The sequence below is a fragment of the Arthrobacter sp. NPDC055138 genome, from assembly GCF_053607305.1.
Window position 1 is genome coordinate 3,378 of sequence record NZ_JBSGTH010000004.1, and the last position, 111,424, is coordinate 114,801.

The window sequence follows — 111,424 nt, forward strand, 5'->3', positions numbered from 1 at the left end:
ACCCGTCAGGTCCGTGATGCCGTTGGTCAGCCGCACGGTGTAGGTGCGGTTGGTCAGCAGGTTGGCAGCAGGGTTGAGGGTGACCGTCCGGGTTGCGGCGTTGTAGCTCAGTGCCGCGGTCACTGCCGTGCCGGCCGAGTTGGTGACCCGGAAGGTGTTGGCGTTGACTCCGGTGATCGGTTCGCTGAAGGTAGCGGTGATGTTACCGTTGGTGGCCACGTTGGTGGCGTTCACCGCCGGGGTCCGTCCGGTGATGGACGGGCCGGATTCGGTGGTGAAGTTCCAGGTGGTGGCCGTGATCGGGTTACCCGTCAGGTCCGTGATGCCGTTGGTCAGCCGCACGGTGTAGGTGCGGTTGGTCAGCAGGTTGGCAGCAGGGTTGAGGGTGACCGTCCGGGTTGCAGTGTTGTAGCTCAGTGCTGCGGTCACTGCCGTGCCGGCCGAGTTGGTGACCCGGAAGGTGTTGGCGTTGACTCCGGTGATCGGTTCGCTGAAGGTAGCGGTGATGTTGCCGTTGGCGGCCACGTTGGTGGCGTTCACTGCCGGGGTCCGTCCGGTGATGGACGGGCCGCCTTCGGTAGTGAAGTTCCAGGTGGTGGCCGGAAGGGCATTACCCTGCAGGTCCCGGATGCCGCTGGTCAACTCCACGGTATATACCGTGTTGGCCTGCAGATTTGCCTCCGGGTTGAGGGTGACGGTCCGGGTTGCCGCGTTGTAGCTCAGTCCTGCGGCCACTGCCGCGCCCGCCGAGTTGGTGACCCGGAAGGTGTTGGCGTTGACTCCGGTGATCGCTTCGCTGAAGGTAGCGGTGACGTTCCCATTGGTGGCCACGTCGGTCGCGTCCTCCGCCGGGGTCCGTCCGGTCACTGACGGAGCGGGCCCGGTAGTGGTGAACGTCCAGCTGGTAGCAGCCAGGGGGTTGCCCCCCGTGTCCCGGATTCCGCTGGTGAGCCGAACGGTGTAGACCGTGTCGATCGCCAGGTCAGCCGTCGGGTTGAGCGTCGCCGTTCGGGTGGCCTCATCGTAGGTTACGGTGGCGGCAACTGGCTCCGGTGCCCCGGCTGCCGTCAAGGTAGCCGTTGTCCCGTCGATCGCCCGGACGACCTCGCTGAAGGTCGCCGTGATGTCGGTCCCGACTGCCACATTCGTTGCCCCGGCAGCTGGAGTGCGGCCGGTCACCGTGGGTGCCTGGGTATCGCGCAAGGCCGCCACGTCAACGGTCTGGTCCGTGAACCGGAGCCGCTCCACGTTGGTGATGGTGTCAGTGCCGTCGTCCCCGGTGCCGCCGGTGTGCGCGACGGTAGTGACTCCGTTGACCGTAGTGATGTCGTATTCATCGCGTGCGCCCGAGAAGTTGGCGGTGTCGATGTCAGTCGGAGCCGCGCTGTTCAGAATTTCCCGCACGATGACAACATTGCCCGGGTCAATCTTGCCAGCCATGATGTCGGCCTGAATGTCCTTCAGAGTGGTGACGGTTTTCAGTTCCGTGCCCTGGTCGTCGCGGACGCTCAGCCGGACGTTCAGCCACTTGTCGCCGTCGATGATGTCATCCGCACCGTTGCCCCAGATCTGGTCGCTGCCAGAACCGCCGATGATGATGTTGCCAGCACCGAAGTCGGTAGCGCCAGCGGGCAGCAGGTCGGCCAGGCCGGTGATCCGCTTGATACCCTCGGCATCGAGCGCATTGCTGAGGCCGGCTACACCGACCTCGTTGTCGGGATCTGACGGAGCGACGTCATCACCGCGCAGGACATCGTCCTTGTCCCAGCCGGAGAGCGCCTCTACCAGCAGGAACCGGTCCTTCAGGGCGTTGGGGCCCTCCACTATGATCATCCGCATGTCGGAATCGCCCGCTTCGACGGACCGGGCGTGGGTCACCCAGTCGAAGCCGTAGACACCGTGATTGCGTTCGATACCGGGGCCGGCGACCATGATGTCGTCCCCGCCCTCGGCATCGTAGTCATCCTCGCCGCTGTCGCCGATGAGGACGTCGTGGCCGGGGTTGTTGATGTCGTCGAAGAACGGTGCGCCGCTGTCTCCCTGGAGCAGGTCGTTGGCGTTACCGCCTTCCTGCCAGTCATCGCCGCCACCGCCGAACACCGTGTCCGGGCCGTCGCCGGCCATCACCAGGTCGTTGCCCTCGCCGGCGAAGTGCTCGTTGCCGTTGAGGCCGCCGTTGGAGAAGTCGTCGCCTTCGCCGGACATGATGATGTCCAGTCCGGGACCGGCGTCGATCGCGTCGTTGCCGGGGCCACCCTTGAGCACGTCGTCTCCGTGAGTGTCGGTGATCCGGTCGTTGCCGGAACCGCCCAAGATGGTGTCCGCACCGTCGTTGCCTTCGATGATGTCATCGCCGCCGTTGCCCCAGACCGTGTCATTGTCGATGCCGGCCCAGATCCGGTCCGTTCCGTCGGCGCCGTCGGCGTCGTCCTTGCCGTTGTAGGTCGCCTGGGCGTTCAGGCCCGGGCGGTCCACGCTGTTGGAGACGCGGTAGCGGACGGTGCCGTCGGCCATGCGCATCAGCAGCGCCGATTCGTCACAGACGGAGGCAGGATCATCGGCGACGTTATTACCCGTGGTCCCGACGATGTTGCCCATCTCGAACTCGCAGTCGGCGACACCGAAGACATCGGCCTTGAGTGCTGCGGCGTCGGTGTTGCGCATCACCAGTTCGGCCATCGAGTTGCCTTCAAGCTGGGTCCGCAGGTTCAGGCCCGAGGTGCGGGACAGGTAGTAAAGCCGGTCGCCGTCCTGCAGGTCAGTCATCTGGCGTTCGAAGATGTAGTTGAAGGTGGAGCCGAGCAGTCCGCCGAAGAGGTTCTGCGCCTCGGCAAGGCCGCCCACCCACAGATCAACCTTGTCGAGGCCGGTCTTGGAAGCGGCGCCCTCGTTCGCCCATTCGCCATTGCTGTTGACGAAGTCGTAGGCATCGGTCGGTGTTTCCGCCGCGGGGTCGGGGCTCATGTCGAAGAGCTTCTGTGCGGCAGCGCGCTTGGCCTCAATGGTCGTGGCCCCGGTGATGCTGGGGTGCGTGCCGTAAGCGGCCATAAAGTTGACCACCGAATCTGGATGCTTCAGCGCCTGCCCGAAGTCAACCCAGCTGCTGTAGGGCTTCAGCGACGACTCGCTCGTCTGCTCATAGAGCTGCTTGCGGAAGTTGTTCAGCGATGGAACGCCGGTGTCCCGGCCGCGAGCGATGTTGAGCGAGGCGAGGTCGAGGGGCAGGCCCAGGACGTTGTTGCGCAGCGTATCGGTGACGAACTCGTCCAGTTCGGCGCCCACCTGATCCGTCATGCCCATGGCGATTGCGCCGGCGGCCTGGTCGGGGGTCAACGTTGCATCGCCGTTGGCGTAGTAGGCCGGCGGGTTCAGGAACGCGTCCAGCAGCGGAAGGCCGATGTCGGCACCGCTGTTGGTCTTCCGGTCCACCGTGTCCGTCAACATCGAGTGACCGAAGCGGTAGGTCGCGTGGGCGAACTCGGCGTGGATCGCCGGGTTGATACCCGTGTCGGACTGGGTGAATACGTTGAACGGATTGATGCCCGGTTGGATCTTCCGCGCGAAGTCCTCGAAGACGATGTGCTGGTACTCCATCTCCGTGACGAAGCGTGCGGCCTGGAAGAGACGCTCCCCGTTCCAATCGCCGTTGGGGAGCTTCCACTCGTTCAGATCCAGATTCAAGGACGTCAGCAGGTCTTCCATGTAGGTGACCAATCGGTTGTGCTCCGAGTGGAAGACCTGATGGACGGCGGTGAGGCCGATGTTCTCGTTGACGCGGCCGTCGCCAGCAACGAAGTGCGCGTCAAGCATTTCGTCGTCGTAGGTGCCCGCGGCTTGCGGGCCGGTAACAGGCGTGAGGTCGCTATCTCCGTCAGCTGCCAGGGCCCTGCCACGGGAGTCGAACGGTGCGGCGAAGTGGGAGATGTCGTCCAGGAACGCGATCCCGATCCGCTGGACATTCGCCGGCGGCGCGACGGGGTTCTCCAGGTTCCCTTCCACGAACTGGTTGTCCTGGGTGATGTACTGCGGCAGGCCGTTGGGGCCACGCAGGAAGCGCCCGTACTGGTCGGTGGCCAGCATCGGGATGTTCACGACGTCAGCGTCGGAGAGCTCCAGGCCGAGCATGGACGCGGCCTGGGCCTTGATGTCCGCCCAGGTGGCCATGCCGCCGGGGGCTCCTTCGATCAGTTCGCCGGTAGAGACCGGGTCGCCGCTTTCGTTGAGCTCATAGTCCCGGAGGAAGACCTGATGCGACGGGTTCGAGGAGTAGGTCTGGCTCTGGTCGACCCACGGGGAGTCAGTATTGGTGCCGTCCTGGATATCGTCGGGCGTGCCGAGCACGCCGTCAGGCCCGGGCTGGTTCTCCGCCCGGTTGAGGACCATGAAATTCGGCCCGCCCTCGACATACAGCGGATCGTCCGTTGCCAGGGGCATCATGACCAAGTTATTGGTCTTCTTGGTGAAGTCCACGCCGTGGTCGAAGAACTGGCCGAACAGGGCAAAGAAGCCGTTGTATGGCGGTGAGAGTCCAAAATCGGTGGTGACATTCGGGATATCGAGTGTTTCGCCTTCAGGCACGCAGTTCAAGGGCTGGCCATTGGCGTCGCAAGGAACCGCTGTCGGGCCGTCGTTCACCGTTCGGTGCGCCTTGCCGGCGGCGGCGATCGCGGCAGGATTGCTGGCGGTCTGGTCCACAATGACATTGCTGATGAAGCGGGGGTCGGCATCAGTCACGGTGGTGTTGACGGACTTGTATGACTGCCCCCCGGCCGTGGTCCGCCATTCCGGCTCAGCCAGTCGCGGGAACGGCAGGCTGGCGGAGCCGTAGTGTTCCTGCTCAGCCACCAGGTTGTTATCCGTCCCGTCCACCGTGCGAAGCCCGAACGGCAACAGGGGATTGGCTATCTGGTTGGGGCCGGAGCCGAGGAGCGGCTGGCCCGGAACCGGCTTACCCTCGGCATCTTCCTTGGTTGCGTGGTTCTCCGCAATCTTGATCTGCTTGAGGATGAACCTCATATCCCCTGCATTAAGAGTCAGGCCCTGACCGACCGGCGCTGCCAGCGCGGCGGGAGCGAGGGCTGTGGGCAGCACGCCCGCGCCCAGCACCAGCGCGGCCAGCCCGGCGGTCACCTTTTGGGGGACGGATGGCTTCCCCCTTTGGGCACGTTCGGTGCCCCTCCTGTGTTTTGGATGGGCGGATTTCTTGAACATGATGACTCCCCTAGTCGAGTGATGTGTGGCTGGCCACAGCATCTGACGAGGACCTTGGGGAAATCCTTGGAAGCTCCTACTTCAACGTCCGGGGCAAGCAAAAGCCCGCCCCTGCCCCGGCCCTCCAAGGGAGGGCCGGGGACTAGGAACGGGCTATTGTTGCCGTGAAACCTTCGGCAAGCCGTTCTACGCGGTCAACTGCCGCTTGGAGGAGATTACGCCGGTGTCGAAGCCGGCCAGGTGCAGGCCGCCGTGGAAGCGGGCGTGCTCGATCTTTACGCAGCGGTCCATCACCACGTTCAGGCCGGCGGCCTCGGCCTTCGCCGCGACCTCCTCGTGCCAGGAGCCCAGCTGCAGCCAGATGGTCTTGGCTCCGACGGCCAGCGTCTCCTCTAGCACGGTGGGCAGGTCGTCGTGCTTGCGGAACACGTCCACCAGGTCCGGGACCTCGGGCAGGTCCGCCAGCGACTTGTAGACCGGCTGGCCCAGAATCTCCTTGGCCACCGGATTCACGAAGTAGACCTTGTACGGCGAGCTGGACAGCAGGTACGTGGACACGAAGTAGCTGGCCCGGCTGGGCTTGTCCGAGGCGCCGACTATGGCAATCGACTTGGTGTTCCGCAGGATGTTCAGCCGTTCCGGGGCGGACGGTCCCACCCACGCGCGTTCTGCTGTGGCGGTCACTTGGCGGCTCCTGTCTCAACGGTTTCGCCGGCGCCGGGGCGGGCCGACGGGAGGGCGCACGCGGCGCCGTCGTACTCCGGGGATGCGAACTCGGAGGCGTCGAAGTCGCGGGTCTCCGCGCGCTCGCTGGCACTTTCGGTGGTCGATGGAGGCGCGCCAGCGCCGAGTAGAGACCGGTCGACCACCGCGGTGGCGAGGTCCAGGGCCTGGTCCAGGTCCCAGAGGATGTCGTCCACGTCTTCCAGTCCCACGGAGATCCGGATCAGGTCCTCGGGCACGCCGGCCGCCACCAACTGGTCAGCGGTGAGCTGCTGGTGCGTGGTGGATCCCGGGTGCAGCACCAGGGTGCGGGCGTCGCCGATGTTGGCCAGGTGGCTGGCCAGCTGCAGCGATTCGATGAACTTCTGGCCGGCCACGCGGCCGCCCTTGACGCCGAAGCTGAACACCGAGCCCACGCCCTTGGGCAGGTACTTCCGGCCGCGCTCATAGTGCGGATGCGCGGGCAGCCCAGCGTAGCTGACCCAGGAGACCCGCTCATCGGCTTCCAGCCACTCGGCCACCTTGCGGGCGTTGGCCAGATGCTCGTCCATCCGCTGCGCCAGCGTTTCCACGCCCTGCAGCAGCTGGAACGCGGACTGCGCGGACAACGACGGGCCGATGTCGCGCAGCTGCTCGGAACGGAGCTTGGTCAGGAAGCCGTACTCGCCGAAGTTGCCCCACCAGGACACATTGCCGTAGCTGGCCACCGGTTCGGTCATCTGCGGGAACTTGCCGTTGCCCCAGTTGAAACGCCCGGACTCGACCACAACACCGCCCAGCGTGGTGCCGTGCCCGCCGAGGAACTTGGTGGCGGAGTGGATCACGATGTCCGCGCCGTGCTCGATCGGCCGGATCAGGTAGGGAGTGCTCAGGGTGGCGTCCACCACCAGGGGGAGGCCGGCGTCGTGCGCCACCGCGGCCAGACCCGCGAGGTCGGCAATGTCGCCGGACGGGTTCGCCACGATCTCGGTGTAGACCGCCTTGGTGTTCTCGCGGATGGCCGCGGCGAAGTCGGCCGGGTCGGTGGAGTCGATGAACGTGGTCTCCACGCCGAACCGCCGCAGCGTGACGTCCAGCTGGGTGATGGTGCCGCCGTAGAGCTTGGACGACGCCACAATGTGGTCGCCCGCGCCGGCCAGCGCCGCGAAGGTGATGAACTCGGCGGCCATGCCCGAGGACGTGGCCACCGCGCCGATGCCGCCTTCCAGGGAGGCGATTCGCTCCTCGAACGCGGCCACGGTGGGGTTGCCGATGCGGGAGTAGATGTTGCCGTACTTCTGCAGCGCGAAGAGGTTCGCGGCGTCGTCGGTGTCCTTGAACACGAACGACGTGCTCTGGTAGATCGGCACGGCCCGGGCGCCATGCTCGGCGTCGGGCGTGCCGCCGGCGTGCAGGGCACGGGTGCGGAAACCGAATGTGCGTTCAGCCATCAGGCAACTCCTTCAAAACTTAGGTTCCCGAGGCAATGACGGTCCTGGCGACGCGCCCGGATGCGGGGGCGCCATCCGGATCAAAGATTGCTTGCGCTCTCTCCATCGCTTCTGGCGGTAGCACCTTTCCGGTAGGCCGGATGGTTGCTGCGGTGTCAAAGAGCCAGATCTCTCAACCGCTCGGGATGGTCCCGTCCATTCTCGCAACTTCCGCCGTAGCCGCCAAAATTGTTGAGCCGCGTTGCGTCTTGCCTTGAATTTCCAGTACGACGGCGGTGCTTGGCTTGGGTGCCCCGCGTCCGGTGGTCGACCAAGCGAGCGCCTGGTCGGGTCCGCGTCCGGTGGTCGACCAAGCGAGCGCCTGGTCGGGTCCGCGTCCGGTGGTCGACCAAGCGAGCGCCGGCGAGCGCGTGGAGACCCCCCGGGGTGCACGCATCCCATGCCACCCGTAGATTGGGTTCCATGGCTGAGCTTACGGCGCTGCAGCGCCTCGCACGGGAACACGGCGTCGGCACGACCTTCCGGGGTTGGGACGGAGCTGAGCAGGCGGTCGGACCGGCAACGCTGGTCGCTGTCCTCACCGCGCTGGGTGTTCCTTGCAAGACCGACGACGACGTGACCGTCTCCCTCCGTGCCGCGGAACTGGCGCCGTTGCAGCGCACCCTGCCGCCCGCCGTCGTGGTCCGCCAAGGAGACGCCACCGAGGTGCCGGTCAATGTGCGTGCGGGCGCGCGCCCCCGGGTACAGATCGTGTTGGAGGGCGGGTCCCGGCGCGACGTTGACGTGGTGCCCGGCGGGCCGCACGAGGCGGTCGGGGTTCCGCGGGATCATCTGGCCGCGGTGGTGCCAGCCGACCTCCCGCTGGGCTGGCACACGCTTGAGGTGACCGAAGCCGAAGCCGGCCAGCCCGCAACCGGCCAGGCCGCAGCCAGCCAGCCCCCAACCGGGCGTCCCGCCGGCGAGGCCGCCGGAACATCCGTCAGCCAGGCACAGTGCGCGCTGGTGGTCACCCCGCAACGGCTGTCCACCGCCGACCGGCTTCCCCGCAGCTGGGGCCTGATGGCGCAGCTGTACTCCGTGCGCTCGCGGTCGTCCTGGGGCGTCGGCGATCTCGACGACCTCGCCGTGCTGGCCGAAACGGCTGCCGCCAAGGGTGCCGGGTTCGTCCTGATCAACCCGCTGCACGCGGCGGAGCCCAAGCCGCCGGTGGAGCCCTCGCCCTACCTGCCCACAACGCGCCGCTTCGTCAACCCGATCTACCTGCGGGTCGAGGACGTGCCCGAAGCCCGGGACATCCCGCTGGCCAACACCTTCCACAACGCGAACCTGGACGCCGGCATCCTGGACCGTGATCCTGTTTTTGCGGCCAAGCTGCAGGCGCTGGAAACGGTCTTCGCAGTGCCCCGGCCCGCGGAACGGCAGCAGCAGTTCGACGCCTTCCGCGTCCAGGAAGGCGAGGGGCTGGAGCGTTTTGCCCTGTGGTGCGCGCTCGCCGAATCCCTTCCGCCCGGTGCTCCCGAGTGGTCCGACCCGGAGTTCATCGAATCTCAGCGCAGTGCGCTTAAGGACCGCATCGAGTTCCACCAGCGGCTGCAATGGCTGTGTGACGAGCAGCTTGAGGCCGCGCAGCGCCGGGCCCTCGATGCCGGCATGAACCTCGGGATAGTGCATGACCTCGCGGTCGGCGTCCATCCAGCCGGTGCCGATGCTTGGGCGTTGCAGGATGTGCTGGCCGCGGGCATCTCGGTGGGCGCGCCGCCGGACATGTTCAATCAGCAGGGCCAGAACTGGTCCCAGCCGCCGTGGCATCCCGAACGCCTCGCCGAGTCCGGCTATGCCGCCTACCGGGACATGCTGCGGACCATCCTGCGCCACGCCGGCGGCATCCGCGTGGACCACATCCTGGGGCTGTTCCGGCTCTGGTGGATCCCCGTCGGCGGCCCGCCCGGCGAGGGCGCCTATGTGTACTACGACCATGAGGCCCTGATCGGCATCCTCGCCCTCGAGGCCGAACGGGCCGGCGTGGTGGTGATCGGCGAGGACCTCGGGGTCTTCGAGCCTGGCGTGCAGGACTATCTGGCCGAGCGCGGCATCCTGGGCACTTCCATCCTGTGGTTCGAGTACGACGGCACCACGCCCCGCCCGCCGGAGAGCTACCGCCGCTCCTGCCTCACCAGCGTCACCACCCACGATCTGCCGCCCACCGCCGGTTACCTTGCCGGCGAGCACGTGAACCTGCGCGAATCGCTGGGCCTCCTGAACCGGCCGGTGGAGGAGGAGCGCACCTTGGACCAGGCAGCCCAGGAGTCGGTGCTGTCCCTGGTGCGCTCGCGGGTTCCGGCTGCTTCACAGCACGACGACGACGGCGCCGCCACCTCCGGCGAGCAGCGCACCATCGAGGCGCTGCACGCGTTCATCGCGCAGACGCCGTCGGTGCTGCTGGGAGTCGCCCTGACCGACGTGGTGGGGGAGCGGCGGACCCAGAACCAGCCTGGCACCGCGGACGAATACCCCAACTGGCGGATCCCGCTGGCCGGCCCGGACGGGGAAGCCATCCTGCTTGAGGACCTGGCTGCCAACCAGCGATTCGACTCGCTGGTCCGCGCGCTGCGGGAACGGTAGTCGGTCCAAACGGGTGCGCCGCCTGGGTCTTACAACCGGGCCAGTAGAGCCTCGCCGGTCTCGGCCCGCCACGAACGGCGACGCCGATGAACGTGACCGGTGTCCACCTTCAGCAGGAACTGTCCGTGTCTTGGAGCGGCGTCCGGCGCTGACTAGGACAAACGCAAAACCTACCCGCAAAACGTGGACAGCCCGGGGCCGTCGCTGGAGGAGACGCCAACCTCGCGGCGTGCATCGTTACAACCGGGTAAGCAACGCCTCGCCGGTTTCGGCCCGCCGGTAGAACACCTCGCGGCCGGAACGCATGGTGGCCGCCAGACCGCTCTCGGACATCACCTTCAGGTGCTCGTTGACCGTCCCGGCGGCGAGGTCCAAGCAGCGGGCGAGCTGCGTCGTCGTCATCGGTACATCGAGTTGCGCGAGGATCTGCGCCCGAGTCTTGCCGAGCAGCCGGGCCACCGGGCTGTGCGTCGCCTCGCGGCTGGCTTCCCAGAGCCGGCCGACGCCGCGCGGTGCGTAGGTCAAAGTGGGCACGAACGGTCGGACATTGAGTACCAACGTGTTGGGCCAGACGAACGCATTCGGCACCAGCAGCAGGCCGCCGCCGGGCTCGGGCACGTCGTCGGCCTCGCAGCCGCGCATAATCTCCAGCCCGGTGGGCGTGGGGCGCACGCTGGGGTGCAGGCTCTTGAAGACCTCAAGGATGCCGTCGCGCGACAGCTGGGCCAGGCGGCTGTCGATATCCGCCAGCAGCAGGGAGCGCAGGCGCGGCCACACGGGTTCGATGGCGGTGCGCCAGTACCACTCGAGGGCGGCGGTGATGCGCGGGATGCCGGCGTCGATGTCCTCCGCGAGCCGTTGCAGCTCCTCGCGGGCGTAGTCGGCCGGGCTCTGGCTGAGCAGGTGGGTGACGTCGCGCTGCCACACCTCCGGCGGCACCTCGGCGACGGCGGCGAGGCCCTCGGCGACCGTGCCCTGGTACTTTGGCGTGGGCGTGATGGAGTCAGCCAGGAAGCCCTTCGGTGGAACCAGCGCGGTGAGCAGGCGCAGGTGGTCGCGGGCCTGCGGATCGGCCGACTCGGCAATGCGCCGCTTGGTGGCCTCGATCCATGGCCGGTGGATGGGCGTTCCCACCTGCAGGGCGCGCAGGCTAGCGACCGTTTCGCCCAGCGGCGCCGCCTCGAACCGGACCTTGGTCAGGTCCTCGGCGCTGAGGGTGATGTGCATGGGAACAGCGTAAGGTCGCCGGGTGCTCCGGTCGAGGATTCGGGGAGGACCGAATCGTGGGCACGGCCGGAGCGTGGAGCCCGGAGCCCGGATCTATTCCCGATTCGGGTCCTGCCGAATCGTGGCTCTTGCCGGCGAGTGCGCGGAACCTGATGCCATGACTACTTCAACGCAGACCCGCCACCACGTCGACCTCGCTGACCGGGCACGCAGCTCCAGCCCGTCCTTCGCCGACCCATCCATCAATCCGGCCACGGCCAGCGTTCGGTCGACTTTGCCAGTGCCTGCTCGCGAGGCTGCCCGCCCCGGTGCCATCGGTGGGATCCGGCCAGCGGTAATTTCCATGTCGCATGCTCTGGCGGCAACTGCCCGCAGGCTCAGAGCATGGTGGCAAGCCGGCGCCGCCAAAGACGCCCTGATCGAGGAGCACCGCGACAAAGTCCGTTCGCAGATCCACCTCTTCGGCGGCCGCTACTGATGGCAACTGGCCGAGGGCGTCCTTAGACAGAGGCGTTCTGGCGACAAAGCACGTTGTCCACAGGCAGGGTAATTGCCTAGCTGTCCGCGACCGTTGCCTGCAAGCTCGTGGCTATGGACTACGCAGTAGCCGGTTACATAGAACGGCGCGGTGGAACACTCCAGACCAGCGAACGGGCTCGATGCGGCTTCAGCCGAAACCAGATCCAGGCAGCTATCAAGGACGGCGCGATCGCTGTGCTCCGGCAAGGCGTCGTCGGTACGGAGAATGCCGACGCCGATCAACGCGTTGCGGTTCTGGCCAACGGGCTGATCACTTGCATCTCGGCGGCTCAGGAACTCGGGCTCTGGACGATCAAAGACCCGGATCAGCTGCACCTTTGGACGCTCCACAGCCGGCAGCAGCCGTCTACGATCAAACACCGAGGCGACTTGGTGAGGCCGAACCGACCCGGGAACTACGTGGGCATCCTGGACTGCGTTCTGCACGCCATCCGATGCCGGCCCCGACTGGAAGCGCTGGTCATCGCGGAATCTGCGGTGCGCCGGGGCGCCGTCAGCAAAGCCGAACTGCTGGAGCTGCTTCCGGGCAAACGGAACGGTATTCGACGCGCAGTCGTCTTAGGCATCGGTGACGACGCCGATTCGCCGCTCGAGATTATTGCCCGCGACCTGTTCCGCTCCGTCGGACTGCGGGTGGAAACCCAGGTTCCGATTCAGGGGCTCGGACGGGTGGACATGGTGGTGGAAGGCAGGATCATCATCGAGCTCGACGGGTTCGACTTCCACTGGAACCGGGCGACCTTCAAGAAAGACCGCAAACGGAACAACGCCGGCATGCTGAGCGGGTTCCCCACCTTGCGGTACGTGTATGAGGATCTCGTCTTCACGCCTCAGGACGTCGTCGCCGAGGTGATGACGCTGCTGCGCCGGACGGCCTGAGCGCCAGGGTTTTGATGCCCAGCAAGTCATGCAGCCAGCCGTGCAGCGGACCAGGTGTCCAAGTTCAGCAGGAACTGTCCATGTTCTGGAACGGCATCCGGCGCTGACTAGGGCAAACGCTCAGGGAGCCGCCAAAACGTGGACAGCCCGGGCTGCGGAAGCCCGGAAGCCGGCCGAAACTCGGGAAGTTTCGGCCGGCCACGGAGCGAAGCGATGGCGGCTGGAGGCAAACTACTACCGCCGCTGGCAGATGGCCTGGATCTCCGCGATGCACGGCTCGTTCTGCAGCGACGTGGTGTCGCCCAGTGTGGTTCCCTCGAACAACTGGGTCAGCAGCCGCCGCATGATCTTGCCGGAGCGGGTCTTGGGCACGTCCGGCACGAAGACCACGTCCCGCGGCTTGGCGATCGGACCGATCTGCGTGGCCACGTGCTCCCGCAGCGCGGCAACCGCCGCGGCCTGCTCGGTCGTCAACGGGGCAACCTCCGCTCCGATCAGCGACTTGTCCAGCGGCACCACAAAAGCGGTGGCCGCGTGTCCGGTCTTCGCGTCGTACGTCGGGCACACGCCGGCCTCGACCACGGCCGGATGCGAGACCAGCGCGGACTCGATCTCGATGGTGGACAGCCGGTGGCCCGAGATGTTGATGACGTCGTCCGTCCGGCCCAGGATCCAGGTGTCGCCTTCGGCGTCGAACCGGGCGCCGTCGCCGGCCAGGAACCAGCCCTGCGCCGCATACTTCTCCCAGTAGGAGGTGAAGTAGCGCTCCGGGTTTCCCCACACGGTCCGGGCCATCGACGGCCCGGTCTTGGTGACCACGATGTTGCCCTGCTGTCCGGCACCCACCCGGGCACCGCCGTCGTCCACAATGTCTGTGGCCAGCCCCGGCAAGGCGCGGGTGGCGCAGCCGGGCTTGAAGGAGGCGTCCGTCTGGCGCGGCGTGAGCACGGTGGCGCCGGTTTCGGACTGCCACCACGTATCCACCATGGGAATGCCCGACGACGGGTCCCCGGCCACCAGCGAATCGCGGCCCACCTGGCTGCGCAGCCAGCGCCACGCCTCCGGGTTCACCGCCTCGCCCACGGTGCCGGCCAGCCGGATGGAGCCCAGGTTGTACTCGGCGGGTATGCCGTCCGGGAACCAGCCCATCAGCGACCGGACCAGCGTGGGCGCGGTGTAGTAGCTGGTCACGCCGTAACGCTCGATGACCTCGAAGTGCCGGCCGGGGTGCGGGGCGTTCGGCACGCCCTCGTAGATCACCTGGGTCACGCCGTTGCTCAGCGGTCCGTAGATCTCGTAGGTGTGCGCAGTGACCCAAGCCAGGTCTGCGGTGCACCAGTGCACGTCGTCCGCGCGGGCGGCCGGATCCGGGTTGCTGAACAGATACGAGTGGCTGAACGAAGCCTGCGTCAGATACCCGCCGGTGGTGTGGACCAGGCCCTTGGGCTGGCCGGTGGTGCCGGAGGTGTACATGATGAACAGCGGCGTCTCGGCATCGAACGCCTGAGCCTCATGCACCCGTGGCTGCGACTCGACCACGTCGTGCCACCAGACGTCGCGGCCTTCCACCCAGTTGATGTCCGTGTGCCCGGTCCGGTTGATCACCAGCACGTGCTCGATCGCGTTCTCGCCGGAGACGGCCTCGTCCGCGTTGGCCTTGACCGGGACGGCGGCGCCGCGGCGGTACTGGCCGTCGGTGGTGACCAGCAGCTTGGCGCGCGTGTCCTCCACCCGGAACTTCAGCGCCTCCGCGGAGAAGCCGCCGAACACCAGCGAATGCACCGCGCCGATCCGCGCGCACGCCAGCGTGATGACAATCGTTTCCACGAGCACCGGCAGGTAGACGACCACCCGGTCGCCCTTGCCGATGCCCAGCGCCAGCAGCGCGTTGGCGGCCTGCGAAACCAGTTCCTGCAGGTCGCGGTAGGTCACCGTGCGCCGGTCGCCGGGCTCGCCCTCGAAGTGCAGTGCCACCCTGTCGCCGAGCCCGGCGGCCACGTGCCGGTCGGCGCAGTTCACCGCGGCGTTCAGCGTGCCGCCGTCGAACCAACGCAGCTCCGGGCCGCGGCGCGCCTCGGTGTCCACCGGAGTGGCCGAATGCGCGGTATGCCACGGCTCCGCCCACTGCAGCCGGGCGGCGGCGCGCTCCCAGAACGCAATCCGCTCGGCCTCGGTCTGCGGATCCGGCCAAGCCGTGACCTGGTCGCGGTACGGCGTCCCTTCAAGAACGACGGCGGTGCCCCCGGCGGTTGCCCGGCCGGCGGCGGTTTCGGCTACTTCTATGCCCATCTCTTGACTGCCCATTTCTCCGCGACTCCCAGGAGCGCGTCGGTGATTTTGCCGATGATGGCCAGCAGGACGATGGCCAGCAGCAGCCTGTCAGTGCGGCCGTTGTTCTGTGAGTCCGTGAGCAGGAAGCCCAGGCCCATGGAGGAGGCGATCAGTTCCGCCGCCACCAGGAACAGCCATGCCTGTGCCAGCGCCAGCCGCAGGCCGGAGAACACCGCCGGCACCACGGCCGGCAGCTGCACGGTGGTCAGCAGCTTCACGCCCTTCAGCCCGAACGCGCGGCCGGCTTCCACCAGGTTCTTGTCCACGTGGCGCAGCGCCAGCGAGACGGTGGTGAACACCGGAAAGAAGGCGCCGATCAGGATCAGCGTGACCTTGGAGTCCTCGCCGATCTTCATCCACAGGATCAGCAGCGGCACCCAGGCCAGCGACGGCACGGCACGCAGCGCGCCGATGGTGGGGGAGAGCAGCACATCGGCAACCTTGGACAGGCCGATCAGTGCGCCGAAGACCAGGCCCAAGGCTGCGCCGAAGGCGAAACCGAGCAGCACGCGCTGGGTGGAGATGGCCACATGCTGGGCCAGCTCGCCGCGCTGAATCAAGTCAACCGCGGCTTCGATGACCGCCCCGGGCGCCGGCAGCTGGACGGAGCTGAACAGTCCGGCCGAGGTGCTCCACTGCCAGGCCGCGAGCACGGCGGCCGGCAGCAGCAGGCCCAGCAGCAGGCGCACCCAGCCGTTGCCGAGCACACCGGCCGCGGACCGCCCGTTGGCCGGGCGCCGTTCCGGCGAGGAACCGTCCTGCTGCGGCCGGTCTGGCCCTGCCGTCTTGAGGACGCCGGAGGCTTTCAGGCCTTCCTGGCTGGTGGCGTAAACGCTGTTGCCGGATGCGCCGGGGTTGCCGAAGTGCGTCATTAGGATTCCTTGATGGCCGACGGATCGGCCGTCTTCACCAGCGAGTCGTCCAGCAGGGTGGCCAGGGCCTTGTCGATGTCGGCCTGGCTCTTCACGTCACCGGTCTCGACGAACGCCGGGCCGACCTTCTCCAGCACGGCGCGCTGCTTCTCGCCCGGAGCGGCTTCCACGTCCAGGTTGCTGCGCTCGGTGATCACCTTGGTGGCCACCTCAAGGTCCAGGCCGGCGACGTCGGCGAGGATCTGCGCGGTTTCCTCCGGGTTTTCGGCGGCCCAGGCGCGGGCCTTCTCGTAGGCGTTCACCACGGCCTGGGCGAGCTCCGGCTCTTCAGTCAGGAAGGACTCGGTGGCGTTCAGGAAGCCGTAGGTGTTGAAGTCCAGATTCCGGTAGAACAGCTCGGCGCCGTCCTTTTCGGCACCGGCCATGATCGGATCGAGGCCGGACCAGGCATCCACCGAGCCCTGCTTCAGCGCGGTCAAACCGTCGGCGTGCTGCAGGTTCTCCACGGTGACGTCGCCGGCGGAGAGGCCGGCCTCTTCCAGCGACTGCAGCAGGAAGAAGTAGGGGTCGGTGCCCTTGGTGGCGGCGACGGACTTGCCCTTGAGGTCCTCGACGGAGTCGATGCCGGAGTCGGGCAGCGTGACCAGTGCGGCCCATTCCGGCTGCGAGTAAAGGCTGATGGTCTTGATCGGCGAGCCGTTGGCGCGGGCCAGCAGCGCGGCGGAACCGGCGGTGGAGCCGACGTCGACGGCGCCGGAGCGTAGTGCCTCGTTGGCCTTGTTGGAACCGGCCGACTGCAACCAGTTCACCTCAACGCCGTCATCGGCCAAGGTGGCCTCCAGCCAGCCCTTTTCCTTGATGATCAGGCTCAGCGGGTTGTAGGTGGCGAAGTCGATGTTGAGCACACCGTCGCCGGTGCCCTCGGCCGCGGTGGCTTCGGAATCTTCGCCGGCCACGCAGCCGGTCAGGGCCAGCGAAGCGCTGGCGGCGACGGCGGCCGCACCGAGGATCGAGCGGCGGGAGAAGCGGCGGGCAATAGACATGGTGGTCCCTTCGAACGGTGCGCGAAGCAGGAGAAGCTCCGCGGTTACGGGTGGATTTGGGCACAGACGGCCCGGGAAATGCTTGAGGGTGGAGAGGGCGGCCTAATGGCCGTCGACGCCGAGGCTTTCGAGCAGCGAGCGGCGCATTCGGGCCAGCTCCACCGAACCGCGGTCCCGCGGGCGGCTGCCGGGAACGTCAACAGTGCGCACAATCGTGGCGCCGTCGTGCTCGCGGCCTTCTTCCTTGCCCAGCAGGATGACCCGGTCCGCCAACTGCAGGGCTTCGTCCACGTCATGGGTCACCAGCAGCACGGTGGTGGGTTCGGCCGCGTGGATGTCCAGCAGCAGATCCTGCATCTTGATCCGGGTCAGCGCGTCGAGTGCGCCGAAGGGCTCGTCCAGCAGGAGTACCCCCGGATTGCGGGCCAGAGCGCGTGCCAACGAGGCTCGCTGCGCCATGCCGCCGGAAACTTCACGCGGACGATGCTTGGCGAACTTGTCCAGCCCCACCAGTTCCAGCAGCCGGGCCACCTTGGACTTGCCCTGCTTCGCGCTGGAAGATTTGGGCAGGCCGATGGCCACATTGGCCTGCAGGGTGTGCCATGGCAGCAGTCGCGGTTCCTGGAACGCGACGGCGCAGCGCGAGTCGATGCCCTGGACCGGCGTGCCGTCGATGTCCACGCTGCCGGCGCTGGGCGCGTCCAGCCCGGCGGTGGCGCGCAGCAGGGTGGACTTGCCGCAGCCGGACGGGCCCAGGATGGCCAGCACTTCGCCGGGGCGGACGTCGAAGTCCACGTCACGGAGCACGGTGTGGGCGTTCGCGCCGGTACCGAAGGTGCGGTTCAGGCCGCGGAAGGAGACGGCCAGAGCGGAATCGGACGCTGCCGAGGGCGCAGTGGATGCGGGGGCCGCGTGGCGGGACGACGACAGTACTGCAGTCATGGGATCACTCCATCGATCCTGGCAGTAGCACCCTACGGTTCAAGCCGTGCGGCCGGCTTCCGCCGGCCGTACCCGTGGCTTGTCACCTCGTTATCACCGGCAGTCTGGGATGGCTTCCGGTGACCAGGGTTGCTGCGGCGTCGTCGATCCAGGTCTCTCGGCCGCTCGGGATGGTCACAACTAACTAAACGGCACTTCCGGTAGCCACGGCAAACGGCCCGTAATAAAGCGGCGTAACAAACCGCGGCACAAAAATCGGCCCACGCCGGTTGCCGGAGTGCGGAAATCCGTAGACGAGGGTCGGTGGCGATGGCAGGATGGCCGCATGAAAATCAACCGTCACATCACCGTGTTCGACGCCGCCGATCTGGACGCTGAGAGCAGCTTCTGGGCAGGCCTGCTGGACGGGACGGTCAAGGCCGAGGACGACTGGCATACCGTTTCCGTTGACGGCGAGCCGCGGCTGGCGGTCCAACTGGCGCCCGACCACACTCCGCCTGAGTGGCCCGACGGCGCGCCACAGCAGATCCATCTGGACCTCTACATCGATGACCTGGCCGAGGCCCATGAACTGGCCACGTCGCTCGGCGCCAAGCTGCTCAAACCCGCCGACGACGCCGCGGCCGCGTCCGGATTCCAGGTCTACGCGGACCCCGCCGGCCACCCGTTCTGCTTCTGCTGGGGCGCCGGATAACCACGCCCGGCGCTGAACTGGTCGCTGCGCTGCGTTAGTGCGGACTTGAGCGGTTCCCGGGCCGCCGGCCGCGGGACGAGTTAGCGAAGGTACCGGTAGCGGGAACTCATGGGTAGGGTGGCGCCATGGCACACCAGAATGATCCCGAAGTCGTCAGCCGCCTGCTGAGCACGCCCGGCCGCTGGGCCGTCGTCGGCCTGTCCACCAACCCGCACCGGGTTGCCATGCGCATCTCCAGGTACCTGATGGACCAGCTGGACATGGAGGTGGTCCCGGTCAACCTGCAGGGCGACGACGTCCACGGCCTGACCGGCTACCGAAAGCTTGCGGACATTCCTGGTCAGATCGACGTGGTGGACTGCTTCGTCAACTCCCAGAAAGTCGGCCCGGTGGTGGACCAGGCCATTGAAGTCGGCGCGAAAGCCGTCTGGCTTCAGCTGGGCGTCGTCGACGAAGCCGCCGCGGAACGGGCCAAGGCGGCCGGGCTCGACGTCGTGATGGACACCTGCCCGGCCATCGAAGCCCCGCGTCTGGGCCTCTAGCCAGTCAGCGGCCCGCCTTGCCCGCCACCTAGGCTGAGACGTTCAGCGCTGTTGCATCACTCGTACATTGCGATGAAGCGGCCAACCACCCCGCCGGCCCGGAGCTTGTCGATGGCGCCCGGGATGTCGGCGTGCGTGATGTGGTTCATCGGCGGGTTCAGCTGGCCGGTCTTCATCAGTTCGTAGATGCCCGCTAAGTCCTCCTTGGTGCCGGACTTTGAGCCCCTGATGGTGAGCTGGTTGATGATGATCGGGTAGGTGTTGATGGTGGATTCGAGCCGTCCCATGCCCACTTGGACCAGGGTGCCGAACTCGCCGAGGGTCTCGATGGCGGCCGAAGTGGTGGTGCCGAAACCGGCGTAGTCGACGATCAGCTCCAGGTTCTTGTCCTTGAACTCCTCAATCGAGGAGGCGACGCCGGCCAGGCCGATCTCATCGGCCAGTTTCTGCGTCTCGGGGTTGACCTCGGCTCCGTAGACCTCTGCGCCGGACAGCGCCGCGGAGCGCGCGCCAATGTAGCCCAGCCCGCCCAGACCAATGACGCCGACTTTCATGCCTTTCTTGGCCCCGCCGACGGCCATGATCGCGTGGTAGGCGGTCAGGCCGGCATCGGTCGCCATCGCGCCGAGGTCGAACGGCACCTCGTCGGGCAGAGCCACCAGGTTGTCATCGGTCGCGCGAAGCTTGGCGGCAAAGCCACCGTCCCACTTGCCGTAGCCGAGTGCGTCCCCGTCCGACATCACCGGGGAGAGGCCCACCCGGTCGCCCACCTTCCAGCGGCCCATGCCGTCGCCGACCTCGCTGATCACCCCGGCGGACTCATGCCCCATGGTGCGGGGCAGCCCGTGCTGGAACAGCGCCATCCAACCCGGATCATCGAGCGTGGTGACGTCCGAGTGGCAGACACCGGACGCCTTGACGTCCACCACCACCTCGCCGGGGCCGGCGCGCGGCTCCTCCACCTCGTTGAGCTCCAGCGGCTTGTTCGTCCCGGTAAATTGCCATGCCTTCATGATTCGAACCTCCCTGAGCGGCGGGACGGTGTGCGTCCCGGACCGGCAGATATTGGTGGCGCAACTTCACCCTAGTCCCGTCGTGGAAAGGCCCACAGGGGGCGGCGGACTGGAGCGCATCTTCGGCCCGGAATTCATCCGGACGGCCCGGCGCTGCGGGGTACCGGCTGGGAGCGGAACGATCCACCGGAAGGCGGGGCCGCCGTCGTCGGATGGGGGTATCCGTAACATTCGGCAGTGGAACGTCATGGCCCGTCACATGCTTCACAGCGCCGGATGGCGCCCGGCAGACTTTTCCCCAAGATCAAGAGTCCCAACGACAAGCTCTGGCTGGTTGGGCGGCAACCCTCTTCCGTAGCGGGGTGCCCCAGATGAGGATCCGGCCGCGCACAGATCGGTGCCCGGCAAGTACGGCCCCCGCCAGGCTGCGTCGCCGACCGTGATGGTCGCTGCGCGGTGCGGCAGGCGGGAGCCCCTGCACGAGGAGGCGCCATGACCGCCGTCGTCATTGAAGAAAACCAGCAGACCCGCCGTTCCTCTTGGAGCGGACACGCCAGCCGCGAAGAACTCGCCCACTGGCAGCAGATCGCCGAGGGCGTGGCCGCCGTGCTGAGCACGGACGTGCTGGAGCGGGACCGGCGCAATGCGGACCCGCAGGCCGAAGTGGAGCTGCTGCGCAGTTCCGGCCTGTTCAACCTGATCATCCCCAGCGAGTGGGGCGGCGAGGGCGGCCACTGGGAAAGCGCGCTGCACGCCGTGCGCATCCTGGCCCGCACCGATGCGTCGATCGCGCAGATCCTGGCCTACCACTACGCAAACCTCGGTGCCGTGGTCTTCTACGGCAACGCGCAGGTCCAGGAACGCCTGCTCCGCCGCTCCGCCCAGGGCCGCTGGTCCTGGGGCGACTCGGTCAATCCGGTGGACCCGAACCTGGAACTGGTGCCCGACGGCGACGGCTACCGGCTGGACGGTGTCAAGCACTTCTCCACCGGCGCATCCGTGGGCGACGCGATCCTGGTCAACGCCGCGATCACCTCCGGTCCGGATCAGGGCAAGTTCCTGGCCCTGGCCTTGGAACATGACCGCGCCGGAATCTCCTTCCTCGGCGACTGGGACGCGCTGGGCCAGCGCCTCTCCGCGAGCGGCTCCGTCAAGTACGACGGCGTGCTGGTCACCTCCGCTGACATCATCGGCGAGGTGGGGGAGGAGCCCTTCTCCAGCCTGGTGACGCCGTATATCCAGCTGGCGTTCGGCAACCTCTACCTGGGCATCGCGCAGGGTGCGCTGGAACGCGGCCGCCAAATCACCCTGGCGCGCAAGAACTCCTGGTTCCTCAGCAACGCAGAAACCTACGCTCAGGATCCGCTGACCCAGCGGGTCTATGGGGAACTGTCGTCCCGGGTGGCTGCCGTGGAGGCCTTGGCAGACCGGACGAACGAACGCTTCGACGCCACCATCGCCGTCGGCGGGGAGCTGACGGCCGAAGCACGCGCTGGCATCGAGATCGAGATCGCCCGGCTCAAGGTGGTCTCCACCGAGGTGGGCGTGGAAGTGGCCAACCGCATCTTCGAGGTGACCGGCTCTTCCTCCGCGAAAACCGCGGTGGGACTGGACATCTTCTGGCGCAATGTCCGCACCCACACCCTGCATGACCCCGTGGACTACAAGAAGGTCGAGGTCGGCGCCCACTTCCTACTGGGCGACATCCAGCCGATCTCGCTCTATACCTGATCCGCCCCGCATTCCCATCCGTCCCACCTCGGCCGTGCACGGCGGAGACCTCCAGGAGCACCACCATGACCGAAACCCTTGACCACGCAACAACGTCCGGCCACTCGACGCCGGCCTTCGCAGCGGCGGTCGCCAAGTACCGTCCGATCTTCCAGCGCATTACCGCAGGAGCGTTGGACCGCGAACTGGACCGCGAGTTGCCGTTTGAGCAGATCGGCTGGCTGAAGGACGCCGGCTTTGGTGCCGCCCGGATTCCCGCCGAACTCGGCGGCGACGGGCTGGACTGGGAAGAGTTCACCGAACTGTTGATCGAGCTGGCCGCCGCGGACAGCAACATTCCTCAGGCGCTGCGCTCGCACATAGCGCTGGTGGAGGAGAACCTGTACCACCACGGCCGCGGCGGGGACCGCAGCGGTTGGCTGCAGCGCTTCGCCTCCGGCCAGCTGGCCGGGAACGCGTGGACCGAACCGGGCGCAGGCGGAACCGCCACCGTGCTCTCCGAATCCGGCGGCAAGCTGGTGCTGAACGGGCGCAAGTTCTACACCACGGGCACCATCTTCGCCGACTGGATCGACGTCACCGCCAAGCGGCCCGACGGCTCGGACGTCTCGGTGATCATCTCCACCAAGACACCCGGTGTGGAAACCTACGACGACTGGGACGGCTTCGGCCAGCGGCTGACCGGCAGCGGCACCACGGTGTTTACCGACGCCGAGGTGCACCCGGCCAACGTGTCAGCGTTCGCCGACCGCTTCCCGTACCAGACGGCGCTCTACCAGCACATCCTGCTGGTGGCCCTGGCCGGCATCGCGCAGGCCGTCACCACTGACGCCGCCACCCACGTGCGGGAGCGCAAGCGCGTGTTTGGCCACGGCAACGCGCCGCTGGTCCGGCACGACGCGCAGATCCTGCAGGTGGTCGGCGAGATCAGCGCCAAGGCCTACGCCGCCAGGGCAACCACCCTGAGCGTGGCGCGCAGCCTGGACCGGGTGTTCGCCGCCCGGCAGGAAAACGCCGATGCCGAGAAGGCGGCCAACGTCGCCGTCGAACTGGAATCCGGCCAGGCCCAGATTGTGCTCAGCACGCTGGTGCCGGAGGCAGCCGGCGAACTGTTCAACACGCTCGGCGCCTCCTCCACCAGCACCGGCAAGGCGCTGGACCGGCACTGGCGCAACGCCCGCACAGTGGCCACGCACAACCCGTTCATTTACAAGTCCCGGATTGTGGGCGATTGGGAAGTCAACGCCACCGAACCCCCGTTCATCTGGACGATCGGCGAGGCCAATGCCGACGCCGCGCGCCAGCCACACAGCCCCGCCGCACCTTCCGCGGCCGTCTAAGAGGAAGGCCAGCCATGTCTGTTTCCAACCCCCAAACCGTCGCTGCCCCGCAGGCCGCAACCGCCGGCTCGCCCGACGCCGGAAAGGCGCCGCGGCTCTCCGGCCGGCTGGGCGTCGCCAGCATCGTGCTGATCGTGGTGGCCGCCGCCTCGCCACTGGGCGTGATCGGCGGAACGGTTCCGCTGGCCATCGCCAGCGGCAACGGCGCCGGTCTCCCGTTCATCTACCTGCTGGCCACCGCCATCCTGCTGCTGTTCGCCGTCGGTTTCACCACCATGACGCCGCATGTGCCGTCGGCCGGCGCGTTCTTCAGCTACGTGGAGAAGGGCCTCGGCCGCCGCGCCGGACTGGGCGCGGCCTTCGTAGCCTTGCTCTCCTACCTCGCGCTGGAGGCCGGCGTCTACGGGCTCTTTGCCCCCGCGGTCGATGAGGTGGTCCGCGCCTACGGCGGCCCCGCCCTGCCCTGGTGGGTCTGGGCGGCCGCCGCGCTGGTTGCCGTGGCGTGGCTGGGCCACCGCAACATCGAGCTGTCCGGCAAGGTGCTGGCCGTGCTGCTAGTGGCCGAAGTGCTGATCGTGCTGATCCTGGACGCCGCCATCGTCTTTGGCGGCGGCGGGGCCGAGGGCCTCTCCACCGGGTTCGTCACACCGTCAACCGTGCTGTCTGGGGCGCCCGGTATCGCGCTGCTATTCGCCATCCTGAGCTTCATCGGCTTCGAGGTCACCGCCGTGTTCCGGGATGAGGCCCGGGATCCGGACAAGACGATCCCGCGGGCCACCTATGTGGCCCTGCTGGTGGTGGGCGGCTTCTATGCGCTCTCCAGCTGGCTGCTGATCAGCGTCTGGGGCGACACCGGGATTGTGCAGAAGGCCACGGATGCACCCGGCACCCTGCTGTCCGAGACCACCGCGCTCTACCTGGGCACGGCCGGCAGCCACATTGTCCAGGTCCTGCTCGCCAGCAGCTTGTTCGCGTGCATCCTGTCCTTCCACAACATCAGCTCACGCTATTTCTTCCAGCTCTCGAGGAAGGGAGTCTTCCCGCCCAAGCTGGCCAGCACCCACCCGAAGCACCGCTCTCCGCACCGGGCCTCCGGAGCGGCCACCGCCGTGGTGGCCCTGTTCCTGCTGGTCGCGGTGGTGGCCGGATGGGATCCGATCGTGCAGTTCTACACTTGGTTCGCCGGATTCTCCTCCTTGGGCGTGGTGGTGCTGATGACGCTCACCAGCGTCGCTGTGCTGGTGTTCTTCCGCCGGCGGGGAGCGCCTGCCCGCAGCTGGAAGCGCTCCGTTGGACCGGCTCTTGGGCTGCTCGGCTTGCTGGGCATCTTGGGCCTGATCCTGCAGAACCTCCCCACCTTGGTCGGCAACAGTGTGCCGCTGGCGATCGCCGTCGTCGTGCTGATCCTTGCCTGCTTCGGGGCCGGAGCGGTGGTGGGATCCAAGCGGCAACAGGCCGTAACCGGCGCCGCACCGGCGTCGTAATTCTTGCCCTGGGCGTGACGCGCAACATTTTTACCCCGCGTGACGCGCACCATTTCCCTCCGCGGCGCCTGCGGGTGTCCAATGGAGGGGTACCCATCCAGAGCGGCCGAGAGACCTGGCTTGTTGACGCCGCAGCAACCCCCTCCTTGTGAGGAAGGTGCTACCGCCAGGACCGATGGAGAAGCTCGATCTCTCGTTGGTTCCTCAGGGCCACTGCATGCCCGCCGGGGGACCGGCGCGGGCTCTTCTCATCAGTAAAGGAGCCTGACATGACCTTGAACCATTCCCCGCGGCACATCCGCTTCAACGCGTTCGACATGAACTGCGTGGGCCACCAGTCGCCCGGACTGTGGCGCCACCCGCAGGACAAGTCCGCCACCTACAACACCATCGGCTACTGGACGCATCTGGCCAAGGTGCTGGAGAAGGGCCTGTTCGACGGACTCTTCATTGCCGACGTGCTCGGCACTTACGACGTGTTCGGATCGTCCAACGAGACGACGCTGCGGGCCGGCACGCAGGTCCCGGTGAACGATCCGTTCATGCTGGTATCGGCCATGGCCGCGGTGACCGAGAACCTGGGCTTCGGCGTCACCGCCGGCACTGCCTACGAGCACCCGTACCCGTTCGCCCGCCGCCTGGCCACACTGGATCACCTCACCAACGGCCGCGTCGGCTGGAACGTGGTGACCGGCTACCTGCCCTCGGCCGCGCGCAACATGGGCCAGGAAGACCAACTGGAGCACGACGAGCGCTACAACCACGCCGATGAATACCTCGAAGTCATCTACAAGCTGCTTGAGGGCTCGTGGGAAGACGACGCAGTGGTCAAGGACGTGGAGACCGGCGTTTTCACCGACCCGGCAAAGGTGCACGAAATCCGGCACGAGGGCAAGTTCTTCAAGGTGCCCGGGATCGCCATCACCGAGCCGAGCCCGCAGCGCACTCCGGTGATCTTCCAGGCGGGGGCCTCCAAGCGCGGCACCGAGTTCGCCGCCGATAACGCCGAGGCGGTGTTCGTCACCTGCCCCACCAAGGAAATGCTTGCCGCGTCGGTGAAGAAAATCCGCGACGCGGCCGAGGCTGCCGGCCGCGGCCGTTACGACGTCCGCATCTACGCCATGCAGACCGTGGTGACCGGACCGGACAACGCCACCGCCCAGGCCAAGTTCGAGGACTACAAGTCGTACGCGGACGTCAACGGCGCGCTGGCCCTGATTTCGGGCTGGATGGGCGTGGACCTGTCCACCTACGGCCCGGACGACGTGATCGGCGAGAACGTGAAGTCCAATGCCATCCAGTCCTCGGTGGAGACCTTCCAGAAGGCCTCCGGCGACAGCGGCAAGCCCTGGACCATCCGCCAGCTGGCCGAATGGGTCGGCGTCGGCGGCTTCGGCCCGATCACCGTGGGCTCCGGCCAGGAGGTCGCCGCCAAGCTGGTGGAGTGGGTCGAGGAAACCGACGTGGACGGTTTCAATCTGGCCTACGCCATCACCCCGGGCACGTTCGAGGACGTCGTGGAATACGTGGTGCCGGAGCTGCAGAAGCTCGGAGCGTACCCTACCGAGTACGCGCCGGGCACGCTGCGCAACAAGCTCTTCGGCCGCGGCGACAAGCTGCCGGAGAACCACCGCGCGGCCGGCTTCCGGCTGCAGAATGCCCTGGTCGACTGAGCCTGGGCAACAGCAGAACCATTTAGACAACGACGTCGGGGCGCGGCCCCTTTGGGGGCAGCGCACCGACGTCGGAAGAACCATCCAGAGCGGCTGAGAGATCTGGCTCGATGACGCCGCAGCAACCCCGGCTCTTTGCCGCACGGTGCTAATGCCAGGACCGATGGAGAACCCGGACAGGACCGGAACTGGCTGCGCCATGCCTGCGCGGCTGTGATGGCTGTGCCCGGGGCTCCCTGAACTTCAGGAGCAACATGACACGGCACGCCGCAGGCGGTTCGCGATGATTGAGATCCGTGATCTGCACAAGAGTTACAGCACAGGCCAGGGGACGGTCGATGTGCTCAAGGGCATCGACCTGAGCATCGAGCAGGGGGCGATTACCGCCGTCGTTGGCTCGTCCGGGGCCGGCAAGACGACCCTGTCCCACTGCATTTCCCTGTTGGAGAAACCGACCTCCGGCCAGGTGCTGGTGGACGGCCGCAACCTGTCCGCGCTGTCCGGCCAGGCACTGCGCAGCGAACGCCGCGCGATCGGCACCATTTTTCAGCATTCGGCGCTGCTGCGCCGGATGACGGTGGCCGAGAACGTTGCGCTCCCGCTGCGCAACCTGGGCGTGGTGCACCGGCAGATGGAGGACCGTGTGGCCGAACTGCTGGACCGGGTGGGCCTGCTGCACAAGGCCAACGCCTACCCGGGGCAGCTTTCCGGCGGCCAGAAGCAGCGGGTGGGCATCGCCCGGGCGCTGGCGCTGCGGCCGCGGATCCTGCTGTCCGACGAATCCACGTCCGGCTTGGACCCGGAGTCCACGCAGCAGATCCTGGACCTGCTGGATGACGTGCGGACCGAGCTGGGACTGTCCGTCATCCTGATCACCCACGAGATGGACGTGGTGCGCCACGTCGCCGACCAGGTGGCCGTGCTGGCCAACGGGCGGGTTTCGGAGTACGGGCCGATCGGCGCACTGGTGGCGGACCCTGCGTCTGGCGCGGGCCGCCAACTGCTGCCCGTGCGGGCCCTGCCGCTGCCAGCCGGCTTCGACTACGCGCTGTCCGTCTCCTACCGGCACGGGCCGGTGGACCCGGAGTGGATGACCCGGCTTTCCGCAGGCCTCGGCGTACGCGTGGCGCTGCTGGGCGGTTCGGTGGAAGCACACGGCGACTCGGTACTCGGCCGTGCCGAAATCGGCGTGGCCGGCCGCCCGGAAGCGGAGGTCCGCGCCTATCTGGGGCAGCTGGGCCTGGTCGCGGATCGGCGGGTGGCAGTCTCCGCCGCCACCGTCCACACCCGGGAATCGGTTGCGCCGCCGTCGGACGATGCAGAACACGAAGCCCACCAGAAGATCGAGGCGCGAACATGAGGCCCACCGAAACCGCCGCCGTCGGGCTGGACACGCCCTGGGCCGACCTGCCGGCGCTGCTGCTGCCCGCCTACGGCGAGACCTGGGCGATGGTCGGCATGGTGATGGCACTAGTGATCCTGGTCGGCGGAGCCACCGGCGTGCTGCTCTACAACACGGACAGCCGCGGATTGTTTCCGCGGCCGCGGCTGCATGGTGTGGTCAGCTGGCTGGTCAACATGGGGCGTTCGCTGCCGTTCCTGGTGCTGATGGCGGCGATCATCCCGTTGACGAAGTGGGTGACCGGGACCACCATCGGCATCGCGGCGGCGGTGGTCCCGATGACGCTGGCCGGCATTCCGTTCTTTGCCCGGCTGGTGCAGAACGCGCTGAACGACTTGCCGCGCGAGAACATGGCCGTGGGTCTGGTGACCGGCAGTTCCACCGGGCAGATCATCCGGCAGACCCAGCTGCGTGAGGCGCTGCCGGGCCTGACCTCGGCGATCACGCTGAACACGATCTCGATGATCGAATACTCGGCGATCGCAGGAACCATCGGCGCCGGCGGCATCGGCTACTTGGCCGTCACGTACGGTTACCAGCGGTTCGATACCCATGTGATGGCCGCCACCATCGTTGTCCTCATCATCACGGTCCAGCTGGTGCAGTTCGCCGGCGACCGCATTTCCCGCGCCCTGCTGCGCCCCTAGCTGAACAAACCAGGAGCACCACACATGAACACACCGACTACCGGGTCTGGCCACGACCATGGTTTCACCTTGCGCAAGCAGTCCACCGCCCTGCCGTGGGGCATCGCGGCGATCGCCGCCGTCGTCGCCCTGGTCCTGGGGCTGTTGCTGGTGCAGCAGCAGTCCCGGCCGGCCACCGCGGCCGCCGCCGGCGGCGAGGTCACCTCCCCGTTGAAGGTCCACTTCGAACCGGCTATGGCGGGCGAGGAGAAGATCCTCAAGTTCGTCGCCGAGGAGATCGCGCCGGACTACGGCGTGGAGATCGAGGCTGTGGGCCTGCAGGACCCGGTTCAGGCCAACCGCGCGGTGGCAGAGGGCCAGTTCCACGCCACCATCTTCGAGCACCAGTGGTACATGCAGCAGTCGGCGGACGCTAGCGGCGTCGAACTGACGCCCACCGTGGAACTGTTCCAGTGGGGCTTCGGGCTGTATTCCACGCGCTACGACTCGGTCGAGAGCCTGCCTCGGGACGCCGTCCTGCTGCTGCCGAACGATGCGGCCAACCAAGGCCAGGCGCTCTGGCTGCTGCAGCGCGAGGGGCTGCTGGAACTGGATCCGGCGGTCGAGCCGCGTACCGCGAAGATCCGCGACGTCACCGGCAATCCGCGGGGTTTCACACTGAAGGAAGCCGACCTGTTGGCGATGCCGCGCATGCTCGATTCGGTCGACGTGGCGATCGGCTACGTCTCCCAGTTCGACGCCGGCAAGATCGGCCGCGACAAGGGCATTCTGTTCCCGGCGGCACCCAAGACGTTCGCCTCCCGCCTGGTGATCGGCACCGAGTACAAGGACAGCGCCGAGAGCAAGAAGCTGATCGAGATCTTCTCCGATCCGCGGCTCGAGGAATACCTCGGCACCACGGAGGATCCACTGGTCAAGGACGTGCTGACGCCAGTCTCGGCTGAGTAGTCAGCGCCGGGTGCCCGGCCGGCGCCGGCCGGGCATCGTGGCGACGGGGCCACGCAGCGCTACATCTTCGCGTAGCGCGCCCTGGCGCCAAGGTAGAGCCCGTAACAGATCAGCCCGACGGCCACGAAGGCCAGCGCCGCCGGCCCGAGCGGCTGTTCGCGCAGCGCCTTGAGCGCGCCGTCCAGGCCCTTCACGTCCTGCGGGTCGTTCTGCACGGCGGCGACCGCCAGCAGCAGCCCGAGCACAAACAAGGCCAAGCCCTTGCCGACAAAGCCGACGATGCCCACCCAGGTCACGGCGGTGCGGACTCCGCCCTGCGGCAGCGGCTTGAGGTCTTTGAAGAAGTTCCGGAACAGGCCTTTGACCACGTAGTAGATGCCGGCCCCGATGATGACCGCGCCGATCAGGAACAGCACCACGGCACCGCCCGGCCACTGCATCAGCTTGGTACTGGCGTCCTGCGATTTCTCGCTGCTGTTGCTGCCGGAGCCTAGGGCAAAGCTGCCGAAGGTCACCGCGATGGCTCCGTAGACGATGGCCAGGCCAACGGCCTTGGCCCGGTAGCCCCACTTTTTCTTCGTCTCCAGGCCGCGGCCGCCGAACACCGCGTCGCTGACCTGCCACAGCGCCAGGGCCGCGGCGCCCAGCATGCCCGCCCAGAGCAGGAACAGCCCGCCCGGGTTCTGCGCCAGACTGGAGGCTGCTCCAGACTGGTCCGCCTCGCCGCCTCCGCCGAAGGCCAGTCGCAGCGCGATCGCGCCGATCAGCAGGTGCAGCAGCCCGCTGGCCGCATACCCGGTGCGTGCCACCCACTCAAAAGTCTTGGAGTCGGCGGCCTCCTCGGTCTTGTCCACAGCCTTGCCGGCCGCCCGCTTGGCCTCCCTGCCGGTGTCTGCCATGGCTCTCCTCTCATTGGGCCGGCCGCGCCCGGCACCTCGTGGCGCCCCCTGAGGAGCTGGTGTCGGCGCGCAAGCACCGCCGTTGTTCCCCGTGAAACATCCGTGAAACCATCCTGCCACCGAAGCCGCCGGCGCGCACCGGCAACCTCGTGACCGGCTGGGCAGGTAGCAGTAGGCTCGTGCCTATGGACGCGACCGCGCTGCGTGAATTCTGCCTCTCCCTGCCCGGGACGTTCGAGGACTTTCCGTTCGGCCCGGAGGCATCGGTGTTCAAGGTCCGTGCACCCGGGCGGACCGCGAAAATGTTCGCGTTATCCGACCTGCAGTCGCCGCGGCTGAGCATCAGCCTCAAATGCGAACCGGTGCTCGCACAGCAGCTGCGTGCGGCGCATCCGGAGATCACCGGCGCGTGGCACATGAACAAAACGCACTGGAACGGTGTGCGCTGCGACGGCGCGCTGCCCGATGACATGCTGCACGACATGATCGAGGACTCGTACGACCTGGTGGTCGCGTCGCTGCCGCGCCGGGACCGCGAGTCGCTGGGCTGGATGGGCCTGGCCCGCGGCGACGATGTGCGGCAGGGCTGAGCGGTGAAAGCCAAGGATCTCAGCGCAGCGCCGCTGACGTACGACGACGTGGGGCTGAGTCGAGTGCACCGCACGCCGCCGGGATACCGGACCACCGAGGTGCGCACCGCGGTGGGCGTCGGGGAGGACGCGTTCCACCGGCTGGCCGAGGGACTGATGGGCTGGGAGCTGCACCGGCTGGCTGGTTTGCGGGTCGATGCGGCCACGCCTGCGGCCGCCGAAGGGGTGGACGTGGTGCCCGGATTCGGGGCAGGGCCGCTGCGGCTGTCCGCACCCTGCCGCGTGGTGTGGACGGAACGCAGCTCAACCCGGACGGGTTTTGGCTACGGCACGCTGCCGGGACATCCGGAGTCGGGCGAAGAGGGCTTTGTGGCGTCGCTGGCGGAGAACGGGCTGGTGGTCTTCGAGCTGTTTGCGTTCAGCCGGCACTCCAACTGGTTTTACCGGGCAGGCGGCCCGGTGGCGGAAGCCGCCCAGCGGCTGGTCACCCGCCGCTATGTTGCCGCCGCCAAAGCGCTCGCCGGCGGCCTGGCCGGGTGATTGGGCCGGCCGATTTGGCCCGTGACAGGATTGAAGGACACCTAGAGAAAGGCTGAATCCGCGTGATTTTTATTGTGGTCAAGTTCAAGGTCAAGAACGAGCACGCCGACAACTTCCCGGAGTTGGTCCGCGAGTTTACCGAAGCCACCCGCGCCGAGCCGGGCAACCTATGGTTCGACTGGTCGCGCAGTGTGGAGGATCCGAACGAGTATGTCCTGGTGGAAGCCTTCAAGGACGACGCCGCCGAAGCGCACGTGAAGAGCGATCATTTCAAGAAGGCCATGCAGGAGCAGCCGCAGTACCTACAGGAGACTCCGCGCATCATCAGCCGCCAGATTGACGGCGAGGGCTGGGACGAAATGGGCGAAATGACCGTCGCGTAGCAGTTTTCAGTGGAAGGGGCAGGCTACGTCCTGCCCCTTCCACCGTTTAAGGCAGGCGGCCCAGCGGCGCATGCCGCGGTAGGGTATGGCCCATGAACGACGGCGAGGTGCTGACCGGCGGAGTCGCCAACGCCGGGGCGATCATCAGAATCGGCGATGAAGTTCGCCGCCCCGCCTCGGCTCAGACGGAACTGGTTTTCAGCCTGCTCGAACATGCCAGATCCAACGGCTTCACCGGAGTGCCGGAGCCCCTGGGGCTTGATGAGCAGGGCAGGGAGCGGCTGCGCTATATTCCCGGAGACGTGGCCATTCCACCGTTTCCGAAGTGGTCACTATCTCCCGGGCTGCTGGCGTCGGTTTCCCGGCTGCTGCGGGCATTCCACGACGCCGTGGCTGACTTCGCCCCACCTGCCAACGCCGTCTGGAACACCGAGTTGGCACACCCCAGCGGCGGGAAAATCGTCGGTCACAACGATGTGTGCGTGGAGAACGTCGTGGTGCGCGACGGGCAGGCAGTTGCGCTGATCGACTTCGAATTCGCTGCCCCGACCGATCCACTGCACGATCTCGCGGTCTTGGCGCGGCATTGGGTCCCTGTTGAGACCCATCAGGATGCGGAGCGCTGGGGACGTTCAGGTTTTGATGTTGGTTCCCGCTTGCGGATCGTAGCCGACGCCTACGGTATTCCCGTCGGTCCGCAGCGGGACGAGTTCTTGGATCAGATCGTCAGGGGCATTCATCAATCCGGCCCCTTTGTGCTTGCCCGGATCGCGCGCGGCGAGCAGGCTTTCATCGAGATGTGGGAACGCAGCGGTGGCCAGGAACGGATCACACGGCGCATCGCCTGGATCGACTCGATCCGATCCGAGCTCTCCGCGGCGCTCAACAGCCAGTAAGCAATTCCCCGCGGTTCACGTGCTGATTCGGGCTACGCAGGGCTGCCAGACCGGCAGTTCTTCGCCACAATGGGGCGCATGGAACAGTTCACGCCTCGCACCGCCATCGTCACCGGTTCCGATTCGGGCATCGGCCGGGCCGCCGCCGTCGCCCTTGCCCAGGCCGGAATGGACGTGGGCATCACCTGGCACTCGGACCGGGAAGGAGCGGAGGCCACCGCGAAGGAGGTCCGCGCGCTCGGCCGCAGCGCCGCCGTCGTTCATTTGGACACCACGGACCTGCCCGGCTGCGGAGACGTGGTTGATTCGCTGGCGGGGCGGCTCGGCGGGCTGGACGTATTCGTCAACAACTCCGGAACCGGCGCCATGGAGCCGTTCCTGGACCTTGACTATGAGACGTGGCGGAACGTTGTTGCCACCGATCTGGACGGCGCGTTCGTCTGCATGCAGCGGGCGGCCCGGAAAATGGCGGCAGCCGGCACCGGCGGGCGGATCATCGCGGTAACCAGCGTGCACGAACACCAGCCGATGGTCGGCGCCGCGCCGTACGATGCCGCCAAGCACGGACTCGGCGGTTTGGTGAAAAGCATGGCGCTGGAGCTCGGCCGGCACGGCATCACGGTCAACTCCGTTGCGCCGGGGGAGATTGCCACCGCGATGACCGGCAACGAAGACGAGGACCCGGAGGGCATCGACCGGCCCGGCATCCCGCTGGCCCGGCCCGGCGACGCCCGTGAAGTGGCCGCCGTGATCGCCTTCTTGGCCTCCGCCGATGCCGGTTATGTGACCGGGGCGTCCTGGGCCGTGGACGGCGGAATGCTGCAGATGGGGCCGCAGGCAGGGGCAGCCGTCACCGGCCACGATTGGCGCGAGGTCTAGCGGATCAACGAGGAGGCCGGCAAGCCCACGCATAAGGTTATCGTCCGCAGATAAGGCGAGTGCCGCCGTCGTTCGTTAGCTGGCGGCGGTCCGCTCCGTGGAGCCGCGCACAATCAGCGAGCTCTCCAAGATGAGCTGGGGCTGCTCGAGGTCGTGGCCTTCGATCAGGCGGCGCAGCTGTTCTCCGGCCTTGAGGCCCAGACGGGTGGCGGGAAGGTGGACGCTGGTGAGGCCGGGGTTACTGCTGGCGGAGTAGGGCAGGTCGTCGAAGCCGGCGACGGCGAGATCGTCCGGGATCCGCACGCCGGCAACACGCGCTTGCTGCAGCGCGCCGTACGCCTGGGTGTCGGTGGCGCAGACGACGGCGGTGACGCCCGCTTGCTGCCACTGGTGCCAAGCGGCGGTAAACGCATCGGCCGACGCGCCGACGTCGATCGTGGTGCTGATCAGGTGGGCCGGGTCCACGGTCATTCCTCGCCCGGCCGCCTCCTCTAGGAAGGCCGTTCGTCGGATGGTGAAGGTGGCCGTGCCTGTCACGCTGTCCATGTACGCCACGCGCCGGTGGCCGGTGGCGGCCAGGTGCGCCGCCAGTTCGCGGGCGCCATGGGCCACGTCGAGGTTGACGGACGGCGCGTAAGATTCCAGCCCGGGCGCGTCGAGTAGCACCATGGGGCCGGTGGTGGAGAGGTCCTCGAGGAAGTCGGCATCGGGGGCATCTACCAGCAGACCCGCCGGGCGCAGGGCTAGGAGGCGGCGGATGTCAGCGGCGCGGGGGAATTCGCCGGCCTCAGTGACGGAGAGCAGCAGTTGGAAGTCCGCGCCGAGGGACTCTCGGACGCCGGCAACAACCTTGGCGAAGAACGGGTTGGAAATGTCCGGGGCCACCAGAACCACAATGGAGCTGACTCCCTTGGCCAGCGAACTGCCGACGCTGTCCACCACGTATCCGAGTTCGGCGATGGCCCGGTTGACTCGGGAGATGTTGTCCGCGGACACCCGTCCGCGCGTCTTGCCGTTGGCCACCAGGGAAACCGTCGCCGTGGAGACGCCGGCACGTGCCGCCACCATGGCCGCTGTCACCCGCTCACCGGAGCGCGGCGGGAACTGGGGCGAGCGGGCGTAGTCCATGTGCCCATGATAAGGAAGTTCAGGCGACATATGGCATCAAGCGCTTGACTCCAGTTTACGTCAAGCGTTTGACGTGATCTGGGAAGGGGTGTCAAACTTCCTGTGACTGAAACCCCGCTGCGGCGGGCCCCCGATGACGTGGAGAGAAAACTTGGACGCCGTTTCCGTGACGCCTGGCCCGAAGAAGATCATCCTGGACTGCGATCCGGGACACGACGACGCGGTGGCGCTGCTCCTGGCCCACGGCAATCCGGACATCGAGCTGCTCGCCGTGACCACCGTAGTTGGCAACCAGACCCTGGCAAAGGTCACCAAGAACGCGCTGGCCGTGGGGACCATCGCCGGCATCACCGGTGTCCCGTTCGCTGCCGGCTGCGACCGCCCGCTCGTGCGCACCATCGAAACCGCGCCGGACATCCACGGAGAGTCCGGCATGGACGGCCCCGCGCAGCCGGAGTCCACCATTGAACTGGACCCGCGCCACGCCGTTGATCTCATCATCGACACGATCATGGCGCATGAACCCGGCACCGTGACCCTGGTCCCGACCGGCGGCCTGACCAACATCGCGATGGCAGCCCGCAAGGAGCCGCGCATCGTCGAGCGGGTCAAGGAAGTCGTGCTGATGGGCGGCGGCTATCACGTGGGCAACTGGTCCGCCGTGGCCGAATTCAACATCATGATCGACCCCGAGGCCGCCCACATCGTCTTCAACGAGAAGTGGCCCCTGGTCATGGTGGGACTGGACCTCACACACCAGGCGCTGGCCACCCCCGACGTTGTGGAGCAGATCGAAGCCGTCGGCACCGGTCCGGCCCACTTTGTCCGCGAACTGATGGACTTCTTCGCCCAAACGTACAAGGACGCACAGGGCTTCGACTACCCGCCGGTCCACGATCCGTGCGCCGTCGCCTACGTCATTGACCCCACGGTCATGACAACCCGCAAGGTCCCGGTCGACATCGAACTGCAGGGCAAGCTAACCCTTGGCATGACCGTGGCTGACTTCCGGGTCCCGGCCCCGGCCGACTGCCACACTTCTGTGGCCGTGGATCTTGACCGCATCAAGTTCTGGAATCTGGTTACCGATGCCTTGGTCCGGATCGGCGAAGTAAACCTCGGAACCGCCGCCACCACAACGACGACGGCGGCACCCGCCTCCGCGGCGCCCGACACCACCGGCGCGGCAGCGAAATGAGCGCCGTTCTCCAGGAAGCCAAGGTAACCCGGGGCGGCAGCGCCGCCTTGATGGTCGCCCTGCTGACGGCCTGCGTGGCCTTCCAGCTCAATGCGTCCATGCTCAGCCCCGCGCTGGTCACCATGGGGGAGGAGCTGCAGACCGACCAAGCCGCGATCGGACTGTCCCAAACCTGGTTCTTCACCACCGCCGCGTTGTTCTCGCTGTTCCTGCCCCGGCTGAGCGATATTGTCGGCCGCAAGCGGATCCTCGTCGGGATGATGCTGCTGACGGCCGTCGGCTCCGTGATCGCCGCGCTGGCCCCGGACGTCACATGGCTCTTCGTGGGACGGATTATCCAGGGCGTCAGCGGTCCCACCGTGCCGCTGTGCCTGATCATGCTGCGCACCGCCGTGCCCAACCTTCGCACTTACGGCACGCTGATGGGCGTTATCCTAGCGGTCAACGGCGGCGTGGCCGGCGTCGATTCCTTCCTCGGCGGATACATGGCCGAGCACTACGGCTTCCGCAGCATCTTCTGGTTCATGGTGATCCTCGGCGTGATCGCCGCGGTTCTCGTCGCTGTCCTGGCACCCGAGAGCAAACCGCAGGCCGGGACGCGGATGGACTGGACTGGCGTCGTCTTTATTGTTGTTGCAGTCGGTGCCCTGCTCACCGCGCTGAACGAGGCGGCCAAGCTGGTCGGCGGGTTCTCCAGAGAGACTCTGTTCCTCTCGCTGGTGCTGATCGCCGTGGCCGCCGCCGCGTTCGCCGCCTTCTGGGCCACCGAGAAGCGTGCGAAGCAGCCGATGGTTGAGATCGTCCATCTGCGCCAGCGCTCCACGTGGGCGCCGTTGCTGACGACGGCCCTGACCATGACCGGAATCTTCGCCGTCATCAACGGGATTGTTCCTGCCTACGTACAGGCCGCCGCACCCGGCTTCGGCATCGGCCCCACCGAAACGGCACTACTCATCCTGACTCCCTACGCGCTGCTGGGCTGGGTCTTCGGCCCGATCAGCGGACGGCTCGCCCCGGTACTGGGCTACACCAATGTGCTCCGTATCGGCATGATCGGCAGCGTCGTCTCCTTGGTGATCATCGCCCTGTTCGGCCTGAACAGCCTGCCGCTGATGGTCGCCGGCACTGCGCTGCTCGGCGTCATGTACGCCGGAACCGCGAACATCATGCTCAACGGGCTTGGCGTAGTGCTCTCGCCCCCGGGCAACCCCGGCTTCCTACCCGGCATGAACGCCGGAGCCTTCAACCTCGGCGCCGGGCTGAGCTTCCTGGTGCTGCCGGCAGTACTCGTGGGCACCTCGGCGCTGGACGTCCACGCCTCCTACCTTACGGTGGTGGTGGTCGGCTTGGTCATCACGGCCGCGGCCTTCGCCGCTTCGCTGCTGATCCCCAAGCCCGTCGACGCGGAGGTGGAAAAGTGAGTCCGCAGCCCGGACGCATCGTCGTCGTCGGTTCGCTGAACGCGGACCTGACCATCTACACCGAGCGGCTGCCCAACCCTGGCGAAACCCTCCACGGCGAAGGTTTCGCCGTGAATCCGGGCGGCAAGAGCGCCAACCAAGCCGTGGCCGCTGGCCGGCTGGGCGGCAACGTCGCCCTGATCGGAGCCGTGGGCGAGGACTCTAACGGGGACATGTTGCTGGCCTCCGTTGCAGGGGCCGGCGTGGACGTTTCCCGCGTGCGCCGCGCCGCCGGGGTCGAGACCGGCGTCGCCGTCATTACCGTTGACTCCGCGGGTGAGAACAGCATCGTCATTTCTCCTGGCGCTAACGGCACAGTAGGTCCGGATGACGTCGTCGCGGCCAGGGAGGTTTTCGATGACGCCGCCGTGGTTTGCCTCTGCCTCGAAGTCGGCCTGGACGCCGTGGAGGCGGCAGCAAGATCAGGGCACGACGCGGGAGCAACAGTGTTGCTCAACCTCTCGCCTTACGCGCCCGTGCTGCACAGCCTGGCCGAACTCAGCGACGTCCTGCTGGTCAATGCGCACGAGGCTTCGCAGTTCCTCGGCGCCGAAATGCCCGGCGCCGATGCCGCCGTTGCCGACTGGGAACAGGTGCGCTTGAAGTTTGCGGCGCAGGGGCTGGACCGTGCCGTGGTCACCCTGGGCGCCAGCGGGTCCATCGTGCTGGATTCGCATGCCAAGGACAGGCACCGGATCACCCGTATCGCCCCCACCAAGGTTGAAGCCGTGGACACCACCGGCGCCGGCGACGCCTTCACCGGGGCCCTCGCGGCACGGCTTGCCGCAGGGGATACCTTGGCCGGAGCGGCGGCATTCGCTTCGATCGCTGCTGCTCTCGCTTCCACGAAGAAGGGAACCCAGACCGCGTATCCGCGGCGGGCAGATGTGGAGCGCCTGCGGCCTGGCGCCTGACGTCCAGGGGCCGAAAGCGCCGTACAAAACGGACGGCGCGGTGCACTGCAAGGTGCGCCGCGCCGTCGTCGTTAGTGACCGCCTACTTGCAAGTGCGGGAAGCGTCCGGACAGGGCTACGGCAGGGGGCGTCCCGGTTAAGACGGAGTGGCCGGCCACGATTGGCGCGAGGTGTAATTCTTGCCGGGGTCTGGCGGGTGCTGACCAGCTGGCACGGTCTCCACGCGGCCGCGGGCGGCCTTGGTCGACCACCGGTGGGGCGGGCCTTGGTCGACCACCGGTGACGCGAGGCAGGGTCTCCACGCGGCCGCGGGCGGCCTTGGTCGACCACCGGGGAGAGGTGAGCGGCCTTAGTCGACCACCGCGACGGTCTCACACCAGGAACTTGTCCGCGGTGAGCGGCAGGTCCCGGACCCGGATCCCGGTGGCGTTGTAGGCCGCATTGGCCACTGCCGCGGCCGCCCCGACAATGCCGATCTCCCCGATCCCGCGTGCCCCCAGCGGTCCGGCGTGCTCGTCGACTTCCTCCAGCCAGAACGCTTCCAGCTGCCGGATGTCCGCGTTGGACGGCACGTGGTATTCGGCCAGGTCGTGGTTCACGATCATCCCGAACCGCTCGTCCATCACGCTCTGCTCGTGCAGTGCCATGCCGATGCCCATGGTCATGCCGCCCAAGAACTGGGACCGGGCGGTGCGCGGGTTGATGATCCGGCCGGCGGAATAGACGCCCAGCATCCGCGACACCCGGATCTCGCCGGTGTCAGCGTTCACCTGGGCCTCGGCGAACTGAGCACCGAAGGAATGCAGCGCGTAGTTCTTTGCTGCCGGGTTCCTCTCGCCGTCGCCCTCCGAAGTGTCCTCCGCGGACGGGAACCCGCCGTGTTCCTTGCGGAACATTTGGGCCGCGCCGATAATCGCCGAGCCCCAACTGGCCGTCCCGGTGGAGCCGCCGGCCACGGTTGCCACCGGCAGGTCCGTGTCGCCGATCTGCAGCCGGACCTGTTCCGGGCCGCATTCCAGCGCCTCGGCAGCAATCTGGGTCAGTGCCGTCCAAGCACCGGTGCCCAGGTCCACGGCACCGATTTGCATCTCGTAGAACCCGTCGGCGGTGAACCGGATACGCGCTGTGTTCGCCGGCTGCCGCCGGGCCGGGTAGGTCGACGCCGCCACGCCAATCCCGGTCCGCCAGCCGTCCACCAGCAGCGTCCCCGGCTGCGGGTTGCGCCGCTCCCAGCCGAACCGGCGGGCGCCCTCGCGCAGACAGGCCAACAGGTGCCTGCTGGCGAACGGCTTGCCGGTTTCCGGATCGATGGCCGGTTCGTTCCGCACGCGCAGCTCAATGGGATCGATCCCGCACGCCTCCGCCAGTTCGTCCATCGCCACTTCCAGGCCGAACGAGCCCGGACACTCACCCGGCGCCCGCATCCAGGACGGAATCGGCACATCCAGCGAAGCGAGCCGGTGGGTGGTGCGCCGGTGATCGGCCGCGTACATCATCCGCGATATCGTCGCGGTCTGTTCGGCGAATTCCTTGATCGCAGACGTTTGCTCCACTACGTCATGCGTCAGCACGGAAATCCGCCCGTCCGGACTGGCGCCCAGCTGCAGCCGCTGGATGGTCGGCGTGCGGTAGCCGGCCAGGAAGAACATCTGCTGCCGGGTCAGCGCGTATTTTACGGGTCGGCCGCCGGTGACCTTCGCGGCCAGCGCGGTCAGCACCACGTGCGCATGCGGCAGCCCCTTGGAGCCGAACCCACCGCCCACATGCGGCGCCACCACGCGGATCTGCTCCACCTCTACGTCGAAGAGCGGCGCCAGCGTCTTGCGGGCGTTGTGCACCGCCTGCGTGGAGTCGAACACCAGCAGCCGGTCGCCGTCCCACTGCGCCACGGTGGTATGCGGTTCCATCGGATTGTTGTGCTCGGCCGGGGTTGTGTAGGTGCGGTCAACAACGACGGCGGCGCTCGCCAGGGCCACGTCCGGATCCCCCGTGCGGGTGTCGGTGTCGAAGCCGGCGTTGACCGTCTCCGGTTTGTAAAGGTCTTCGTGGTCAGCACGCAGCGCCGCGTGGTGCGGCTCCCGGTGGTACTGCACGCGCACGTGGGCCGCCGCTTCGCGCGCCGTCTCGGGCGAATCGGCCACGACGGCCGCAATGAACTGCCCGCGGAAGCCCACTTCGTCCGACTGCAGCACGGCCAATTCCTTGTCCTCGGCGTTGGCCAGCCGCGGAGCGTTCAGGTGCGTAAGCACCGCGACCACGCCGTCCATCGTTTCGGCCGCGGCGGTATCGATGGAAGTGATCCGGCCGCGGGCAACCGTGGATTGGACGGGGTACAGGTAGGTGGGGTTGTCCGCCGGGTGCTCGTAAGCGTAGGGGGCCACGCCGAGGACCTTGGCCCGGCCGTCGACGCGCTCCAGATCCAGTCCGGTTGCCGCGGGCTGCTGCACGGTCATGGTTGGTCCTCTCCGCGGGACGCCGGCGTCCCCATCCGGCCGCCGTCCTGTCCGCCTGCTTGTGCGTCGCGCCCGTCTCCGGCCCGGCTGCCGCCGCGGTCCAGTCCGCACAGTTCCCGCAGCACGGACACCACGGTGTTGCGGACCATCGGCACCTTGAACGCGTTGTCCGGCAGCGGGACCGCATGCTGCAGTTCGGCGTCGATGGCCCGCCGGAACTTCGCCTCGGTGGCCGGTTGCCCGCGCAGCGCCTCCTCGGCGAAGGTCGCGCGCCAGGGTTTGTGCGCCACGCCGCCCAAGGCCAGCCGCACTTCGGCGATCCTCGGCGCGGAAGCCGGAGCATCGCCGTCGTCCGCATCAGCGGGCTCATCGAGCCGCACCACAGCGGCCACGGACACCAGGGCGAAGGCATAGGACGCCCGGTCGCGCACCTTGCGGTAGGCCGAGCGGGTCCCCTCCGGCAGCGGCGGCAGCACCACTGCGGTGATCAACTCACCGTGTTCCAGCACCGTGTCGCGCTGCGGCTGATCTTCGGGCAGCCGGTGGAAGGAGTGCAGGCCCACGCTGCGCTCGCCGGACGGACCCAGGATCTCCACCCGGGCATTCAGCGCCGCCATCGCCACCGCCATGTCCGAAGGGTGCACGGCCACGCAGTCCATCGAGGCGCCCAGGATGGCGTGATAGCGGGTGTAGCCCTCCAACGCCGAGCAGCCGGAACCGGGGTTGCGTTTGTTGCATGGGGTGGTGACGTCCTGGAAGTAGACGCAGCGGGTGCGCTGGAGCAGGTTGCCGCCGGTGGTTGCCGCGTTGCGCAGCTGCCCGGAGGCGCCGGAAAGCAGCGCCTGCGAGAGCACCGGGTAGCGCTGCCGGACCAGCGGGTGGGCTGCGAGGTCGCTGTTCGGGACGGTCGCGCCCAGGCGCAGGCCGCCGTCGTCGGTTTTATCGATCGTGTCCAGCGGCAGGTGCGAAATGTCCACCAACTGCTCGGGCGCGGAGACACCCAGCTTCATGTGGTCCACCAGGTTAGTGCCGCCGGCCAGGAAAGCGGCGGTCGGATTGCCGGCGACGGCGGCGACCGCCTCGGTTGGGCTGGCAGCGCGGGCGTAGTCGAAGGGCATCATCCGGGCTGCCCCGTTCCGTCGGCTGACTGGTTCATTGCGTTGGCGGGCTGCGCAATGGCCGATTCGATCGCCGGACGGGCGGTGCGTCCGCCCACCTGGTCGCCCTCCAGAGCCTGGCGAATTGCGGCCACAATGTTCACGTAGGCTCCGCAGCGGCAGAGGTTTCCGCTCATCCGCTCGCGGATCTCGTCGTCGGGCAGCTCGGGGGATTGCGCGGGGGAACCGCTCATTGTTCCTTCCGGGCTGCTGCCCGAGGTCCCCGCCGCTCCACCATCGAGGTCGGCAGTGACGTAGCTGGGATCGCCGCGGGCGGCTTCGTCCAGCATGCCCACGGCCGAGCAGATCTGTCCCGGGGTGCAGTAACCGCACTGGAAACCGTCCTGGTCGAGGAACGCCTGCTGAACCGGATGCAGTTCGCCCTCGGAGGCCAGGCCGGCGGCCGTGACAACGCTTGCCCCGTCCTGGGCCACCGCGAAGACCAGGCAGGAGTTGACCCGCCGGCCGTTGAGCAGCACCGTGCAGGCACCGCACTGGCCGTGATCGCAGCCCTTCTTCGGCGAATAGATGCCCAGCCGGTCGCGCAGGGCATCGAGCAGTGTGGTGCGCGTGTCCAGCGAGACCGTAGCGGCCCGGCCGTCCACCTGCAGTGAGATTTCGGCGTCCATCGGCTACCTCCGGCGTCCGAGTCCTCCATCAGAATCCTGCTGTCCACCAACATCGACTATTCAGCAGGCGGCCTTTCCAACACCGAGAAGGGCACCTGTTGAATAGTCGTTTGGAAGCAGGCTTTGCTTTGCTGGCAACTTATAAGAGTCCATCGCGGGCCACAACCCCTCGCAGCCCAGTCGGTGGCATCCCCTCGGAGATCAGGGGACCGCCAGCGGTTGTGGACAACGCAAGCGGGACGGGCGCATGGCACCAAGAATGAGGGCATGCGGTATCCGAAGGACTTGCCCGAGGAGTTGTCCGAGTCATCTTTTGTGTGGAGCGAAGGGCTGAAGGCCGGGCTGAGCGAGAAGCAATTAAGGAATGCAACAGTGCTGCGGCCCAGCCGCGGGATCAGGATCCCGAACGTCCCTGACCTCAGGCTGGCGGATCAGGTCCGGGCCGTCTCGATGGTCACTCACGGCTCGGTCTTGTCACATCTCACTGCGGCCAGGCTGTGGAACTTTCCGCTTCCGCCCTGGGTCGGCAGCGAGGACTCGACCCACGTTACGCGCCCCAAACAGCTCAATGCGCCGCGCCGCCGGGGTGTTGTGGGACACCGGGCCAGCCTTGCACCTGGCGAGATTGCCGAGCTGGACGGCCTCCCGTTGACCTCCCGGCTCAAGACCTGGCTCGATCTCGCCTGCATGCTTCCCGTCGCGGATCTGGTAGTCATCGGCGATCACTTGGTCCGTCTTCCACGTCCAGCTTTTGAAGCTAGGGATGCGCCGTTCGCGACAGCCGCTGACCTGAGGGAGATCATCAGGTTGCACAAGGGCAAGCGCGGCGTTGCCAAGGCAGCCGAGGCCGTGGGGCTGGTCCGCGTAGGTGCGGATTCTGCGCCGGAAACGCGACTACGGCTGGCCTTGGCCGACGCGGGGCTGCCGGAACCCAGCCTGAACGAACCGATAGTGGACGACTGGGGAAGGTCGTGGCATGCCCCGGACATGCAGTTCAAGATCTACAAACTGGCGGTTGAGTATGAAGGCGACCATCACCGGACGTCCGAGCAGTTGGCCCGTGACATTCGGCGTGCGGAGCAGACTGCCGCAATCGGCTGGCTGGAACGGCGGGTCACCAAGGAAGACATGCACGGAGACGCGCGGGCAGCCGTCTCGAAGATTCGGACGGCGCTGCGGTGCCAAGGCTGGCGACCCTGAGCAGCCAGGACTCAAACGAAAAGTCAGCAGGCGCCCTTTTCACTGCTGAAAAGGGCGCCTGTTGAATAGTCGATGCGGAGAGGTGCTACCCGAAGTACTTCGGCAGCGTTGCTTCGTGGGCTTCCTTCAGTTCGGCCAGCGGCACGGAGAATTCGCTCTGGAAGTCCAGTGCGCTGTTCTCGGTATCCACCACGCCGATGCGCATGAACGGGAAGCCCCGGGCGCCGCACATGTCCTTGAAGCGGACCTCTTCGCTGCGGGCCACGGACACGACGGCGCGTGCTTGGGACTCGCTGAACAGCAGGGTGAACAGGTCCACCCCGTCGCGCTCGCAGACCTCGCCCAGGCCGATCCGGGCGCCGACGCCGAAGCGCAGGGCCATTTCGGACAGTGCGGCGGCCAGTCCGCCTTCGGAGATGTCGTGCGCGGCGTCGATCATGCCGTCCCGGGAGGCGTTGATCAGCAGTTCGCCCAGCAGTTTTTCGGCCGCCAGGTCCACAGCCGGGGGCTTGCCGCCCAGGTGTCCGCGCAGGTTCGCCCATTCCGAGCCGTCCAGCTCGTCGCGGGTGGTGCCCATCAGGTAGATCGCCTGGCCATCCTCACGCCAGCCCGACGGCGTGCGGCGGGCGACGTCGTCGAACTTGCCGAGCATGGCCACGACCGGCGTCGGGTGGATCGGGGTGGAACCGGTCTGGTTGTAGAGCGAGACGTTGCCGCCGGTGACCGGGACGCCCAGCTCCATGCAGCCGTCGGAGAGGCCGCGGATTGCTTCGGCCAGCTGCCACATGACGTCCGAATCTTCGGGGGAGCCGAAGTTCAGGCAGTCGGACACGGCCATCGGCACGGCACCGGTGGTGGCCACGTTCCGGTAGGATTCCGCCAAGGCCAACTGCGCGCCCTGGTACGGATCCAGGTAGGTGTAGCGGCCGTTGGCGTCGGTGGCCAGGGCCACGCCGAGGCCGGTCTCCTCGTCCACACGGACCACGCCGGCGTCGTCGGGCATGGCCAGCGCGGTGTTGCCGCCCACGTAGCGGTCGTACTGGTTGGTCACCCAGTCCTTCGAGCACATGTTCGGCGACGCCATCAGTTCCAGCACGGCCGCCTTCAGGTCCTCGGCGGTGGCGGGGAGGTCGGCGCCGGCTGCGGAGGCGCGGAAGCTGTCTGCCTGCAGCTTGTCCTGCCATTCCGGGCGGGCGTAGGGCCGGTTGTAGACCGGACCCTCGTGGGCAACGGTGCGCGGGTCGACGTCGACGATGGTTTCGCCGTCCCACTTGATCACCAGGCGGCCGGTGTCGGTGACCTCGCCGAGCCAGGAGTATTCCACGGCCCACTTGGCCATGACCGCCTCGAAGGCCTCGACGTTCTCCGGGGAGACCACGGCCATCATGCGTTCCTGCGACTCGGACATCAGGATTTCGCCCGGGGTCAGGGTCGGGTCGCGCAGCAGTACCGAGGTCAGCTCAACGTCCATGCCGCCGTCGCCGTTGGAGGCCAGTTCGGAGGTGGCGCAGGAAATGCCTGCCGCGCCCAGGTCCTGGATGCCCTCGACCAGGGAGCCCTTGAACAGCTCCAGGCAGCACTCGATCAGCACCTTCTCCGCGAACGGGTCGCCGACCTGGACCGCGGGACGCTTGGAGGGCTTGGTGTCGTCGAAGGACTCCGAGGACAGGATGGAGGCGCCGCCGATGCCGTCGCCGCCGGTGCGTGCGCCGAACAGCACCACCTTGTTGCCCTTGCCGGAGGCGTTGGCCAGCCGGATGTCCTCGTGGCGCATGATGCCCACGGCCAGCGCGTTCACCAGCGGGTTGCCCTGATAGACGGAGTCGAAGACCACTTCGCCGCCGATGTTGGGCAGGCCCAGCGAGTTGCCGTAGCCGCCGATGCCTGCGACCGCGCCGTGGACCACGCGGGCGGTGTCCGGGTGGCCGATCGCGCCGAAGCGCAGCGGGTCCATCACGGCCACCGGGCGGGCGCCCATGGAAATGATGTCGCGGACGATGCCGCCGATGCCGGTCGCGGCGCCCTGATAGGGCTCCACCATGGTGGGGGAGTTGTGCGACTCGATCTTGAAGGTCACGGCCCAGCCGTCGCCCAGGTCGGTCACGCCGGCGTTTTCGCCGATGCCCACCAGCATGTGCTTCTTCATGTCCTCGGTGACCTTGTCGCCGAACTGGCGCAGGTGGACCTTCGAGGACTTGTAGGAGCAGTGCTCGGACCACATCACGGAGTACATCGCCAGCTCGGCGGCGGTCGGCCGGCGGCCCAGCACCTTGACCACCTCGTCGAACTCGTTGCGCTTCAGGCCCAGCTCGGCCCAAGGCATCTCCGTATCCGGGGTCTGCTCGGCATGCTCCACGGTGTCGATGTTGAACTGGCGTCCCTCGACGCGTTCGACGGCGTCGGCCGCCTGGCCGAAGCTCTGGACGTGTTCGTTGCGGACCTCGGCCGGAGTCTCCAGCCGGGTGGTGGCGCTGGTCTCCACTCGCTCGCTGGCGCTCGCTTGGCCGACCACCGGGTTGTTGTTAGTCATTACTTGGCACCTGCAACAATCTTCGTCAAAACTGAGGTGAAAATCCCCAGGCCGTCGGTGCCGCCGCGCAGTGCGACGTCGCCGAAAGCGGAGGAATCGGGGCCGAAGCCGGCTTCCACGGCGTGCTCGGGGTGCGGCATCAGGCCCACCACGTTGCCGGCAGCATTGCTGATGCCGGCAATGTCGCGCCGCGAGCCGTTCGGGTTCACGTCCACGTACCGGAACACCACGCGGTTCTCCGCTTCCAGCTCGTCCAGCGTTTTCTCATCTGCGACGTACTGACCGTCCTGGTTCTTCAACGGCACCACAATCTCGGCGCCGGCTTCATACTGGCTGGTCCAGGCGGTAGCGTTGTTCTCCACCCGCAGGCGCTGGTCGCGGCACAGGAAGTGCAGGTGGTTGTTCTTGATCATCGAGCCGGGCAGCAGGTGCGCCTCGGTCAGCACCTGGAAGCCGTTGCAGATGCCCAGCACCGGCAGCGGATTGTGCTTCGCCTTCGCGCCCTCGCTGATCTGGTCCATCAGCGGCGCGAAGCGGGAGATGGCGCCGGCGCGCAGGTAGTCGCCGTAGGAGAAGCCGCCGGGGATGATCACGCCGTCCACGCCCTGTAGGTCATGGTCGCCGTGCCACAGGCTGACCGCGGTGCCGCCGGCAATCCGGACCGCGCGGGCCGCATCGCGGTCGTCCAAGGTGCCGGGGAAGGTGACGACGCCGATGCGCGCACCGGAGAGGCCGGCGTCGGGTGCCGGGGAGAAGTCGCCGATCAGGGGGGTCTCGGTCATTATTCGCCGGCCCCGATGGTCGCCTCGGTGATGACCTCCACCCGGGTGACGTCTTCGATCACCGGGTTGGAGAGCAGCGTGGTGGCGGCATGGCGGGCCTGGTCCAGGATCTCCTGGGTAACCTCGCCGTCGACCACCAGTTCGAAGCGCTTGCCCTGGCGGACCTCGCTGAACCCGGTCTGGCCCAGGCGGTTCAATGCGCCGACAATGGCCTTGCCCTGCGGATCAAGGATTTCGGGCTTGGGCATGACATCAACAACGATCCGGGGCATCCGGTCACTCCTGTGCTTGGATTGTGCTCTTCAAACGAAGCGAGGCGCGCGGAATCCAGTGCAGTATCAGTCCAACAATCGGTGCCGTCTCACGCTGACCAGCGCTCCGCGAGCTTGCGGGATCCATTCTACCGGCATCCGGAGGCGCGGATTTTACGGGACGACGACGGCGAAAGCGGCCAACACCGTGCCGTTGTTCCGCCGGACTCGTACCATGAATGACATGACGGACAAGCCGCAGTCCATGCTGTTGCCCATCCTGGCCGCCGTCGTGCTGGCCGGTCTCGGGCGGATGGTGATCCAGAAGATCCGGGAAGACCGGCGGGCGGCGGGTGCCGCGCGTGAGGACCTCGGCCAAAAGGTGAGCGAAGTCATGCGCGGACCTCACTGACCGGACGCCCGGGCCTCATCGACCAGCCTGGGTCCCGGCCGGCGGCTCAGTCCACCACCCAGATGTCCAGCCGGACCTGGGCGGGGAGCCTGGTGCCGCTGCCCACCAGGATCCGGGACGACAGCCAGCTCCATTCCGGTCCGCCGGCCAGCGCCCGTGGCGAGCAGCGGAAGTAGATGCGCTCCGGCGGAACCGGCTCATTGCGCACCAGCGCGGCGATGTCTTCGGGCGAACCGGCGCGGATGCCGAAGTTGTTGATGTAGATGCGTTCGCCGGAGTCGGTCTCGATGGCGTACTTCGCTTCGAGCTCGGTCATGGTGGATGACCGCAGCAGCTGGAAGTCGGCGCCGCCGGCCAGCACCCGGCCGTTGAGCCGGGGGCCGGAAACAGTGCCGCCGGTAATCGGGATGATGCGCCGGATGCCCTCAGCGGTTTCGCCGACTTCGATCGGCTCGGCCACTTCTACGGCAATGCTGGCCAGGAACGTCAGGCCCGGGGCTTGAGGCTGGGCATCGGTAGCCGCGGCAACGGAAGCGGCGGCAGCTCCGGACGGTTGCGTCATCATGAACCGAGACTACCCCGCCCACTATTCAGTACCCGCCCTATTCAGCGCTGAGAACGCCGGGTGCTGAATAGTCGACGCGGGTGGAGAGGGCAGGCCGGCCCGGACGGCTGGTGACTGAAGGGGGTTGCCGGAATTAGGCCTCGCCGGCGCGGCTGCCGAGCAGGGCCTGCATGCTGTTCCATTCCGAGATCTTGCAGCCGTCGGTCAAGGAGAATTGCTTGTCCACCTCGCGGCCGCTGATGGTGCCGGTGACCCGGGCCTCCTGGGGGCCGCCGTATTGCTGGGTGCAAATACGGTTGCGGTCGGGCAGCTCGAAGAAGACCTTCTCTCCGTGCTTGGTTAGTGCAGCGCACGCAGCGTCGGCGTCGCGGACGGTGGACCCGTCGGCGGGCTGGTTGTCTTTGCAGACCAGCTTCCGCTCGACCCGGGCATCGCTGCCGGCGGAGGTCAGCACGACGGTCAGATCGGCATCCATGGCTGTTCCTTCCTGGGTGTTCGGCGGGGTGGACTCTGAGGGGGCGGGCTCCGAGGTGCCGGGGGCACCGGGGGAACCTGTCCCGGGGGAGGCTGGAGCCGTGATCTCTGGCGAGGGGGCCGGCTCGTTGCCCGGGCCGCAGGCCGCGAGCGACGGCACGGCGAGCAGGCCGAGGATGAGCGCCGCGGTCCGAAGCCCTCTGGCCCGACGCGGGGCCGAACGTCTTGCTGTGACCGCCATGATCAATCCTCCGCTCTGACGTTCCGAGTGCAGCCGGCCCCATCAAGGTGCTTCTCAAAGCTAACGTCTGCCAGGTCGAGGTGGTGCCCGACGCCCACATCCGCCCCGCCGGCCAGCAGGTCCAGCGCCTCCAGCAGCCTGCCGCGCAGCACCTGCGCCTCGGCGGCAAAGGCCCGCTGGGCGGCCACGTACTGCGCCCGGCCTTCGGTCGTCTCGATCCGCACCGGCTCGTAACCCCATCCGGACAGGTCGTACGGGGAGGCCTTCATGTCCAGTTCGCGGATCCGCCAAGACAGCTCGAAGCAGTCCATCACCAGCTCGCTGGGCAGTGCCGGGGACAGCTTGTACGCCCACTTGTACAGGTCCATGTTGGCGTGCAGGCAGCCGGGCTGTTCCAGCTGCCGCTGGTTCTCGCGGGTGGGCCGCAGCGCGTTCAGCGGAACGGCCTGCGGCGTATAGAAGCGGAAGGCGTCGAAGTGCGAGCAGTTGATCCGGCTGCCTTCCACCACCTGGTCCGTTCCCTCGGCGCCGAGCCGCAGCTCCAGATAGTCATGCCGGACGCCGTTAAGACGCGATTTGTACACCATCGCCCACTCGTGCAGCCCAAAGCAGCCGAACCGCGCCGGCCGCGCCGCTGCACCGGCCAGGATCTCCCGCGAGAACGCCACCGCGGTTCCCCGCGCCGCAAGGAAAGCCTCCGCGTCGAAGGTGACGGCACCGCCGTCGTGCTCCATGCCTGCCGAGCGGCACTCCGCAAAGGTCAGCTCGCGGTAGAACTTCCAGCTCCGGCGCTCGCCGGCTTCGGCGCCGGCCAACACCACGCCCGTGCCCGAGTGCCAGCGCAGCAGTTGGCCCGGCTTCAGGCTGTAGTAGGTGAACAGAAAGTCTTCCACCGGATGTTTCCGCCCGGCGGAGCGGCGCTGCAGGTACGGCTCGGTGAAACGCGCGGCTCGCTCGGCGTGGGCCCGGGCGCGCGGCAGCCACAGCTCCGGTTCAAGAACCCGGGGCCGGTCAAGGAGGACCTGCTGCGCCATGGCTCCATTGTCCCAGCAGCGGCGGCACTTTGGCACGGTCAAAAGGGCGGCCGCTTATAGCACTGCCGGCCGAAGCCGGAAAGCCTCGGCAGGACTATCGGCCAAGGCGCACCCAAAAAAGGTGAAACAGTTCTTTCAGATCAATCGTTGCGGTATTTTAGTTGCACAGGTGCACCAAATGTGGCTGTTGTCACAGTTGGGGGAGGGGGCCGGCTTCGCACGCCGGTACGTCCAATATCCTGCGCGGCCGTTCACCGCGCGGGATACGGCATTCGGTTGCGCCTGGGGTCGGACCAAAGCGGTCGGGCTCACCGGATGAAAGGCTATACCTCTCATGACCAAGCAAAGCAGCAGCTTTGTGCACAGGCAGGGAATGCGATCTGCCGCAGCACTCGCACTGGGGATACCGTTAATTCTCTCCGGGCTGGCCGGCCCGGCGGCGGCCGCACCCGCCAACATCCCGGCCACCATCACGTCCAACCCGGATGGCCAGCAGGCCATCTATGAGGACGGCCGCTACATTGTGATGCTGGATTCCGCGCCGCTGGCGACCTACGAAGGCGGTGTGGCCGGCATCGAGGCCACCAAGCCCGCCAAAGGCGAGAAGCTGAACAGCGGCTCCGCCCATGCCAAGAAGTACCGCGCGCACCTGACCAACAAGCAGGGCGACGTCGCTGCCTCCGAGGGCGTGAAAATCCAGAAGAGCTTCACGACGGCGGTGAACGGCTTCGTGGCCGAGCTGACCGGACTGCAGGCGGCGGAGCTGGCCAAGAAGCCCGGCGTCGTGGCGGTGGCCCCGGACGAGCAGCACCACCCCGACTACTCCAGCACCGACTACCTGGACCTGCCCGGCCGCGACGGCGTCTGGGCCGAGCAGTACGGCGGGGTGAAGAACGCCGGCAAGGGTACCGTGGTCGGCGTGATCGACACCGGCTACTACCCGGAGAGCGATTTCCTGGCCGGCGAGGAAGTCAAGCCGCTGCGCGGCAAGGCCAAGGTCGGCGAACCGTACCTGACCGCTGACGGCAAGATCGCCATGCTCAAGGCGGACGGCAGCACGTTCCTGGGCGAGTGCCAGCCGGGCCAGGAAGGCTCCGGCTTCGACGGCACCGAATGCAACTCCAAGGTGCTCAGTGCCCGCTACTACGCGGACGACTTCCTGCGGACGGTGCCGGCGCAGAACCGGAACCCGAAGGAGTCCATCTCCCCGCTGGACATCGCCAGCCACGGCACCCACACCGCCACCACCGCCGCCGGCAACAGCGGCGTGGAGCAGACGGTGGCCGGCCGCGACTTCGGCACCGGCAACGGCGTGGCCCCGGCCGCCAAGGTGTCCGTCTACAAGATCTGCTGGGAGGATAACGACGAGGCCACCGGCGGCTGCTACACCTCCGCCTCCGTGGACGCGATCGAGCAGGCCATCCTGGACGGCGTGGACGTGCTCAACTACTCCATCTCCGGCAACAACAACTCGGTGCTGGACCCGGTGTCCGTGGCGTTCCTAAGCGCCGCCGAGGTGGGCATCTTCGTTTCCGCCTCCGCCGGCAACGCCGGCCCGGGCCCCACCACCGTCAACCACAGCGCGCCGTGGGTGACCACGGTTGCCGCCAGCACGTTCTCAAACGAACTGCAGGGCACGGTGGAACTCTCCGACGGCACCAAGTACCGCGGCACGTCCATCATGAACCGCGAGGTTCCGCAGACCAGCCTGATCCTGTCCGCCGAGGCCGGCGCGGCAGGCGCCACCGCCGACGAGGCGAAGCTCTGCTACCCGGGCAAGCTCGATCCGGCCAAGGTTGAAGGCAAGATCGTGGTCTGCGACCGCGGCGTCAACGCCCGTGCGGACAAGTCCGTGGCCGTGAAGCAGGCCGGCGGCGTCGGCATGGTGTTGGTCAACGTGGTGCCCGGATCGCTCGATCTGGACCTGCACGCCGTGCCCACCGTCCACATCGCCGACCCGTCCATCAAGGACAAGGTGGCCGCGGATCCGACGCTGACCGCTGCGCTGCGCAACAAGGACACCACCGGCCAGGCCCAGAGCCCTGTCCCGCAGATCGCCGCGTTCTCCTCCCGTGGGCCGTCCACGGCGGTGGACTCGAACCTGCTCAAGCCGGACGTAGCCGCCCCGGGCGTGAACGTCCTGGCCGGAGTCTCCCCCGTCCTCGGCGGCGAGACCAACGGTTTCATGTCGGGCACCTCGATGGCCGCCCCGCAGGTGGCCGGCCTCGGCGCGCTGCTGCTGGCCGAAAACCCGCGGTGGTCCCCGGCCACGGTGAAGTCGGCGATGATGACCACCGCCGGCGAACTGGTCAACGAGGACGGCTCGGTGAACGAAGATCGCTTCGCCACCGGCGCCGGCCATGTGGATACCGCACGGATGGGCGACCCGGGCCTGGCCTACGACGCCAACGTCGAGGACTGGCTGGGCTTCATCCAGGGCACCGGCCTGGACCTGGGGCTGAAGAAAAAGGACGTCATCCAGTCCAAGGACCTGAACGTTCCGTCCTTCGCTCTCGGGAAGCTTTCCGGCGAGGTCACCGTGGAGCGGACGCTCACCGCACTGGAACCCGGTTCCTACACGGTGGACGTGGACCTGCCCGGTGTGGCCGTCAAGGTCTCGCCCCGGAAGCTGAACTTCACGAAGTCCGGCCAGGAACGCAAGTTCAAGGTCACCTTCCAGAACGTCAACGCACCGCTGGATGAGTTCGCCATGGGCGAGCTGGTCTGGACGGAAGAGGGCAAGCGCGGCAACGGCAAGGGCAGCGGCCGGAGCCAGCACACGGTTGCTTCACCCATCGCCGTCCGGCCGGTCACGGCCGTGGCCCCGGCCAGTGTGGCCTTTACTTCCGACGCCGGCAACGGCACCGGCTCGTTCAAGGTCACCTCGGGCGCCAACTCGCCCATCGATCTGGCGGTCGAGGGCCTGGCCAAGGCCAAGGCCGCCGACGTGGAGAAGGTCCCCGGCCAGCCGGCCGTGATCGGTTCCAACGGCAGCACCGGCTTTGCCCCGCAGGAGGTGCCGGAAGGCGCCACCTTGGCGCAGTTCGCCATCAACGCGGCGGATGCTGGAGCGGACTGGGACCTGCACGTGCTCACACCCGCCGGTGCGGTGATCTCTGCCGCCACGGCGTCGGCCAGCGAGTCGCTGGTAATCAACAACCCGGTGCCGGGCACGTACTATGCCATCGCGCACCTGTTCTCCAGCCCTGACGCCAAGGCCAGTAAGGGAACCATCAACACGGTGGCGCTCAGCGGTGATTCCGGAAACCTCACGGTCAGCCCGGACCCGCTGAACCTGCGCAACGGCAAGACCAGCACGGTGAAGGCAGCCTGGTCTGGTCTGGAAGCCGGCAACTGGGTGGGTCTGGTGCGGTTCAGTGAGGGCATCTCCACGCCGGTGACCGTCAATGTCTCCGGCGACGGCACCGCGGCACAGGCACCGGCGGCTGAAGGCAGCGCAGTGGTTGTTGAAGGCGGCGCCTCCGCGCAGCCGGGCCAGCGCTCCGGACTGTAGCTAGTTGGTCCCGGGCAAGGGGACCTGAAGGAAGGAAGAAGGCGGCCGGTGGACTGAACCACCGGCCGCCTTCGCCTTCCTCGGGGCGGACCTAGCCAGACCTAGCAGAGCCAGAGCCAGGGCCAGCCAGGCGTTGCGGGACCTCCGGGTCCTTCGGTCTTCAGCCCGCGTCTTGGCCTCCGGCCTCCCGCGCTGCCGAGATCAGGGCATGCATCGCGGCGCTCAACTCCCTCAACTGCTCCCGTTCCAGACCCAGCCGCGCCAGCATGGTTCCCGGCACGGCCAGTGCCTGCTCGCGCAGCGCAACGCCGGCATCCGTCAGGCCCACGGCCAGCGCCCGCTCGTTGCCTTCCATCCGCTCCCTGGTCACTAGACCGGCCTGCTCCAGCCGCTTGAGCATGGGGGAGAGTGTGGCCGGTTCCTGCTGCAGTGCCTCGGACAGATCTTTGACCATTCGTGGGCTCTGCTCCCAGAGTGCCAGCATCACCAGGTACTGCGGGTGGGTGATACCCAGCTTCTCCAGTACTGGCTTGTAGGACGCCACCACGCTCCGCGAGGCCACCGACAGCGCGAAACACAGCTGGTGCTCCAGCAGCAGGTCTTCCGTTGTTCCCGCTGTCACGCTCATCACTCCCGGTCAGTTAGTGCACTAATTGTTCGTCCCCTATTATGGATACGAACGCCCGCGGAGTCCACCGGGCACCGGAAGAAGGATCACGCACATGGCCGAGAAGAAGTCCCGTGTCAACGCGTTCATGCGGGCGACCGGCAAGTTCCGCTGGGTCTTCGGCCCGGCGCAGAAGAGCGGCGTCGACCATCCCATGACCGAGGAAAACAAGGCCCTGCTCAAGCAGCGCGAGGCCGAGGCGTCGCAGTGGGAAACGGTCACCCGGGCCGACGGCAGCACCTACATTGTGCCCAAGAAGCAGGCCTAGGAACCCCACCGCATAACGCGCGACAGGGCAGGGCTATTCTTCCCCCAGAACCCTGTTATTCCGTACCGCCCCTCGTTACACTGATGCCACGGATTCTTCTGAGCAAGAGGTGAGTCAGATGGCTGGGAATTCGCGTTTCATGAACCGATTCATGCGTGCCACGGAGAAGGCGGCAAAGGTGTGGGGCCCGGCGGACCGGATCGATTCGGATTCCCCGGTTGTCCACCGGCACGACGCCTCGGAGAAGGCGTCCGAGGAGCAGCTGTCGCAGATCGAAGTGGAGCGGGAAGCCGGTCACTCGTACGCGTACCGCAGGCCAACAAAACCTGAAGCCTGACTTTCTCCATCCGCCAGTGGACCGCATCCGTGCGACCCATGTCCGCCTCCGTTCCCGTCGAGAAATCAGCAGGCGCCCTTCCCGAGGCCGGGAAGGGCGCCTGCTGATCAGTCGATCGGGGTGTTACTGGACCCCGCGGTTAGCTCGCGGGAGGCCGCAGGTCAGCGGCCGGTGCCGCCGTACACCGTGGCTTCCTCGTCGGTGTCCAGGCCGAACGCGGCATGCACCGCGCGGACCGCGGTGTCCAGCAGGTCGGCGTGGGTGACAATCGAGATCCGGATCTCGGAGGTGGAGATCATGTCCACGTTCACGCCGGCCTTGTGCAGCGCTTCGAAGAACCTGTAGGAGACGCCCGGGTTGGAGCGCATGCCGGCGCCGATCAGCGAGAGCTTGCCGACGTTCTCGTTGTAGAGGATGCCTTCGAAGCCCACCACGTCCTGGGCCGCATTGAGCGCGTCCAGGGCCTCTTTGCCTTCCACCATGGGCAGCGTGAAGGAGATGTCCGTCTTGCCGGTGCCGCGGGTGGAGATGTTCTGCACGATCATGTCGATGTTCGAGTGCGCGCCGGCCACGATGCCGAAGATTTCCGCGGCCTTGCCGGGAATATCAGGCACGCCCAGAATGGTGACCTTGGCTTCGGAGCGGTCGTGGGCAACGCCGGAGATGATGGGCTGTTCCAAGGGTTCTCCCTCTTGAATCTTGATCTTGTCGTCGGGGCTGGGCAGCACCCAGGTTCCCTCGTTGGTGCTGAAAGACGAGCGCACATGCAGCTTCACACCGAAGCGGCGGGCGTACTCGACGCAGCGCAGGTGCAGGATCTTGGAACCGGAGGCAGCCATCTCCAGCATCTCTTCGCTGGAGATGGTGTCGATCTTCTTGGCACTGTGCACCACCCGCGGATCGGCGGTGTAGATGCCGTCCACGTCCGTGTAGATCTCGCAGACATCGGCGCCCAGAGCGGCCGCCAGCGCCACCGCGGTGGTGTCGGAACCGCCGCGGCCCAGCGTGGTGATGTCGTTGCTCTCCTGGCTGATGCCCTGGAAGCCGGCCACAATGGCGATCTCGCCTTTTTCAATGGTGGTCAGCACCCGGTGCGGCGAAACGTCGATGATTCGCGCCTTGCCGTGGATGGCATCGGTCACCATGCCGGCCTGGCTGCCGGTGAAGGACTGAGCCCTGGAGCCGAACTCCTGGATCGCCATGGCCAGCAGGGACATGGAGATGCGTTCGCCGGCGGAGAGCAGCATGTCCATTTCGCGGGCGCTGCGGTCCGAGGAGATTTGGTTGGCCAGGTCAAGCAGCTCGTCGGTGGTATCCCCCATGGCGGAAACGACGACCACCACTTGGTTGCCGGCGGCCTGGGTATCGACCACACGTTGGGCTACGCGCTTGATCCCCTCGGCGTCCGAGACAGAGGAACCGCCAAACTTCTGCACTATCAGGCTCATGTGGGCTCTAAACAACTCCTGGGTTGGGGCCCGGACCGTGCCGCGTGATGCGGCGGCCGGGCTCATGGAATGCTGCCGCGGGGCCCTGGCTGCGGACACGGCGCGGCAAGGGCAATTCTAACGCCGCATCAGGTACGGCGGAGAATGCGGCCAATCAGTGTGACTGGCCAAGGTCATAACGACGCCGGTGCCTCACCGAAGTGCCGCAGCGCACCGGCACCGCCCTCTCGCCACCGTCGACTGCTCAGCAGCCGCCCTTATCCGCTCTCAAAGGGGCGTTATCTCAGCACTCGATGGCCGACAACTCGTTTCGGTTAGCGGGTGCCGAGCTGGTCCTCTCCGCTGCCGAGCACGGCCTGCAGGAACGAACGCGTCCGGTCGTGCTGCGGGTTGGTGAACATGACCTCGGGCGTGGCCTCTTCAATCACCTTGCCGCCGTCGAACATCATCACCCGGTTGGACACGTCGCGGGCGAACTGCATCTCGTGCGTGACAATCAGCATGGTGATGTCGGTAGTGTCCGCGATGTGCCGCAGGATCCCCAGCACTTCGCCCACAATCTCCGGGTCCAGTGCGGAGGTGACCTCGTCCAGCAGCAGGATTTCGGGGTCCATCGCCAGCGCGCGAGCGATCGCCACCCGCTGCTGCTGGCCGCCGGAAAGCTCCAGCGGGTGGGCGTCCGCCTTGTCCGGCAGCCCCACGCTGTCCAGTAGTTCCATGGCGCGGGCGGTGGCCTGCTCCTTGGACTGGCCCAGCACGTGCACGGGCGCCTCGATGATGTTCTCCAGCACGCTCATGTTGGGGAAGAGGTTGAACTGCTGGAACACCATGCCGATCCGCTTGCGGATCTGCTTCTGCGCTTTCTCGCCCAGCTCCACCCGCTTGCCGTCGCGCTCCTCGTGGGTGAGGGGCTCTCCGTCGACGTAGATGTAGCCGCCGCTGAGCTCCTCCAGGGTCATCACCAGGCGCAGGATGGTGGTCTTGCCGGAACCGCTGGGGCCGATCAGGGTGACGCGGTCACCCTTGGCCACCTCGAAGTTCAGGTCTTTCAGGACCACGTTGTCGCCGAACCGCTTCTCCACGTTCTCGAACTTGATGGCGGGAACGTTGACCGCGGGGCGGGGTGCGGGGACGGTATCGGGATCAGTAATTGTAGGCAAGGCGCTTTTCCAATCTGGAGATGAGCAGGGAGGTCGGGTAGCTGGCCAGCAGGAAGATCACGCCGGCCAGGGTGATGGCCTCCATATATCTGAAGTGGTTGCCACCGAAGGTCAGGCCCGCGCGGACCAGTTCCACCACGCCGATGGAGAGCAGGAACGGGGTGTCCTTGAACATCGAGATGGCGTAGTTGCCCAGTGCCGGAACGGTTGCCCGCAGGGCCTGCGGAATGACCACGGCAATCCAGGTCCGGGACTTGGACATGGACAGCGCCTTGGTGGCCTCCCACTGGCCCTTGGGCACGGACTCGATGCCGGCCCGGTAGACCTCCGCCATGTAGGTGGAGTAGTGGATGCCGAAGACCGCAATGCCGATGACAATCGCGTCAACGCTCAGGAATGTCCAGTAAGCGAGCAGTAGCTGCACCACGATCGGCGTCATCCGGATGAAATCGCCGACGAAGTTGATGACCACCGCGATCGGCTTGGGCGCCGACATCCGCAGGATCGCGATGACCAGCCCCAGCACGGCCGCAATCGCGGTGCTGACAACCGTCACCAGCAGCGTCACCTTCAGGAAGGCCAGCAGGAGCTCGGGGAGGACGGCGTAGGCGGCGTCCCAGTCCCATAATTCATTCATCAGCCCTTACCCCCTTCCGCTGCAACAGCGGTGTCCGGCGTCTTCAGGCTCAGGGTTTCGCGCAGCGAATCACCGCGGCCCAACTTGTGCTTGGCCTGGACCTCAAGGCCGTTCATCATCAGAGTCAGGATGTAGGCCAGCACAAAGTAGATGACCAGGCTGACGCCGTAGGCGAAGAAGGTGTTCGTATCCTGGCGCAACTGCTCGGTGTGGTAGGTCAGGTCCGCCAGCGTGATGAAGCTGACGATGGCTGTTCCTTTGAGCATGTGGATCAGGTAATTGGTCAATGACGGGATCATCAGGGCCCAGGCCTGCGGGAAGATGATCCGGCGCATCCGCTGTGCCTTGGACAGGCTGAGCGCCGTCGTCGCCTCCCACTGGCCGGTGGGCACGGAGTTGATGGAACCGCGCACCACTTCTGCGCAGTAGGCACCGTAGTTCAGCCCCAGCCCCAGGATGCCGCAGACCATGGCCGGAAGGTCCACGCCCAATTGCGGCAGCACGAAGAAGAAGAAGAACAGCTGCACCACCAGCGAGGTGCCGCGGAAGAATTCGATGAAGACCCGGCAGATGCCCCGCAAGAAGACGTTGTTCAGGCGGGCACCCAGTCCCAGGACCACCGCAATGACGATCGCCAGCAGGGCGCCGCCGAAGGTCAGGAGGAGGGTGATACCCAAGCCTTCCCAGATCCTCGGCGCCGCCTCGGCCAGCGCTGCAAAATTTGCCTCCATAGGAATGGACTAGCCCGCTGCCCCGGAGCACAGCTGCTCGGTAGTCAGATCCTTCGGCGGCAGGTTCTCCTCGGTGAAACCGAACTCGCCCAGCACGTCCACGTAGGTTTCCGGGGTCTCGGTGATCTTGCCCAGCTCGGCGTTATAGGCGTCCAGCAGTTCGGTGTCGCCCTTGCGGAACACGGTGCCGCCGGCGCCGATCTGCTCCTGGCCGTCGATGCTGGCGACGAACGCGTCGGTTACCTCGACGCCGGCATCCTTGCTGTTGTCCGCCAGCCAGTTCAGCGAGATTGCGGTCATCGCGAAGGCGTCGGCGCGGCCGGCGGCCACGGTGTCCATGCCGTCCTGGGCGTTGCCCACCGACTGCACGTTGTCGATGCCGAGCTTGTCTGCGTAACCTGCTTCGATGCCGCCGGAGAGCACGGCCAGCTTCACATCGTCGGCCTTGACCACCGAATCCATGTCGGTCAGGCCCTTGGGGTTGCCCTCCTTGACCATCAGGGCGGTGGTGTACATGATTTCCGGATCGCTGAACGCCGCCTGTTCGCAGCGCTCGGGCAGGATCGACATGCCCGCGCTGACCAGGTCGAACCGGCCCGCATTCAGCCCGGGGATCAGCGCATCCCAGTCCACCAGCAGGACCTCCACGTTGTCCACGCCCAGGTTCTTGAAGATCTCCTCGTGCATGGCGATGGTGCCGCCGGTCGGTTCGCCGCCTTCCTGGAAGGAATAGGGGGCCTCGCCAGCGATGCCGACGGTCACGGTGCCTTCGTCCTTGATCTTGGCCAAGGTGTTGCCGGTTGCGGCGTCTTCGCCGCCCTTGGCAGAGGCGATTTGGCCATCGCCGCACCCTGCCAGCAGGAGCATGCCCAGAATGCTGGCCCCCGCCAAAGCGGTTCGTGACTTCGTCAGTCGCGCGTTCATCATTTCCTCTTTCGGTCGTGTAATGGGGCGAACCACCCAGCCCGCGCTCTGCAGCGCAACCCAGCCGACCCGACCCGAATTCGGTGGTGACTGTTGACAACGCTAATGAACTTCTGGTCAACATACAATTAGAGAGTCAGCGTGTATGTTTGTCGACAAGATGACATAACCCAGTGTTTGCAAGGGCTGCGGGTGCCTCGGCAGCTGCGGTTACAATTTGGCTACGGACCGGCTGCAGAGGCCGAACCGAACGTTCACGCGGCGAACGCCTGTGTTCGAAGTGCCGGAAGAAAAAGGATCCAGATGCCGCACAACTCCGCACCGGCCGGCGCGCCGGCTTTCCTGCGAGTGCACCGTCCGTCCACGGTGGACCTGATCGCCACCGAGCTGCGGAACGCCATCTACTCCGGCGGTCTTCCCATCGGTTCCCCCTTGCGCGAGGTGGAGATCTCCCGCCAGCTCGGCGTCAGCCGCAGCCCGCTGCGCGAGGCCGCGCAACGTTTGGTCCAGGAAGGCCTGCTGACCGCCATCCCGGGGCAGGGCCTGCGGGTCGCGACCGTTTCCGAGGACCGCCTTCCCGACCTGTTCGAAGCGCGCATTGCCGTGGAGACGCACGCTGCCCGGATCCTCATTCGACAGAACGACGCCGGTGCCCTCGCCAAGGTGACGGCGGCCTTCGACCACTTAACCGAGGCGGTTAAAGGAACGGACGCCCGGACCATCGGCGACGCCGACTTGGACTTCCACTTCGCCTTGGTGGAGGCCGCCGACAACACCCGACTGACCCGGTACATGTCCACGTTGGTGGTGGAAACCCGGTTGGCGAGTTTCAGCAGCAAGCAGGGCTACGTGGTCCGCCGGGATGTGACGCCCTCCCACCAGGCCATCATGGCGGCCTTGAAATCCGGCGACGCTGAGGCTGCTGCGGCTGCCATCGCCGAGCACCTCACCGAGGCCACCGCCCGGATGACCGGCGAGCTGGCCGAGCGAGGCATCGAAGTGGAGACCGTCGCGGGAGCGCCTGAGCCCGGCACCGTTTACGAACTCGGACCCATCGACCACACCTCGAACCCGGCCGACTAAGCCCCCGGCGGTCGCCGGAGACCCGTGGAGGCTCAACCCTCCGCGGCTCCCTTGCTACATTCACCCCATGGTGAATCTGCGCGGAAAGCTCGAACTGGCTGGAGTGAAACTTCGCTACACGGACATTCCCGGCCTTGAACCCGCGGTTGTTTTCCTTCATGGCGCCGGCGCCGACCACGTCATGTTCGAGGCGCAGGCGGTCGCGCTCGCTGAGCGTGGACAGCGTGTGGTCTTGCTTGACCTGCGCGGGCAGGGGCAGTCGCAACCCAATACGAAGCGGCTGACCGCGGATCTGTTCGTTCAGGACGTGGAAGCGCTGATCGCCGAGCTGGGACTTGAGCGCCCCGTACTGGCGGGCCACTCGCTCGGTGGGAACATCGCCCAGGAACTGGTCCGGAGGAATCCCGAAAAGTATGCGGGTCTGGTCGTGCTGGGCTCCACCTGGAACGCCGGGCCGCTTAAGTTCACTGAACGGTTCCTGCTGCGGCTGGCGGGCCCCATGCTCGCACTTGTTCCGGCTCGGTCCCTGGCGAAGGTCATGGCGAAAGCGTCAGCCGTGACCGACGCCGGCAGGGCCGATGCGGAACGCGCGTTTGCGCAGGTCACCAAGCGCGGGTTCATTGATGTTTGGCGGGCCACCGTGCAGTTCGTCGCCCCGGAGGCCGGATACCGCACGCCCGTCCCCTTGCTCTTAATCCGCGGCGCAGAAGACAAGACCGGCAATATTGCCACCGCGATGCCTGCGTGGGCAGCAGCCGAGAACGTCGCCGAGCACGTCATCCAAGATGCCGGACACCTTGCCACCCAGGATGCGCCGACCGCTGTCACGGAGGTCATCATCAAGTTCTTGGCCGGCGAGATCCGTTGAGCCGCTCGGCGAACCAGGTTGAAGGCGGGCGACCCGTGCCTAGGTCAGGATGCGGCGGCCTTCGAATGCGCGGCCCAGGGTGACTTCGTCCGCGTACTCCAGGTCCCCGCCAACCGGCAGTCCCGAGGCCAGCCGGCTCACGGGGATGCCAATGGCTTTGAGCATACGCGCCAGATAGGTGGCGGTGGCTTCGCCTTCCAAGTTGGGATCGGTGGCGATAATGATTTCTTCGATCTGCTTGTCCGAAAGCCGGTTCAGCAGTTCCTTGATGCGAAGCTGCTCCGGGCCGACGCCGCCAATCGGGTTGATCGCGCCGCCGAGCACGTGGTAGCGGCCCCGGAAGGAACGGGTCCGCTCGATGGCGATAACGTCCTTGGACTCTTCCACCACGCAGATGGCCGTCGGATCCCGGCGCGGGTCGCGGCAGATGTTGCAGGTGTCTTGTTCGGAGACGTTCCCGCAGATGGAGCAGAACTTCACCCGCTCCTTGACGTTGGTCACGGCATCCACGAGCCGCTTCATGTCGGCCGGATCGGCGTCCAGAATATGGAACGCGATGCGCTGCGCCGACTTCGGGCCGATTCCAGGCAAGCGGCCGAGCTCGTCGATCAGCTCCTGGACAGCACCTTCGTACACTGAACCTTCATTCTCCGCGTGCGGTCAGGAACCGTCGTGGCTTCGTTCTTCAATCAGGCGTCCGCCGAGCAACCGTTCGATGGCTGCGCGGCCCACAAGCCCGGAGTCCTCGATCGACTCGTCGTCGTCGCTGGGGATGTCCTCGACGTACTTCAAGTTTAGGTCACGGCCGGACGGCGACGGCGTTGCCGGGCTTGCCTTTGCCTGCGTCGCCTTCGCCTGGTCCAGCAGCTGCTGGTACCGGCTTCGCTTTTGGCCGGGCACCTGCAGGTCCGGCGTGGTCTCCCATTCCTCGGCGGGCGGTTCGTCGTTGGCATAGGGCACGTCGTCGTACGGCGTGGCCGGGGCCGACGGCGCCGGGGCGCTCTGGTCTGAAACCTGTCCGCCCTGGAGCTGCCCGTTGGGCTGGGCGGCTCCGTTGGGGGAGGGGGCTTCCGCTCCCGCCGTCGAATGATCCGGGGCCGACTTCACGGCGACTGCACCGGGGACTCCGGCGACAGCGGCAGAGGACCCCGAAGACATCCGCTCGGCGAGCTGGGCAAACACCGGCTTCTCCCCGGGCAGGGCCGGCGGCCGCTGGCCGCTGCCGGAAGCGCTGTTCGGTGACGCGGCCGACGGCGCGGAGGCCGCGGTGGTCCCGGACATGCCGCTCGGTGCCGATTCACCCGAAGCAGCGGAGTAGCCGGAAGCTGCAGACATGCCTGTGGCCGCGGTAGCTGCCGTGGGCCCGGACATCCCGCTGGGCGCGGAGTGGCCGGAAGCCGCCGAAGTACTGGATGCGGCGGATGGTGCGGATCCCGTCGAGGAAGCGGACAGCGGCGAGGGAGCCGTCATCCCCGATCCTGCGGACGGGCTGGAGACGCCGGACGATGCCGAAACTGCCGACGGCGCCGACGAGCCCGACGGCGCCGACGTGTCCGAGGCTGCAGACGTGCCCGATGCGGCAGAAAATCCGGAAGGCGCCGAATCTGGGGTGGGCGTCAGGCCTGCCGCCGGAACCGGCAGCGCGGAGGCCGGTGCAGGAGCCGGCGGAGTGCTGCGCGCCGCGGGCTCCGGAACGGGCGCGGGCGCGTTTACCGTAGCGGTGTTGGCGGACCATCCACCGTCTGCCGGCTGCTGCCGGCTAGTTGGTACTTTTGGGCCGGACTCACCCGCTGTCACCGAAGCGTCTTCCACGGTGAGAATCCGCAGGTCCATGCCGAGCACCTGCTGGATGGCCTGCCGCAGGTTATCCGCGTGGTCGCCGTTGCCGAAGTTGGTCGCGGAACCCTGGTTCTTGAAACCGAGGGTTAGCGCTGTGCCGTCCAGGCTGAGCGGCGAGGCATTGGCGCTGACATTCATCCAGGTCACCTTGCGGATGCCGCTGAGGGTGCTCAGGATTTCCGGCCAGGCTCGGCGGATCATCTCGATCTGGCCGGACGCCTGCGGGGCAGCGGGATCCTGCCGCGACGGCTGCGCCGGTGCCGCGGTCGGTTCCGGACGGGAAGGCTGCTGCTGTGCGGCGGCCGACGGCGCTGTGGCCGGTTCCGGCCGGGAGGGCTGGTGCTGGGTGGCCGGTGTTTCCTGGGCCGGACGTTGCGGAGCAGACTGCTGGGCCGGGGGTTGTCCCTGTGCTTGCGGCTGTCGCTGGGTGGGCGCCTCGGCGGCACTAGGATCCCCGGACTGCTGGGCCCCCGGAGCCGGGTTCGCGGGCGCTTGAGCGGGGGCCTGGGTGGCGGGCTTCTCCGGTGCGGGGGCCGGTTCCGGCATAGCGCCCCAGGAACCGCCCCAGTCCGCCGAAGTCTCGGGCTCTGAACTGGCGGCAGTTTCTTGCGGACTGGCGGCGTTGGACGTTCCCTTCACGCCAGCGTCCTGCCGGCCGGCGTCCCGCGGGTTTCCGAAGACGGACGACGGAACAGTCGGGCCGGACTCGACCGGCGCCGCGGGCTCGACGGGCGCGGAGGCACCGGCATGCGTGCCGACTGCGGCTGCCGGGGAGGCAGGCATCTGGGCAGCAGGCGCAGCGGCAGCGGATGCACCGGCGGTATCTGGAATCTGGGTTGAGGTGGTTCCCGAAGCCGCAGGTGCCGTGGGGCCGGAAGTGGCGGGAGCGCCGCCGTCGTGCTGTGGGGCAGCCTGCGCAGCGGGCCGCGCATTGGCAGCGGCGGCAGGCGAACCCTGCTGGTCCTCGCGCGGCCAATCGGCGGTGCTCACCCGCGGGGGAGTGATGCGCTCGGCCTCTTGACGGGGCGATTCAGCGGGGGCCGGGGCTTGCGCCTTCTGGGCATTGGCTCCGCGCAGCGCGGCGCGGGCAGCCGCCGGCCCGGAGAGCACAGGTTCGGCGGCAGCATGGGCGACGGGCGCCTGGCCATTGTCGATGGGCGCGGAGACCGGAGCTCCGCCGTAGCTGAGCCGGCGTTCGATCCGGTCCACCCGGGCCGCGACGCCCTGCTCGCCCTGGTCGGCGGAAGGCAGCAGGATCCGCGCGCAGAGCAGTTCCAGATGCAGGCGCGGCGAGGTGGCACCGGTCATCTCGGTCAGCGCTTGGTTGGTGATGTCCGCGGCGCGGGAGAGTTCGGAGGCGCCCAGCTGGTTGGCCTGGGTCTGCATCCGGGCGATCTGGTCCTCCGGGACGCCGCGCAGGATGGCGTGGGCGCTTTCCGGCATGGCCCGCACAATGATCAGGTCGCGGAAACGCTCCAGCAGGTCCTCGACGAAGCGGCGCGGGTCGTGGCCGGTCTGCACCACGCGGTCCACCGCGCTGAACACCGTGGCCGCGTCCGCCGCCGCGAACGCGTCGACCACGTCGTCCAGCAGCGAAGCGTGCGTGTAGCCGAGCAGCGACACGGCCAGTTCGTAGTCCAGGCCGCTGGGGCCGGCGCCGGCCATCAGTTGGTCCAGCACGGACAGCGAGTCGCGGACGGAACCGCCGCCGGCCCGGATCACCAGCGAGAGGACGCCCGGGGCCACCGGCACGTGCTCCTGCCGGCAGAGCAGCTCGAGGTACTGCATCAGCGGTTCCGGCGGGACCAGCCGGAACGGGTAGTGGTGGGTGCGCGAGCGGATGGTGCCGATGACCTTGTCCGGCTCCGTGGTGGCGAAGATGAACTTGATGTGTTCCGGCGGCTCTTCCACGATCTTCAGCAGCGCGTTGAACCCGGCGGACGTGACCATGTGGGCCTCGTCGATGATGAAGATCTTGTAGCGGTCGCGCACCGGGGCGAAGGTGGCCCGTTCGCGCAGGTCGCGGGCGTCGTCCACTCCGCCGTGGGACGCAGCGTCGATCTCGATGACGTCCAGGCTGCCGGGACCGCCGCGGCCCAGTTCAAGGCAGGAATCGCACGTGCCGCACGGGGTGGGGGTGGGGCCTTCGGCGCAGTTCAGGCAGCGGGCCAGGATGCGGGCGGAGGTGGTCTTGCCGCAGCCGCGCGGGCCGGAGAACAGGTAGGCGTGGTTGACGCGGTTCTTTTGCAGCGCCGCCATCAGCGGATCGGTGACGTGTTCCTGCCCGATAACGTCCGCAAAAGTGTCCGGGCGGTAGCGACGGTAAAGGGCTGTACTCACGATGAAACCCTATCGGTTGAAACTGGGCCCGCGCACGCCGGAGCGCTGGGGCTGGGGATAGGTAGCGGCGGGGGTTAAGTAAAGACCCCTCATGCACCTGACAGAGCCCGCTTACCCTTGCTACCTTCCGGTCCTGGGGGAGTTCACAGGATGACACCGCATGAGGGGCCGACGAATAGTCTACCCGACTCCGGACTGCCTCCCGAAATCCCCGGCGGCGCTGCCGGCAGACTCCCACCAGCGCAGCACGCGGGCGCAGCGCAGAGTGGCCCAGCGGCCGATGTCCTCGGCCGTCCAGCGGAACCACATCCGGCCCGGATACGGCCGGTAGCCGCCCCAGTTGCCCGGGCTGCGCCGGTGCGAGGCGATCGCCTCGACGGCCATCGACATCCGGTCATCCGGCGGGCAGTTTTCGGCGCGGAAGTACTCCAGCCCGCGCAGGATGTCGAAGTGCCACTGCGGCGGGAACCGGAACTGGGCCAGCGTCGGATGGGCCAAGCCGCCGGTGCGGTGCGAACGGTAGAGCGAATGCATCAGCAGGAACTCGCGGCCACGGGCCTCGGCGGCAGCCACCGGAAGTTGCCCGCCGCTGTGCCGGTAGGCTGCCAGCCCCTCCAGCGTGCTGATGGTGGTATGGAAGGAGCCGTGCTTGTCCGGCGAGGTGTGCGGCTCGCAGTTCCAGCCGCCGTCGTCGAGTTCCTCGGCCAGCAGCCAGGCCACCGCGTCGTCGATCCGGGAATCGCCGTCGAGCCGCTGGCCCAGCTCTGAGCCGACCAGCACGGCCATCGCGGTGACGCAGTTTTCGGCCCGCTGCGGATGCCGGTCGAAGCTGATCCCGCCGTCGAAGTACGCCGCCCCGTCCAGCAGCCGCTGGCACCCGGAAACTGCCTGCGGGTGCCCGGGAGGCAGGCCGAGCCAGTGCAGCAGCAGCAAGGTGAACATGGTGGAGGTCCACTTGGGGTTGTAGAGGCCGCCGTCCCAGCCGCCGTCCGGATCCTGTGCCTGGAGCAGCAGCGCACCCCACCCGTTGCCCGGGATATCGGCCTGCGCCTTGGCCACCTCAGGCTCGGGCGCATCGCAGAGATCGCGCAAGGTTTGGTACCGGATGGACGGGTCGCCGGCCAGCAGCCAGTCCAGAATGCGCGCCGATGGACCGCTGCCTTCTGCGGGCTCCGGATTGGTGGCCACGGCGCATCATTCCCCTCGGATGAAGGCTTCCCCTGAGCCGCTCACCTCTTCTATGGCGACATTTTGCCACTGCCGGAATCAGGCTTCCAGAGCCGAGGGGTAGATCCCTCCGGCCGGCGTGGAAATCGTTCCCTCTGGCCCCGCCCTGCCCGTTTCGGCGCGCGCGGGTTGTGCTCGGGGCTGCTTGTGCCGGGTCTGCTGGCCGGCTGCCCGATTCGGCAGATCGGGCGGGTTTCGGGTACTCTGGTATCTGCTCTTGTGAGCAAACATCTGGAGGATTCGCCTAGCGGCCTATGGCGCACGCCTGGAACGCGTGTTGGGTTCACGCCCTCGGGGGTTCAAATCCCCCATCCTCCGCCACGAACAGCGGCCCCGATCTGCGCTGCAGGCCGGGGTCGCTGTTTTCTTTAACGACGACGACGGTGCTTTGCGCCAACAAGTGAGCCGGTATCGCCCTGCGATCTGGCGTAACTGTCCACGTTCAGCGATAACCGTCCAGGTTTTGGAGACGCATCAGGCCCTGACCTGCGGGTTTATCCAAGCGGGCGTCAAAACATGGACAGACGCTGCCGGGACTGTCGTCAGGCCTGCTGGTGGAGCCGGGCGAGCCGGCGTCGGGCGGCGGCTTCGCTGGGGCCGGTCTTGCTCAGGCCCAGCCGCACAACGCCGAGCACCAGCCAGGTGGCCGGCTTGATCAGGATCCGCAGCGGGAGCGGGGTGCGCGGCCGCAGGCCCAGCAGGCGGCGCTGATCCTCGGGCAGGGTCTCGACGGCGGCGGCGAACAGGATGCTGTAGCCCAGCCGTTGAGAGCGGGGCAGCGGCGGGTGGCGGACGAACTCTACTGTTTCCTGCATCGCAGCCGAGGCGGAGAGCTCCGGCCGGTAGCTGTTTAGTTGGCGGCGCAGTTCGGCGAAGGTGCGGGGCGGATCGGTGACCTGCATCAGCTCGCCGGCTTTCGCCCATTCGGCCACATATTGATCGGGACCGCCGGGCAGCCGCCTGCCGTACGTGAGATACGAAGTGACAAAAGCATCGGTAAAGGTCAGATGCACCCAGCGCAGCAGGTGCGGATCGTTGGCGTAGTACGGCTGCTGCTGGCCGGATGAGTCGGTGTAGGAACCGCGGACCCGTTCGTGCAGCTGCAGCACCAAGTCGCAGGCAGACTTGGCCGCGGCGGTGTCCCCATAGGTCACGGTGAAGATCCACCGGATGGTGTTGGCCAACCGGGCCAGCGGGGCGGCCCGGTACGCGGAGAAGTCATCCACGCCGGCCAGCGCCCCGGGGTGCAGTGTCTGGACGAGCAGGGAACGGATGCCCGCCACCAGGGTGGTCATCGAGCGGTGGACCGTCCAGACAGCGGAATCCGGCGCGAAATAGCCGGCGTCGTCGCCGTTTTCCAGCTCGAGTTCCCACTGCGGCACGGTGTCGCTCTGTCCGGCGAACGTGCCGCGCAGCTCGTCGCGCCAGCGGATCAGGATGTTGCCCACACAACCCATTATGGGTGCGCGGACGGAGGATGTGCACGGGGGAAGCGGGTCTCCACGCGTTCGCTGGCGCTCACTTGGTCGACCACCGGGGCGGGTCTCCACGCGTTCGCTGGCGCTCACTTGGTCGACCACCGGGTGGGGCTGGCTTGGTCGACCACCGGGGTGGGGCGGCGCTGCTACTTTTTGGCGAGGAGCTCCGGGTAGTACTTCTCGGTGACGTCCGGGTGGGCGCGCAGACGGCCCTTGAGCATGTTGGCGCCGAAGCTGGAGAGCATCGGGTTGGTCGGGTCGTCGGTGCGTCCGCGGGATTCGGCCTTGAGCTCGTCCGGCAGCGGGACCGGATCGATCACGGCGTCCAGGCGCGGCGACCAGAAGAACGGCACCGAGTAACGGTCAACGCCGGGCGGCGGAGCCTGCACGCGGTGGATCGTGGCGGTGATGTAGCCATCGGTGGCCACCTCCAGCATTTCGCCAAGGTTCACCACCAGGGCGCCCTCGATCGGCTCCACCGGCAGCCATTCCTCGGACTCCGGCGGCCGGACCTCCAGGCCACCGACCATGTCCTGCAGCAGCAGGGTAACGAAACCGTAGTCGGCGTGGATGCCCACGCCCTGGTCGCCGGCTTCCTCCACAACGCCGCCCACGTAGTGCACCAGCTTGCCCATCCAGTGCGGGGTGTCGGCGAACGGCTCGTCGAAGTAGTCCTCCGGCAGGCCCAGTCCGACGCCGATGGCGGCCAGCAGGTCGTGGCCCACCGAGGACATGAGCTCGGCCCACGCCATCGCCTTCTCGCGCAGGTCCGGCTGCGCAGCGTCCGGCCACTGGTTCGGGCCGCGCAGCAGCCAGTACTTCTGGTCGTCCGAGTAGTCGGCCACCGGCTCGCTCTCGGGCGAGTAGTCCAGCTGCTCGCGGGCGTCGGCCCGGCCCTGGGTCCGCTCGGTGCCCATCCGGGTGTAGCCACGGAAGTGCGGGGAATTCCGGTTGTCCAGCTTGAGCCGCTCGTCCAGCGGCAGCTCGAAGAAGCGCTTGATCGCGTCGAAGAGCTCCGCCGGCTGGCCGTCGGCCGCGCCGTAGCCGACAATCTGGAAGAAACCGACGCGGTGCGCGGCGTCGCGCAGTTGGTCGATGAAGTCCGGATTGAAGCTGCCGTCTGCCAGCCGGGCGGTGCTCATGTCGAGGACAGGAATGGTTCCCTGAAAAGCGTTCATGCTGGCAGGCTAGCACCGGCTCCGCTGTCAATTGTTACGGACGTTACGATTTGCTGCGCGGGCAAAGTTTTGCTTGACGTGCGGAAAAATCCGGCGTGAAATACGGCCCGCCCCGCCCCGTTCTACAGCCCGGTCGCAGCACGCCGAAGCGCTCCCGTGGAGCCCCGGCGCCGCCAACCCGGACCCAGCCTCACAGCGTCTGCGCGATCGCCGCCCAGGTTCGCAGGAACGCTGCGCCGGCCTCCTCGTGCACGGCTTTCGGGAAGCCCAGATGGGCCGCGGTCAGCACCGGATACGGCTTCTCCGGCACTCCCTCCGCCGGCCGCACATCCACATGCAGCACGGCATGCCCGTGGTGGTGCAGCAGGTCGGACATGGCATAGTCGGTGCGCGAATCGCCCATGGTCCGCCAGGCGTGCGGCACCACGCCGTCAGCGGCCAGCATCTCCAGCGCCCGCTGCGCTCCCAGGTCCTTGCCCAGCTGCACCGATTCGATGTCCGTGGCGATGATGTTCGGATCCACCCGGTAGTCAATCCGGTCGTCGCTGTCCGGCAGGTGCTGATCCAGCCGGGTGGCACCCATGTTGAACCGGCGCATCAAAGCCAGGACCTCGGCGTCGAACTCTTCCTGCACCCGGCGGTACTCCCGGTTCTCCGTGCCCACCACCTGTTCCACGGACACCATGGCCTTCTTGGTCTCGTCGAAGAACATCAGGCTGGAATAGCCCGCGCTGACCAGCTTGCGCACCTCGGCGGCGAACTCCTGCGGCGGGGCCAGCGAGTGGTCCACATGGATGGTGCCGGGGCCGTCCGCGGTGAAGCTGAACCAGACGGCGCCCTTCTCGCAGACCGCGTAGCAGCGCACCCCGGCCGGCATCCCGGCGGCCAGCATCGGCTCCATCACCTGCTCGCGGATGAAGTGGTCCGAGCGCCCGGTGTTGAACACGATCGGCCAGCCGCGCTTGGCCATCACCAGCAGCGAGTGGATGATCTCGGGCGGAACGGTGCGGGTCACCGGCGAGGAGACCGGCCCGTCGACGTCCAGCAACAGCCCGATGGGTGGCTGGTCGGGGCGGGCGGGGACACCGGCGGTGAGGGTCATGATCCCAGTATGGCCGTGTGTCGGGACCGTTTGAACCCCTCAAGTTTTTCCCAAGACCACATGGAAACGATGGGTTTCTTAGATCCATTGGGGAGCGGAAGCGGTACCGAAATGACAACGCTGCATGGGGATAGCGCGGTCGTGACGGGGATGGAGGGCAGCGCGAGCCTGCCGTCCGGTCTCTCGCGTCGTGTTTTTGGAGTTCTGGTTGGAGCCGGCGTGGCCGGCGTGGTTGGGGGCGCCGGGCTGCTCACGGCCAGCCACCAGCGCGCGGGCGGCATGGGGCCGGGAGGCGTGGAAACGTCCTTCGGGAGCGTGCGGCTGGCGTCCGCAGAGCGCCAGCATCGGTTGGCGTACGACGGCGGTGTTCCCGCCCCTGGTGCGGAATCCTCCGCTGCGGCGGGGTCGGCAGCCGCGGCGCCGGACGGGTCCGGGCACGCGGGCCACGGCGCCATCGTGGCGTCGGCGCCGCAGCCGCCGAACATGACCTGGGGCGACCACTTGCTGGTGGAGCTGGAGGTGCAAAACACTTCGGACGGCGACGTGCTGTTCGCGCCCGGACAACTGCGGCTGAAGGTCGGCAACGGCGGGCCTACGGTGACCAACCGGGACTCGGGGGACGCCGCAACGTTGGCGCCCCGGAGTACCGAGCGCTTCTGGATCAGCTTCCTGGTGCCGGCGGACGCGCAGAGCTTCTCCGCGGAGTTCACCGACCCGTGGCTGCACTCCGCGCCGCTGGAGCTCCAGCTGCCCCGGGTGGCGCTGAGACCCGGCTGGCTGGACGAAGGAGGCCATCATGACTGAACAAATTCCGGAGCCGGACCACGGCGCCGCGGTGAGGGTCGGGTCGGGCGCCGCGGGTGCCGCGGTCGCCACGGGCGCCGCGGCCGCCGGGCTGCCGAGCGGCACCCAAGAGCCCGGCCTGCCGACGGACTCCGCGGAGACAGCCAGCGTGGGGCGCTGGAACTTCCTCAAGTACGGGGCCGCCGCCGGACTCGGCGCGCTGGCTCTGGGCGGACTGGGCGGCGCGGCACCGGCCCAGGCGACGGCGGCTGGATTGAGGAGCCCCGCCCGGTCCGCCGCTTCCACCGGAACCCGGCCCTCCGCCGTCGTGCCCCTCCCGGGGGTGCTGGACCTGTACATCAACGAGGGCTACCTGAAGATGGTGGACGACTCGCTGGTCTACCACCGCGGCTTCGGCGACCGGCCCACCGGGCTGCGCGACGCGTCGCCCAGCCTGGCCGTGGTGCCCAAGGTGTTCACCGCTGACGGCCGGTTGGTGGAATCGCGGACCTATCCGCTGGGGGCCGCGCTGCCGCCCCGTGGCACGCCGCAGCCGTTCGGTCCGGACCCGGCGAATCCGGGGCAGTACTTCATCCGACGCAACCACTGGGCCAGCTACCTTCCGGCCCGCACCATCGTGGCCGAGGTCGGCTCCACGCTGCGCTTCCGGGTGCACAACCGGCTGGCCAAACACCACGAGTTTCAACTGCACGACGTCGGACCAGGCCACGCGGACGTCGGCACCGGTCCGATTGCGCCGGGGGCGAGTGCCCTGCTGGAGCTGCCCTGCCCGCCGGCCGGCACGTACATCTTTACGGATCCGACGAACGCGCCGGTGGAGCGGACGCTCGGGCTGTTCGGTGCGCTGCTGGTGATGGACCCCGCGCACCAGTGGGACATCACGCCCGGCAAGGCCAGCTTCGAACGGCAGTGGGTGTGGATCTGCCACGCGGTGGAATCGAACTGGGCTGCGATCGAGGCCGCCGGCGGCACCGTTGACCCGCTGCAGACCAAGGCGGTGCCGCGGTACTTCACGCTCAACGGGCGCAGCGGCTACGAGTCGCTGGCGATGACCCGGAACGAGGCGCTGAACCTGGCCAGCGAAGAGGAAACCCTGGTCTCCGGGTATCCACGGCAGCTCGACGTGCGCCAGTTCGGCGAAGGCAGCACCGCCGGCACCCTGCGCGGCGGCCAGCTGGTGCGGCTGATCAACCCCGGGATTGTCTACCACCAGATCCACTTCCACGGGAACCACCTCTGGACCGTGCGGCGGAACAACTACCACTGGCCGCGGAGCGACGGGTACGTGGACAAGCAGGGCCACGTGGTGCTGCAGCAGTGGGAGGACGTGGTGGAACTGGAACCGATGGACCGCAAGGACTGCATCATCCCGGTCAAGCGGCCGCCGGATGCCCTTGACCCGGTCTGGCACGCCCGGACCACTGACTGGGAGTACCCGATGCACTGCCACGCCGAACCGTCGCAAACCGCCGCGGGCGGCATGTATCCGGGCGGCCTGGTGGCGCACTGGAGTCTGAAGGCACCTATCCCCGGGGAGGGAGCATGAGCAACGTGAACGTGCCCTTGCGCTCCAACAAGAGCAAGGCCGCGAAACGGGCCGAAAAGGAACGCAAGCGGGCCGAGGCAGAGCGGAAAAGGGAGGCGGACGCCCGGAAACGCGCCGCCGCCGCGGCCCTCAAGAAGCGGGAAGCCGAACAGCGGAACAGCAAGAAGAACGACGGCGGTGGCAAGGGCGGGAAACCGACCCAGGCGCCGAAACCGAGCGCGCCGGCGAAACCGAGCGCGAAACCGAAGCCGACGGCCACGCCGAAACCGACGCCGAAACCGACCGCGACGCCGAAACCAACCGCGACGCCCCGCCCCACCGCGACGGCGGCGCCCACTGCCACGCCGACGCCGAAGCCTACGGAGGCACCGTCGTCGTCGCCCACGCCCGAACCGAGCCAGCAACCGACGCCGAGCCCACGGCCCAGCAACGACGACGAGATCCCGCGGCACAGGTTCCGCAGTCAGGTGGACTTCAGTTCCGACCAGCTGGACCTGGACCGCCCGGTCACGGAGTTCCGGCAGACGCCGCACTCGTCCGTCTACCTGGAGGTCTTCAACCGGGACTTGCGGTTCGACGACGGCGCCGAGTTCGAAATGTGGAGCTTCGACTCGCCGCAGTCCGGCCGCGGCTTCCCCGGGCCGCTGATCCGGCCGTTGGAAGGGAAGATCTTCCACGCCACCGTCCATCCGTCGATGGGCCCGCACACCATCCACTGGCACGGACTGGAGCCGGACCCGCGCAACGACGGCGTGGGGCACACGTCCTTCGAGATCGGCGGCACCTACACGTACCAGTGGGCGCCGGAACCGGGCCGGCCCGGAGACCCCAACTATGGCGCGGCCGGCACCTACTTCTACCACTGCCACGTCAACACCACGCTGCACGCGCAGATGGGCATGTTCGGCCCGGTGATCGTGGATCCGGTGGTCCACCCCGACTATCCGGTGACGCCCGGCGCGCGGCGGGCGTTCGTCGACGGGCCGGAGTATGACATCGACACCGAGTCCATCTTGATCCCGTACTCGCTGGACCCGCGCTGGCATGAAATGCACCATGCGGCAGGGCTCTCCGGCGAGGATGTGGGGCTGAACCGGTTCGAGCCCAAGCACTTCTACCTGATGGGCGGCGAGCTGGTCCGCCGGCGCTCCGGCGACAACCGGGTGTGGAGCCTGTCGGCGCTGCGCGCCAACGTGGCCGGAGGCGCGAAGAAGCCCACGCTGCTGCGCATCCTGAACGCCAACTACCTGCCCAACCACATGCGCTTCACCACGGTGGACGGTGAACCCGTGCGGATGGCGGAGCTGATAGCGCACGACGGAAGGCCGTTCCGGGACACCTCGGTACCTGGTGCGCCGTCGCCTACCTGCCGGGAGGCGGGCTATCCGCTGCTGACCGACGTGTTGGCCTTCGGCGCCGCCGAACGGTACGACGTGATCCTGCATCCGCCGGAGCCGGGGGAGTACCGGTTGCGGGTCGAATGGGAGGACTGGATCACCGGCGAAGTCCTGGGGGTCCGCGAGGTGCCGATCACCGCGGCATGACACCTGGCGCAGAGCCGGCCGGCGGCGCCCGCAGCGTAACCATTTGGCCACGGTCGGCGGCCGCCAGCGGTTTGCGTTTCATTCAGCGCCGGAGTTCCTTAGGCTGGGTCCGTGATCTTCAAAGCCGTCGGCGACCATCGTCCCTATCCCGAACATGGCCACGTCAGCCCCAAGGACTGGGCGGGCGTGCCACCGCGCCAGGTGCGCCTCGACGAGCTGATCACCACCAAGTCCACGCTGGACCTGGACGCCCTGCTGGCCGAGGACTCCACGTTCTTCGGCGACCTCTTCCCGCACGTGGTGCAGTGGAAGGGCAACCTCTATCTGGAAGACGGACTGCACCGCGCGGTCCGCACGGCGCTCCACCAGAGGGCCGTCCTGCACGCCCGGGTCCTGGTGGTCGATGACTGATACCAGCATCCCCCAGCAACCCAATCGCCCGCCCAAGCAGCCCTTGGACTGGAGGGGCCAACGCGTCATCACCGAAGATGATCTGGATGTTGCCTTCGAGGACGACGGCAATGTGGAGAAACCGCACATCTACCACCGCCGGATCCTGCACGGCGTGGTCCTGGTGCTGCTGGTGGGGCTGGTCATCGCCGCGGTGCTCACAGCCATGGCCGTGGCCCGCGGCGACCTGAAGATCCCCGGCTGGGGCCCGCCGCCACCGCCCGTGCCCATCACTTGTCCGGCCGGCACCTACGACTATCCGGACAACGGGTCCTTCCGGCTCAACGTCTACAACGGCACGCAGTTGGAGGGCCTGGGCAGCACCGTGGCCTCCCAACTGGCAGACCGCGGCTATGACATCGGCTCCGTCGGCAACAAGACGTTGAGTTTTTATGGCATGAGCGCCGTCGTTGTCTCCGGCAAGGCAGGGGAGGCCAACGCCTTCAACCTGCAGCGGAACATTCCGGATACGGAATACGTGGGCGACGACCGAGCAGACGCCAGCGTGGACGTGGTCGTGGGTGCCGGCTACAAGGAACTGGTTCCCGTCAACCGGGTGGACCAAACGCCCGGCCTGCTTAGCTGCCCGCGGCTCTCGCCCGCCCCCACCGAGCCGGCCGGGTAGCGACCCGAACCGGCCGACTAGCGTCTCAGGCGCGGACGGCCCGGCCGCTGCTCCGGCCGTGCGCGAAGAAGTACAGCAGCGTGGCCAGCACCATGACCATGGCCAGCATCAGGTACATGCCCGGGTAATCGAGCACCGGAATGAGCGCGCCCAGAACGATGGGTCCTAGCCCTCCGCCGATGTCCAGCATCAGGAAGAATGTTGAGGTGGCGGTGCCGATCCGCATGGTCGGCGATACCTTGACCGCGATCGCTTGCGCGCTGGACATGACGGTGCCGAAGCCGATGCCGCTGAAGATCGCCGATCCGATGATGGTCAGGATGGTGGGCTCCGGAATCAGCAGCAGCAGCCCCAGCACAAACGAGATCAGGGTGGGATACATGACGCTGTTGTCGCCGCGCCGGTCCTGGATCCGGCCGGCAAACAGGCGGGAAACCAGCACCGCCCCGGCGTAAACCATGAAGAACACGCTGGCCGAAGCGGCGGAGCCCCGCGTCTCCGCGTAGGAGGTCAGGAACGTCAGGATGCCGGAGTAGGAGGCTCCGGCCAGCAGGATGACACAGGAGATCGGCAGCGCGGCCGTCTCAAAAATGTCGCTCAAGGTCATCCGGAACCTGCCGGGTCGCTTCGCGGCCGGCAGTTCGGGCACCCGCAGGAACAGGGCCACCACTAGTGCCGCTACGGAGGCCGCGGCGCAGAAGTAGAACATGGCGTTGTAGTTGCCCAGCCCGGCAAGCAGCACCCCCACAAACGGGCCCACCGCCGTCGAGAGCGTGGTGGACAAGCCGAAGTATCCGGTTCCTTCGCCGCGCCGGGCGTGGGGAATCAGGGTCTGAGCGGAGGCGGCCACGGCGGTAGTGCCGGCACCAAAGGCCATGCCGTGCACAATGCGCAGCACCAGCAGCCAGGCCAGCGAACCCGTGGGAATGTAGAGCAACGAGGCGACGACGAAGATCGCCATGGCCACCAGGATCAGCCGCCGGCGGCCGACGATGTCCAGCAGCCGTCCAGCGAAAATCCTGGCGATGACGGAACCGAGCACAAACGCACTGGAGGCAAAACCGGCGGCGGTGTCGGACGCCTGGAATCGGTCGACGGCGTAGAGCGCCATGGTGGTCATCAGCAGGTAGAAGACCATGGAGATGAAGAGGTTGACGACGATCGCCAGGATGAAGTTCTTCGTCCACAGTTTCGTTGGTTGCTGATCCATCCCGATATCAGTCCTCTCCACAGTCGGGCCGGGCCGGCCGTTGCCAATAAGTGCACGCGCAGTCAAGCGGAACCGATCCAAGGGCGAACCGATCCGCAGTGGCGCAGTCAAGGTGCTCCGCCGCCGTCGCTCGGGGACAGCGGACGCCACAATCAAGGGGAAGCGGACCACTCCGGGACAGCAGTAAGGCCGTCAGCCGATTCAGTAGGGTCCGTGGCAGGAGTCCTCATCCGTGAGGTGCCAAGCCTTCCCACTCTACTGGCGGCCGTTGTTCCACCCGGCAGGACGCGCTATGACCTTGGCCACCGGGCGCCGGCAGCCGGCCACCGGCCACCGGGCTCGGCACACTGGGCTCGGTGCTCGGTGCTCGGTGCTCGGTGCTCGGCGCTCGGGCCGGCTGCCGCGGGGCAGGAGCGCCGGCCCACCCTTCAACTACCAGTCGCCCCGGGGGTAGCATGTCGGCCAAGCGCCGCGATCCGGCCGGCGGGCAGAGCGAGGAGAACGCGATGGGCGAGGAAACCGCGGAAGCGCCGTCAGCGGACCTGATGGTGGACCTGATCATTTCCCTGGACGGGTATGCCTCGGCCGACGGCTGGCCCGGTTGGTGGGGTTTGGAGGGGCCGGAATACCTGGCCTGGCTCGATCAGGAAGGGCAGAAGGACTACACACTCCTGATGGGCGCGAACACCTATCGGCTGATGGCCGGGATGTCGGATGAAGCCGCGGCCCGGGACTCCGGTTTCTCCGAGGAGGAAACCGCCAGCCTGAGCGGCCTGGCCGCGGTGCCGAAGGTGGTGTTTTCCTCCACAGTGCAGGAGCCCCTGGCCTGGCCGAACACCGAGCTGGTCAGCGGGGACGCGGTTGAGGCCGTGCGGGAGATGAAGCGGACGCGGACCGGTACCCTGAGCACGCTCGGCAGCCTGAGCCTTACCCGGTCGCTGTTGACCGCGGGCCTGGTGGACCGGTTTAGACTCGTCGTCTTCCCGGTGATCACGGGCAAAACGGGGTCCGAGCGGATCTACGACGGCTACCCCGACATTGCGCTGGAAATGGTGGACAGTAGACTCTTCGACGGCCGGCTCCAGCTGCTTGAGTACGTCCCCACCCTGCTCGACGGCCCGCCGGTGCGCGGCCCGCAGAGTCCGCGGACCGCGGTGAATTAACCGCAAACCGGCAGGCCCCTCGAAAGGATCCTGCCGGTTTGCCGGTCAGTTAGGTCAGTTGCAGCCGTCCGGGCCGCATACCGCTCCGTCGGCGCTGGCCGACTGCGGCAGCACGGTCAGCGGGCTGCGCTCGTTCCATGCCTGCCGGATCGCCTGCGCAAACGCCTCGGCCGGCTGCGCGCCCGAAATCCCGTACTTGCGGTCCAGCACAAAGAACGGCACCCCGTTGACGCCCAGCGCGCGGGCCTCGGCAATGTCGGCGCGGACCTCTGCGGCGAAGCGGTCGCCCGCCAGTGTCTCGCGGATCTCGGCCTCGTCAAGGCCCAGTGCGACGCCGGTGCTCACCAAATACTCCGCGTCGCCAATGTCCTGGCCGTGCTCGAAATGGCCGGAGAGCAGCGCTTCCTTGGCCTGGTCCATCAGGCCGTGTTCCTTGGCCAGGTGCAGGAAGCGGTGCGCGGTGAAGCTGTTGGCCACCACCACCTTGTCGAAGTCGTAGTCCAGCCCCTCGCCCGCGGCCTGCGCGGTCACATGGCCGAACATTTGCTTGACCTGGTCCTGCGGCATGCCCTTGATCCGGGACAGGTACTCGGTCTCGGTGCCGTCGTAGTGCTCGGGCAGCGTGGGGTCCAGCTGGTAGCTGCGCCACTCGATGTCGATCTGGTCCTTGTGCTCAAAGCCCGCCAGGGCCGTCTCGAAGCGGCGCTTGCCAATGAAACACCAGGGGCACGCGATGTCTGACCAGATCTCAATCTTCATGGACACGTCAACATAATCCGCCGGTCAGCTATTCCGGGCGTCCAGTTCGCCGTGGCACAGTCGGCGGACAACATCCGTGAGCATGTGCAGGCCGGCCACAATGTCCTCGTCCCGGGTGTACTCGTGCTCGTTGTGCGAGATGCCCTCGACTGAAGGAACAAAGAGCATCACCGTCGGAACAATGTCCTTCATATTGGTCGAGTCATGCCCGGCCAAGGTCTTCACCTTCCGATAGGACAGGCCGAGGTCGACCGCGGCTTTCTCGGCCAGATCCACGCCCTCGGGCTGGTAGGGCATCACGGGCCAGCAGTGCGAGCTTCCCTTCTCAATCCGCACGTTTGCTGCCTGCTCGATCTCCAGCATCCGGTCATGCAGGAGTTGGTCCGCCTCGGCCAGCACCGCCTCATCCGCGGATCGCAGGTCCAGCAGCAGGTTCACCCTGGAGGGCACCACGACCGGGGAGTTGGGATACACGTTCAGCTGTCCCACGGACGTGTGCAGCACGCCGGGAAACCTGTCCGCGATCTCGCGTGCCGCCACGACCAGCATGGAGGCTCCCAAGAGCGCATCCTTTCGATCCGCGATCACCGTGGATCCGGTATGCGACTGCTCGCCGTGGACCACGAACTCGTACTTGTTTGCTGCCCAGTTTGAGTCCACCAGACCGATGGTCACGCCATCGCGATCCATGCTCCTGCCCTGCTCGATGTGGATCTCTGCGCAGTACGCCGCTGCCGGCCCCGTGCCGGATCCCACACATCCGATGGACTGCAGCGCCTCCGAGACGGTGATGCCGTCGGGGTCCTGCACGGCCAAAGCAGCCGTTGCGGTCATCTTTCCGGTGTAGACGGAGCTGCCCATCATGGAGGGCTTGAACCGGGCGCCCTCCTCGTTGAACCAGTTCACGACCGCCAGGTTGTACTGCGGCACAGCGCCTGTGGAGCGCCATTCGGCTGCCAGTCGGAACGCGGCGTGCGCCGCGGCGAGAACACCGTACGCGCCGTCGTACTTGCCCGCAGTCGGCTGGGAATCCAAGTGAGACCCCACCACCACGTAGGGCGCCCCCGCCGCCAGTTCCAGAAGACCAAACTGGTTGCCCACCTGGTCGAACTCGACGCGGAACCCCTCCGCCTCCAGTAACTCGGTAAACCACCGCCGCTGCTCGCCATCCGCAGCCGACCCGGCCAGCCGATGCACGCCGCCGTTTTCGGTCGCGCCAAATTGGCTCAGCACCCCGAAGTCCCGAACGAACCGCTCGTCTTCGTGGAAAAACTGCGTGCTCATCGAGCTTCCTCCTGCTCTCCGGTCTTCGGCGACCGGATGGATGGATCCTGCAACACATGCAACAGCGTGGGCTTGCCGCTGGCTGCGGCGCGGCGGAACGCATCCCGGAAATCCGAGGTCCGCTCCACCCGTTCGCCATGGCCGCCGAAGGACTGGGCCCATTGTGCGAAGTCCGGGTTGGTCAGGGCTGTGCCCGACGGGCGTCCCGGATACGAACGTTCCTGGTGCTCTCGGATGGTGGCGAAGCAGCCGTTATCCACCACGATGACAACAGGAGCGCTGCCGTACGCCACGGCGGTTGCCAATTCCTGTCCGTTCATGAGGAAGCAGCCGTCGCCCGCTACGGAGACCACCTGGCGCCCGGGGAAGATCAGCCCTGCCGCCACTGCCGCCGGGATTCCTACGCCCATCGCGCCGTTGCGGGGCGCCACCAGGGAGTCTGCTGCTGCGTGCTGCACATAGCGCGCCGGCCACAGCGCGTGGTTTCCCGCACCGTAGGTGATGACGGCGTCGTCGTCCAGTTCGTCGCGCAGCACCGCCATGCACTCGGTGAGGTCCACACCGCGGCCGCCGCCGGTAGGAGCCGGGGAGCTAAAGCGCTCGTACTCCGCGCGGGCGTCCGGCAGCCAGGAGGGCTCCGCTGCGCTGGTGGCAGAGCGTCCGGCGAGAGCCTCGATAAACGCGACCGGATCGGCCACGATGTGCTGGTCCAGCCGCCCGAAGTGACCCAGAGTGTCGCCTGGCATCACCACCACGGTCTCCGCTTCCAAGCTGACGGTGTAGCCGTCACTGAGCACGTCCGCGCGCGGACAACCGATGAAGACCAGCAGATCCGATTTTTCGAAACGGCCAACGAGCGCGTCGCTGCGGGCGTAGCCGAGGGAACCCACGTAGCTGTTGCCGCCGTCGAGCCGGTGAGGGACGGCATCATAGGCGCGGAAGTCCGCCGCCACCGGAATGCCCCGCTCGGCCGCCCAGCGGACCAGCGCTTCACCGGAGTCTTGGGTCCAGCTTTCGCCACCCACCACGACCATTGGCCGACCGGCGTTTGCCAGCCTGGTTTCGAATTCCTGCAACGCCGACGACGACGGGGCCGTCCGCGCCAAGGCACGAGGGGGGACGGGGGCGCCGCCCGGGACAGTGTGGGTGAGCACGTCTTCAGGGAGGCCGATGACCACCGGGCCGGGACGGCCGCTGAGGGCCGTGTGGATGGCGTCGTCAACAATCGCGGCAGCCGAGGCTGCATGGTCGAGGGTCAGGACCTTTTTGGCGGTACTGCCAAACCAGGCGTTGATGTCGAACTCCTGGAAGGACTCGCGTCCGCGGTCTGCCACAGGAATGAGACCGACGAAGAGTACCAACGGAGTGGCGTCCTGATAGGCGGTGTGGACGGCGATGAACGCGTTCGCTGCGCCGGGGCCTCGGGTCACCATGGCGACGCCTGGGAGGTTGGTCAGCCGGCCCTCGGCCAGCGCCATGAATCCGGCACCGCCTTCGTGGCGGGTGACAACTGTGCTGATGGAGGAATCGTGCAAGCCATCCAAGACGTCCAGGAAGCTCTCACCCGGTACGCCATAGACCCGCTTCACCCCGGCTGCCTCGAGCTGTGCGACGATCAGATGGCCCGCGCTGAGGTCGGCTCCGCCGACCTGTTGCATGGCTTCGGTGCTCACGCTGTTCCCTTCATTCGGTCAATGTCTCGTTCCATGCTGGCAGCCCGAAACTGCGAAGTAACTAGCTGAAGCCAACCCCTTTGGCGGTAATACACTGTGCTCATGCACACCGCCGTTGACGAGGACTCTGATCGCGCCTGGGCCCGGATGGTCGAGCGATTGCGGCAGCGGGCCGAACCGCTAGCGCTGGATTTCGTCACCCGGGTCCGGAACATTCCCGGTTATGCGCAGAACCTTGTCGGTCCAGATGATCTGGAGCTGACAGCGGCCGGTTCCCTCCAATTGATCCTGGATTGCTTGGATGCGCCTGCCTCCTATCCGGGGCTGTTGAAGTTTGCAGAGGAACTGGGTGCCAGACGGGCCCGTCAAGGCGTTCCCCCGGAGGCACTGATCTCCGCGGTACGCCTTGATTTCCCGGTGATCTGGGGCATGCTCCTTGAGCTGTCCGGCCCGGAAGAAGCTGCACTGCTGACAACACGGGTGGAAAGCGTGTGGAAAGTGGTTGACGACTACGCGGCTGCCGCCCACTCCAGCTATCTGGCCGAACGCATCATTATGGCCCGCGAGGAGGCCGGGGTGCGGCACGAGTTTGTGGCTGCACTATTCGGGCCGGAGGGACAGCTGCCGGAAACCCGAAACCGGTTCGCCAAAGCCTTCGACGTAAACCCCGATGGCCGGTTCGGGATTGCCGCCGCGCAGGGGAAATCTGCTGCATCGCTGCGGCGGCTCGCAACCTTTTCGCACCGGGGGGCACCGGCCTTTCTCCATCAGACCGATAAATACACCTACGTGTTCTGGCCGGAAACGCAGGGCATGCAATTCCTCGCCGACGTGCGGGTCCCGGCTCCGTTGGCGACGGTGGCATGCGGCGTGCACGGGCCGGTACGTGGTCTCGGGGAACTGATCCCGGCGGCCCGTATTGCAGGTGTGCTCAGCGATCTAGTGACCGGCGGGGACCGGCAACCGCTGACCGTGGGCAAGGATTGGACCCGGCTCACCCGCCTGCGGATGGCCGGGATCGGGGTCGACGTCCGGGCGGGACTCGAGGCGCAACTGGCTGAGTGCCGTCCAGACGAACGCGACCGGCTGGAGGAAACCGTGCTTTGCTTTATCCGCAACGGAAGTGTCACCGAAACCGCCGAGAAACTGTACTGCCACCGCAACACCATCCTGAACCGGCTGAAGCGGTTCAAGGACCTGACCGGGATTGACCTCATGAAACCTCTGGAGGCTGCTCGGGCCGTCATCGCGTGGGGCTGAGGCGGAGCCCGCAGCGGTGAAGCGCCGGTAGGACGGCAAGAGGGTCACCCGCCGTTACCGTGCTGATCAAGGGTGTGCAGATGCCCAACCCAGTCGGCTTAAACGTGTGTGCTTTTCGATTGTGAGGCACACTACAGCGCGGGAATAGTGGGTAGGGCAATTGAGGGAGTCACCCGCACCAGCGTGCGGCACGCAACCGCCGACTTATTCTCGCACCCCTATTGGAGATGCAATGTCCCACGATGTGACACAAACCAGCGCGGCCGACGCCCGCCTGGACCGCAAGAAGATGCGGAAAATTTCCACGGCCAGCGTCATCGGCACCACCGTGGAGTGGTATGACCTGTTTCTCTTCGGCACCGCGTCCGCGCTGGTGTTCAACCGGATCTTCTTCCCCGAGCTCGACGGCGCCATCGGCACCATCCTGTCGTTCCTGACCTTCGCCTCGGCATACCTCGCCCGAATGGTCGGCGCCATTCTGTTCGGTCACTTCGGCGACCGGCTGGGCCGCAAATCCATGCTTCTGATTTCACTGATGACCATGGGTGCGGCGACTTTCGCCATCGGCTTGGTGCCGGACTACGCCACGATCGGTATTGCAGCGCCGCTGCTGCTCCTGCTGCTCCGGCTGATCCAAGGACTGGCGCTGGGCGGAGAATGGGGCGGTGCGGTGCTGATGACCGTTGAGCACGCGCCGGAAAACCGCCGCGGCTTCTTCGGATCCATGGTGCAGATCGGTGTGCCCATCGGAACCTTGCTGGCCAACGTAGCCTTCTTGATCGTGGCCTCCAACTTGAGCGACGAGGCCCTGCTCAGCTGGGGTTGGCGTGTACCGTTCCTCCTCTCCGCCGTTCTGGTCGCGGTGGGTATCTACATCCGCCTGAACATTGAAGAGACCCCTTCCTTCAAGATGGTCCGCGAGACGGGCGCCAAGGCCAAGCTGCCCTTCGCCTACCTGATGAAGCGGTACTGGAAGCAGGTCATCCTGGGTGGCGTAGCTACGCTCTCCACGGGCAGCACTTTCACCCTCTTGGTAGCTTCCGGTGTCAACTACGGCACCGCCGAGCTGGGTTACTCCAAGAACATGATGCTCTGGGTGGTCATGTTCGCCTGCCTGCTTGCGTTCGTTGCCATTCCCTTCTTCGGGCGCCTCTCCGACCGAGTCGGCCGCAAGCCCATCATCTTCGCCGGCGTCGTAGCCGAGGCGCTCCTGGCCTTCCCGTTCTTCTGGCTCATGAACTCGGGATCCGAGCTCATGGTCTTCGTTGCGTACGGCCTCATGATGCTGGCGTTCTCGGCCAACTACGGCCCGATCGCCACCTTCCTGGCCGAACTGTTCGGTTCCAAGGTCCGCTATTCGGGTCTGTCGGTCTCGTACATGCTCTCGGGCCTGTTGGGCTCGGCCGCGACGCCCGCCATTACCGTGGCGCTTCTGGCCGCTACCGGGCAGAGCTCGTCCATCGCCTGGTACATCCTGGGAGCTGCCGTGCTGTCCCTGATCGCCCTGTATCTGCTGACCGAGACGCGCCACGGCGACATCGACGCCGTGGACAATACGGATACCGTCAAGTCGTCCGTCAAGGCGGCGCCGTGAGCATTCGCCGCATCGCTGCCGCGCCTGGTGCGGTAGGGCCGGTAGGGCCCTACTCCCAGGCGGTGGTGGCCAACGGATTTGTCTTCACGTCCGGGCAGATCCCGGCCGGTCCCGGTGGTTTGGACGATCAGCCGGAGAGTTTTTCAGATCAGGTCCGCCAAACCATCCGGAACCTGGAGTCCATCTTGACCGAGGCCGGCAGCGGTCTGGAGCACGTGGTCAAAGTGAACACCTACCTGACCAGCGCGGATCAGCTCGAAGAGTACAACAGGGTGTACGACGAGTACTTCGGCCCGCATCGGCCTGCACGCACCTCTGTGTGCGTCAGCCTCTGGGGTGTGTCCTTGGAGATCGAATGCGTGGCTGTAGTTCCGGGAGCCGACCATGGATGAGCTGATGCAGCAATTGCGTCGGGTGAGCCTCCCGACCTTGGGCCACTTTCTTGAGGACGGCTTCTGCACCTCGGAGATCCGAAGCATGGTTCCAGGCCTGCGCATGATGGGGATTGCCGCCACCGCGATGATTCCTGACGCCGACGCTGTAGCTGTTAATCAAGCCTTGGTCCGGCTGCAGCCCGGCGAGGTGCTGGTCCTCGACATGAACGGCGACCACAGCCATGCGCCAGTGGGTGCGGTGACCACAGCCGCAGCGCGGTCGCGCGGTGCGGCGGGAATCTTGGTAGACGGACCGGTCACCGACCTTGCGGATCTGCGGGCAGAAGACGGCGACAGTCCGCTGCCGGTGTTCGCCCGCGGCACCACATGCCTGACCACTAAGCGGTACGGTTCCGGCCGGGCAACGTTTGGGGTTCCGGTCACGGTGGGCGGAGTGACTGTGAACGCCGGCGACATTGTGCTCGGTGATGAGAACGGCGTGGTGGTGTTGGCACCCGACGCCGCGGCTGGCGTCGTTGGGTCTGCCCTTGAATCTGACGATGCCGAGCCTGCGATCCTGAAGCGGATCGCGGCCGGGGAACCGCTGGAAGATGTGCTCTACCTCGGTTAACGAGGCGCAAGCAGCGAAGGCCCGGGTGCGTTCTAGATGCACCCGGGCCTTTGTCACGGTGCCTTACCGGGCTTGCGGGATCCGAATGAGCTTCTTGTTCACGAATTCGTCCATGCCGAAGCGGGCCAGTTCACGGCCAACGCCGGAACGCTTGACACCGCCGAAAGGTAGATCCGGCTGGGTTCCCGTGGGGCTGTTGATCCACACCATGCCGGTGTCGAGCCGGTCCGCGACGCGCCTGGCCTGCTCGACGTCGGCACTGAAGACCGAACCACCCAGACCATAGGCGGAGCTGTTGGCGAGTTCGACTGCCTCTTCTGCGTCTTTCACCTTGTAGACCACTGCCACGGGCCCGAAGATCTCCTCGTTGTACGCGCGCATCCCCGGCACCACCCCGGTGAGCACGGTGGGAGACACAAAGGCGCCGGAGCCGTCCGGGCGGGTGCCGCCGGTGCGGACCTCGGCGCCTTTGGCTACCGCATCCTGAACCTGTTCCATCACGCCACGGGCAGCGGCCTCGGACGACAGCGGACCAAGCCGGGTCCCTGATTCCGTGGGGTCGCCAGGGACAATGCCCGCCATCTTGGCGGTGAACTTGTCCACGAACTCGTCATAGTGGTCTTCCAGGACAATGAAGCGCTTGGAGGCAGTGCACGCCTGCCCGGCGTTGCCCATGCGTCCGGCCACGGCAGCCTTGACCGTGGCGTCCAGGTTCTGGCCATCGAGCACGATGAACGGATCGGACCCGCCAAGCTCCAACACAACCTTCTTCAGGTTCCGGCCGGCTATCTCAGCGACGGCGGACCCTGCGCGCTCGGACCCGGTCAGTGACACGCCCTGCACGCGGGGGTCGGCGATGATGTCCGCGACTTGCTCATTGCTCGCGAAGACGTTGACGTAGGCGCCTTCGGGGAGGCCGGCGTCGCGGAACAGGGCCTCCATGGCGAGTGCGGACTCGGGGCAGCTGGGGGCGTGCTTCAGGAGCACGGTGTTGCCCAGCATCAGGTTGGGTGCGGCCAACCGGGCCACTTGGTAGTACGGGTAGTTCCACGGCATGATGCCCAGCAGGGCACCGATGGGTTCGGTACGGACCACGGCCTCGCCGCCGCCGCGTACGTTGAGGTGCTCGTCCTGCATGAAAGATTCGCCTTCGGTGGCGTAGTACGCGTAAATGTCCGCGACGAGGTCTACCTCGCCCAGCGCCTCGCGGGTCGGTTTGCCCATCTCGCGGGTGATGATGGCGGCCAGTTCTTCACGGCGCGCGGTGTAGAGGTCAGCCGTCGTCTGCAGGATTGAGGCACGCTGCGCGGCGGGCACGGCGCGCCATTCCTGATAGGCCCGGTGGACGCTGGCGACGGAGGTTTCGATGTCCGCCGCCGACGCGTGCGGATACTGATTGATTGTCTCGCCGGTCGCAGGGTTGGTTACGGTGTAAGCAGTCATCGTTCCAACGTACAGGTGCCCGTCCGGCGAGCAGCGCACGATTGTGGGGACTCACATATTGACCCCGCACAGTCTGAATAGTTGCACAGCGTCGGCCGCCCCCACATTGCCCAACGGCGGAGAACATGAAGAAGCCTAGATCTTGGTGTCCAACCCGGCACCCGCTTCCGGCGCCGGCTCCATGCCGGTCTGGTCCGCCAGCTCCGCGCGGCGGCGGCCGGCACCCTTGACCCCGAAGCGGTAGGCCAGGAACAGCAACCCGATCCACACGCAGCCCACCACCAGCGCCACCCGGGTGTCCGGCATGATGCCCAACAGCACCACGATGAAGGCCATGAACGCCAGCGCCAGATAGGACGCCACAGGCCAGAACGGCACCGGGAATTCCGACGTCGGCAGGCCCTTCCGTGCAATCTCCCGCTTCATCGCGATGTGCGAGAGCAGGATCATCAGCCAGACCCAGACGGTGGCGAAGGTCGCGATGGACGCGACGATCAAGAACAGCGACTCGGGCAACAGCGCATTAAGCACGACGCCGGCCAGCAGCACCGCGGCCATCGTCGCCACCGTCATCCACGGCACGCCGTGACGGGAAATCTTCGCGAACGCCTTCGGCGCGTGGCCCTGTTCGGCCAGCCCGTACATCATCCGTCCGGCCCCGAAGGTGTCCGAGTTGATCGCGGAAATGGCGGCGGTGATCACCACGGCGTTGAGGATGTGCGCGGCGGCGGGAATGCCCAGCATGTCGAAGATCTGCACGAAGGGGCTGGTGGATCCGTCGATCCGGTCCCACGGCGAGATCATCATCAGCACGGCCAGCGTGCAGACGTAGAACAGCAGGATCCGCAGCGGCACGGTGTTGATCGCGCCCGGAATCGCTTTCTTCGGGTTCTCCGCCTCGCCTGCCGTGATGCCGATGGTCTCGATTCCGCCGAAGGCAAACATCACAATCGAGAAGGAGGCCAGCAAGCCCCAGAATCCGTTCGCGAAGAATCCGCCCGAGCCGAGCATGGTTTCCAGCCCGGGGTTGGCCCCGGCCGGCAGGCCGAAGCCGAAGATGATGATCGCCGCGCCGCCCAGGATCATGGCGATGATCGCCACCACCTTGACCAGCGAGAGCCAGAACTCGGTCTCGCCGAAGACTTTGACCTTGACCAGGTTGATCGCGGCAATGAAGAAGACGACGGCGAGGATCCAGATCCAGCGCGGGACGTCAGGGAACCAGAAGCCCATGTAGATGCCGAACGCGGTCACGTCCGCGATTGCCACGATGGCCATCTCGAACGCGAATGTCCAGCCGGTGATGAAGCCGGCGAACGGACCCAGATAGCGGCTGGCATACTGGCCGAACGAGCCGGAGACCGGGTGCCGCACGGCCATCTCGCCCAGCGCCCGCATCACCAGGAACACCGCCGCGCCGCCGATCGCGTAGGCCAGCAGCACGGCCGGCCCGGCAGCCTGGATGGCCGCGGCCGAACCGTAGAACAGGCCGGTGCCGATGGCGGAGCCAAGGGCCATGAAGCGGATGTGGCGGACAGTGAGGCCCCGCGAGAGCGCGGAAGCGAATTGCGGCATGGGAAAAACAACCTTGCTGAAAGGGGAAGTGGGCCTGCGCTGAAAATGCGGCCAATCAATTCTACGCCCGCCCGCAAACTGGCCGACTGCAGCGTCCCGCGGCAACCGTTGTCGGCGTCGTCCTGCCTTTTGCAGCGATTGGATCCGGAATGGCAGAATTAGGGTGTCCACGGCGATCACGCCGCGGGCTTTTTCTGTCTTTTGATCTTGAGAGGATCTGATGTCCACTCCCGGTGACAGTCCGGGGCATAGTCCATGCCCCCTGCTGATGCTCGAACACGCTCCGAGAAATGCAGCAGGGGGTGCCCCTCAGTGGAAGTAATCTCGATCCTTGGCGGCCTGTTGCTGGTCGCTGGCTGCGGTTTATTCGTCGCGGCCGAGTTCTCCCTCATCACTGTCAACCGCAATTCGGTCAGGGATGCAGCGGATGCCGGCGACAAGAAGGCCGTCGGTGTCCTGAAAGCGATGAACTCGCTCTCCACCCAGCTGTCCGGCGCCCAGTTGGGCATCACGCTGACCAACCTGGGCATCGGCTTCCTCGCCGAACCCGCCATCGCCGCCCTCGTGCTGGGCCCGCTGATGGATGCGGGGCTCGCCGAGCAGGCAGCCCGTTCGGTGTCCATCACCATCGCCTTGGTCCTGGCCACGGTGCTGACCATGGTCTTCGGCGAACTGGTGCCGAAGAACCTGGCGATCGCCAAACCACTGGCCACGGCGCGTGCCGTGTCAGGCTTCCAGCGCGGATTCAGCGCCGTGACCAATCCGCTGCTCGTGTTCTTCAACGGCACGGCCAACAAGCTGGTCCGGGCCATGGGCATTGAGCCGCAGGAAGAACTTGCCTCCGCCCGGTCCGCCGAGGAGCTCACCGTCTTGGTGCGGCACTCTGCCCGGCAGGGCGTACTGCCGGAGGAGACCGCAGAACTGGTGCGCCGGTCGTTCGCCTTTGGAACCCGACGCGGCCATGACGCGATGACCGCCCGCACCCGGATGGTTTCTGTTGCCCCCGACCAGAGCGTTCAGTCGATGCTCGACGTGGCCGCCGCCAGCGGCCACTCCCGCTTCCCCGTGATGGAGCCCGGGGCCCACCAGGTGCTGGGCGTCGTGCACATCCGGCGCGGCCTGGCCGTGCCCTTTCCCGAGCGCGGCCTCCGAACCGTCACGGAGATCATGGACGCCCCGACGCTGATCCCGGACACGGTTGAACTCGACGACCTGATGGACACGCTGCGGTCCGGTGGCCTGCAAATGGCCGTGCTGATCGATGAGACCGGCGACGTCGCGGGCCTCATCACCCTGGAGGATCTTGTCGAGGAGCTCGTCGGCGAAGTCCTGGACGAGCACGACCCCGATGACGGCAGTAGCGAACGGCTGCCGTTCGGCGTCTGGCGCCTTGACGGGGCCCTTCGACCCGACGAGGCGACGGAAATCCTGGGCCACGCCATTCCGGAAGGCAGCGAGTACGACACCCTCGCCGGCCTGATCACCCTCCAGTTGGGCCGGATCGCCCAGGCCGGAGACGCCGTCGAACTGGTCACCGAGCGTTCCCATGGCCACCCGGCTGCCGCCGTGGAGCTGTGCGTCGAGGAGATGGATGGTGCGCGGATTGCCAAGATCCTGGCGACCGCCACGCTCCTCGAAACCGAAGAAGAGGTGCGCTAAATGGACGCTGTCGGAATCATCCTGACCATCGTGCTGCTCGCCGCGAATTTCTTTTTCGTCGGCGCGGAATTCTCCCTCATCGCAGCACGGCGCAGCATTGTGGAACCCCGGGCGGAGCAAGGCGGACGGGCCGCCAAAATGACCCTGTGGGCCATCGAGAACGTCTCGCTCATGATGGCCGGCGCGCAGTTGGGCATCACCGTCTGCTCGCTGGCACTGGGCTACGTCACTAAACCCATGGTGGTCTACGCCCTCGAAGGGCCCTTCACCGCGTGGGGAGTCCCCGCAGGGCTAATCGATCCGATCGCCTACGCCATTGCCCTGGGCGTGGTGACGTTCCTGCACGTGGTGCTCGCCGAGATGGTGCCGAAGAACATCGCCTTGGCCGGACCCGAGCGGATGGCCTTCATTCTTGGGCCGGTCCTGGTTGTTGTTGTTCGCGTACTGCAACCATTGCTGTGGTGCATGAACGCTATTGGCAACGGCATTCTTCGCCTGTTCAAGGTCGAGCCCAAGAACGAGGTCGCGAGCACCTTCACCCGGAACGAGGTGGCCGGCCTGGTTGAGGAATCGCGTGAAGGCGGATTGCTCGACCAGCAGGATGAACGTCTCCTGCTCGGCGCGCTGACGTTCGAAGAACGGTCGATCGAAAGCATCGTGATCCCGCTCAGCAAGGTCACGACCCTTCCCTCGGGATGCACACCCGAGCAGATCGAGCAGGTCGCCGCCAACGGCTTCTCGCGCTTCCCCGTTCAGTCGGCCAGCGGGACACTGGACGGATATGTCCATGTCAAGGACCTGCTTGTACTCAATGCCGCGGCCAGGGACCAGCCGTTGCCGGTCGGCCTGGTCCGCGAGCTGCCGCAGGTGAACCTCAGCGCCGCGCTGCGGTCCTCATTGCACCGCATGCAGCGTGAAGGGGCACACCTCGCGCTGGCCATAGACGACGCCGGCCGTCCGTATGGAATCGTGACGCTCGAGGACATGCTCGAAGAGCTCGTCGGGCAGATCCGTGACGACAGCCGGAGTACCAGCCGGGGCTGAGACCGGACAACACGACCGGGGGCTCCCGCTGTGGAGCCCCCGGTTGGCGGGCCCCGGCCCTAAGTCGCGGGACGCTCTTCCTGGGTTAGGGCGGCGTGCGGGGTATGGTCGGCGCCCCAGCTGGCGAGCAACCGAAGGCGTTCGGCAGAGGGGCTGCCGGGTTCTGCCGTGTAAACCATCAGGACAAGTCCCGGTTCCGCGGTGATGGCGAGTTCTTCATACGCGAGGGTGAGCTCGCCGACCACCGGGTGGTTGAAGCGTTTGGTGCCGGTGCCGTGGGTGCGCACGTCGTGGGCAGCCCACAAGCGGCGGAAGGTATCACTCTGGGTGGAGAGTTCACCGACCAGATCCTGCAGCGTCCGGTCGTGCGGGTCGCGGCCGGCTTCGGTGCGCATGATGCCCACGCACATTCCGGCGAACAGTTCCCAGTCCGGATAGAAGGACCTGGCCGCCGGATCGAGGAACTGGAACCGTGCGAGGTTGGGGGTGCGTCCGCCGTCGCCGATTAAAGGGGAGTAGAACGCGCGGCCCAGCGCATTGGTCGCCAGCAGGTTCTGGTACGAGTCGCGGACGAAGGCAACGCCGTCGGTGATCGCCTCGAGCGCCCACTGCAGGCTGGGCCGGGCGGCCTGGTGCGCCGTAGCGCGCCGCCGCGGACGGCCGGAAGCGGGGATGCCGTCGGCTGCCCGGGCGAGATCGAACAGGTGGGCGCGTTCGGTATCGTCGAGCTGCAGTGCCCTGGCCAGTGCTTCCAGGACGGACGCCGAAGCCCCGGCGATCGCGCCGCGCTCCAGCTTGGAGTAGTACTCCACGCTGACGCCGGCGAGGATGGCCACCTCGGTGCGCCGGAGGCCGGGCACGCGCCGATTCATCCCGCCGGGCAGTCCAGCCTCTTCCGGCGTGATCTTTGCTCGGCGGGACATCAGGAATTCCCGCACCTCTGCCCGATTGTCCATGTTTTCAGGGTAGGCGACGCCGCGGTCCCGAAGGGTGCCCTGTCAGTACACCTTTCCACAGGGACTCCCGCGGGCGCGCCGGGCGCGATTCACTGGTGGGGTACCAACGAAAGGAGCACTCCCCATGCGTGGAGTTGTGATGTACGCCCCCGGCGATGTCCGGGTCGAAGACCGTGAGAAGCCCACCATCCTGGAGCCGGCCGACGCCATCATCCGGGCGGCGGCAGTCTGTGTCTGCGGTTCGGATCTGTGGCCGTACCGCGGGATCGAACAGCTCAACGGTCCCACGCCGATGGGGCACGAGTACGTCGGCGTGGTCGAAGAAGTGGGTGCGGATGTCCGCAACGTGGAGGTCGGCGACTTCGTCATCGGTTCCTTCGTCGCCTCCGACAACACCTGCGAGATCTGCCAGGCGGGCTACCAGTCCCGCTGCGTGCACAGCGTGATGATGGGCTCCGTCGGCACCCAGGCCGAGCTCATCCGGATCCCTTGGGCCGACGGCACCCTGGTCCGCACCCCGGGAATGCCGGATCCCGACCTGATTCCGTCGCTGCTGGCGGCCTCCGACGTGCTGGGCACCGGATGGTTCGCAGCGGTGGCCGCCGAGGCCGGACCCGGGAAGACCGTGGCCGTCGTCGGAGATGGCGCCGTCGGACTGTCGGCGGTCCTGGCCGCCAAGCAGTTGGGGGCCGAGCGCATCATCGCCGTGTCCCGCCATGCCGACCGGCAGGCCCTGGCCCGCGAATTCGGCGCCACCGACATCGTCGAAGAGCGCGGCGAGGCCGGCATTGCAAAGATCATGGAGCTCACCAACGGACTCGGCGCCCACTCCGTCGTCGAGGCCGTCGGCACGCAGGAGTCGATGGAGCAGGCAATCGGCTCCACCCGGCCCGGCGGACACATCGGCTATGTGGGAGTCACCCACGACGTGAAGCTGGACGGCCTCGGCCTGTTCTTCTCCGGCGTGCACCTGCACGGCGGCCCGGCTCCGGTGCGCCGGTTCCTGCCGGAACTCATCCAGCTCATCTGGGACCGCAAGATCGAGCCCGGCAAGGTCTTCGACCTGACGCTCCCGCTGGAAGAAGCCCCCAAGGCGTACCGCGCGATGGACGAACGGACCGCCACCAAGGTGCTGCTCACCCTCTAGTCCGGCGCGGACTCTCCAGCACGGACCCTCCAGCACGGACCATCCGGGCATCGGCCCGGATGGTCCGTGAAGACAACGAAAGGAACCAGATGAGCACGCACATGCAGCCCAAGAAGCCGACCGTCAAAGGGCCGGCCGACTGGTTCACCGGCGACGTGTACTTCAACGCGTACTACGCCGGCGAAGCGCCCTCCAGAACCCGGCTCAACCTGGTCCGGTTCACTCCCGGAGCACACACCGCGTGGCACAAGCACGCCGTCGGGCAGACCCTGCACGTGACCGAAGGCATCGGCTACGTACAGTCCCGCGGCGAAGCGGTCATCGAAATCCGGCCGGGCGACACCGTCTACACCCCGCCGGGAGAATGGCACTGGCACGGTGCCACCGCCGACAACTTCATGTGCCACCTCGCTCTATGGGAAGCGCCGGAACCCGGCAGCGACGAACCGGAAACCACCTGGGGCGACAAGCTCACCGAGGAGGAGTACCCCGGCGAGTAGGCAGAACGACGGGCTAAGAGCCCATCATCATCAGCAGTCAGCACAGCGGCCCTGGCCCCCGGCGGAGATACCTGTGTCTCCGCCGGGCGGCAGTGCGTCCCCTCTACTCTCGGTAGTCGATGTGCGCGCGGACACTGCCGCCGTCGTCGCTGAGCCAGCCGCGGGTCTTCGCGAAGGAGATCATGCCGTCGAATCCGTCGGCCCACTGCGGCGGTTGGGCGGCTCCGCCGGCGCGCAACTGTTCCATCTCCAGCCAGGCATAGCCGGCGTCGACGGTACCCAACCCGGCGGCCGCCAGTGCGTGGGCAACGTCTTGTTCGACCAGTCCGCCGCCGGCGCGCACGGCGAGTTCGCGTAGGTTCTCCAGGTCCTTGACGGCGGCGCCGCCCGACCGGCTCACTTCCACATACATCAGGCGGGGTTTCCTTCCGTGACAGAAGCCGGGGCGCCCTGTTGGCGCTCGGCGATGGTTTGGTCGGCCTTCGACCAGTGGGTGGCCGGGACTTCCCGGATGATCACCGTCGTATTTTCAGGCAGCGCGTCGACGGACTCTTCCGCGGCGCGGTGCAGGGCGCTGGCCAGATTCCGCAACTGCTGCGGCGAGCGGCCCTCGGCGATGGATACGTCGATCAGTGGCATGTCTTCCTCCTAGCTGCGCATCACGAACGGGTCCGCGACCGGACCCTCGTCGGTGTTGATCCAGACGCTCTTCAGCCGGGTGTACTCGTGCATCGACTCCATGCCGTGCTCGATGCCCACGCCGCTGTTCTTGAAGCCTTGCCGCGGCGACATCGGCGACATCGCCCGGTAGGTATTGACCCAGACCGTCCCGGCCTCCAGCCGCCGGCTCATCCGGTGGGCGCGCGCCAGGTTCTGTGTCCATACTCCGGCCGCCAGCCCGTACTGGGTATCGTTGGCCAGCTGCAGCACTTCGTCCTCGGTATCGAACGGCATGATGGCGGCCACCGGGCCGAAGATCTCCTCGCGGACCACGCGCATCGAATTGTCGACGCCGGTGAGCACCGTTGGTGCATAGAAGTATCCCGGGAGAGCGATGTCCGGCCGGCCCCCGCCGGTGAGCACGGTGGCGCCCTCGGAAACGCCCAGTTCCACATAGGAGCCGACCTTGTCCTGCTGCGCTGCAAATGCCAGCGGCCCCAGCTCGGTGGTGTCCTGCAGCGGGTCGCCGATCACGATGCTTCCGGCACGCTCGGCGACCCGTTCCAGCAGTTCGTCATAGACGGACCGGTGGGCAAAGACCCGGCTGCCGGCGATGCAGGTCTGGCCGGCGGCGGCGAAGATGCCCGCCACCACGCCCATCGCCGCATTGGAAACGTTGGCGTCCTCGAACACAATGTTCGGGCTCTTGCCGCCGAGCTCCAGGGTGGAGCCGATGAACCGTGATGCGGCGGACGCGGCGATCGCCGAACCGGTGGCGGTGGAACCGGTGAAGGAGATCTTCGCGATCCCGGGATGGTCCACCAGCGCGGCACCCGCCTCGGCGCCCATTCCGGTGACCACGTTGACCACACCGTCGGGGAAACCGGCTTCGGCAGCCAGCTCGGCCAGCCGCAGGACGGTCCGCGAGGTGTACTCGGAGGGCTTGATGACGATCGTGTTGCCGGCGGCCAGCGCCGGGGCGAGCTTCGAGGTGGTCAGGGTCAGCGGCGAATTCCACGGCGTGATGGCCCCGACGACGCCCAGCGGTTCGCGCTGCGTGTAATTGAGGATCGCCGGGTTGGTGGTGGGGATCTGGCTGCCCTGCACCTTGTCCGCCAGGCCGGCGTAGTAATAGAAGTACTCCGGCAGCGTAGCCAGCTGGCCGCGCATCTCACGCAGCAGCTTGCCGTTGTCCTCGGTTTCCATCCGGGCCAGTTCTTCGGCGTTATCGCCCACCGAGTCGCCGAGCCGGCGCAACAGGTGCCCGCGCTTGGTCTGGCTCAGGTCCCGCCAGAGCGGGTTCTCGAACGCCGCTCGGGCGGCCGCGACCGCGCGGTCGACATCCGCCGTGCCGCCTCGCGCGGCGGAGTAGAGGACCTCAAGCGTGGCGGGGTTGGTGCTCTCAAAGTAGGAGCCTTCGGCGGGTGCGCTCCAGCCGCCGTCGATGAAGTGGTCGTAATTCCTAGTCATGCGGATCGTGACTCGATTCGTTGAGGAAGTCGGTGATGAGACGCGCCAGTTCGTCCGGGCGCTGCACCGGCAGCATGTGCCGTGTTCCAGCGACGACGGCGGTGCGTGTCCCCGGGATGGCCTCGCCCAAGCGGCGGGTCATCTCCGGGGTCGAACCCGGGTCCTGGTCCCCGGTGACCGCCAGCGATGGCACGGCGATGGCGCCCAGTTCGGCGCCGATCTCCGCGTCCGCCGTGGCGAAGACCCGGTAAGCGTGCAGGTAGGACTGTGGGTCATTGGCCAGCAGCGTGCTGCGGATACCGTCCACCGTCGCGGTGTCGGTGGCGGAACCTGCCGGGAACCAGCGCTCGATCGAAGCGGTCACGCTGCCGGGAAAGTCGGCCGCGGCGTTCTCCAGCCGGGAGGCAACCGAGGCCGCCTCCTGCGGGGTCCGCCGGCAGACCGAGCTGACGCTGGTCAGGCTGGCCACCAGCCCGGGCCGGTACCGGGCCAGGTGCTGGGCCACCAGCGCGCCGAGGGAGAATCCCACCAGGTGCGCCCGCCCCGGCAGCCGGGACGCGACGTCCTCGGCCAGCTCGGTGAGCGTGACCGGCTGTACCAGCCGTGGCTGGCCGCCGTGGCCGGGCAGGTCGAGTGCCAGCACGGTTCGTCCGCTGGACTCGGCCAGCCGGGGGCTTAGTTGGTCCCACATGGAACGGTCCAGCCCCACGCCGTGGAGCAGGACGATGGGCAGGTTCGTCTCCACGGTTACTGTTCGCAGGCCAAAGGTGCCAGCCGCTGCTGCGGGCGGCCCTGCGAGGCGGCGGCCAGCGCGATCACGATCTCGCCAGGATGCGGCGCGTCGGCGAGCCGGACCTCGATGCTCTGGTGGTGCGAGCGGATAGTCGCGTCGGTGACGTGCTTGAGCGGTATGTCGAAGGTGGCTCCGGCCGGACCGCGCTTTTCCACGGCTGGCAGCAGCGTGGTGGCGTTCGCGGCATTGCGGAAGTGGTCGCCGAACTTGAGGGTGTGGATGAGCGCCGAGCCGTGCTCAATCTCGCCCTCCAGTCCTACAATTGCGGCCTTGCCGTAGGCTTCCACCGTGCCGCCGAGCGCCTTGACCACGCGCGGGGCCAACAGCTCGCCCACCTTGGAGGCTGCCTCGTCGATGCCGGCGGTCAGGTCTTCGACGAAGCCCTGACCGTGCCAGGGATTGTCGATGACCGCCGCGACGACGGCGACCCGGGCGTTAGGTTCGACCGGGCGGCCGCCCTCGGTGAGGGTTTCTTCGGTCAGCGTGACGATCTTGCGGACGTTCATGCGGTGGCTCCTTCGAGGATGCGGGATGTGACGGCGGGGTCGGTGCTGCGGTCGCCGATTCGGGCGTGCGGGCGCGGGCCGGTGGACGCCGCGGCAACCACCACGATCTCGTCCGGACGGGGCCCGTCGGAGATCCGTGCGGTGATGGTCTGGTAGTGGCTGCGGGTGGACGCCTGGTTCTTGTGCCACATCGGCACCACCAGCGCCTCGCCGGCCCCGGCCCGGTCGTCGGCGAAGCAGATGATGGACGTTCCTTCCAGGAACTCGCGGACGAGGTTGCCGAAGTACGGCGTATGGATCATGGCTCCGGCATGTTCGATTTCGCCTGACGTGCCGACGATGGCGGCCTTGCCGAACGCCTCGATCCGTTCTGCGCCGCCGAGCCCGGCAATCAGCCGGTCGGTCAGCAGCCGGGCCACCACCGGGGCGATCATTTTCGACGCCGGCGCCAGATCGGTCGCCGGCGGCGTGCCGACCCATGGATTGGTGATCACTGCAGCGGCGGTCGCCCGGAACACCGGAGCCGAAGCCACAGCACCGTTTTCCTGCAGCACTTCTTCTTGGTAGTAGACGATCTTTCGGAGGCCGGCCTGTCCGCCGGAGGCAGCCGGATCGGTGCTGCTAGTCAAAATGGGGCTTCACTTTCTCGGAGAACAGCTCCAGGCTGCGCATGGCCTTCTGGTGCTTCAGGCCGGGGTGGGTGGTCCAGAGCATCATGTGCTCCAGGCCGACCTCGCGCTGCAGCTCCTGGATCTTCTCGGTGACGTATTCCGGTGTGCCTACCAGCATGTTGCGGTCCATCAGCATGTCGAAGTCCAGCGTGTGCGCGTCGGTGAGTTCTTCGCCCTCTTCCATCAGGTTGGACAAGCCGCGCCAGTGGGTGATCCAGCGGTAGGTGTTCATCACGGCTTCTTCGAATTCTTCGCGCGCCTGTTCCATGGTGTCGGCCACGTACACGTCGCGGACCAGCGCGATGCCCTCGCCCAGTGGAACCTCGCGGCCCTGGGCCTGCGCGGCGTGCTCGCGGTACAGCTCGAAGCGGCCCTTGAGCGCGGAGACCGGCGGCAGCCAGAAGATGCCCTGCACGCCGTTCTGGGCGGCACCGATGATGGACCGTGGGGTGTCGATGACCTGCCACAGCGGCAGCTTCGGCTGCAACGGCCGGGGCGTCACGGCCATCTTGGTGATCACACCGTCTTCGGTGTACTCCGGGGTGGCAGGGGACAGCGGATGGTTCCACTTCACGCCCGGGGCCGGGAACTCGTAGAACTCTCCCTTGTGGCTGAAGAAGTCGTTGTACCAGGCCTTGTCCAGGATCTCCATGGTCTCGGCGAACAACGCCCGGTTCTTCTCCTGGTCGCGCGGATCGGCCGCCGGGTTAAGGTTCAGTGCCTCGCGACCGTACAGGCCGCGGCCGACGCCGACCTCGAGCCGGCCGTCGGAGAGCTGGTCGAGCAGCGCAAGGTCCTCGGCCAGCCGCAGCGGATGCCAGAACGTGACGATCGAAGCGGCCTGGCCAATACGGATCTTCGAGGTGCGGGCTGCGATGTCCACGCCCATCAGGATGGGATTCGGAGTCAGTTCCTGGCCCTCGTGGCCGAAGTGGTGTTCCGTGTACCAGGTGGACCAGAAGCCATACTTCTCGGCGGCCACCGCGTACTCGCGAGCATCCTTCATGTGCTGGTTGTAGTTGCCCAAGTCGCCGGGGGCGCCGAGGCCGTGGAAGATGGAAAAGCGCATGGTGGGTCCTTTCGCAGGGCTCAGCCGCCCCAATGGAATCTAGAAGGTCAGTCGGTTCGGGTCCGCGAGTCGGTCAGGACTTCGCGGGAGGATGCATAGACGTGGTTGCGCATGGCCGCTTCGGCGCCGAAGTGGTCCTTGTCTTTGATCATCTCCAGCACCGTCCGGTGTTCGGCGGTCGAGGCGCTGATGCGGCCGGGGTGCCCGGCGGTGCGCAGGACCAGCCGGTGGTAGGCCAACTGGTTCATCAGGCGACCGTAATGTTCGGCCAGCTTGTTGTTGTCGGCGCCTAGGATGATGGTCTGGTGGAACTCATGCACCAGCGCTGCATAGCGTTCGGCGTCGCCTGAGGCCGCGGCCTCATCGGACTCCTCCAAGTTGCGTTCCAGGATCGCAAGCTCGCGTGCCGGTCCGCGGCGGGCCAGCAGGCCAGCGGCGAGCCCCTCGAAGCTCTCCTTGAGCTGGAACAGTTCGACGATCTCGCGCCGAGTGGGTTCGCGGACGAAGGTCCCGACTTTCGGCCGGATCTCCACTAGCCCTTCGTGCTGCAGCTGCTTCAGCGCTTCGCGGATCGGCGTGCGGCTCACGTCGAATTCTTGGGAGAGGAACACTTCGGACACGGGTGCGCCCGGGGGGAAGTCGCCGCCCAGGATGAGCGCCCGGACTCGGTCGAGGAGCGGCAGGTCGTGGACGGGAACGGTCAGGCCCTGCTCGGTGGTGAAGGTCTCTTGCATACATCAGAGATTATGTTGCATGCATCAGCCCGTCAAGAGTTTGGGGGAAATCCGCACAAAGTCGGGATGGTTGACCGCAAATTCAGGTCATTTGAGAATGTTGTTGACCTTCTCTGGTGATCTACATTACGCTCACTGCCATGCAACAGACTTTCGATAGTGCAGTGGCAAGTGTCTGGGCGGCGGCGTGGGACCGCGGTGAAGTCGAAGCGCTCGAGGCGCTGGCGACACCGGGCTACATCAGGATCAGCAAGGGCAGCGGCAAGAGCATGAGCCTCGGGCAACTGCAGCAGGACATCCGGGAGGTCCGACAGGCCTTCCCGGACCTGGCCACCACCGTGGACGCCGTGGTTGTCGACGGCGACACCGCGGCCATCTTCTGGACCTCAACCGGAACCCACCGGGCCTCTTTCATGGGGGTGCCGCCAACCGGCCGTCGGGTGCAGACCCGCGGTTCCAATTTCGTGACCATGGAAAGCGGCCGGATCAAGCAGGAGACGGTGACCTGGGATAGCAGTGAGCTGCTGGGATCGCTCGGTATCCGGCACCTGGGTGACGCACTCGCAGAGGCCGGCACCGGCGTCGTTGTTGATTCACTCTCCGGGGAGCCGGACCCGGAGATCATGAAGACGTTCAACCGGCAGTTTGTCACCGGCGTGACCGTGGTGACGACCACCGAGGGGGACACTCCGAAGGGTCTGGCGGTGAACGCCTACGCCTCGGTGTCGCTGGAACCGCCGCTGGTGATGGTCTGCATCCAAAAGACCTCGTCCACCTACCCGGCGCTGTTCGCCTCCACCCACTTGGGCATCAACATCCTCAGCAACCGGCAGCAGGGCACCGTTTCCACCTTCGCGTCCAAGGCCGCGGACAAATTCGCCGAGATCGACTGGCACGCCGGCCCCAACGGTTCCCCGCTGCTGGACGGGTCCTCGGCCGCGCTGGAAGCCGAGATCCGGGAACGTTTCCAAGCCAAGACCCACACCATCTTCATCTGCCGCGTGCGGCACGCCGAGGTCACCGACGCCGCGCCCATGGTCTACCAGGCCGGCCGGTTTTACGACAGCGAAGGCCTGTCCCCGCTGTAACCACCAACCATCGGACGCGGACTTCACCGCGAACAAGCGCACCGCCCCCGGGCAGGCAATGATGCCGACCGGGCCGTTCCACCCGACTGCCCACAGGGGCCGCCGGTACCGATCGAGTATCTAAGGGACCACAGTGAACACTCAAGCCAACAGCGTGCCCGTCGGGGAGGACAGCATCGCTGAAGACCGGGGCTACCGCGACAGCCTCACCAAGATCGAGCCGTACGGCATCGAGCATATTCCGGACGTGGAGCGCCACGGCAAGCCGCGCTCGCAGTTCTTCCTCTGGTTCGCCGCAGGGATGAACTTCCCGCTGGTGGTGCTGGGTTTTAGCGCCGCCTACTTCGGCCTGCCGTTCTGGTCGGCAGTTCTGGCCATCCTGGGGGCCGGCCTGATCGCCGCCACGGTTATGGGCTACCTCTCCGGCATGGGCGTCCGGCTAGGCATCCCGCAGCAGATGCAGGCCCGCGGCCCGCTGGGCTTCATTGGCAACCTGCTGCCGGTGGCTTACGTCAATGTCTTCGCCGGCGTGGGCTGGGCCTCCGTTACGGTGATTCTTGGCGGGCAGGCCATCGGGCTGCTCACGGGCATGCCGTTCTGGCTCTCGGCCCTGGCCCTGATGCTGCTGCAGCTCGGCGTGGCCGTGATGGGCTACAACCTGATCCACTTCCTGCAGCGGGTGCTCTCCTTTGTGCTGCTGGCCGGCTTCATTTTCGTCACCGTCGTGACGGTGGCCTCCGGCAAGATCGTCAACACCCCCAACCCCGACGCCGAAGGCTTCCTGGGAGTGGGCGGCTGGATCATTTTCTTCGGCTACTTCTTCTCCTACATCGTGGCGTGGATGCCGTTCGCCTCCGACTACTCCCGCTACCTGCCCAACAGTGCCGCCAACCGCCGGGGCGCCGGCCGGTTCACCATGCTGGGCAACTTCATCACGCTGTCCTGGATGGGCATCCTGGGTGCGCTGCTCGGCTCCACCGCAACTTCCTCCGACACCATTGCGGCGCTCGACGAACTGATGGGCCCGTGGGCCATCATCGGATTGGGCATTGTGGCGCTGTCCTCCTTCACGCAGAACTTCCTGAACGTCTACGGCGGAGCCATCTCCATCCAGACCATGGGCGTTCCCGTCAGCCGCCACGTCGCCGTCGTCTTCATCTGCATCGCGTCCTACCTGGTGGCGCTCTGGGGCCAGCACGGGTTCTACGACGGCTTCACCGCCTTCCTGAACCTGACCGCCTACTGCATTGCGCCGTACGTGGCGGTGCTGATCTGCGATTACCTGTTGGGCGGACGCCGCAGCCAGCAGGGCATCCAGGAGCTCTACGACAAGTCGCGGAAGTTCGAATGGGGCTTCATCGCCTGGGCTGCCGGTGTGCTGGGCTCCTCGCCGTTCTGGATTTCCGCCATCTACACTGGCCCTGTTGCAGCAGCTTTCCCGCAGATCGGCGACCTGTCGTTCTATGTTGGCGCCGCGATCGCGACCGTGGTTTACCTGGTGACCTACCGGTTGCCGCGGCTGTCCGGGCGTCCGCTGCTCATCGCCGACAAGGAGGGCTAGGACATGCCGGACCGGAACCGGACCGACCGCGCTGTGGGGCAGCAGCATCTGGTGGTTGTTGACATGCAGCGGGCCTTCCGCCAGCAGGGCGACTGGCATGTCCCTCGCTACGACGAGGCGGCCGCGGCCATCGCCAGGCTGGTGCGCGGTGGCTTCGATCCGATCATCACGCGGTTCGTGCCGGATCCGGCCGAGTCCGGTTCCTGGTCCGCCTACTATGACCGCTGGCAGAGCATGCGGCTGGACCCGTCGGATCCCGTGTGGGAGGTGGAGCTGCCCGGGGTGGACGTAAAGGCGACGCTGGATCTGCCGACGTTCACCAAGTGGGGCGCCGAACTGGCTGGCCGGATCCCGGCGGGCGACGAAATCATCCTCACCGGCGTCGCCACGGACTGCTGCATTCTGGCCACAGCGCTGGGGGCAGTGGATGCCGGACGCTACGTCACAGTGGTCGCGGATGCCTGTGCCGGCCAAAGCGATCGGGCGCACGAGTCAACCCTGGCCTTGCTGGAATTGCTCTCGCCGATGGTCACCGTGACCGACAGTGCTGAACTGGTAGCCCGCCCCCAAGCCGCGGCGGTCTGACGGCACAGCGCTCCTGACGCCCGACGGCGGCACCCACGTGCCGCCGTCGGGCGTTTTCTGCAAAACCCTTGACCGTCCTCCCCAGCGGGACTAACCTACAACCAAATGGTTGTAGATCAAGTCAGTGACACCGAGTTGGACCGCCTGTTCCAGGCGCTCGCCGATGCCACCCGCCGCGACATCGTGGCCAAGGTGCTCACCGGAGAGTTCTCAGTGTCGGGGCTGGCAGCGGGCTACGCCATGAGTTTCGCCGCGGTACAGAAACACGTCGCGGTATTGGAGCGGGCTTCCCTGGTGGTTAAGGAGAAGCGCGGTAGGGAGCAGATGGTGCGGCCTCATCTTGAGGGAGTGCGGAGAGCGCGTCGACTGCTCGATCAATACGAGATGCTCTGGCAGCACCGGGTTGAACGGATCCAGGACATTCTCGACGACGACTAGAGAAGGGCACCATCATGCCGGTTATTGATGTCATCAAGGACGAAGACGCGTTGAAGTTCACCATCGTGGCCGAGTTCGACGCCCCCGTGGAGCGGGTGTGGCAGATCTGGGAAGATCCGCGCCAGCTCGAACGCTGGTGGGGTCCGCCCACCTGGCCCGCTACCTTCGACAAGCACGAGTTCACGCCGGGCGGCAAGGCCAGCTACTACATGACCGGGCCGGACGGCGAGAAGGCAGGCGGCTGGTGGAAGTTCACCGGCATCGAAGCGCCGACCAAGCTCTCCTTCGAGGACGGATTTGCCGACGACGACGGCGAACCCGTGACGGACATGGGCACCACGTATGCCACGGTGACGCTGGAATCCATTGGCGGACGCACCCGAATGACCACCGAGTCGCGGTTTGAATCGGCGGATCAGTTGCAGAAGATGCTGGAGATGGGCATGGTCGAAGGCATGCAGGGAGCCATGGGCCAGATCGACGCCATCCTCGCCGAAACCGCAAAGGTCTGAGCCTGGTAACGGAACACCCACCCGGAAGGAACTGCGCCCGTGCCCACATTCTCTGACAGCCAGCCCGTGATCGTCGCGTTGCCCACCGGGGACCGCCGCAAGTCCCACGACTTCTACACGGCCCTGGGACTCACAGCCAGCGGCGAATCCGGCGACGACGGCTTGCCCGAGCCGCTCCAGTTCGACGTCAACGCGGGCCTGCGGCTCATGTTCGTCCCACCCGGAGGCTTCGGCTGGGTCACCAACAACCGGCCCACCGCCGCCGGCGAGCAGACCGAATGCCTGCTGGGCCTGCCGGTCGCCTCGCCGCAGGACGTGGACGCCGTGGTCGACACGGCCAGGCAAGCCGGCGGCAAGATCGTGATGGAACCCGCCCAGCAGCCGTGGGGCTACTCGGCGGTCTTTGCCGACCCGGACGATCACCTCTGGCAGGTCACCGCGGAGTAGCAGGACAGCCGTCTCCGATCCCGCCCCCGCCCGCGTCAGCGGGCGGGGGCGCGCTGGGTGGTGGTGAACCGACGGCGGTACTCGGTGGGCGTGGTGCCCAGGTGGCGGGCGAAGGCGCGGCGAAGCGTCTCGTCGCTGCCGAACCCGCTGCGCTGCGCCGCCGCCGTGATGCTGCAACCGTCCAGCAGGAGCTGCTGCGCACGGTCCAGCCGCACCCGTTCCACCCAGCGGGCCGGCGTGGTGTTCAGTTCGGCCTGGAACAGGCGGGTCAGGTGCCGGGGACTCACGGCCGCCGCCGCAGCCATGGCCGGAAGGCCGTACTCAGCCGCCGGATCGGCCAGGACCGAGGCGGTCAGCGCCTCCAGCACGCTGTTGCGGGACGGGAGCGCCGGGAGCGTGGAGAACTGCGACTGCCCGCCCGGACGCTGCATGAACACCACCAGTTCACGGGCGATCCTGCGCGCCACGGCCGGCCCATGGTCGTCCTCCACCAAGGACAGGGTCAAGTCGATGCCCGCGCTGATGCCGGCGGACGTGGTGTACCGGCCGTCATGGACGTGGATGACATCCGGCTCCACCTGAACCTTGGGGTAGCGGAGGGCAAGGGTCTCGGCATGCCGCCAATGGGTGGTGGCTCTCCGGCCGTCCAGCAAACCGAGTTCGGCGAGCACGAAGGCGCCGGTGCAGACGGAGGCAACCCGCGCCGCCCGCTCGACGAGCAGGGAGACAGCGGCGAGCAGTCCGTCGTCGAGCGGGTGCTGTGCCAGCAGGTCCCCGCCGGCAACCATCACGGTGCCGAGCGGCCCGGCATCGGCCGCCGCCGTCGTGCCGGACAGGGTCAGGCCGGAGGAGGTCGTGACCGTGCCGCCGGACGGGGACACCAGGACAGGTTCATACGCGTGGCCGGCCAGCACCGCCTGGTGCAGCACCTCCCCGGGGCCGGTCACATCGAGCATGGTCACGCCGTCGAAAACCAGCACGCCCACCCGGTGCGTCATGGCCGAATCTGTGGTTTTCGTGGCTGAAGAGACATGGCACCAGCGTACGCGAGCGGGCGAGGATGGGAGGAACAGTACCGAGAGGAAGGGTTTCACCATGGCTGAATCGATTGCCGGCGTCCAGATTCCGGACAGCGCCCTCGCCCGCGAGGCCACCGAACTGGTGCGCGAGGCCGCGTCCCCGCTAATCTTCGACCACTCCCGGCGCGTGTTCGTCTTCGGCGCCCTGCGCGGACGCGAGCAGGGTCTGGAGTTCGACTCGGAGCTGCTCTATGTGGGGGCCATGTTCCACGACCTGGGCCTGACCGAGCGCTTCCGCCGCACGGACCAGCGCTTCGAGATCGACGGCGCCGACGAGGCTCGCCGCTTCCTGACCGCGCACGGCATCAGCGGGGAATCCGCCGAGCGGGTGTGGAACGCCGTCGCGCTGCACACCACCCCGGAAATTCCGCTCCACATGGCACCGGAGATCGCCCTGGTCACCCGGGGCGTGGAACTGGACGTGCTGGGCATTGGCTACGACGCCGTCACGGACGAACAGCGGGCCGCCGTGGTCGCCGCGCACCCGAGGCCCGACTTCAAGAACCAGATCCTCGCCGCCTTCACCGAAGGCATCAAGGACCGCCCGGAGACCACGTTCGGCAACGTGAAGGCTGACGTCCTGGCCCACTTCGTGCCGGGCTTCCAGCGCGGCGACTTCGTGGAGGTCATCGAGAAAAACGACTGGCCGGAGTAGGCCCCGCGGCCAGGCTGGGCGCGCACACCCCGTCGTGATCCTCCCTTGGTTGGACTGCGCCGGAGGGCGGGGGACTACCATTCAGACATGGACGACCGGATCACCCTGCGCTTCCTGGCCTCGCCGACCGATGTCTCCGAGGACGGGACCACGGTGCAGGCCGGCCGGGTGCTGGAGTGGATCGACAAGGCCGGCTACGCCTGCGCCACCGGCTACAGCGGGAGCTACTGCGTCACCGCGTACGTGGGCAATGTGCACTTCACCCGCCCGATCCGCAACGGCGACCTGATCGAAATTGACGCGCGGATTGTGCACACCGGCCGCTCCAGCATGCAGGTGGTGGTCACGGTCGATGCGGCGGACGTCCGTGAACGCGAGTTCCGGCCCGCCATGGACTGCATCCTGGTGTTCGTGGCGATGGGCGAGGACCGGCGCCCAAAGCCCATCCCGCAGTGGCAGCCGTCCGACGATGAATCGGCGCGGCTGGCCGAGGGCGCCGCCGGCCGGATTGCCGCGCGGGCGGAGATCCGGGACGCCATGCGCGCGCAGGCCTACACAGACGCGGGCACCACGGCGAAGGAACATTTCAGGTTCCTGGCCGCCCCGTCGGACGTGAACTGGGGCGGGAACGCACACGGCGGCATCGTGATGCGTTGGATCGACGAAGTGGCCCGGGCCTGCGCCATGTCCTGGTGCGGCCGCGACGCGGTGGCCGTCTACTCCGGCGGCATCCACTTCCTGAACCCCGTGCACATCGGCGACCTGGTGGAGGCGGAGGCCCGGCTCATCCACACCGGCCCGCACAGCATGCACATCGCCGTACACGTCCGCGCCCGTGACCCGCGCGGCGGGGAGTGGCGGCCCACTACCCAGTGCATGACCATCTTCGTCACCCGTAACGACGCCGGCCACGCCGCCGAAGTTCCCCAGTTGATGCTGCGCACCGACGAGGACCGCCGGCTGGATGCCCATGCCCTCGACTTGATGCGGCGCCGGGCCGAGCTGCCGCCGCTGCAGTTCGCCGTCGAGCGGACGTACTGACCAGGCCACCGCTCCACCGCCGCCGCAGCATCGGCGGTGTCCGGCCCGCGTGCCCTCCGCCGGCTACGGGCTCCAGCGCACCGGGCCGTCCGCGCAGAACGTCGTCTCAACGGCGTCGCCGCCCAGGCAGGCCGCGTCGACCAGATCGCGGTTCCCGACAGGTTCTGGCAGCTCCACCTTGACGGGCACGGTGTTGTTGCCTTGGCAGTCGTAGGTACCGCCGGTCAACGGCTCGACGTCTGTCCGGATGACGATCCGGCCTCGCTCGAACTGAACGTCTGGCTCAAGCACGGTCCCAGTTTCCCCGCCGGCACATTCCAGCCGGGTCACGCCCAGCCGCAGCGCCGTTGAGTCAGGTCCCACCTCCGCCGCGTCGAGCAGTTCCCACACGCCGGTGGACCCTTCCGACGCACCGGCGGACCTTTCCGAAGCGGCCGGTCCGCCGCAACCGCTGAGAACGACGACGGCGGCGCAACTGATTGCCGCAACCACCCACCGCGCTACCGCGGACGGGGCCGCAACCAGGCGTGGTGTCTGCACCCGGACCTCCTTGTGGCTGCCCTGCGATGCGGTCGTGGCAGCTGGCCCGCTTGCCGGGCCACGCCCGCATCCTTCTCCGCCCACTATCCCCTGACCGAGGGTGGGTAGGCTACAGCCATGGCCATCATTTACGACGCTGTGCTCAATCCCTCCAAGCAGGATCTCCTGAAGACATGGCTGCCGAACCAGCCCTGGTTCCAGGAACTCGGAGCCGACGCTGCCGGGCTGGAGCACCTCGGCGCCTTCCGCTTCGACGACCCGGCCGGCGAGGTCGGGATGGAAACCCATCTGCTCCGCACCGCCGACGGCGCCATCGTGCACGTCCCGCTGACCTACCGCGGCGCCCCGCTGGCCGGAGCCGAGGAATTCCTCGCCGGGACCATGGAACACTCGGTCCTCGGCGACCGCTGGATCTACGACGCCTGCGCCGACCCGGTCTACGCCACCGCGCTCGCCACCGTGATTGAGCAGGGCGGCTCCGGAGCCGAACAGTTCCTGGACGTGGACGGAAAGCTCGAACCGCTGACCGGAGCCATCCCGGTACGCGGCAGCGGCGGTCCCGGCGGCACCATCCCGGAGATCACGACGGCGGTACCCACCACCTCCGGCACCCTCACCACCATCGACGCCAGCCCGCTGACCCTCAAGGTCTACCGCGCCCCGGACGCCGGCGAGCAGCCCGGCACCGGCCTTCAGTTGACCTGCACCCTGCCCGGTCAGCCCCCGCTGATCCTCGCGTCCGCCTGGTAAAGCCGGCTGCGGTCCAGCCTAGGCCCGCAAGAACAGCCGAAAGATCCGCCGGCGTTGTTGTCGTCAGGGATTTATGACGACAACAACGCCGTTCCGATCCTGCGGTCAGCGGCCCTACTCGCTGTAGCTACCCCAGTTGCGGATGTCCCACATGCGAGCCGGAGTGCCGGACGGGTGCACCTGAGTGAACCGAGCTTCGCCAAGCTCCAGATCCGAACCCGCGGCCACTTCCTCTGCGACGGAGGAGAGGGCATGCGGTGAGGTGGCGGGCCAGCGACCATCGTCGATCCGGTCGAAAAGAATCTGCAGAGAGACGATTTCTTCGGCGGGAGTGAACGTGCAGTGGCCGTCCGAGGCGACGAACGTCTGCCGAAGCAACGGAGTGGATCCGGCGGCGCGGACCACAGAGGCGTACGCCTCGTCGTCGGCCGTGGTCCCCGCGCCGTCGCCCGTTGTGTGAAGGGACAACACGGGCACCGGCAGGTCGCCGCTGAAGGTGGCAGTCCGCTCCACGAAGGCCACCGCGTCAGGATCTGCGGAGAACCGGTCCGCGGAAGCGAGCGTCTGCAAATCCTCCGTGAGGGAGAGGCCGGCCGCGCGATACGCTTTCCCGATCTCGGACCAGCGGCCGGAGGCTTTGAGTGACTTTTCATAGTCCACGCCGGTGTTCCACGAGAACGCCCCACCCACGGTCCGTTCGTAGCCGACGCGGACGTGGGATCCCATGGCGAAAGGCAGATGGTCAAGATACCTGTCCGTCCGCGCCTGAAGGTCCTTTGCCGGGATCTCCTGGTCCGTCGCCGGGTCGACGGCGGGTATCTTGCTCAGCGCTGCGGCGAGCACCGCACGGGCCCGGCCCTCGGGCGTGGCAGCAGCCTTGGCCACCAGGGCGTTCATGGCCTGCAACTCGGTGTTCCGGTCGTCGATGCTTTGGATCTGCATGGATGATTCCGGGTCCACCAGCTCCCGCAGCGCGAACGCGGTATCCAGCTTGTAGTTCCAAGTGCTCACGGCTCCCGCGCCACCGCCACACATCGGCACAGCCCCGTCCAACCAATCCGGCTGCGACTCGGTGATGATCCGCGTTACCAGTCCACCCTGCGACCGTCCGCTGACCACCACCGTCTCGGGAGCTCCTGCGACAGTCGTGAAAACGTCGACCGCAGCGCCGGCGTTGTCGCGGTCCTGCTCCAAGTCCCACCCTGAGGTCGTGTCATAGCCGATCACGCCGTAGCCCTGCTCGACGAGCCAATGCACGGTCGTGGTGTCCAGGTTGGGTCGGTTGGGCATGACGACGACGGCGCCGTTCCAAGCCGCGGGCTTGATGAGCGAGTAGGGCGCATCAGCCTCAAGGGTGCCCTGGCGCGCGAGCTCTTGTCCCGGCCGGAGGTCTCCGGCGAAGGCGGTGGCAGCGGACGAAACCTGAACCGGCGCGGCGGACGCAGGAGCGACCATCAGCGGTGAGGCCACCGCAATCAGCACCGCCAAAGGCAGCGCCCTCGTTGCTAAAGCCCTTGCATAACTTGTCTTGTGGTTCCTTTTCATCGGGTTTCCTCCCGTTCGGGCCGGAGCATTTCGCTGGGTTTGTACTGCGCGAACGAGCCGCCGCGTTCAAGACTGCTCTCCTCGGAGATCCGGTCGGCAAGCCGGTTGAGTGTGCCAGGCTGTGCCAAGTTGGCCCATCGCCCGGTCTCGAGCCGCTGCTGCAGGGTTGTGACCATGGCGGCTATTTCTGCGTCTGCGTAGTCGCAGTGCCCGGGGCGGTCCACGAAAGCCTGCCGGAGGAGGGTGTTGTCACCATTTGACCGCACCCGTTCGGCATACGTTCCGGCTTGCGCCACCGTCGGCGCTGTATCGCCAGTCTCGTGGAGCGAGAGCACCGGCCCGGAAAGGTCACCGGTGGGAGTGGCATTGGCTTGCATATAAGCCACGGCGCGGGGGTCCGCGGAGATGCGCTCGGCGGCCGTCAGCGTTCTGAGGTCCTCCTCTAACGAAAGCCCCGACTCTGAATAGAGGGTGCGTACCAACTTCGCGTTGCCGGAGTGGACCAGCGATTGGGCGTAGTCCACCCCTGTATTCCAGGAGAAATTCCCTCCAGCGCGTTCCTCCAGCGGTTGCCGCGGCGAGATCACGCCAAACATGAACGCTGCATAGAGCTGTTCCTGTTGGGCTGAGTAGTCGCCACGAGGCGGCTCCGATTGCGTCGGCTGGGTCCACGTCGGGATCTGGGCAATAGTGGCAGCCAGAGCAATCCGTGCCCGGCCAGCGGGCGTAGTTTGGGCTTCTTCCAGCACTTGCCGGAAAGCAGCTTGGCGAGTGGACTCGTCGTGGACATTGACCAGTTCCAAGCGGTCGTCGTCGGGAGCCAGCAGCATCTTCAGTACGAAGGCGCCGTCCAGGCTGCCGTTAAGCATGGGGACTGCGCCGGAGACCGAGCCGCACAACGGTAGGGCGGCGTCGAAGAGCTGGGGATGAGTTTCCATGTTGGCCACGGACGTGAGTCCACCCATGGATTCGCCCCATGCGACAACGGACTCCGGTTCACCGAGCCGGTCTCTAACCACATCAAGGACGGCGGGCTGGTTGGCGATGAGATTCTCAACGGCCCAACCGCCGGTTGCCGCAGTGCTGCCGGCGAGCGCGTATCCCTGTCCGAGCAGCCAACTGCGGAGTTCGGTCGTGGGGGCCGCCGATGCTGCCGCGGCTCCGCTGCCGCCGTACCCCGGGTTCCAGACCAGCACGGTGCCATTCCAATGCGCGGGTTCGTACAGGACGTAATGACCTCCGCCTGGCAGCTGACCACGAAGTTCAGAGGCCGGGCCAGCCGATGGTGCGGTTGTGGCAGAGTCCGCTGAAGCGGGCATTGCCGAAGGA

At 67.0% G+C, this 111,424-nt stretch carries 102 protein-coding genes, 1 tRNA gene, 1 other RNA gene and 4 riboswitches; of the genes, 51 read left to right on the plus strand and 53 right to left on the minus strand.

Going from position 1 to position 111,424, the window contains the following annotated elements; translation table 11 throughout:
- The 3 genes from ACWF5H_RS10725 to ACWF5H_RS10735 all read right to left on the minus strand — a co-directional run.
- The coding region (locus tag ACWF5H_RS10725; protein ID WP_452036748.1) for an Ig-like domain-containing protein at positions 1-5,211 on the minus strand (5,211 nt) is incomplete at its 3' end.
- A 186-nt stretch (positions 5,212-5,397) separates the two neighbouring features.
- Positions 5,398-5,895 carry a CoA-binding protein gene (locus tag ACWF5H_RS10730; RefSeq protein ID WP_364644847.1) on the minus strand — a complete coding sequence of 166 codons (498 nt, stop codon included), beginning with the start codon at positions 5,893-5,895 and terminating at the stop codon, positions 5,398-5,400.
- On the minus strand, positions 5,892-7,364 hold the full coding sequence (locus ACWF5H_RS10735; RefSeq protein ID WP_452036751.1) for an O-acetylhomoserine aminocarboxypropyltransferase/cysteine synthase family protein: 1,473 nt from the start codon (positions 7,362-7,364) through the stop codon (positions 5,892-5,894). The genes ACWF5H_RS10730 and ACWF5H_RS10735 overlap by 4 nt, the downstream gene beginning before the upstream one ends.
- Before the next feature lie 99 nt (positions 7,365-7,463).
- A riboswitch (SAM riboswitch) is annotated at positions 7,464-7,556 on the minus strand.
- A gap of 270 nt (positions 7,557-7,826) precedes the next feature.
- Here ACWF5H_RS10735 and malQ point away from each other — a divergent pair.
- On the plus strand, positions 7,827-9,986 hold the full coding sequence (gene malQ / locus ACWF5H_RS10740) for a 4-alpha-glucanotransferase (protein ID WP_452036753.1): 2,160 nt from the start codon (positions 7,827-7,829) through the stop codon (positions 9,984-9,986).
- A 237-nt stretch (positions 9,987-10,223) separates the two neighbouring features.
- Here the strand turns inward: malQ and ACWF5H_RS10745 are convergent, their stop codons facing one another.
- Positions 10,224-11,213, minus strand: coding sequence for a helix-turn-helix domain-containing protein (locus ACWF5H_RS10745; protein ID WP_452036755.1), 990 nt, complete (start codon positions 11,211-11,213; stop codon positions 10,224-10,226).
- A 157-nt stretch (positions 11,214-11,370) separates the two neighbouring features.
- Between ACWF5H_RS10745 and ACWF5H_RS10750 the strand changes: the two genes are divergently transcribed.
- Entirely contained in the window at positions 11,371-11,691 is a 321-nt protein-coding gene (locus tag ACWF5H_RS10750) for a hypothetical protein (protein ID WP_452036757.1), read from the plus strand.
- A gap of 113 nt (positions 11,692-11,804) precedes the next feature.
- A complete protein-coding gene (locus ACWF5H_RS10755; RefSeq protein ID WP_452036759.1) occupies positions 11,805-12,632 on the plus strand; it encodes an endonuclease domain-containing protein in 828 nt (275 codons plus the stop codon).
- 234 nt (positions 12,633-12,866) lie between these two features.
- Here the strand turns inward: ACWF5H_RS10755 and acs are convergent, their stop codons facing one another.
- The 4 genes from acs to ACWF5H_RS10775 all read right to left on the minus strand — a co-directional run bounded on the left by acs (position 12,867) and on the right by ACWF5H_RS10775 (position 17,820).
- The gene (acs, locus tag ACWF5H_RS10760; protein WP_452036760.1) at positions 12,867-14,921 is read right to left on the minus strand and encodes an acetate--CoA ligase; all 2,055 of its coding nucleotides are present in this window, start codon (positions 14,919-14,921) and stop codon (positions 12,867-12,869) included.
- Positions 14,912-15,835, minus strand: coding sequence for an ABC transporter permease (locus ACWF5H_RS10765; RefSeq protein ID WP_452036761.1), 924 nt, complete (start codon positions 15,833-15,835; stop codon positions 14,912-14,914). Before ACWF5H_RS10765 ends, acs begins: the two co-directional genes overlap by 10 nt.
- Positions 15,835-16,878: an aliphatic sulfonate ABC transporter substrate-binding protein gene (locus ACWF5H_RS10770; RefSeq protein ID WP_452036763.1), complete on the minus strand. Its 1,044-nt coding sequence runs from the start codon at positions 16,876-16,878 to the stop codon at positions 15,835-15,837. The genes ACWF5H_RS10765 and ACWF5H_RS10770 overlap by 1 nt, the downstream gene beginning before the upstream one ends.
- A 102-nt stretch (positions 16,879-16,980) precedes the next feature.
- A complete protein-coding gene (locus tag ACWF5H_RS10775) occupies positions 16,981-17,820 on the minus strand; it encodes an ABC transporter ATP-binding protein (protein WP_452036764.1) in 840 nt (279 codons plus the stop codon).
- 325 nt (positions 17,821-18,145) lie between these two features.
- Here ACWF5H_RS10775 and ACWF5H_RS10780 point away from each other — a divergent pair, with 325 nt between their 5' ends.
- Positions 18,146-18,514: a VOC family protein gene (locus tag ACWF5H_RS10780; RefSeq protein ID WP_452036766.1), complete on the plus strand. Its 369-nt coding sequence runs from the start codon at positions 18,146-18,148 to the stop codon at positions 18,512-18,514.
- A gap of 125 nt (positions 18,515-18,639) precedes the next feature.
- On the plus strand, positions 18,640-19,056 hold the full coding sequence (locus ACWF5H_RS10785; protein WP_452036767.1) for a CoA-binding protein: 417 nt from the start codon (positions 18,640-18,642) through the stop codon (positions 19,054-19,056).
- 56 nt (positions 19,057-19,112) lie between these two features.
- Here the strand turns inward: ACWF5H_RS10785 and ACWF5H_RS10790 are convergent, their stop codons facing one another.
- Complete coding sequence (locus ACWF5H_RS10790) at positions 19,113-20,069, minus strand: zinc-binding dehydrogenase (protein WP_452036768.1); 957 nt, start codon at positions 20,067-20,069, stop codon at positions 19,113-19,115.
- A gap of 302 nt (positions 20,070-20,371) precedes the next feature.
- A riboswitch (SAM riboswitch) is annotated at positions 20,372-20,486 on the plus strand.
- A gap of 75 nt (positions 20,487-20,561) precedes the next feature.
- On the opposite strand from ACWF5H_RS10790, the gene ACWF5H_RS10795 reads away from it, so the two are divergent.
- The 7 genes from ACWF5H_RS10795 (at position 20,562) to ACWF5H_RS10825 (ending at position 29,294) form a co-directional block, all read left to right on the plus strand.
- Positions 20,562-21,800 carry an acyl-CoA dehydrogenase family protein gene (locus ACWF5H_RS10795; RefSeq protein ID WP_452036769.1) on the plus strand — a complete coding sequence of 413 codons (1,239 nt, stop codon included), beginning with the start codon at positions 20,562-20,564 and terminating at the stop codon, positions 21,798-21,800.
- 65 nt (positions 21,801-21,865) lie between these two features.
- Positions 21,866-23,140 carry an acyl-CoA dehydrogenase family protein gene (locus ACWF5H_RS10800; protein ID WP_452036771.1) on the plus strand — a complete coding sequence of 425 codons (1,275 nt, stop codon included), beginning with the start codon at positions 21,866-21,868 and terminating at the stop codon, positions 23,138-23,140.
- Positions 23,141-23,154: 14 nt separating this feature from the next.
- Positions 23,155-24,624: an APC family permease gene (locus tag ACWF5H_RS10805; RefSeq protein ID WP_452036773.1), complete on the plus strand. Its 1,470-nt coding sequence runs from the start codon at positions 23,155-23,157 to the stop codon at positions 24,622-24,624.
- Between the two features lie 90 nt (positions 24,625-24,714).
- Positions 24,715-24,806: riboswitch (SAM riboswitch) on the plus strand.
- Positions 24,807-24,893: 87 nt separating this feature from the next.
- Entirely contained in the window at positions 24,894-26,297 is a 1,404-nt protein-coding gene (locus ACWF5H_RS10810; protein WP_452036775.1) for an LLM class flavin-dependent oxidoreductase, read from the plus strand.
- A 77-nt stretch (positions 26,298-26,374) separates the two neighbouring features.
- A riboswitch (SAM riboswitch) is annotated at positions 26,375-26,467 on the plus strand.
- Between the two features lie 113 nt (positions 26,468-26,580).
- Positions 26,581-27,657: a methionine ABC transporter ATP-binding protein gene (locus ACWF5H_RS10815; protein ID WP_452036776.1), complete on the plus strand. Its 1,077-nt coding sequence runs from the start codon at positions 26,581-26,583 to the stop codon at positions 27,655-27,657.
- Positions 27,654-28,346, plus strand: a complete 693-nt coding sequence (locus ACWF5H_RS10820; RefSeq protein WP_136786095.1) for a methionine ABC transporter permease — start codon at positions 27,654-27,656, stop codon at positions 28,344-28,346. Before ACWF5H_RS10815 ends, ACWF5H_RS10820 begins: the two co-directional genes overlap by 4 nt.
- A gap of 24 nt (positions 28,347-28,370) precedes the next feature.
- Complete coding sequence (locus tag ACWF5H_RS10825) at positions 28,371-29,294, plus strand: MetQ/NlpA family ABC transporter substrate-binding protein (protein WP_452036777.1); 924 nt, start codon at positions 28,371-28,373, stop codon at positions 29,292-29,294.
- A gap of 59 nt (positions 29,295-29,353) precedes the next feature.
- On the opposite strand, the gene ACWF5H_RS10830 is transcribed toward ACWF5H_RS10825, so the two are convergent.
- Positions 29,354-30,193 carry a DUF1206 domain-containing protein gene (locus ACWF5H_RS10830; protein WP_452036778.1) on the minus strand — a complete coding sequence of 280 codons (840 nt, stop codon included), beginning with the start codon at positions 30,191-30,193 and terminating at the stop codon, positions 29,354-29,356.
- Between the two features lie 185 nt (positions 30,194-30,378).
- On the opposite strand from ACWF5H_RS10830, the gene ACWF5H_RS10835 reads away from it, so the two are divergent.
- The 5 genes from ACWF5H_RS10835 to ACWF5H_RS10855 all read left to right on the plus strand — a co-directional run bounded on the left by ACWF5H_RS10835 (position 30,379) and on the right by ACWF5H_RS10855 (position 33,481).
- Positions 30,379-30,783, plus strand: coding sequence for an MmcQ/YjbR family DNA-binding protein (locus tag ACWF5H_RS10835; RefSeq protein WP_452036779.1), 405 nt, complete (start codon positions 30,379-30,381; stop codon positions 30,781-30,783).
- Between the two features lie 3 nt (positions 30,784-30,786).
- Positions 30,787-31,323, plus strand: a complete 537-nt coding sequence (locus ACWF5H_RS10840) for a DUF1990 family protein (protein WP_452036780.1) — start codon at positions 30,787-30,789, stop codon at positions 31,321-31,323.
- 62 nt (positions 31,324-31,385) lie between these two features.
- Positions 31,386-31,706: a putative quinol monooxygenase gene (locus ACWF5H_RS10845; protein WP_452036781.1), complete on the plus strand. Its 321-nt coding sequence runs from the start codon at positions 31,386-31,388 to the stop codon at positions 31,704-31,706.
- Positions 31,707-31,798: 92 nt separating this feature from the next.
- The gene (locus ACWF5H_RS10850; RefSeq protein ID WP_452036783.1) at positions 31,799-32,602 is read left to right on the plus strand and encodes a phosphotransferase; all 804 of its coding nucleotides are present in this window, start codon (positions 31,799-31,801) and stop codon (positions 32,600-32,602) included.
- Positions 32,603-32,680: 78 nt separating this feature from the next.
- Positions 32,681-33,481: an SDR family oxidoreductase gene (locus ACWF5H_RS10855; RefSeq protein WP_452036784.1), complete on the plus strand. Its 801-nt coding sequence runs from the start codon at positions 32,681-32,683 to the stop codon at positions 33,479-33,481.
- A gap of 75 nt (positions 33,482-33,556) precedes the next feature.
- Here the strand turns inward: ACWF5H_RS10855 and ACWF5H_RS10860 are convergent, their stop codons facing one another.
- Positions 33,557-34,549 carry a LacI family DNA-binding transcriptional regulator gene (locus ACWF5H_RS10860; protein ID WP_452037355.1) on the minus strand — a complete coding sequence of 331 codons (993 nt, stop codon included), beginning with the start codon at positions 34,547-34,549 and terminating at the stop codon, positions 33,557-33,559.
- A 193-nt stretch (positions 34,550-34,742) separates the two neighbouring features.
- On the opposite strand from ACWF5H_RS10860, the gene uriH reads away from it, so the two are divergent.
- Genes uriH through ACWF5H_RS10875 form a run of 3 tightly spaced genes read left to right on the plus strand, consistent with a single transcriptional unit; the run spans position 34,743 to position 38,181 of the window.
- Positions 34,743-35,807 (plus strand): uridine-preferring nucleoside hydrolase UriH, encoded by a 1,065-nt coding sequence (gene uriH, locus ACWF5H_RS10865; RefSeq protein WP_452036786.1) that lies wholly within the window; start codon positions 34,743-34,745, stop codon positions 35,805-35,807.
- Positions 35,804-37,228: a uridine transporter UriT gene (gene uriT / locus ACWF5H_RS10870; RefSeq protein ID WP_452036787.1), complete on the plus strand. Its 1,425-nt coding sequence runs from the start codon at positions 35,804-35,806 to the stop codon at positions 37,226-37,228. Before uriH ends, uriT begins: the two co-directional genes overlap by 4 nt.
- On the plus strand, positions 37,225-38,181 hold the full coding sequence (locus ACWF5H_RS10875) for a ribokinase (RefSeq protein WP_452036788.1): 957 nt from the start codon (positions 37,225-37,227) through the stop codon (positions 38,179-38,181). The genes uriT and ACWF5H_RS10875 overlap by 4 nt, the downstream gene beginning before the upstream one ends.
- Before the next feature lie 371 nt (positions 38,182-38,552).
- Here the strand turns inward: ACWF5H_RS10875 and ACWF5H_RS10880 are convergent, their stop codons facing one another.
- The 3 genes from ACWF5H_RS10880 to ACWF5H_RS10890 are packed head-to-tail and all read right to left on the minus strand — an operon-like array spanning position 38,553 to position 42,420.
- Complete coding sequence (locus ACWF5H_RS10880; RefSeq protein WP_452036789.1) at positions 38,553-40,634, minus strand: xanthine dehydrogenase family protein molybdopterin-binding subunit; 2,082 nt, start codon at positions 40,632-40,634, stop codon at positions 38,553-38,555.
- Positions 40,631-41,755, minus strand: coding sequence for an FAD binding domain-containing protein (locus ACWF5H_RS10885; protein WP_452036790.1), 1,125 nt, complete (start codon positions 41,753-41,755; stop codon positions 40,631-40,633). The genes ACWF5H_RS10880 and ACWF5H_RS10885 overlap by 4 nt, the downstream gene beginning before the upstream one ends.
- Positions 41,752-42,420 (minus strand): (2Fe-2S)-binding protein, encoded by a 669-nt coding sequence (locus ACWF5H_RS10890; RefSeq protein ID WP_452036791.1) that lies wholly within the window; start codon positions 42,418-42,420, stop codon positions 41,752-41,754. Before ACWF5H_RS10890 ends, ACWF5H_RS10885 begins: the two co-directional genes overlap by 4 nt.
- A 267-nt stretch (positions 42,421-42,687) precedes the next feature.
- Between ACWF5H_RS10890 and ACWF5H_RS10895 the strand changes: the two genes are divergently transcribed.
- Positions 42,688-43,620: a hypothetical protein gene (locus ACWF5H_RS10895; RefSeq protein WP_452036793.1), complete on the plus strand. Its 933-nt coding sequence runs from the start codon at positions 42,688-42,690 to the stop codon at positions 43,618-43,620.
- Between the two features lie 85 nt (positions 43,621-43,705).
- On the opposite strand, the gene purL is transcribed toward ACWF5H_RS10895, so the two are convergent.
- From purL to purS, 3 genes are read right to left on the minus strand one after another with little or no spacing between them, the layout of a single operon-like run.
- Positions 43,706-46,150 carry a phosphoribosylformylglycinamidine synthase subunit PurL gene (gene purL, locus ACWF5H_RS10900; RefSeq protein WP_452036795.1) on the minus strand — a complete coding sequence of 815 codons (2,445 nt, stop codon included), beginning with the start codon at positions 46,148-46,150 and terminating at the stop codon, positions 43,706-43,708.
- The gene (gene purQ, locus ACWF5H_RS10905; RefSeq protein WP_452036796.1) at positions 46,150-46,932 is read right to left on the minus strand and encodes a phosphoribosylformylglycinamidine synthase subunit PurQ; all 783 of its coding nucleotides are present in this window, start codon (positions 46,930-46,932) and stop codon (positions 46,150-46,152) included. Before purQ ends, purL begins: the two co-directional genes overlap by 1 nt.
- Entirely contained in the window at positions 46,932-47,204 is a 273-nt protein-coding gene (gene purS, locus ACWF5H_RS10910) for a phosphoribosylformylglycinamidine synthase subunit PurS (protein ID WP_364644954.1), read from the minus strand. The genes purQ and purS overlap by 1 nt, the downstream gene beginning before the upstream one ends.
- Before the next feature lie 214 nt (positions 47,205-47,418).
- On the opposite strand from purS, the gene ACWF5H_RS10915 reads away from it, so the two are divergent.
- A complete protein-coding gene (locus tag ACWF5H_RS10915; protein ID WP_452036797.1) occupies positions 47,419-47,595 on the plus strand; it encodes a hypothetical protein in 177 nt (58 codons plus the stop codon).
- A gap of 46 nt (positions 47,596-47,641) precedes the next feature.
- On the opposite strand, the gene ACWF5H_RS10920 is transcribed toward ACWF5H_RS10915, so the two are convergent.
- From ACWF5H_RS10920 to ACWF5H_RS10930, 3 genes are all read right to left on the minus strand, one after another.
- The gene (locus tag ACWF5H_RS10920; RefSeq protein WP_452036799.1) at positions 47,642-48,160 is read right to left on the minus strand and encodes a DUF3237 domain-containing protein; all 519 of its coding nucleotides are present in this window, start codon (positions 48,158-48,160) and stop codon (positions 47,642-47,644) included.
- A 133-nt stretch (positions 48,161-48,293) separates the two neighbouring features.
- Positions 48,294-48,875: a hypothetical protein gene (locus tag ACWF5H_RS10925; RefSeq protein ID WP_452036800.1), complete on the minus strand. Its 582-nt coding sequence runs from the start codon at positions 48,873-48,875 to the stop codon at positions 48,294-48,296.
- A gap of 2 nt (positions 48,876-48,877) precedes the next feature.
- Positions 48,878-49,909: a 3-methyladenine DNA glycosylase gene (locus ACWF5H_RS10930; RefSeq protein WP_452036801.1), complete on the minus strand. Its 1,032-nt coding sequence runs from the start codon at positions 49,907-49,909 to the stop codon at positions 48,878-48,880.
- Between the two features lie 334 nt (positions 49,910-50,243).
- Here ACWF5H_RS10930 and ACWF5H_RS10935 point away from each other — a divergent pair, with 334 nt between their 5' ends.
- The gene (locus tag ACWF5H_RS10935) at positions 50,244-53,423 is read left to right on the plus strand and encodes a S8 family peptidase (RefSeq protein ID WP_452036803.1); all 3,180 of its coding nucleotides are present in this window, start codon (positions 50,244-50,246) and stop codon (positions 53,421-53,423) included.
- Between the two features lie 160 nt (positions 53,424-53,583).
- On the opposite strand, the gene ACWF5H_RS10940 is transcribed toward ACWF5H_RS10935, so the two are convergent.
- On the minus strand, positions 53,584-54,051 hold the full coding sequence (locus tag ACWF5H_RS10940; protein ID WP_452036804.1) for a MarR family winged helix-turn-helix transcriptional regulator: 468 nt from the start codon (positions 54,049-54,051) through the stop codon (positions 53,584-53,586).
- Positions 54,052-54,145: 94 nt separating this feature from the next.
- On the opposite strand from ACWF5H_RS10940, the gene ACWF5H_RS10945 reads away from it, so the two are divergent.
- Positions 54,146-54,358, plus strand: a complete 213-nt coding sequence (locus ACWF5H_RS10945; RefSeq protein ID WP_452036805.1) for a hypothetical protein — start codon at positions 54,146-54,148, stop codon at positions 54,356-54,358.
- Between the two features lie 118 nt (positions 54,359-54,476).
- Positions 54,477-54,695: a hypothetical protein gene (locus ACWF5H_RS10950; RefSeq protein ID WP_452036806.1), complete on the plus strand. Its 219-nt coding sequence runs from the start codon at positions 54,477-54,479 to the stop codon at positions 54,693-54,695.
- A gap of 161 nt (positions 54,696-54,856) precedes the next feature.
- Here the strand turns inward: ACWF5H_RS10950 and ACWF5H_RS10955 are convergent, their stop codons facing one another.
- The 5 genes from ACWF5H_RS10955 to ehuB form a co-directional block, all read right to left on the minus strand.
- Complete coding sequence (locus tag ACWF5H_RS10955) at positions 54,857-56,143, minus strand: aspartate kinase (protein ID WP_364644980.1); 1,287 nt, start codon at positions 56,141-56,143, stop codon at positions 54,857-54,859.
- 314 nt (positions 56,144-56,457) lie between these two features.
- Positions 56,458-57,303, minus strand: a complete 846-nt coding sequence (gene ehuA, locus ACWF5H_RS10960; protein WP_452036808.1) for an ectoine/hydroxyectoine ABC transporter ATP-binding protein EhuA — start codon at positions 57,301-57,303, stop codon at positions 56,458-56,460.
- Entirely contained in the window at positions 57,287-57,940 is a 654-nt protein-coding gene (gene ehuD / locus ACWF5H_RS10965) for an ectoine/hydroxyectoine ABC transporter permease subunit EhuD (RefSeq protein ID WP_452036810.1), read from the minus strand. Before ehuD ends, ehuA begins: the two co-directional genes overlap by 17 nt.
- Positions 57,940-58,671, minus strand: a complete 732-nt coding sequence (gene ehuC / locus ACWF5H_RS10970) for an ectoine/hydroxyectoine ABC transporter permease subunit EhuC (RefSeq protein ID WP_452036812.1) — start codon at positions 58,669-58,671, stop codon at positions 57,940-57,942. Before ehuC ends, ehuD begins: the two co-directional genes overlap by 1 nt.
- A gap of 9 nt (positions 58,672-58,680) precedes the next feature.
- The gene (ehuB, locus tag ACWF5H_RS10975; RefSeq protein ID WP_452036814.1) at positions 58,681-59,595 is read right to left on the minus strand and encodes an ectoine/hydroxyectoine ABC transporter substrate-binding protein EhuB; all 915 of its coding nucleotides are present in this window, start codon (positions 59,593-59,595) and stop codon (positions 58,681-58,683) included.
- Positions 59,596-59,898: 303 nt separating this feature from the next.
- Here ehuB and ACWF5H_RS10980 point away from each other — a divergent pair, with 303 nt between their 5' ends.
- Entirely contained in the window at positions 59,899-60,678 is a 780-nt protein-coding gene (locus ACWF5H_RS10980; RefSeq protein WP_452036815.1) for a GntR family transcriptional regulator, read from the plus strand.
- 67 nt (positions 60,679-60,745) lie between these two features.
- On the plus strand, positions 60,746-61,546 hold the full coding sequence (locus ACWF5H_RS10985) for an alpha/beta fold hydrolase (protein WP_452036817.1): 801 nt from the start codon (positions 60,746-60,748) through the stop codon (positions 61,544-61,546).
- 39 nt (positions 61,547-61,585) lie between these two features.
- Here the strand turns inward: ACWF5H_RS10985 and recR are convergent, their stop codons facing one another.
- From recR to ACWF5H_RS11005, 4 genes are all read right to left on the minus strand, one after another.
- Positions 61,586-62,182, minus strand: coding sequence for a recombination mediator RecR (gene recR / locus ACWF5H_RS10990; protein ID WP_127514123.1), 597 nt, complete (start codon positions 62,180-62,182; stop codon positions 61,586-61,588).
- A gap of 24 nt (positions 62,183-62,206) precedes the next feature.
- Complete coding sequence (locus tag ACWF5H_RS10995; RefSeq protein ID WP_452036819.1) at positions 62,207-65,725, minus strand: DNA polymerase III subunit gamma and tau; 3,519 nt, start codon at positions 65,723-65,725, stop codon at positions 62,207-62,209.
- Between the two features lie 77 nt (positions 65,726-65,802).
- Positions 65,803-65,898: signal recognition particle sRNA small type (ffs, locus tag ACWF5H_RS11000), an RNA gene on the minus strand.
- Between the two features lie 7 nt (positions 65,899-65,905).
- Entirely contained in the window at positions 65,906-66,913 is a 1,008-nt protein-coding gene (locus ACWF5H_RS11005) for a hypothetical protein (RefSeq protein WP_452036821.1), read from the minus strand.
- A 272-nt stretch (positions 66,914-67,185) separates the two neighbouring features.
- Between ACWF5H_RS11005 and ACWF5H_RS11010 the strand changes: the two genes are divergently transcribed.
- Positions 67,186-67,273 (plus strand) — tRNA-Ser (locus ACWF5H_RS11010).
- Between the two features lie 221 nt (positions 67,274-67,494).
- Here ACWF5H_RS11010 and ACWF5H_RS11015 read toward each other — a convergent pair.
- The 3 genes from ACWF5H_RS11015 to ACWF5H_RS11025 form a co-directional block, all read right to left on the minus strand.
- On the minus strand, positions 67,495-68,409 hold the full coding sequence (locus ACWF5H_RS11015; protein ID WP_452036822.1) for an oxygenase MpaB family protein: 915 nt from the start codon (positions 68,407-68,409) through the stop codon (positions 67,495-67,497).
- 167 nt (positions 68,410-68,576) lie between these two features.
- Positions 68,577-69,608, minus strand: a complete 1,032-nt coding sequence (locus tag ACWF5H_RS11020; protein ID WP_452036824.1) for an isopenicillin N synthase family dioxygenase — start codon at positions 69,606-69,608, stop codon at positions 68,577-68,579.
- Positions 69,609-69,798: 190 nt separating this feature from the next.
- Positions 69,799-70,710 (minus strand): hypothetical protein, encoded by a 912-nt coding sequence (locus ACWF5H_RS11025; protein ID WP_452036825.1) that lies wholly within the window; start codon positions 70,708-70,710, stop codon positions 69,799-69,801.
- Between the two features lie 111 nt (positions 70,711-70,821).
- Here ACWF5H_RS11025 and ACWF5H_RS11030 point away from each other — a divergent pair, with 111 nt between their 5' ends.
- On the plus strand, positions 70,822-71,514 hold the full coding sequence (locus ACWF5H_RS11030; protein ID WP_452036826.1) for a hypothetical protein: 693 nt from the start codon (positions 70,822-70,824) through the stop codon (positions 71,512-71,514).
- Positions 71,507-73,060, plus strand: coding sequence for a multicopper oxidase domain-containing protein (locus ACWF5H_RS11035; RefSeq protein ID WP_452036827.1), 1,554 nt, complete (start codon positions 71,507-71,509; stop codon positions 73,058-73,060). Before ACWF5H_RS11030 ends, ACWF5H_RS11035 begins: the two co-directional genes overlap by 8 nt.
- Here the strand turns inward: ACWF5H_RS11035 and ACWF5H_RS11040 are convergent.
- Complete coding sequence (locus ACWF5H_RS11040; RefSeq protein ID WP_452036829.1) at positions 73,038-73,445, minus strand: hypothetical protein; 408 nt, start codon at positions 73,443-73,445, stop codon at positions 73,038-73,040. The two genes, ACWF5H_RS11035 and ACWF5H_RS11040, sit on opposite strands and share 23 nt — an antisense overlap.
- A gap of 82 nt (positions 73,446-73,527) precedes the next feature.
- On the opposite strand from ACWF5H_RS11040, the gene ACWF5H_RS11045 reads away from it, so the two are divergent.
- From ACWF5H_RS11045 to ACWF5H_RS11055, 3 genes are all read left to right on the plus strand, one after another.
- Positions 73,528-74,604 (plus strand): multicopper oxidase domain-containing protein, encoded by a 1,077-nt coding sequence (locus tag ACWF5H_RS11045; protein WP_452036830.1) that lies wholly within the window; start codon positions 73,528-73,530, stop codon positions 74,602-74,604.
- Positions 74,605-74,715: 111 nt separating this feature from the next.
- Complete coding sequence (locus tag ACWF5H_RS11050; RefSeq protein ID WP_127514137.1) at positions 74,716-75,015, plus strand: type II toxin-antitoxin system VapB family antitoxin; 300 nt, start codon at positions 74,716-74,718, stop codon at positions 75,013-75,015.
- On the plus strand, positions 75,008-75,679 hold the full coding sequence (locus ACWF5H_RS11055) for a LytR C-terminal domain-containing protein (protein WP_452036831.1): 672 nt from the start codon (positions 75,008-75,010) through the stop codon (positions 75,677-75,679). Before ACWF5H_RS11050 ends, ACWF5H_RS11055 begins: the two co-directional genes overlap by 8 nt.
- A 25-nt stretch (positions 75,680-75,704) precedes the next feature.
- Here ACWF5H_RS11055 and ACWF5H_RS11060 read toward each other — a convergent pair whose 3' ends face one another.
- On the minus strand, positions 75,705-76,889 hold the full coding sequence (locus ACWF5H_RS11060; RefSeq protein WP_452036833.1) for an MFS transporter: 1,185 nt from the start codon (positions 76,887-76,889) through the stop codon (positions 75,705-75,707).
- 506 nt (positions 76,890-77,395) lie between these two features.
- On the opposite strand from ACWF5H_RS11060, the gene ACWF5H_RS11065 reads away from it, so the two are divergent.
- Positions 77,396-78,052 (plus strand): dihydrofolate reductase family protein, encoded by a 657-nt coding sequence (locus tag ACWF5H_RS11065; protein ID WP_452037356.1) that lies wholly within the window; start codon positions 77,396-77,398, stop codon positions 78,050-78,052.
- A 54-nt stretch (positions 78,053-78,106) separates the two neighbouring features.
- On the opposite strand, the gene ACWF5H_RS11070 is transcribed toward ACWF5H_RS11065, so the two are convergent.
- From ACWF5H_RS11070 to ACWF5H_RS11080, 3 genes are read right to left on the minus strand one after another with little or no spacing between them, the layout of a single operon-like run.
- Entirely contained in the window at positions 78,107-78,811 is a 705-nt protein-coding gene (locus ACWF5H_RS11070) for a DsbA family oxidoreductase (protein WP_452037357.1), read from the minus strand.
- A 24-nt stretch (positions 78,812-78,835) separates the two neighbouring features.
- Positions 78,836-80,095, minus strand: a complete 1,260-nt coding sequence (locus tag ACWF5H_RS11075; protein WP_452036835.1) for a M20 family metallo-hydrolase — start codon at positions 80,093-80,095, stop codon at positions 78,836-78,838.
- Positions 80,092-81,753 (minus strand): thiamine pyrophosphate-dependent enzyme, encoded by a 1,662-nt coding sequence (locus tag ACWF5H_RS11080; RefSeq protein ID WP_452037358.1) that lies wholly within the window; start codon positions 81,751-81,753, stop codon positions 80,092-80,094. Before ACWF5H_RS11080 ends, ACWF5H_RS11075 begins: the two co-directional genes overlap by 4 nt.
- Before the next feature lie 117 nt (positions 81,754-81,870).
- Between ACWF5H_RS11080 and ACWF5H_RS11085 the strand changes: the two genes are divergently transcribed.
- The 4 genes from ACWF5H_RS11085 to ACWF5H_RS11100 all read left to right on the plus strand — a co-directional run bounded on the left by ACWF5H_RS11085 (position 81,871) and on the right by ACWF5H_RS11100 (position 85,627).
- Positions 81,871-83,028 (plus strand): helix-turn-helix domain-containing protein, encoded by a 1,158-nt coding sequence (locus tag ACWF5H_RS11085; protein WP_452036837.1) that lies wholly within the window; start codon positions 81,871-81,873, stop codon positions 83,026-83,028.
- A 232-nt stretch (positions 83,029-83,260) separates the two neighbouring features.
- Positions 83,261-84,622, plus strand: coding sequence for an MFS transporter (locus ACWF5H_RS11090; RefSeq protein ID WP_452036839.1), 1,362 nt, complete (start codon positions 83,261-83,263; stop codon positions 84,620-84,622).
- On the plus strand, positions 84,619-85,014 hold the full coding sequence (locus ACWF5H_RS11095; protein ID WP_452036840.1) for a RidA family protein: 396 nt from the start codon (positions 84,619-84,621) through the stop codon (positions 85,012-85,014). The genes ACWF5H_RS11090 and ACWF5H_RS11095 overlap by 4 nt, the downstream gene beginning before the upstream one ends.
- A complete protein-coding gene (locus ACWF5H_RS11100) occupies positions 85,007-85,627 on the plus strand; it encodes an RraA family protein (protein WP_452036842.1) in 621 nt (206 codons plus the stop codon). Before ACWF5H_RS11095 ends, ACWF5H_RS11100 begins: the two co-directional genes overlap by 8 nt.
- A 63-nt stretch (positions 85,628-85,690) precedes the next feature.
- On the opposite strand, the gene ACWF5H_RS11105 is transcribed toward ACWF5H_RS11100, so the two are convergent.
- Both ACWF5H_RS11105 and ACWF5H_RS11110 read right to left on the minus strand, forming a co-directional pair.
- Positions 85,691-87,070 carry an NAD-dependent succinate-semialdehyde dehydrogenase gene (locus ACWF5H_RS11105; RefSeq protein ID WP_452036844.1) on the minus strand — a complete coding sequence of 460 codons (1,380 nt, stop codon included), beginning with the start codon at positions 87,068-87,070 and terminating at the stop codon, positions 85,691-85,693.
- A gap of 135 nt (positions 87,071-87,205) precedes the next feature.
- Complete coding sequence (locus tag ACWF5H_RS11110) at positions 87,206-88,645, minus strand: amino acid permease (protein WP_452036846.1); 1,440 nt, start codon at positions 88,643-88,645, stop codon at positions 87,206-87,208.
- Positions 88,646-88,957: 312 nt separating this feature from the next.
- Between ACWF5H_RS11110 and ACWF5H_RS11115 the strand changes: the two genes are divergently transcribed.
- Positions 88,958-90,304: a hemolysin family protein gene (locus ACWF5H_RS11115; RefSeq protein ID WP_452036847.1), complete on the plus strand. Its 1,347-nt coding sequence runs from the start codon at positions 88,958-88,960 to the stop codon at positions 90,302-90,304.
- A complete protein-coding gene (locus ACWF5H_RS11120; protein WP_452036848.1) occupies positions 90,305-91,348 on the plus strand; it encodes a hemolysin family protein in 1,044 nt (347 codons plus the stop codon).
- 59 nt (positions 91,349-91,407) lie between these two features.
- Here the strand turns inward: ACWF5H_RS11120 and ACWF5H_RS11125 are convergent, their stop codons facing one another.
- Positions 91,408-92,304: a helix-turn-helix transcriptional regulator gene (locus tag ACWF5H_RS11125; RefSeq protein ID WP_452036850.1), complete on the minus strand. Its 897-nt coding sequence runs from the start codon at positions 92,302-92,304 to the stop codon at positions 91,408-91,410.
- A 124-nt stretch (positions 92,305-92,428) separates the two neighbouring features.
- Here ACWF5H_RS11125 and ACWF5H_RS11130 point away from each other — a divergent pair, with 124 nt between their 5' ends.
- Both ACWF5H_RS11130 and ACWF5H_RS11135 read left to right on the plus strand, forming a co-directional pair.
- Positions 92,429-93,451 (plus strand): zinc-dependent alcohol dehydrogenase family protein, encoded by a 1,023-nt coding sequence (locus tag ACWF5H_RS11130; protein WP_452036852.1) that lies wholly within the window; start codon positions 92,429-92,431, stop codon positions 93,449-93,451.
- A gap of 89 nt (positions 93,452-93,540) precedes the next feature.
- On the plus strand, positions 93,541-93,951 hold the full coding sequence (locus tag ACWF5H_RS11135) for a (R)-mandelonitrile lyase (RefSeq protein WP_452036854.1): 411 nt from the start codon (positions 93,541-93,543) through the stop codon (positions 93,949-93,951).
- Between the two features lie 103 nt (positions 93,952-94,054).
- Here the strand turns inward: ACWF5H_RS11135 and ACWF5H_RS11140 are convergent, their stop codons facing one another.
- Genes ACWF5H_RS11140 through ACWF5H_RS11175 form a run of 8 tightly spaced genes read right to left on the minus strand, consistent with a single transcriptional unit; the run spans position 94,055 to position 99,854 of the window.
- Positions 94,055-94,363, minus strand: a complete 309-nt coding sequence (locus tag ACWF5H_RS11140) for a hypothetical protein (protein ID WP_452036856.1) — start codon at positions 94,361-94,363, stop codon at positions 94,055-94,057.
- Complete coding sequence (locus tag ACWF5H_RS11145; protein WP_452036858.1) at positions 94,363-94,590, minus strand: tautomerase family protein; 228 nt, start codon at positions 94,588-94,590, stop codon at positions 94,363-94,365. Before ACWF5H_RS11145 ends, ACWF5H_RS11140 begins: the two co-directional genes overlap by 1 nt.
- Before the next feature lie 9 nt (positions 94,591-94,599).
- On the minus strand, positions 94,600-96,081 hold the full coding sequence (locus tag ACWF5H_RS11150; protein ID WP_452036860.1) for an aldehyde dehydrogenase: 1,482 nt from the start codon (positions 96,079-96,081) through the stop codon (positions 94,600-94,602).
- Entirely contained in the window at positions 96,074-96,826 is a 753-nt protein-coding gene (locus ACWF5H_RS11155; RefSeq protein ID WP_452036861.1) for an alpha/beta fold hydrolase, read from the minus strand. The genes ACWF5H_RS11150 and ACWF5H_RS11155 overlap by 8 nt, the downstream gene beginning before the upstream one ends.
- A gap of 2 nt (positions 96,827-96,828) precedes the next feature.
- Entirely contained in the window at positions 96,829-97,380 is a 552-nt protein-coding gene (locus ACWF5H_RS11160; protein WP_452036863.1) for an amino acid synthesis family protein, read from the minus strand.
- Entirely contained in the window at positions 97,377-98,009 is a 633-nt protein-coding gene (locus ACWF5H_RS11165; protein ID WP_452036865.1) for an amino acid synthesis family protein, read from the minus strand. The genes ACWF5H_RS11160 and ACWF5H_RS11165 overlap by 4 nt, the downstream gene beginning before the upstream one ends.
- Positions 98,002-99,120 (minus strand): LLM class flavin-dependent oxidoreductase, encoded by a 1,119-nt coding sequence (locus ACWF5H_RS11170; RefSeq protein ID WP_136786147.1) that lies wholly within the window; start codon positions 99,118-99,120, stop codon positions 98,002-98,004. The genes ACWF5H_RS11165 and ACWF5H_RS11170 overlap by 8 nt, the downstream gene beginning before the upstream one ends.
- Positions 99,121-99,167: 47 nt before the next feature.
- Positions 99,168-99,854 carry a GntR family transcriptional regulator gene (locus tag ACWF5H_RS11175; RefSeq protein ID WP_452036867.1) on the minus strand — a complete coding sequence of 229 codons (687 nt, stop codon included), beginning with the start codon at positions 99,852-99,854 and terminating at the stop codon, positions 99,168-99,170.
- Positions 99,855-100,018: 164 nt separating this feature from the next.
- On the opposite strand from ACWF5H_RS11175, the gene ACWF5H_RS11180 reads away from it, so the two are divergent.
- From ACWF5H_RS11180 to ACWF5H_RS11205, 6 genes are all read left to right on the plus strand, one after another.
- Positions 100,019-100,942: a flavin reductase gene (locus ACWF5H_RS11180; protein WP_452036869.1), complete on the plus strand. Its 924-nt coding sequence runs from the start codon at positions 100,019-100,021 to the stop codon at positions 100,940-100,942.
- Positions 100,943-101,075: 133 nt separating this feature from the next.
- Entirely contained in the window at positions 101,076-102,503 is a 1,428-nt protein-coding gene (locus ACWF5H_RS11185; RefSeq protein WP_452036870.1) for a purine-cytosine permease family protein, read from the plus strand.
- A gap of 3 nt (positions 102,504-102,506) precedes the next feature.
- Positions 102,507-103,088 (plus strand): cysteine hydrolase family protein, encoded by a 582-nt coding sequence (locus ACWF5H_RS11190; RefSeq protein ID WP_452036871.1) that lies wholly within the window; start codon positions 102,507-102,509, stop codon positions 103,086-103,088.
- 105 nt (positions 103,089-103,193) lie between these two features.
- Positions 103,194-103,526: an ArsR/SmtB family transcription factor gene (locus tag ACWF5H_RS11195; RefSeq protein WP_452036872.1), complete on the plus strand. Its 333-nt coding sequence runs from the start codon at positions 103,194-103,196 to the stop codon at positions 103,524-103,526.
- A gap of 14 nt (positions 103,527-103,540) precedes the next feature.
- Positions 103,541-104,038 carry an SRPBCC family protein gene (locus ACWF5H_RS11200; protein WP_452036873.1) on the plus strand — a complete coding sequence of 166 codons (498 nt, stop codon included), beginning with the start codon at positions 103,541-103,543 and terminating at the stop codon, positions 104,036-104,038.
- A 39-nt stretch (positions 104,039-104,077) separates the two neighbouring features.
- A complete protein-coding gene (locus ACWF5H_RS11205) occupies positions 104,078-104,485 on the plus strand; it encodes a VOC family protein (protein ID WP_452036874.1) in 408 nt (135 codons plus the stop codon).
- Between the two features lie 35 nt (positions 104,486-104,520).
- On the opposite strand, the gene ACWF5H_RS11210 is transcribed toward ACWF5H_RS11205, so the two are convergent.
- Positions 104,521-105,483 (minus strand): GlxA family transcriptional regulator, encoded by a 963-nt coding sequence (locus tag ACWF5H_RS11210; protein WP_452036875.1) that lies wholly within the window; start codon positions 105,481-105,483, stop codon positions 104,521-104,523.
- Positions 105,484-105,580: 97 nt separating this feature from the next.
- Here ACWF5H_RS11210 and ACWF5H_RS11215 point away from each other — a divergent pair, with 97 nt between their 5' ends.
- Both ACWF5H_RS11215 and ACWF5H_RS11220 read left to right on the plus strand, forming a co-directional pair.
- Positions 105,581-106,219 carry an HD domain-containing protein gene (locus tag ACWF5H_RS11215; RefSeq protein ID WP_452036876.1) on the plus strand — a complete coding sequence of 213 codons (639 nt, stop codon included), beginning with the start codon at positions 105,581-105,583 and terminating at the stop codon, positions 106,217-106,219.
- Positions 106,220-106,306: 87 nt separating this feature from the next.
- Positions 106,307-107,260 carry an acyl-CoA thioesterase gene (locus ACWF5H_RS11220; RefSeq protein WP_452036877.1) on the plus strand — a complete coding sequence of 318 codons (954 nt, stop codon included), beginning with the start codon at positions 106,307-106,309 and terminating at the stop codon, positions 107,258-107,260.
- 63 nt (positions 107,261-107,323) lie between these two features.
- Here ACWF5H_RS11220 and ACWF5H_RS11225 read toward each other — a convergent pair whose 3' ends face one another.
- Entirely contained in the window at positions 107,324-107,800 is a 477-nt protein-coding gene (locus ACWF5H_RS11225) for a hypothetical protein (protein ID WP_452036878.1), read from the minus strand.
- A 117-nt stretch (positions 107,801-107,917) separates the two neighbouring features.
- Here ACWF5H_RS11225 and ACWF5H_RS11230 point away from each other — a divergent pair, with 117 nt between their 5' ends.
- Entirely contained in the window at positions 107,918-108,550 is a 633-nt protein-coding gene (locus ACWF5H_RS11230; RefSeq protein ID WP_452036879.1) for a CG0192-related protein, read from the plus strand.
- Positions 108,551-108,664: 114 nt separating this feature from the next.
- On the opposite strand, the gene ACWF5H_RS11235 is transcribed toward ACWF5H_RS11230, so the two are convergent.
- Complete coding sequence (locus tag ACWF5H_RS11235) at positions 108,665-110,038, minus strand: hypothetical protein (RefSeq protein WP_452036880.1); 1,374 nt, start codon at positions 110,036-110,038, stop codon at positions 108,665-108,667.
- Between the two features lie 53 nt (positions 110,039-110,091).
- Positions 110,092-111,291 carry a hypothetical protein gene (locus ACWF5H_RS11240; protein WP_452036881.1) on the minus strand — a complete coding sequence of 400 codons (1,200 nt, stop codon included), beginning with the start codon at positions 111,289-111,291 and terminating at the stop codon, positions 110,092-110,094.
- Positions 111,292-111,424: the final 133 nt, after the last annotated feature.

Excerpts from the sequence above, each read along its gene's own strand:
- ACWF5H_RS10885 (WP_452036790.1), bottom strand. The coding sequence starts at position 41,755 with ATGATGCCCTTCGACTACGCCCGCGCTGCCAGCCCAACCGAGGCGGTC.
- ACWF5H_RS11055 (WP_452036831.1), top strand. The coding sequence starts at position 75,008 with ATGACTGATACCAGCATCCCCCAGCAACCCAATCGCCCGCCCAAGCAG.
- ACWF5H_RS10925 (WP_452036800.1), bottom strand. The coding sequence starts at position 48,875 with ATGGCGGTCACAGCAAGACGTTCGGCCCCGCGTCGGGCCAGAGGGCTT.
- ACWF5H_RS11025 (WP_452036825.1), bottom strand. The coding sequence starts at position 70,710 with ATGACCCTCACCGCCGGTGTCCCCGCCCGCCCCGACCAGCCACCCATC.
- ACWF5H_RS10790 (WP_452036768.1), bottom strand. The coding sequence starts at position 20,069 with ATGAAGGCATGGCAATTTACCGGGACGAACAAGCCGCTGGAGCTCAAC.
- acs (WP_452036760.1), bottom strand. The coding sequence starts at position 14,921 with ATGGGCATAGAAGTAGCCGAAACCGCCGCCGGCCGGGCAACCGCCGGG.
- ACWF5H_RS11135 (WP_452036854.1), top strand. The coding sequence starts at position 93,541 with ATGAGCACGCACATGCAGCCCAAGAAGCCGACCGTCAAAGGGCCGGCC.
- ACWF5H_RS10890 (WP_452036791.1), bottom strand. The coding sequence starts at position 42,420 with ATGGACGCCGAAATCTCACTGCAGGTGGACGGCCGGGCCGCTACGGTC.
- ACWF5H_RS11160 (WP_452036863.1), bottom strand. The coding sequence starts at position 97,380 with ATGAACGTCCGCAAGATCGTCACGCTGACCGAAGAAACCCTCACCGAG.
- ACWF5H_RS11105 (WP_452036844.1), bottom strand. The coding sequence starts at position 87,070 with ATGACTGCTTACACCGTAACCAACCCTGCGACCGGCGAGACAATCAAT.
- ACWF5H_RS11130 (WP_452036852.1), top strand. The coding sequence starts at position 92,429 with ATGCGTGGAGTTGTGATGTACGCCCCCGGCGATGTCCGGGTCGAAGAC.
- purQ (WP_452036796.1), bottom strand. The coding sequence starts at position 46,932 with ATGACCGAGACCCCCCTGATCGGCGACTTCTCCCCGGCACCCGACGCC.
- ACWF5H_RS11020 (WP_452036824.1), bottom strand. The coding sequence starts at position 69,608 with ATGAACGCTTTTCAGGGAACCATTCCTGTCCTCGACATGAGCACCGCC.
- ACWF5H_RS10820 (WP_136786095.1), top strand. The coding sequence starts at position 27,654 with ATGAGGCCCACCGAAACCGCCGCCGTCGGGCTGGACACGCCCTGGGCC.
- malQ (WP_452036753.1), top strand. The coding sequence starts at position 7,827 with ATGGCTGAGCTTACGGCGCTGCAGCGCCTCGCACGGGAACACGGCGTC.
- ACWF5H_RS10895 (WP_452036793.1), top strand. The coding sequence starts at position 42,688 with ATGCGGTATCCGAAGGACTTGCCCGAGGAGTTGTCCGAGTCATCTTTT.
- ACWF5H_RS11060 (WP_452036833.1), bottom strand. The coding sequence starts at position 76,889 with ATGGATCAGCAACCAACGAAACTGTGGACGAAGAACTTCATCCTGGCG.
- ACWF5H_RS11230 (WP_452036879.1), top strand. The coding sequence starts at position 107,918 with ATGGCCATCATTTACGACGCTGTGCTCAATCCCTCCAAGCAGGATCTC.
- uriT (WP_452036787.1), top strand. The coding sequence starts at position 35,804 with ATGAGCGCCGTTCTCCAGGAAGCCAAGGTAACCCGGGGCGGCAGCGCC.
- purS (WP_364644954.1), bottom strand. The coding sequence starts at position 47,204 with ATGCCCCGGATCGTTGTTGATGTCATGCCCAAGCCCGAAATCCTTGAT.
- ACWF5H_RS11175 (WP_452036867.1), bottom strand. The coding sequence starts at position 99,854 with ATGCAAGAGACCTTCACCACCGAGCAGGGCCTGACCGTTCCCGTCCAC.
- ACWF5H_RS11075 (WP_452036835.1), bottom strand. The coding sequence starts at position 80,095 with ATGAGCACGCAGTTTTTCCACGAAGACGAGCGGTTCGTTCGGGACTTC.
- ACWF5H_RS11070 (WP_452037357.1), bottom strand. The coding sequence starts at position 78,811 with ATGAAGATTGAGATCTGGTCAGACATCGCGTGCCCCTGGTGTTTCATT.
- ACWF5H_RS10860 (WP_452037355.1), bottom strand. The coding sequence starts at position 34,549 with ATGGTGGCGGCACGTGCCGGCGTCTCCACGGCGACGGTTTCCCTGGTG.
- ACWF5H_RS10915 (WP_452036797.1), top strand. The coding sequence starts at position 47,419 with ATGAATGACATGACGGACAAGCCGCAGTCCATGCTGTTGCCCATCCTG.
- ACWF5H_RS11170 (WP_136786147.1), bottom strand. The coding sequence starts at position 99,120 with ATGCGCTTTTCCATCTTCCACGGCCTCGGCGCCCCCGGCGACTTGGGC.
- ACWF5H_RS10800 (WP_452036771.1), top strand. The coding sequence starts at position 21,866 with ATGACCGAAACCCTTGACCACGCAACAACGTCCGGCCACTCGACGCCG.
- ACWF5H_RS10945 (WP_452036805.1), top strand. The coding sequence starts at position 54,146 with ATGGCCGAGAAGAAGTCCCGTGTCAACGCGTTCATGCGGGCGACCGGC.
- ACWF5H_RS10745 (WP_452036755.1), bottom strand. The coding sequence starts at position 11,213 with ATGCACATCACCCTCAGCGCCGAGGACCTGACCAAGGTCCGGTTCGAG.
- ACWF5H_RS10940 (WP_452036804.1), bottom strand. The coding sequence starts at position 54,051 with ATGAGCGTGACAGCGGGAACAACGGAAGACCTGCTGCTGGAGCACCAG.
- ACWF5H_RS10795 (WP_452036769.1), top strand. The coding sequence starts at position 20,562 with ATGACCGCCGTCGTCATTGAAGAAAACCAGCAGACCCGCCGTTCCTCT.
- ACWF5H_RS11190 (WP_452036871.1), top strand. The coding sequence starts at position 102,507 with ATGCCGGACCGGAACCGGACCGACCGCGCTGTGGGGCAGCAGCATCTG.
- ACWF5H_RS11210 (WP_452036875.1), bottom strand. The coding sequence starts at position 105,483 with ATGACGCACCGGGTGGGCGTGCTGGTTTTCGACGGCGTGACCATGCTC.
- ACWF5H_RS10935 (WP_452036803.1), top strand. The coding sequence starts at position 50,244 with ATGACCAAGCAAAGCAGCAGCTTTGTGCACAGGCAGGGAATGCGATCT.
- ACWF5H_RS10855 (WP_452036784.1), top strand. The coding sequence starts at position 32,681 with ATGGAACAGTTCACGCCTCGCACCGCCATCGTCACCGGTTCCGATTCG.
- ehuD (WP_452036810.1), bottom strand. The coding sequence starts at position 57,940 with ATGAATGAATTATGGGACTGGGACGCCGCCTACGCCGTCCTCCCCGAG.
- ACWF5H_RS11085 (WP_452036837.1), top strand. The coding sequence starts at position 81,871 with ATGCACACCGCCGTTGACGAGGACTCTGATCGCGCCTGGGCCCGGATG.
- ACWF5H_RS11030 (WP_452036826.1), top strand. The coding sequence starts at position 70,822 with ATGACAACGCTGCATGGGGATAGCGCGGTCGTGACGGGGATGGAGGGC.
- ACWF5H_RS11110 (WP_452036846.1), bottom strand. The coding sequence starts at position 88,645 with ATGCCGCAATTCGCTTCCGCGCTCTCGCGGGGCCTCACTGTCCGCCAC.
- ACWF5H_RS11215 (WP_452036876.1), top strand. The coding sequence starts at position 105,581 with ATGGCTGAATCGATTGCCGGCGTCCAGATTCCGGACAGCGCCCTCGCC.
- ACWF5H_RS10770 (WP_452036763.1), bottom strand. The coding sequence starts at position 16,878 with ATGTCTATTGCCCGCCGCTTCTCCCGCCGCTCGATCCTCGGTGCGGCC.
- ACWF5H_RS10985 (WP_452036817.1), top strand. The coding sequence starts at position 60,746 with ATGGTGAATCTGCGCGGAAAGCTCGAACTGGCTGGAGTGAAACTTCGC.
- uriH (WP_452036786.1), top strand. The coding sequence starts at position 34,743 with ATGACGTGGAGAGAAAACTTGGACGCCGTTTCCGTGACGCCTGGCCCG.
- ACWF5H_RS11015 (WP_452036822.1), bottom strand. The coding sequence starts at position 68,409 with ATGGGTTGTGTGGGCAACATCCTGATCCGCTGGCGCGACGAGCTGCGC.
- ACWF5H_RS11200 (WP_452036873.1), top strand. The coding sequence starts at position 103,541 with ATGCCGGTTATTGATGTCATCAAGGACGAAGACGCGTTGAAGTTCACC.
- ACWF5H_RS10735 (WP_452036751.1), bottom strand. The coding sequence starts at position 7,364 with ATGGCTGAACGCACATTCGGTTTCCGCACCCGTGCCCTGCACGCCGGC.
- ACWF5H_RS10810 (WP_452036775.1), top strand. The coding sequence starts at position 24,894 with ATGACCTTGAACCATTCCCCGCGGCACATCCGCTTCAACGCGTTCGAC.
- ehuB (WP_452036814.1), bottom strand. The coding sequence starts at position 59,595 with ATGAACGCGCGACTGACGAAGTCACGAACCGCTTTGGCGGGGGCCAGC.
- ACWF5H_RS10830 (WP_452036778.1), bottom strand. The coding sequence starts at position 30,193 with ATGGCAGACACCGGCAGGGAGGCCAAGCGGGCGGCCGGCAAGGCTGTG.
- ACWF5H_RS10805 (WP_452036773.1), top strand. The coding sequence starts at position 23,155 with ATGTCTGTTTCCAACCCCCAAACCGTCGCTGCCCCGCAGGCCGCAACC.
- ehuC (WP_452036812.1), bottom strand. The coding sequence starts at position 58,671 with ATGGAGGCAAATTTTGCAGCGCTGGCCGAGGCGGCGCCGAGGATCTGG.
- ACWF5H_RS10930 (WP_452036801.1), bottom strand. The coding sequence starts at position 49,909 with ATGGCGCAGCAGGTCCTCCTTGACCGGCCCCGGGTTCTTGAACCGGAG.
- ACWF5H_RS10815 (WP_452036776.1), top strand. The coding sequence starts at position 26,581 with ATGATTGAGATCCGTGATCTGCACAAGAGTTACAGCACAGGCCAGGGG.
- ACWF5H_RS10920 (WP_452036799.1), bottom strand. The coding sequence starts at position 48,160 with ATGATGACGCAACCGTCCGGAGCTGCCGCCGCTTCCGTTGCCGCGGCT.
- ACWF5H_RS10755 (WP_452036759.1), top strand. The coding sequence starts at position 11,805 with ATGGACTACGCAGTAGCCGGTTACATAGAACGGCGCGGTGGAACACTC.
- ACWF5H_RS10780 (WP_452036766.1), top strand. The coding sequence starts at position 18,146 with ATGAAAATCAACCGTCACATCACCGTGTTCGACGCCGCCGATCTGGAC.
- ACWF5H_RS10785 (WP_452036767.1), top strand. The coding sequence starts at position 18,640 with ATGGCACACCAGAATGATCCCGAAGTCGTCAGCCGCCTGCTGAGCACG.
- ACWF5H_RS10955 (WP_364644980.1), bottom strand. The coding sequence starts at position 56,143 with ATGAGCCTGATAGTGCAGAAGTTTGGCGGTTCCTCTGTCTCGGACGCC.
- ACWF5H_RS11065 (WP_452037356.1), top strand. The coding sequence starts at position 77,396 with ATGGGCGAGGAAACCGCGGAAGCGCCGTCAGCGGACCTGATGGTGGAC.
- ACWF5H_RS11150 (WP_452036860.1), bottom strand. The coding sequence starts at position 96,081 with ATGACTAGGAATTACGACCACTTCATCGACGGCGGCTGGAGCGCACCC.
- ACWF5H_RS11125 (WP_452036850.1), bottom strand. The coding sequence starts at position 92,304 with ATGGACAATCGGGCAGAGGTGCGGGAATTCCTGATGTCCCGCCGAGCA.
- ACWF5H_RS10950 (WP_452036806.1), top strand. The coding sequence starts at position 54,477 with ATGGCTGGGAATTCGCGTTTCATGAACCGATTCATGCGTGCCACGGAG.
- ACWF5H_RS11035 (WP_452036827.1), top strand. The coding sequence starts at position 71,507 with ATGACTGAACAAATTCCGGAGCCGGACCACGGCGCCGCGGTGAGGGTC.
- ACWF5H_RS11120 (WP_452036848.1), top strand. The coding sequence starts at position 90,305 with ATGGACGCTGTCGGAATCATCCTGACCATCGTGCTGCTCGCCGCGAAT.
- ACWF5H_RS11090 (WP_452036839.1), top strand. The coding sequence starts at position 83,261 with ATGTCCCACGATGTGACACAAACCAGCGCGGCCGACGCCCGCCTGGAC.
- ACWF5H_RS11220 (WP_452036877.1), top strand. The coding sequence starts at position 106,307 with ATGGACGACCGGATCACCCTGCGCTTCCTGGCCTCGCCGACCGATGTC.
- ACWF5H_RS10775 (WP_452036764.1), bottom strand. The coding sequence starts at position 17,820 with ATGACTGCAGTACTGTCGTCGTCCCGCCACGCGGCCCCCGCATCCACT.
- ACWF5H_RS10825 (WP_452036777.1), top strand. The coding sequence starts at position 28,371 with ATGAACACACCGACTACCGGGTCTGGCCACGACCATGGTTTCACCTTG.
- purL (WP_452036795.1), bottom strand. The coding sequence starts at position 46,150 with ATGACTAACAACAACCCGGTGGTCGGCCAAGCGAGCGCCAGCGAGCGA.
- ACWF5H_RS10835 (WP_452036779.1), top strand. The coding sequence starts at position 30,379 with ATGGACGCGACCGCGCTGCGTGAATTCTGCCTCTCCCTGCCCGGGACG.
- ACWF5H_RS10880 (WP_452036789.1), bottom strand. The coding sequence starts at position 40,634 with ATGACCGTGCAGCAGCCCGCGGCAACCGGACTGGATCTGGAGCGCGTC.
- ACWF5H_RS11100 (WP_452036842.1), top strand. The coding sequence starts at position 85,007 with ATGGATGAGCTGATGCAGCAATTGCGTCGGGTGAGCCTCCCGACCTTG.
- ACWF5H_RS10750 (WP_452036757.1), top strand. The coding sequence starts at position 11,371 with ATGACTACTTCAACGCAGACCCGCCACCACGTCGACCTCGCTGACCGG.
- ACWF5H_RS11145 (WP_452036858.1), bottom strand. The coding sequence starts at position 94,590 with ATGCCACTGATCGACGTATCCATCGCCGAGGGCCGCTCGCCGCAGCAG.
- ACWF5H_RS11195 (WP_452036872.1), top strand. The coding sequence starts at position 103,194 with ATGGTTGTAGATCAAGTCAGTGACACCGAGTTGGACCGCCTGTTCCAG.
- ACWF5H_RS10765 (WP_452036761.1), bottom strand. The coding sequence starts at position 15,835 with ATGACGCACTTCGGCAACCCCGGCGCATCCGGCAACAGCGTTTACGCC.
- ACWF5H_RS10850 (WP_452036783.1), top strand. The coding sequence starts at position 31,799 with ATGAACGACGGCGAGGTGCTGACCGGCGGAGTCGCCAACGCCGGGGCG.
- ACWF5H_RS11080 (WP_452037358.1), bottom strand. The coding sequence starts at position 81,753 with ATGCAACAGGTCGGCGGAGCCGACCTCAGCGCGGGCCATCTGATCGTC.
- ACWF5H_RS11140 (WP_452036856.1), bottom strand. The coding sequence starts at position 94,363 with ATGTATGTGGAAGTGAGCCGGTCGGGCGGCGCCGCCGTCAAGGACCTG.
- ACWF5H_RS10980 (WP_452036815.1), top strand. The coding sequence starts at position 59,899 with ATGCCGCACAACTCCGCACCGGCCGGCGCGCCGGCTTTCCTGCGAGTG.